The following is a 115,343-nucleotide window of genomic DNA, read 5'->3' on the forward strand; positions in this document are numbered from 1 at the left end:
TGTTTTACATATGGTTTCGTTTCCAGTGTTGCAACCCCGATTAATTTTCCATCTTTAAATGCACCTAGCGTATAGTTTTCATCTTGTGCTAATTTTTGTGCTTTATATTCAATCGCACACTCTTTATTAATAATATCTTCATAAGAAGAGCTGAATGCTTCAGGGTTTTGCTTTAATCCTTCTACGCGAAGTTCTAAGTAAATTTCTGCTTCGTCTTTTGTTAATACATGGATATCCAATTATATCACCCTCCAAATCTTTGCAAATGTACCTTTATTTTATATTGAAATAAGAATAATTTCAAAAGCTTAGCTTATATGAGCTGTTTTTATGAACAAAATAACACCAGTAGTGTTTACTACTACTGGTGTTTTCACACGCATATTATTCAAAAGGTAGCTTGATTATAAAGTTTGTTCCCGCTCCTAATTGGCTTGTTACTAGAATAGAACCGTTATGCAATTCTACAATTTCCTTTGCAACAGCTAGCCCGATGCCTTTTCCGCCTGTAGCTCGTGTTCTAGATTTATCAACACGATAAAAACGGTCAAAAATATGCGGGATATCTTCTTCAGGAATACCTTCACCTTCATCTTGTACACTTATTGTAAAAGAATCTGTTTCCATGAGTACACGTATCGTAATGGATGTGTTTTCTGGCGAATGTTGATAAGCGTTGTGTAATAAATTTAACATAACTTGTTCCATACGTCTTTCGTCTATACAAACTTCTAAATCATCTTTGCAATATACATGAAGTTGCATTTGCTTATTCGTTAATGTTGTTTTTGTTTTTTCAACCATTCGTTCTAAAAATGGCTGAAGAAGCACTTTTTGTTTTTTTATAACAAATTGGTGTTGTTCTAATTGTACAAGCATAAATAAATCTTGGACGAGATCGGTTACACTATCCGTTTCATCCTCAATGATTTGTAAGTATTCTTCTCGCTCCTCTTTTGTTAAAGAGTCTCTCTTTGCTACCTTTGCATAACCTTTCATATAGGTCAATGGAGTTAATAGTTCATGAGCGACACTAGCGAGAAATTCATTGCGCTCTTTTTTCATATACGTAAGTTCACTCGATAAATCTTCAATTGTTTTTGCTAAACTTCCGAGTTCATCATTCCGTTTAATACCTAATTGAATTGGCTTATTTAATTTTGACATTTTTTCTGTCGCTCTCTTCATTTTTACAAGTGGTTCTGTAATAACGCGTGAAAAAACAAAGACAGAAATTGTTGTTAAAATAATTGTTAAAACGCTAATGATAAGAAATTGGTTCATGAGTTTAAGTAACATATTTTCTAGGAAAGATGTTTTTAATAGCATATATAGCTTTCCTTGAAACTTTGTTGTGTTAAGTGGGCTTACTGTTGTGATGAACTTTGATTTTTTCCAGTTCCTTTCAACGACCAATCCGCCGTCTGGGACAGTTTCTGTTTTACAAGTAAGTTGTTTTTGCATATCTTTTGTTACGGGTTCTGAGGTGGAAATAATTTTGCCGTTATGGTCAGTAATAATGATAGCTATATCGGAGTTAGAAATTGATTCCGATTCAACTAAGTGTGCAGCCTCATTCGTAATATCGAATTCAGGATACACAGGGCGTTTAGGACTTTTATTATGTTCAGCGTGTTTCATTTCTTTATAATATTCATCCCGTCTCTCGCGGCTTTTAATTTTTTTACTATAGCGATTACCTTTCTCTAAAAGAGCATCTGTTTCCTCTACAATACGCATTTTTGAAAGGCTTTTATAAAAAGATACGAAAGCAATTGTTTCAATACATAAAGCTAATATTAAAAAGTATGTCCCAATTTTAAGGGAAAGTTTACTCATTTTTTCACCATACCTTATTCATAATAAAGAGTCAGTGGTATACGATTTCCCACTGACCGTAGTAATTATTCATTTTTCCATTTATATCCGACTTTATAGACCGTTTCTAGGTAATCTTCAATTGGAAATCCTTTTTTGCGTAGTTTATCACGGATATTACGAATGTGTGAATCAATTGTTCTATATTCGATATCTGTTTCATAGCCCCAAATTTTTTCGATTAAATCATCTCGGCTATAAGCACGGTTTGTATTTTGCAAAAATAGTCCGAGTAACGAAAATTCGATAGGAGTTAATGAGATTTTTTCATCATAAACTGTGACAGTATGTTTCGTTTTATCCCACTCAATACCATTGAAACTAACAAAGCCATCTTTTTTTGTACGGCGTAATATAGCCTCGATTCGTGCGACTAATACATGCTCATCAAATGGTTTTGTAATATAATCATCTGCACCCATCGTGAGGCCTTTCACCATATCGTAGTTTTGATTGCGAGCTGTTAACATAATGATAGGAACATTGGAAATTTGACGAATTTGATAGCAAGTATCCCATCCATCCATATTTGGCATCATAACATCTAATAAAATAATATCGAATTCTTTTTGTTCGATTAAATTTAGTGCTTCAAGGCCAGAGGTAGCTTTCATGCAAAAATAGCCGCGAGGGCTTAAGAACAGATCTAATAATCGTAACATACGTTCTTCATCGTCTACTAATAAAATTTTTACCATAATCTTGTGCACCCCAAACTGTTCATTCTACTTGTATAGTTTACATGAAAATAATAAAAAACTCTTTTTATGTGATTGAGTGGAAGAGTTATTTTTCGCTCAGAGTAATTGACATAAAAAATGCACTAGTTTTGCACAACTATTTTTTATAATAGAAAACGTAGCGACACAAAATACCCTATGTTGCGACATAACGTCATGTCATTTTATTTATAAAATGACAATTCCATTCTATTGTGTATGTGAGATAGAGAGGGTTTTCGTATTCACCTCGCATCGGATAAGAAAAATTTCCTATCTCACACTTTTTTTTAAAGGAGATCATACACATGAATTCAAAAGAAGAAATTTCAAAAAAAGAAAAGCAAGATCGTAATACGGTTGTCATGTGCGTTGCCGTATCTATGGTTATTATTATAAGTTGCGTAAATAAAATTTTGGGGATTTTATAATATAAAAAAAGCTGATTGCTTCTTAAGAAGCAATCAGCTTTTTTCATTGTTAGGGGAGTATTCCTATATGATAAACCAAGGTAAAATTGCTAACCCAGAAGTTACAATTGCTGTAGTAAATATTAAAAGCATAGCTCGTTTGTTTTGTTTCATGTCACATTCTCCTCTACATATCAAGTACATGCGATCGGCGTGGGATGTAGTTCCCCACTGAGTAAAGTTTCACTTTATATTTTTAGTATAATGAATGGTAAGGATTGGTACGATCGATAAAGGTGACATGAAGATTACATTGTTGTAATGCAAAAAAACATCTTTCTTATTAAGAAAGATGTTTTTGGAAAACTACCCTGCAAAAGCCCGATTGATTCAGCTAATAATCAGTGGAGGATGGAAAAATCACCCACTGAGTAAAGTTTCACTTTATATTGAAGTATTAATCATTTAAGAACAGAACCATATGTTCCTCGTCCCAATATTGACCGTTATGTTTTAATGAACGCTCTTGTACGCCGTAAGTTTGGAAACCTAATGACTCATATAATTTTTTTGCTGCATCGTTACCAACTACAACATCGAGCATAAGTTGTTCTACATGTAATTTATCGGCATTTTCAATAATTGCTTTAATTAGAGCTCGTCCTGCTCCAAGGCCACGCGCTTTTGGAGAAACAAAAACGGAACCGATTTTTGCTTTATGTTCTTGTTTAATAAATGGTTTTGTTTCTAAAGTAGCAATACCAATTAAATCATTATCTTTGAAGACACCTAGAGTATACTTATCCGGATTGCTTAATCGTTTAGCCATAGCAGCCACAGGATTTTCATGTTTAAGAACATCTTCATAAGAAGAGCTAAAAGCTTCCGGATTCTTCGTTAAACCTTCCATACAAACTTTTAAATATATTTCTGCGTCCTCTGTTGTTAATAAGCGAATTTCCATAGTTGTAACCTCCCTGGTGGATTTCAAATAAATCCATTACTTTTATAAGATTGAGTATATGTTTTGTTAGTATTCTCTTTTAATTTGTAAAAGAATGAAAAGATATATGCTACAATGTTTTGTTTTAATTATGTAATGAAATTATATATTAACTTTGTTAACTATTCAAGTGTTTAATATGTTACATTTTTATAACTAAAATAACTCCTCGATTGAGGAGTTATTTTTTAAACATTGGATTGATAGCCATCAATTCGTTTTGGATGTGTGTAAATATTACAAGATTCATTTCTAATAAACCCTACGACTGTAATGCCTAAATCATGGGCAAGTTGCAATGCCAGTTTTGTTGGAGCGGATTTAGATAGAACAATTTCACATCCGATTTTTGAAACTTTGAGTAAAATTTCGGATGAAATACGTCCGCTAAATGCGATGATTTTTCCTTTAATGGATATATCGTTACGCAAACAATGACCATATATTTTATCTAATGCATTATGTCTTCCAATATCCATTCTTGATAGGAGGATATTGTTTCGATCACATAGCGCGGTATTGTGAACACCGCCAGTTTGGCGAAATGTAGTAGAAGATTGTTGCAAGGTATTCATTAAGTGAAAGCATTCTTCAGGAGTAATTTTTACATGTATATCATGTAAGTCTTTTGCTTTTGCTGCGTCGTTTACGAAAATAAAACCTTGTCTACCTTTTCCACAGCAAGAAGTGATGTATCGTTTATTATATAAAGTTTGATAGAGCGGATTCACTTTTGATGATTTTACATGGACAATTCCGTTATCTTTTTGAACCCATAGTTCTTCAACATCTTTATAGGAAGAAATAATCCCCTCAGAAATTAAAAAACCAATTACCATATCTTCAATATAATTTGGTGTGCATACGACTGTTACATATTCTTCACCATTCAACTTAATAGTAATAGGAGATTCTGTAACAATCTCATCAAGCTGTTTTGAAAATGTACCAGATTGATAGCGTACAATTGTATAAGTCTCTTGCGTAGGCCCCATATTAAATTCCCCTTTTATATGTATTTCTCTCCCACATTTATCATAAAACAATGGGAAAAATAAAAACACCTATTAACAAGAAGATCACAGATTATTTTGGTTATTATTGTATATGTACGATATAATAGAACTGTAGAATAGTGATAATTTCAAGCTTTCGTAGTTATACCTTATAACATCTAGAATCGACTTCATAAGAAAGTATTTGGGTAGAGCGTTTCAAAAATATGTACAGTAATGCGATTTTGAAAACGGATTCATAATTGTGTTGTACAGTTGGTTGTAAGGAGAGGGGAAACTATGGCAGAACAGACAGTCCGTGTAACCGTCGATGGTAAAGAATTTTCTGCATCAGGTGAAAAGACGATACTACAATTATTTAACGAGAGTAATTTGGAACATCCTCAAATTTGTCATGTACCAGAAGTAGATCCAATTCAAACTTGTGATACGTGTATTGTAGAAGTAAATGGGAAGTTAATGCGTGCTTGTTCAACGAAATTAGAGAACGGTATGCATATCGAAAGACAGTCCCAGCGTGCAAAAGAGGCACAGACTGAGGCAATGGATCGAATATTAGAGAATCATCTACTGTATTGTACCGTTTGTGATAACAATAATGGTAACTGTAAAGTCCACAATACAGTACATATGATGGGAATTGAGGAACAGAAATATCCGTATGAGCCAAAAGTAAGTGCGTGTGAAGTGGATATGTCACATCCGTTTTATCGGTATGATCCAAATCAATGTATTGCTTGTGGGCAGTGTGTAGAAGTATGTCAAAACTTACAAGTGAATGAAACTATATCGATTGATTGGAGCTTAGACCGTCCACGTGTTATATGGGACAATGGTGTAAGTATAAATGACTCATCTTGTGTAAGTTGTGGGCAGTGTGTAACAGTATGTCCATGTAATGCGTTAATGGAAAAAACAATGCTGGGTGAAGCTGGATTCATGACAGGATTGAAACCGGATGTGTTAGATCCGATGATTGATTTTGTAAAGGATGTAGAACCTGGATATAGTAGTATTTTAGCAGTTTCAGAAGTAGAGGCTGCGATGCGTAAGACGAAAGTGAATAAAACAAAAACAGTTTGTACATTTTGTGGTGTAGGTTGTTCATTTGAAGTATGGACGAAAGACCGCCACATTTTGAAAGTACAGCCTGTTTCAGATGCGCCGGTTAACGGTATTTCCACATGTGTAAAAGGCAAATTTGGATGGGATTTTGTAAACAGTGAAGATCGTATTACAAAGCCATTAATTCGCCAAGGAGATATGTTTGTTGAAGCTTCATGGGAAGAGGCTCTTGAAGTTGTTGCATCCAATATGCAGCATATTAAATCAGAATATGGAAGTGATGCATTTGGATTTATTTCTTCTTCGAAAGTAACGAATGAAGAAAATTATCTTATGCAAAAACTAGCCCGTCAAATATATGGAACGAATAATGTAGACAACTGTTCCCGTTATTGTCAATCTCCAGCAACAGACGGTTTATTTAAAACTGTCGGTATGGGCGGGGACGCTGGAACAGTGAAAGATATTGCGGAAGCAGGCCTTGTCATTATCGTTGGAGCAAATCCAACAGAAGGACATCCTGTACTTGCAACGCGTGTAAAACGTGCACATAAATTACATGACCAAAAATTAATTGTGGCAGACCTTCGTAAACATGAAATGGCAGAGCGTGCGGATTTATTCATTCATCCGCGCCAAGGAACTGATTACGTATGGCTCGCTGGTATTACGAAATATATTATTGATCAAGATTGGCACGATAAAAAGTTCATAGCTGAAAATGTGAAGAATTTTGATGAATATAGCAAAATGGTAGAAAAGTATACGCTTGATTATACAGAAGAAATCACGGGGATTTCGAAAGAAAATCTGAAAGAAATGGCTCGTATGGTATATGAAGCAGATGGTACTTGTGTACTTTGGGGAATGGGTGTAACTCAAAATACTGGAGGAAGTACAACTTCAGCAGCAATTTCAAATCTATTGCTTGTTACGGGTAACTATCGTCGTCCTGGTGCAGGAGCATACCCATTACGCGGACATAATAACGTACAAGGCGCTTGTGATATGGCAACATTACCAAACTGGCTTCCAGGTTACCAAGCGGTTTCAGATGATGCGCTCCGTGCGAAATTTGAAAAAGCATACGGTACTACAATTCCGAAAGCACCAGGCTTAAATAATATTGCAATGTTACTTGCGGCAGATGAAGGAAAACTGCGTGGTATGTATGTTATGGGTGAAGAAATGGCTTTAGTAGATTCGAATGCCAACCATGTACAACATATTTTAGCGAATTTAGATTTCCTTGTTGTTCAAGATATGTTCTTATCGAAAACAGCTCGTTTTGCTGATGTTATTTTACCAGCGGCACCAAGCTTAGAAAAAGAAGGAACGTTTACAAATACAGAGCGCCGCATTCAAAGATTATATGAAGTATTGAAGCCGCTTGGTGATTCAAAACCAGACTGGTGGATTTTACAAAAAGTTGCTCGTGCACTAGGTGGGGATTGGAATTATGAAAGTCCAAGTGAAATTATGGACGAAATCGCGTCACTTGCACCGTTATACTCTCAAGCAACGTACGACCGTCTAGAAGGATGGAATAGTTTATGTTGGGGTAGTCATGATGGTAGCGATACACCGCTATTATATGTAGACGGATTTAACTTCCCAGATAAACTCGCTCGTTTATCATTAGATGAATGGGTACCACCAGTTGTAGCACCAGATGAGTATGATTTACTTTTAAATAATGGTCGTATGTTAGAACATTTCCATGAAGGAAATATGACGAATAAATCGGCTGGTATTTTATCTAAAGTATCTGAAGTGTTCGTTGAAATCTCGCCTGAACTTGCCCTAGAGCGCAATGTGAAAGATGGTGGTCTTGTAGAATTAGCATCACCATTTGGGAAAATTAAAGTACAGGCACTTGTTACAGATCGTGTAACGGGGAAAGAGCTATATTTACCGATGCATGCAACGGTAAATGAAGAGGCAATCAATATTTTAACTGGAACGGCGACAGATCTTTATACGTGTACACCAGCGTATAAACAAACGATGGTAAAGATGCGTGTACTACGTGAAAAAGGGAATCGTCCGTTACCATCTTCAAACCCGAGAGATAAAAAGCGTAATCCGCAAAATGGTGTTGAAATCCAGCAAAAATGGCAAAGAAAACAATACGTATCACTTGTGGACTAGGGGGCGGAGATAGTGGCGAAAGAAATTACTGTAATTAAAAAGAAAGTTGTAACAGAGGAAGAACAGAAACAGCAAGTAGCAGATGAACTTCTAAATGAGTTATCTAATAATCGTGAAGCAGTAGAAGAAACGATGCAGCTTTTAGCACAGTTGCAGAAGGCTGGTATATTAGATGCAGCAATTAGTTTACTTGCTGCGAAGGAAGATGTTTCAAAAATCGCTGTGGAGCAATTAAATCGTGAACCAGTTAAAAATGCACTCAACAATATGATGGGGGCAGGAGAAGCGTTATCTTCAGTTGATCCAGAAATAACGAAGCAAATTACGTCAAGTTTAGTTACAGGATTGCAATTTGCAACAGATGAATTAAATAGTGGTAAAAAAACAAAAGTAATGGATTTCTTTAAAGTATTAAAAGATCCAGATATCAATAGAGCTATTACATTCGGTTTTAGCTTTTTGAAAGCATTTGGACAAGGCCTAGAGAAAAAATAGAATAAATGAAAAAGTGATGGGAAGTAGCCATCACTTTTTTCATTATATGTATAAGAGTGTTCATGTTAAGCGGAATATATTATTATTAAAAAGATGGATTAGAACTTGAAATATGGAATCCATCTCAAATACCGTTTTAGAATTTGGAGGAATATATGCAACACCGTAAAAAACTATCTATACCAGGAGTAATGAGACATTCCTTTCAAACAGTTAAATTTGCTTTTTGGAATGTATTAACTTTTCAACTTGCTTATAAATTATTAGCAGCGATTGTGTTTGTTCCACTATTTGGAATCATTTTTAATAAGTTATTGTATTTTGCTGGTTATGCAAATGCGACAAATGATGAATTATTAGCGTTTTTAAAGACGCCTTATGGGATCTTAGCAATCGTAATTTTATCATTGTTAGCACTGTTTCTTATCTTTACAGAATTTGCGGTGCTTATTATTATTTCGTATTTCGCTCATAAAAGACAGAAGGTGAAATTACGTCCGATTTTATATAAAACGGTAACGTATTTACCTACTCTTTTTACATATTGCTTACCAGGATTTATTTTATATGCTGTCGTATTGTTGCCTCTTTTAAATATGGGATATGAAACGGCATTAATCCCGCAAATTCAAATTCCTAACTTTATTACAGGAGAACTGTTTAAGACAACGATGGGACAAGTTGGTTATTACACGTTCTTTGCTGTAGTCGCGTATTTGAATCTTCGATGGATTTTCGTTCTACCTATTGTTGTTTTAGAGCAAAAACCATTTCGCGTGGCAGCACGTAAAAGTGCAACTTTAGTAAATGAAAGCTTTTTTAAAGTACTATTCTTTTTAGTAGGGTTTTTTATTTCAATTGGAATTGTATATGTCGTGTTTTTGGGAATATATTTATTGTGCCTATGGGGTGTTTATGAATTTACAAACCCGAAAGGAACATTTGCATTATTAGCTGAATCAACGATTTCTGTATTTTTAACGAGTACATTGTATTTATTCAGCTTTATCGTGACGCCATTTTATATTATGGCGATTACGCGATTATACTTACAAAAGGTACCGGTTGAGGATGTTTTATTAGAAGAAGGATTAGATTATTCGAAAACGAAAGCAGATAAATGTTTTTTCCAAAAACATCGTTGGAAATTCATTGGCGTATACATTGTAGGAATTATTACTGCCGGAATGGTCGTTGCCTTCATTGTAACGTTTATTTCAAATTCGTATAAAGAACCGATTATTATGGCGCACCGCGGGTATATATCAAAAGGCGTAGAAAATACGAAAGAAGCTGTGCAAGGTGCTATTGATGCAAAAGCAGACTACGCTGAAATAGATGTATTACAAACGAAAGACGGTGAACTAGCGGTTATACATGATTTGAAGCTGAAACGTCTCGCAAATGCCAATGTGCATGTGTCAGATTTAACGATGGCGGAGTTAAGGCAACTTACCCTTAGTCAAGATGGACTTTCAGGACAAATAAGTACACTTGATGAAATCATTAAGCTAGCAAATGGCAAAATCAAACTTAATATAGAAGTGAAGCTTCATGGGGGCGAAAAAGATTTTGTAAACAAAGTCTTAAAAACGATTAAAGATAATGAATTTGAGAAGCAATGTGTAATTCAAACGTTACACTATCCACTTATTAAAGAGTTTAAGCGTGCAAATCCAGATATAAAAGTAGGGTATATATTGTATGCAAGTAGAGCTAACTTAAAGAATGTGAAGGCTGACTTTTACGTAGCAGAAGAATATATGTTAAATAAGAAATTAGTAAAAGAAGCAAGGAAGTTAAACAAACCAATTTACGTATGGACAGTAAATGATATGGAAAATTTAAAGGCATATTATAAGTTGAACGTAGATGGTATCATAACCGATTACCCTGAAGATGCACGTGAAACAATTAAGATGTTAAAAGAGCAAGAAGCGGAAGAAAGTGATCTGTTTGATAAAATTACTGAAACGACAGATGATTTATTTTCTAAGTTATTTATAAGTTACCCAGCTGCTGGCTAAATGCTAGCAGCTGTTTTTTTTGTGAAAAGAATATATATCTAAAGTATTGAGTAAGGTAATAACTGTATATGTATACGTTATCGCTTAGGTTTCTTACATTGTTACATTATTGTCAAATAATAAATGATTGCTGTTTATTTTGAAGAGGTATAATAAAAATAGAGTGAAAGATAATGAAATGACACGAAACCCCTAATAGAATCAATGTTTTTTATATTTACACTATTCTAAATATAAAAACTTTAGGAAAATGGTATGTTAGCGTTTTCATAACTTTTAAGTTATGCTAGAATAAGGACATAAGTTATTAATTATTACAAAAAGAAAAAAGAATCTCTTTTTTCTGTTAATTATAAGGGGGCATTTCATTATGCGTATTGGGGTACCAGCAGAAATTAAAAACAACGAAAACCGTGTGGCAATGACACCAGCAGGTGTTGTACATTTAATTCGTAACAATCACGAAGTATTCATTCAAAAGGGTGCAGGTTTAGGGTCTGGTTTCACAGACGCTCAGTATGTTGAAGCGGGAGCAAAAATTGTTGATACAGCTGAAGAAGCTTGGAACATGGAAATGGTTATGAAAGTTAAGGAACCAATTGAAAGCGAATACAAACACTTCAGTGAAGGCTTAATCTTATTCACATACTTACACTTAGCTCCAGAGCCAGAATTAACAAAAGCTTTAATCGAGAAAAAAGTTGTTTCTATCGCATATGAAACAGTACAATTAGAAAACCGTTCATTACCATTACTTGCACCTATGAGTGAAGTAGCTGGTCGTATGGCTGCACAAATTGGTGCACAATTCCTTGAGAAAAACAAAGGCGGTAAAGGTATCTTACTTGCAGGTGTTCCAGGGGTTAAACGTGGTAAAGTAACAATCATCGGTGGTGGACAAGCTGGTACAAATGCTGCTAAAATTGCAGTTGGACTAGGTGCGGATGTAACAATCATCGACTTAAGTGCAGAACGTCTTCGTCAATTAGATGACATTTTCGGAAACCAAGTAAAAACTTTAATGTCTAATCCTTACAATATTGCAGAAGCTGTTAAAGAGTCTGATCTTGTAATCGGTGCAGTATTAATCCCAGGTGCAAAAGCTCCAAAACTTGTAACAGAAGAAATGATTAAATCAATGGAACCAGGTTCTGTTGTTGTAGATATCGCGATTGACCAAGGTGGTATTTTCGAAACAACTGATCGTATTACAACTCATGATAACCCAACTTATGAAAAACACGGCGTTGTTCATTATGCAGTTGCAAACATGCCAGGTGCGGTTCCACGTACATCAACTCTTGCATTAACAAACGTAACAGTACCATATGCAGTACAAATTGCTAACAAAGGCTACAAAGAAGCTTGCCTAGGCAACACTGCATTACTAAAAGGTATTAACACATTAGATGGCTATGTAACATTTGAAGCAGTTGCAGAAGCTCACGGTGTAGAGTACAAAGGTGCTAAAGAATTATTAGAAGCAGAAACAGTATCTTGCTAATAGAAGCATTATACAAAACAAAATCGAACAATATATAAAACAACATGATAAGAGCTAAGAGTGAAGATCTCTTAGCTCTTCTTGGCAAAAGGGGGCATACATCGTGGCCAACCTATTTAAAAAGAAATCCGTTACGCAATTGTTAGGGGAAAGTAAAAGTAAAACTTTGACGAAAACGCTAGGGGCATTTGACCTAACAATGCTAGGGATTGGTGCGATAATTGGTACAGGAGTTCTAGTATTAACTGGATTAGTAGCAGCAAGAGATGCTGGTCCAGCAGTTATTTTTTCATTCATGATTGCAGCCATCGTTTGTGGATTTGCAGCATTATGTTACGCAGAGGTTGCTTCTACACTTCCTGTTTCAGGTAGTGTGTACACATACTCATATGCAACAATTGGCGAGTTTGTAGCTCATTTAATGGGATGGACATTACTATCCGTATATGTTGTAACGACTGCCGCAGTAGCTGGCGGATGGACTGGTTACTTCCATAACTTAGTGAGTGGATTAGGGCTTGAAATTCCAAAAGCACTGCTAACGATTCCGTCTCAAGGTGGTATAGTGAATTTACCAGCAGTTATCGTTACATTAGTTATAACTTGGTTATTATCAAGAGGTACGAAAGAAAGTAAACGAGTGAATAACATAATGGTATTAATTAAAATTGGTATCGTTGTTTTATTCATTGCAGTTGGTGTATTCTACGTGAAACCAGAAAACTGGATACCATTTGCACCGTATGGTTTAAGTGGAGTTTTCGCGGGGGGAGCAGCAGTATTCTTTGCTTTCTTAGGATTTGATGCATTAGCAACTTCTGCTGAAGAAGTAAAAAATCCGCAACGTGATCTACCGATTGGTATTATCGCTTCGTTAGTCATTTGTACAATCATTTATGTTGTAGTTTGTCTCGTTATGACGGGTATGGTTTCATATAAAGAGCTAGATGTACCGGAAGCGATGGCGTATGTGTTAGAAGTTGTAGGACAAGATAAAGTAGCTGGTATAATCGCAATTGGAGCTGTAATTGGTATTATGGCAGTAATTTTTGCTTACATTTATGCAACGACACGTGTATTCTTCGCTATGAGCCGTGACGGTTTATTGCCAGAATCTTTCGCGAAAATTAATAAAAAGACAGAAGCACCAACATTTACAGTTTGGTTAACAGGAATTGGTAGTGCTTTAATTGCTGGATTTATCGATTTGAAAGAATTGTCGAATTTAGCGAATATTGGAGCGTTGTTAACATTTGCGATGGTTGGTGTGTCAGTTATTATTCTTCGTAAAACACATCCAAAATTACAACGTGGATTTATGGTACCACTTGTACCGATCTTGCCGATTATTTCAATTGCATGTTGTCTATTCTTAATGGTAAACCTACCATTAAAAACATGGATGTACTTCGGTGCTTGGTTAGCAATCGGAGTAGTTGTATACTTTGTTTATTCGAAAAAACATAGTCATTTAAAAGACGATGGAAGTTCGCAGGATAATTTAGAACAAGCTAATTAAAGGGATATAAACACAGTAAGCCTTGTGCGTCTAGGGAGCGCGCAAGGCTTTTTCTTTTGTTGAAATAAAGGGAATGTATATTATTTTGTCGAATTTTTCTGTCGGAATATGAAAAAAGGGTGGGAGCGAAATGGAAGAAACAAAAGTTGTTGTTGGAGCAGAGGGTTATAATAATAACCCTGGTTGGTTACATACGAATGAAGAAGAATTAAATTTATTAAGGAGAGAAACTTGGCTTTATAAATTTCAACCTAATTCTTTATCAGCAATTTTGGCAGAACATGTATGGGAGCATTTATCATATGAAGAAGGAATTGAAGCTGCAAAAATTTGTTATGAGTTTTTAATGGAGAATGGATATATTCGTTGTGCAGTACCAGATGCATTTTTTCCAGATGAAGAATATCAGCAAGGGGTACAAGTAGGTGGACCTGGTCCATTAGATCATCCTGCAGCAAGTCATAAAATTGTTCATAGCTATAAAACAATCACGTCCATGTTTGAATCAGCAGGTTTTCAAGTAAGGCTCTTAGAATACTGTGATGAGAATGGTAAGTTTCACTATAATGATTGGAATGAGAAAGATGGATTTATTTATCGTTCGAAACGTTTTGACCATAGAAATCGGGATAATCATTTAGGGTTTGTTTCTTTAATTGTGGATGCGGTGAAAAATGAAAAGTAAGTAAAAAGGGGTGTGCGAATTGTGCATCCTTTTTTGTATGAGAATATAGAGAGTGCGGAAAATATGTATACGACTTATTAAAATGTGAACGGAATGTTCATAAAAAAAATTCAGATTTCATTGACACATATGAGTGGGCGCTCATATAATAAGAGTATAAGATATATGAATGATTGTTCATATGTTCAATTAAAGAGGTGAGCTATAATGGCTGGAAATAAAGTAGAAACACCACAAGAGACATGTTCTCAAACGATAATTCATGAAGAAGTTGTAGAGCAAGTAAAACAAACAATTCCAACTGATGAAAGTTTAAGTAAAGTAGCAGAACTATTTAAAGTATTAGGTGACCGTACACGTACGAGAATATTACATGCGCTATTTGAAGCTGAAATGTGCGTTTGTGATTTAGCTTATTTATTAGGAATGACACAATCATCTATTTCGCATCAGCTTCGTGTGTTAAAGCAAGCGAAACTTGTGAAGAATCGTAAAGAAGGAAAGGTTGTTTATTATTCGTTAGCTGACCAGCACGTAATTCATATCTTCGAGCAAGCGTTTGAACACGTAAACGAAGAAGAATAAAAGAACGCGAGGAGGGAGAACGATGGCTGAAGCATTGGTGAAAAAGAAACTGATGTTAGAAGGTTTAGATTGTGCGAACTGTGCAATGAAAATTGAAAAAGGTGTTGGGAATATAGAAGGAGTAAATTCTTGTTCTGTAAACTTCGCAACAAAGACAATGATCTTAGAAACAGCACAAAATAAAGAAAACGAAGTTGTTACGGAAGCAAAACAACTCGTTACAAAATTAGAACCGCATATTAAAGTTCAAGAAGAACAAAAAAATAAAATTGCTAAAGAAGTATTTATATTAGAAGGTTTAGATTGCGCGAACTGTGCAATGAAAATTGAAAATAAAGTGAAGGAAATGCCAGCTGTCTCAGAAGCAACTGTTGATTTCGTATCGAAGAAATTACGAGTAGAAGTTGCGAATAAAAGAGAACTAGAAGCGACTGTAGCAAATATAACAAATGTCGTTCAAAAGTTAGAACCAGATGTGAAAGTTGTTCGTGAAGAGAAGAACGGTCATGACCACGGACATAGTCACGATCATGGTGAAGCAAATGTGAAAAAGATGGTAGGGAGATTAGTGGTCGGCGGAATTTTGACAGCAATTGCTGCATTAGCGGGCTTACCACAAATGGTAACAATTCCGTTATTCGTCCTTGCTTATTTATTAATAGGTGGAGATATCGTTTGGAGAGCGATAAGAAACATAACTCGTGGCCAAGTATTTGATGAAAACTTCTTAATGGCAATTGCAACTGTAGGAGCTTTTGCAATTCAACAATATTCTGAAGCTGTAGCAGTAATGCTATTTTATCAAGTAGGAGAACTATTCCAAAGTATTGCGGTAAACCGCTCCCGAAAATCAATTACTTCATTAATGGATATTCGTCCTGATTATGCGAATGTAAAGATTGGAAATGAAACGAAGCAAGTATCACCAGAAGATGTAAAAATTGGCGATTATATTATCGTTAAGCCAGGTGAGAAAGTGCCGTTAGACGGAAAAGTAATTGAAGGAACATCAATGGTAGATACTTCAGCATTAACAGGTGAATCTGTACCACGTGAAGTAGAAGTTGGAAATGATGTATTAAGTGGCTTTGTGAACCAAAATGGTGTGTTAACAATTGAAGTTACAAAAGAATTCGGTGAATCCACTGTATCAAAAATTTTAGATTTAGTTCAAAATGCAAGCAGTAAAAAAGCACCAACGGAAAACTTTATTACGAAGTTTGCACGTTACTACACTCCAGTTGTAGTTATTACAGCGGCGATCATGGCGTTTATTCCACCACTTATTTTAGAAGGAGCTACATTCTCTGAGTGGATTTATAGAGCTTTAGTGTTCTTAGTAATCTCTTGTCCATGTGCGTTAGTTGTATCCATTCCTCTTGGATTCTTTGGAGGTATCGGTGGTGCATCTAAAAGTGGTGTGTTAGTAAAAGGTAGTAACTATTTAGAAGCTTTAAATGATGTAAAATATATTGTTTTTGACAAAACAGGAACATTAACAAAAGGTGTTTTCAAAGTTACAAAAATGGAACCGAGCGAAGGTACTACAAGTGAAGAGTTATTAGAGTATGCGGCATTTGCTGAAGTATATTCTAACCATCCAATTGCCCAATCTATTCGAAAGGCATATGGAAAATCAATTGATGAAAAAATAATCGATGATTATAACGAAATTTCTGGTCACGGTACAGTCGTAAAAGTACAAGGAAAAGAAATTTTTGCAGGTAATGCAAAATTAATGAGAAAAGAAAATATTGAATTTAAGCAACCAGAAACAGTAGGTACATTAGTTCACGTTGCTGTAGATGGAAGATATGCAGGTTATATTGTTATCTCTGATGAGGTAAAAGAGGATTCGAAACAAGCGATTCAAAAGTTAAAAGAACTAGGTATTAAAAAGACAGTAATGTTAACTGGTGATGCAAAACCAGTTGGTGAAGCTGTCGGTAAAGAATTAGGCTTAGATGAAGTTCATGCGGAATTACTACCACAACAAAAAGTAGAAGAGATTGAAAAAATTGATGCAGCGAAGCACGGAAAAGAAAAAATTGCCTTCGTTGGTGACGGTATTAACGATACACCAGTATTAGCCCGTGCAGACGTTGGTATTGCGATGGGTGGTTTAGGATCAGATGCAGCAATTGAAGCGGCAGACATCGTTATTATGACTGATGAGCCTTCAAAAATTGCGACAGCTGTAAAAATTGCAAAACGTACAAGAAGTATAGTGTGGCAAAATATCATCTTTGCTCTAGGTATAAAAGGGATCGTTTTATTACTTGGTGCTTTTGGTATTGCAACAATGTGGGAAGCTGTTTTCTCAGATGTTGGTGTGACACTACTTGCAGTGTTAAATGCAATGCGTGTATTAAGAGTGAAAGATTTATAAAAAAGAGGACGCGACCCGCGTCCTCTTTTTTATTGGTGATTTTGTTGAAATTGACTCAATAAAATAATACCAAATATTATTTTGCTTTTAAATAGCGTTATATTAAAATTTACAAATAAAATACATTCGTCTTATTCTTTTAATATATTTTTTACAAATATCCATATAGTATTGAAAAAACAGAGAAGGGGAAACTTCTCTGTTTACTTTTGTATGTTTTTTTCGACTTGTTCTCGAACTGTTTGAATGTAATTCATTTTATGATCCCAGCACTCTTGGCTTAAATCGACAGGGTATTCTTCAGGATTTAAAGTTCGCATATATTCTTCCCAAAATAGAGAGAGACTCTGTTCATTATATTTTTGAATATCTAATATACTTGGTAGTTCATATGTTCTTTCACCGTTAACGAAAATATCTTTATGCAGTTCACGGGCTTCAAAGTTTGTTACGAATTTACTTATATATGTGTGAACTGGATGGAACATTTTTAAGCGCTCTTCTTTTCCAGGTTCTTCAGAATCTAATGCAATATAATCGCCTTCTGCATGATCGTTTACCCGATTGATAATACGATAAATTCGTTTCAGTCCTGGAGTGGTAATTTTTTCAGGGTTAGATGAAATTTTAATCGTATCATTTAATTTTCCGTCAGTATCTTCAATCGCAACTAGTTTGTAAACAGCCCCCAATGCAGGTTGCTCAAAGGACGTAATTAATTTTGTCCCAACGCCCCATACGTCAATTTTTGCTCCTTGAGATTTAAGGTGCATAATTGTGTATTCATCTAAATCGCTAGAAGCGATAATTTTTGTATTTGTAAACCCTGCTTCATCTAATAGTTTTCGTGCCTTTTTCGATAAATAAGCCATATCACCACTATCAAGACGTATGCCATAGAAATCAATACGATCCCCAAATTCTTTTGCAACACGAATCGCATTTGGAACACCAGATTTCAATGTGTCATATGTATCAACGAGAAAGACGCACTTTTTATGAGTTTCAGCGTATTTTTTAAACGCGACGTATTCATCGCGATATGCTTGAACGAAAGAGTGAGCGTGTGTGCCAGCTACAGGAATCCCAAAGCGTTTCCCAGCACGAACGTTGCTTGTAGAGGAGAAACCACCAATAAAGGCAGCACGCGTCCCCCAAAGGGCAGCATCGAACTCATGGGCACGTCTTGTGCCGAACTCTAAAAGCTCATCATTACTTGCAGCATGTTTCATACGTGCTGCTTTTGTGGCAATTAATGTTTGGTAATTCACAATATTTAAGAGGGCAGTCTCAATAATTTGTGCTTCACCAAGTGGTGCATCAACACGTAATAAAGGTTCGTTATTAAATACAACTTCGCCCTCTTGCATACTGCGAATCGTCCCAGTGAATTTCATATTTTGTAAATAATGAAGGAATTCTTCTTCAAATTGTAATTCTGCTAAATAAGCGATATCGCTTTCAGTAAAACTGAAATTTTCTATGTACTCTACAATTTTCTCAAGGCCAGCAAAAACAGCGTAGCCGTTCTCAAATGGAAGCTTTCGAAAATATAAATCAAAAACAGAACGGCGATTATGAATACCATCTTTCCAATATGTATAAGCCATGTTGATTTGATATAGGTCTGTATGTAAGGCATAACTATCGTCTTTATAATGAGTCATCGCGAGAACACCTCCATAATTTGGTTATAGTATACCAATTTTTCACCATTCGTAGCAAAGAAGAGATATTGATGTGAAGTCAAGAGAGAAAAAAATGAAATTATGCATATTTTTTAGAAAATTTATATTTATCAATTTATATTTCTCCAGATTTTATGTATTATTAGAGTAATGGGGGTAATGAGAATGGAGGAGGACAATGCAACAAACATTAGAAAAAATAGGCAAACAAGTCTTTTATAAACGGCTACAGCAAAAAATGACACAAGAAGAATTATGTCAGGGCATTTGTTCTGTCTCATACTTAAGTAAGATTGAAAATGGAAAGATTGAAGCATCAGAAGAAATTCTACAATTGCTCTGCGCAAGATTAGAAATTGCCGTGACGGATTTGAGGGATGTAGAAGAAGATGTGAAGGGGAAGCTGGATGAATGGTTGAATGCACTAGTTCATTTAGACAAGCAACAAGTAGAACGTATATATGAAGAGTTGCAAGGTGAAATGAAGCATGTGTTGGATTTTGAAATTATAAATTATTATAAACTGCTGTATACACGTTATTTAATTATGAAAAGGGATATTTCTGCACTCGAAGAAGAATTAGATAAGTTGAAGAAGGTATATAAAAAATATTCTCCATTTCAGAAGTTGTTATACATGTATAGTAGAGGATTATTGTGCTGTTTACAGTATAGATGGAAGGATGGGCTAGATTACTTATTAAAAACAGAAGTAATGGCCAAAGAACAAGGGTATCATGAAACAGGCTTGTATTATAATATAGCGCTTGCATATACTCATTTAGATATTCATCATCTTGCAATTCATTTTGTAAATATGGCATTAGAAGGATTTCGTAGTGAATATAAGTTTAGAAACATAATTAATTGCCAAATCCTTATTGCGGTAAGTTATACAGAAAAAGGTCAGTATGAAGAAGCTTTAAAAATGTATGAGAGTATATTGAGAGAGGCCACATCTTTTGCTGATAAGGATGTACTATTAGCTATTACTTTAAGTAATATGGGAAGTATCTATTATAAAAAAGGCAAATATCAGCAAGCGAAAAAATATTATTTAGATAGTCTACAACTTCAAAAACAAATAGATTTAAACTATTTAGATACAATATACGAAATGGCATTAGTATGCATTAAATTAGAAGAGTTGGAAGAGGCAAGGACATTAATTGATAAGGGAATTGATGCAGCAAAACAGGAAGAGAGATTTAATGCAAAATTATATTTGCTTTTAATGCTTAGATATAAATATTTTGAAGAAGCAAAAGATTATAAAGCATTTTTGGAAAATGAGGCTATCCCGTTGTATAAATCTGCAGGAAATAAAATAGAATTAAAGAAAGTATACGTTGAACTAGCAGAACATTTTTCGAGTTTATCTAGATTTGAAGAAAGTAATCGATACTATAGGTTAGTTATTGATTTAATGAATGATAATAAGGAGGAATAAAAATGAAAAAGATGGTATTTGGAGTATTGGCGTTTATAGTGACTCTTACAGTTGCTGGAGGAATACAACAATATAGCAGTAAACCTGATATTGTTGGTCAACAAGCTAAAACTGTTGAACAAGTTAATTTATAATCTCCCCCCCTTTCCAATCGGAAAGGGTTTTTCAATATTTGTTCCTCAAAATTCTACAAAACTTGAGAAAAAAATTATTTGAATTTTTAGTATATTAATAGTGGAAACATAATGCTAATATGAAACTACTCTTTTTCAAAAAATTTTTTATTAGGGGGAAGGTTATATGAAAAAGAAGAGTTTAGCATTAGTGTTAGCGACAGGAATGGCAGTTACAACGTTTGGAGGGACAGGCTCTGCATTTGCGGATTCTAAAAATGTGCTCTCTACGAAGAAGTACAATGAGACGGTGCAGTCACCTGAGTTTATTTCTGGTGATCTAACTGAAGCAACTGGCAAGAAAGCAGAATCTGTTGTGTTTGATTACTTAAACGCAGCAAAAGGTGATTACAAGCTAGGGGAAAAGAGTGCACAAGATTCTTTCAAAGTGAAACAAGTGAAGAAAGATGCTGTAACTGATTCAACAGTAGTACGTATGCAACAAGTTTACGAAGGAGTGCCTGTATGGGGTTCTACTCAAGTAGCTCACGTAAGTAAAGACGGTTCTTTAAAAGTATTGTCTGGAACAGTTGCACCTGATTTAGACAAAAAGGAAAAGTTGAAAAATAAAAATAAGATTGAAGGCGCAAAAGCAATTGAAATCGCGCAGCAAGATTTAGGGGTAACACCGAAATATGAGGTAGAACCAAAAGCGGACTTATATGTATATCAAAACGGTGAGGAAACAACATATGCATATGTTGTAAATCTAAACTTCTTAGATCCAAGCCCAGGAAACTACTACTATTTCATTGAGGCAGACAGCGGTAAAGTATTAAATAAGTTTAATACAATTGATCATGTAACGAATGATGATAAGTCACCAGTTAAGCAAGAGGCTCCTAAACAGGATGCGAAAGCTGTTGTAAAGCCTGTTACAGGAACGAATAAAGTAGGAACTGGTAAAGGTGTATTAGGAGATACGAAGTCGCTTAATACAACGTTATCTGGATCATCTTACTACTTACAAGATAATACACGCGGAGCAACGATTTTCACATATGATGCGAAAAATCGTTCAACATTACCAGGAACATTATGGGCAGATGCAGATAATGTTTTCAATGCAGCGTATGATGCAGCAGCAGTAGATGCTCATTACTATGCAGGTAAAACATATGATTACTATAAAGCTACGTTTAATAGAAATTCTATTAATGATGCAGGAGCGCCGTTAAAATCGACAGTTCATTACGGAAGTAATTATAACAATGCATTCTGGAACGGATCACAGATGGTATACGGAGATGGTGATGGTGTAACGTTTACTTCATTATCTGGTGGAATTGATGTAATTGGTCACGAGTTAACGCATGCTGTTACGGAAAATAGTTCAAATCTAATTTATCAAAATGAATCAGGGGCTTTAAATGAAGCGATTTCTGATATCTTTGGTACTTTAGTAGAATTCTATGATAACCGTAACCCGGATTGGGAGATTGGTGAAGATATTTACACACCTGGTAAAGCAGGAGACGCACTTCGCTCTATGAGTGATCCTACGAAGTATGGTGATCCAGACCATTATTCTAAGCGTTACACTGGTTCAAGTGATAACGGTGGTGTTCATACAAACAGCGGCATTATTAATAAACAAGCTTATTTATTAGCAAATGGTGGTACGCATTATGGTGTAACTGTAACTGGTATCGGTAAAGATAAATTAGGTGCGATTTACTACCGTGCAAATACACAGTATTTCACGCAATCTACTACATTTAGTCAAGCTCGTGCTGGTGCAGTACAAGCTGCAGCAGACTTATATGGTGCAAATTCTGCTGAAGTAGCAGCAGTTAAGCAATCATTTAGTGCTGTTGGTGTAAACTAAGGCTTTAAGGAAGAGCTAGTAATAAAATACCTCAAAAATAAAGAAGGAGCATAGGCTCCTTCTTTATTTTTTTCTCCATTTTTTCCACAAATAAAACAATCCAATAACGCCTGCGATTGTTACAACCCACTTCGCTTCATTTGTTCCGTTCATGACTTGGTATGCCGAATATACTTCAATCAATAAGGCCGGTATTTTACCTATTGTACTGGCAATACTGAAGGAGAGTAATGACATTTTCCCTAGAGCTGCAAATAAAGTCACGATACTTGATGGGATGAAAGGTATCAATCGAAATGATAGAACGAGTAGAAAGGCCTCTCTACCTTCTACATAAAGAAGACGCTCTACCTTTGGGTACTTATTTACTTTATCGTGAGTGAACTTTTGAAGGCCCAGGCGGTAAATATAAAACGAGATAATAGCCCCTAAGGCCTCACCTGCGATCGAAATGATTGTGCCATTTGTTACACCGAAGAGCTGTATATTAATGGCGGTTAAAAAGATGCTAGGAATAACACCTAAAAGACTAATGATGATGTTAATTAAGATACTAAGTGGAATTGCGATTGAATAGTATTCTGTTAAGAAATTTTGAATCGTTTCAGCCATTGTTTAAAATCCTTTATCTTTTTTTGCATTACACCATATTTCGATTGTATAGGCAAGGGAAAATTTACATAATGTAGAAAAACGTTGATAAGAAGGGGTATTGATACCTTATATGGGTATTAGGTATATAAAAATAGGGGTATTTTAAATCATTTTGAAAAACAGTATAAAAACCTTTGTGTAAAAGAGTTTTATAATTATATTATTGGTGATTTTATTCGGGAAATAATTATAAAATATAGGGGGTATATATTATAAAAGGCGAAAAATAGAGGGTTGATGAAATTGCGCGGGTAAATATGGAAAAATAGATGGAAAAAATGAAAACTGATAGATTTTTTCGTTGTGAAATTGACTTTTAGTGAAGTTGCGATAATAATCATGGAAGAGGTGATATGATGAAACGAATAAGCAGTCTTTTCTTCAGTAGTTTATTGGCATTAGTGCTAATCTTAAGTGGATGTGCAGGAAAAGAACAAAAAACAGAGAAACAGACAGGTAATCAAGCTACATCGGTAGAAAAAATTAGTGATAATATTTTAGATGAAATGGAAGGACCACCTAAAAATGGTCATACGATTGAAAGACATGTAGGCAAGTCAGAAGAGGATTTGAAGAATCGCTTGAAGACAGATAAAGTGTCAGCCGCAAGTACATACTATGATAAAGAAACAGCGACGAAAGCTGTAAAAGATAGCTTGAAGCAACATGACAAGGAAATTCAAGATTGGTTAAAAAATTCTAAAGAGGCTCGTCTCGTAGTAAATACAACTCATTCATTCCCTGTTGGAAAAACGGTAATAAAGAAAAATATGAGTGTAAAAGACAAGTTGGTAAAAACTGTTACTGTTTTAGCAAGAGATAAGTCAGGGGAATTAGGGTTTAAGATTATTACTTCTTATCCATCTGATAAATAAGAAGGGGGAGTACATTATGTATATGACATTACAATACTTTCTTAAATCGTACTGTACGTTAAGTATTCATGAGGATGAAATAGTAAGCGTGATGGAAGAGTTTATTGAACAAGAAGACGAAGAAATTGTTTTGAAATTACGTGATGAATTAATAAATATGAAGAAAAAGAACGCGTGGGAAGAGGCGTGTGTATTAGCTGCGAAGCAAGGAAATCGTATGTGGTCTTTAGAAGAAACGAAAGATCATCTTGAAACTTTTTTACTATTACTGCAAAAGAAAAAGGCGTGATTTAATCACGCCTTTTTCTTTATGTTATTCGGTTGATATTATCTATTCTTTTGGGGCGCTTTTATATACACTTTTTGAAATTTGTCCATTTGATATTACTTCCCCGTTTTGTGTTACTTTTTTATACGTAACCGCTGTGATTTTATCACTAGTCCTACTAATTACTTGAGAAGAAACTTCAACATTTTTACCAGTATTTGTACCGAAAATGCGTGTAGTAATACTACCTCCATTTGAAAATGCTTGAATATAAATATGATTGCCTGTATTATTTTTAAATTTTAAATCTGGACCATAATCTGCTACTGCTGCATCTTGCCCAAGTGGTAAATAATTTACTGGCATAGAATGATTGCTTCGAGAAACAATTCCTAAATCAGCCCTTAAAGCTGCGCTGTATAAAGTACTACTGACTTGGCAAACTCCTCCGCCTGCACTTTGTATTACTTTACCTTGTGAATATACTGCTGCAGATTTGTAACCATGTGCAGCATCAGTTACGCCAACGCGGCCGTTAAAACTAAATGTTTCATCAGGTGCGACAATAACCCCACTTAAAGTATTAGCTGACTTATTTACGTTAAATGATTGATTTCCGTTACGGCCAGCCATTGGAGTAGAATATTCAGCAATGACTTCTTTAATACCCATTTTCTGTATATCTTCTGTAGAGCGTTCTGGTTTTATGAATGTAACTGGTAATGTAACATCTGATTTACCAGTAGTAATAGCTTCGTTTGTTAAACTGTTTAGTTTTCCTTTATCAATTTTTTCTCCGTTTTGGCTTTGACTAACATTTACTGTTGAGCCTTCAATGCTTAATTCTGCATTAACAGGATTTTTTAATGTTTCATTATATTTATCTTTTATAAAGGTTTCGTAAGCTGTTGCATTTAATTGTGGTGTTAATTTATAGTCACGTTTTAATTCACCGTTTTCAGCTTGCTTACGCATTTTGTAACGATTCATTACGTTTCCTTCTTGTTCTTTAAAGATTTTGTCAATAATATCTTTCTCTTTATAATTTACTCCTAAATCTTTCCATGTGTAAGTTTGTTTATCGTTTTGGAATATGTAGGTAAGGGATTTTTGATCTAATTCAGTTACCCTTTGATTAATAATTGCTTGAATATCTTTCTTATTTTTTCCATCGAGAGAAATACCTTCAAATGTAGTATTTGGTAATGCAGTAGTATCTAATTGATTATTTAATTTGGATACATATTGATATCCCCCAACACCGCCTACACAAAGTAATATGCCCCCAGCAATTGCAGAACCAATCAGTATTTTACTTAGCTTCATTTATTTCCCCCCAGAAATTTATGTATAAATATATGTATTACATTTTTTGTATAAAAATGATGAAAATAACATTATGTACGTACTAGTATACTATTATTTTCACTGCGTGTGTAATGTTTTCATAAAAAATGTTACATTTCTGTAATAATTGTCACTTATTGTCACAATGTGTATGAAAAATATGTTGAAAAATATGTTGAAAAATATAATAAAAAGGCTGTCTAGAAAGATCTAGCAGCCTTTTTATTATAATTTTTTATGCTCATTTTTATTCGTAACACCGAGATGTTTTTGAAGGGTAGTTGAAATAGTATCGACGCTTTTTTCATTTGGCACGTAATAATAAATACCACCTATATATTTATCTGTACCTTCTACTTGCATTTTTTCCATCTTTAAATTTGAATCCATTGAATTTTTTGTAATTGTCATCATATCATCAAAAGTTAAATTGGTTTTTAAGTCTTTATCGACAGCGTCTAGTAGGCCACCGATTTTATTAATGGAATTAAGAGATAGTGCCTTTTCAGCAATGGCCTCTAATACAAGCTGTTGTCGTTGGCCACGCATATAATCACTATCGATGTGACGAGTTCTAGCTAGTGCCAGTGCCTCTTCTCCATTTAAATGTTGACGTCCTTTTTTTAGATGAATTGCATCTGCTTCATCTTTACTATTTTGCTCTGTGAATTCAACTGGAACGTCCACAGTAATGCCACCAAGAGAATCAACAATTTTAATAAAGGATTTAAAATTGAATTTTACATAATAATCAACTGGAACATCTAAAAAGTTCTCTACCGTATCAATTGTGCTGTCTACACCACCGAATACGTGCGCATGTGTGATTTTATCGTATTTATCACGTGATTTAATGTAGACGCGTGAGTCACGTGGAATGCTTACAAGTTTAACGGATTTATCGTTTTTATTAATTGTTGCAAGTAATAACGCATCTGTTCGAGTTGCTTTTCCATAACCTTTTTCCCTAATATCACTTTCATCAACACCCATAATTAGTACGGAAATATTGTCGGTCATAGGTTTAACAGCTTTTTCACGTTTACTGGACTTATCTCCTCGACCTAGTTCAGCATAAGCATTATTTAAGACGGACTTTGCTTTACTGTATATATGGAAGGAATAGCCTCCTGCTCCAAGTGCTACAATTAGTAATGGAATAAGAAGGAACCAAAGTAGGCGTTTTTTCTTTGAGCGTCCTTTTTTGGCTCGCGTATCTTTGTTCGTGTCGGATTTCATCATTTTTTCTCCTTTAAAACTATCAAAGTGTATACATTTAGAAGTGTATTCAAACACATAAAAAATATTTTACGCTAAATAAAAGCGATTGTACATGTATAAAAAATAGATGTCTTGATTATTTATCCCGTATTAACGGGTAGTAAAACTCCCACCTCCAAGTCCAGTGAATGCAATGAAGTTAGGTGGGAGATAACTGCCCGTAAATACCCGATTGGTGAAGGCTAATAATCAGAGTGGGGATAGCCCCACTCTGATTAAAGTTTCACTTTATAAGACATCTATTCGTTATTGTATACAAAAGATAGGGATAAGAAAATGATAAAATTTTACCTAATTACAACATAATGCTTACGATAATTGCAGATAAAATACTAACGAGAGTAGCTCCATATAGTAATTTAAGGCCAAACCTCGCAACAACGTTTCCTTGTTCTTCGTTTAGTCCTTTTACCGCACCTGAAATAATACCAATGGAAGAAAAATTGGCAAAAGATACAAGGAAAACAGAAATAATACCAACTGTACGGGGAGAAAGGCTATTAGAAATTTTACTAAGGTCCATCATTGCGACAAATTCATTCGTTACAAGCTTCGTTGCCATAATGCTGCCAGCTGCTACAATTTCAGAGCTTGGTACACCGATAAGGAATGCGATAGGTGCAAATACGTAGCCAATTAATTGTTGGAACGTAATACCGAATATAATGAGGAACAAGTCATTAATACAACTAATTAATGCGACAAATCCGATGAGCATAGCGCCGACAACAATGGCTACACGAAAACCATCAAGAATGTATTCTCCAAGCATTTCAAAAAAGCTTTGTTTTTCACCTTTGATTTCTAAAATATCTTCGTCATCTTTAACGTCGTAAGGGTTAATGATGAGTACGATAATAAAACCGCTAAATAAATTGAGAACGAGTGCAGTTACTACATACTTAGGTTCAATCATTGTCATATAGGCACCTACGATAGACATAGATACGGTTGACATAGCGGAGGCACAAAGTGTATAAAGACGGTGTTTTGGAATTTGAGCTAATTGCTTTTTCACTGTAATAAAAACCTCTGATTGGCCGACAATGGCAGAGGCGATAGCGTTGTAAGATTCTAATTTTCCAAGACCATTTATTTTACTAAGAAAGTACCCGATCCAACGAATGAAAAATGGTAGTATTTTGAAATGTTGTAATATACCAATTAAAACAGAAATAAAGACGATTGGTAATAATACAGTAAGGAAAAATGGCATTTCACCTTTATTTGCAAGACCACCAAATACGAAATTTATTCCATTAGCAGCATACTCGAGTAGCTTTGTAAACAAACTGGAAATGATTCTAATAAGTATGAGGCCGATTTCTGTATTTAATAGTAAATAGGTTAAAATTAACTGTATAATAAGCATGATAAAAATTGGTTTAAATTTAATATGCTTCTTATTATTGCTAGCAATATAAGCGAGCAAGAAAACAACAATTAATCCGACGAAAAAAGTAATGAATTTCATGGTAAGCCCCCTAAAAGAGATATTCTGCTATATATGTTTTTCATTTCAAGGGAGAATATGCATCTTTGGTAAAGAAAGGAATAGAGAGAGTATGAATATATGTAGAGTGCATCACGTTGCAATTATTTGTTCGAATTATGAGACGTCAAAGGATTTTTATACTAGAATATTAGGGTTTAAAGAAATGAATGAAGTATATAGAAAGGAACGAGATTCTTATAAATTAGATTTATGTGTAGGAGAAGAGTATCAAATCGAATTATTTTCATTTCCAAATCCGCCTGAGCGCAAAAGTTTTCCAGAAGCAGCCGGTCTTAGACATTTAGCATTTGCTGTTACAAATATAGAAGAAGCTGTGAAGCATTTAAATCAATGTGGTGTTGAGACCGAACCGATCCGTATTGATGAAATAACGTGGAAGAAATTCGTCTTTTTCCAAGACCCTGATGGTTTACCTTTAGAATTGTATGAGGTTTGAAAATTGGTGGATTTTATATAGAGTTGCTTTCCAATAATTGAAGAAACTAAAGTGAAACTTCTTTTTAAAAGGAGGTGTAACTTTAGCTAAGAAAGCTAAAGAGCATATGTGGATATTTTAAAATTATTGATGGTAGTCATTCTTATTGGGTTAACAGCATTTTTTGTGGCTGTTGAATTTGCAATTATTAAGGTACGTAGCAGTCGTATTGATCAACTCGTTAGCGAAAAAAGACGAGGTGCACTGGCCGCTAAAAAGGTAACTACAAATTTAGATGAATATTTATCGGCCTGTCAGCTAGGCATTACAATTACTGCTTTAGGGCTCGGGTGGTTAGGGGAACCAACCATTAAACATTTACTCGAGCCGTTGTTTTTAAAATTGCAATTCTCACCTACAATTTCCAGTACAGTTTCATTTATTATTGCCTTTGCAGTAATTACATTTTTACATGTTGTCATTGGGGAACTTGCTCCAAAGACATTTGCTATACAAAAAGCAGAACAAGTTAGCTTATTGTTATCTAAACCACTTATTTATTTTTACCGAGTTATGTATCCGTTTATTTGGGCTTTGAATGGTTCAGCGAGGGTTGTAACTGGTTTATTCGGATTACATCCAGCTTCTGAACATGAAGTAGCTCATTCAGAAGAAGAATTAAGGTTAATCTTATCTGAGAGCTATGAGAGCGGAGAGATTAACCAAAGGGAATTTAAATATGTAAATAATATTTTTGAATTTGATAATAGAGTAGCAAAAGAAATTATGGTACCTCGTACGGAAGTTGTAGGCTTATATGAGGACGAACCATTTGAAACACATATTAAAGTAATCGCGCAAGAAAAGTACACGAGATATCCTGTATTTGGTGAAGATAAAGATGAAATTATTGGGATGGTTAATGTAAAAGATTTATTTATTCGTTATATGGATGGTAGTCGGGACGAGGAGTGCTCGATTATGCCATATACAAGGCCAGTTATTGAAGTGCTAGAAAATATTCCAATTCATGATTTACTATTACAAATGCAAAGAAAACACATTCCATTAGCTGTATTGTATGATGAATATGGTGGTACAGCAGGGATTGTTACACTAGAAGATATTTTAGAAGAAATTGTTGGAGAAATTCGAGATGAATACGATGAAGATGAGAATCCACCTATAGAGCATGTAAGTGAAGGTTATAAAATCGTAGAGGGAAAAGTGCTTATTAGTGAAGTAAATGATTTGCTTGGCATACATTTAATTGCTGATGATGTAGATACAATTGGTGGCTGGATTATGGTACAAAAACAAATCGTTGCTGAAGGAGATGTTATTGAGAAATACGGTTTTTATTTTAAAGTCCTTGAAAAGGATATGCATCAAATTAAACGAGTGGAAATAAGGAAAGTAGAAGAATGATTTTCTATAAACTTTAATAAAAAGGATATGCAGAAAAATAAATGTTTGCGCTTTCAAAAAAGGTACTATATAGTGAAGGTGGATACTGAAAAATTCTTCTGAATGATACTCGTGTTTTTCGAGGGCGGATTTTTTGGATAAGGATTTAGAATGAAAAAGTATAGGTGATAAAAATGATAGCAACGAAGGATATACGTATAGAAAAAGATTTTTTAGGTGAAAAAGAAGTACCAAGTGCAGCTTATTATGGTGTACAAACATTACGTGCCGTAGAAAACTTCCCAATTACAGGATATCGCATTCATCCATCACTCATTACAGCAATGGCAATTGTGAAAAAAGCGGCGGCGCTTGCGAATATAGATACTGGTTACTTAGCTAAAGACATTGGACATGAAATTGCAGAAGCAGCGCAAGAAATTGTTGATGGAAAGTTTCATGATCAATTTATCGTAGACCCTATTCAAGGCGGAGCCGGAACTTCTATTAATATGAATACAAATGAAGTAATTGCGAATAGAGCGTTAGAACGTATGGGATATGAAAAAGGGGCGTATGCGAAAATTAGCCCAAACACTCATGTGAACATGGCCCAATCAACGAACGATGCGTTTCCGACAGGAATTCATATTGCAACTCTTATGATGTTAGAAAAGCTTCTTATTACAATGGAAGAACTTCATTCTGCTTTTCGTAAAAAAGCAAAAGAGTTTGATCACGTTATTAAAATGGGACGCACACATTTACAAGATGCAGTTCCAATTCGCCTTGGACAAGAATTTGAAGCGTATAGCCGAGTGCTTGCGCGTGATATAAAAAGAATTAAACAGTCTCGTCAACATTTATATGAAGTGAATATGGGGGCGACAGCTGTTGGTACAGGATTAAATGCAAATCCTACGTATATTGAACAGGTGGTAAAACATTTAAGAACGTTTAGTGGGTTCCCACTTGTTGGTGCAGAGCATTTAGTTGATGCAACGCAAAATACAGATGCATACACAGAAGTATCTGCAGCACTTAAAGTATGTATGATGAACATGTCTAAAATTGCAAACGATCTTCGTATTATGGCGTCTGGGCCACGTGTTGGGTTGGCTGAAATTCAATTGCCAGCACGTCAGCCGGGTTCATCGATTATGCCAGGTAAAGTAAATCCAGTTATGGCAGAAGTGATTAACCAAGTCGCATTCCAAGTAATCGGAAACGATCATACAATTTGCTTAGCATCAGAAGCAGGACAATTAGAGTTAAACGTAATGGAGCCTGTGCTTGTATTTAATTTAATTCAATCTATAAGTATTATGAATAATGGATTCCGTGTATTCCGTGAATATTGTATTGAAGGAATTACAGCAAATGAAGAATTGCTGAAGCAATATGTTGAGAAAAGTGTTGGAATTATTACAGCAGTTAATCCTCATATTGGTTATGAAGCAGCATCTCGTATTGCACGTGAAGCGATTGAAACAGGAAAATCTGTTAGGGAGTTATGTTTAGAGCATGGTGTACTGACAGAAGAGGAATTGGATATTATTTTAGATCCATTCGAAATGACTCACCCTGAAATTGCTGGAGCTTCTTTATTAAAAAATAAAAAAATGTAATGTGAAAAACACCGATCCATTTGGATCGGTGTTTTATTTTTAAAAGATATTAAATACAGCGTTTAATTGAAGTAAGCTAATAACAGCTAAGAAGATTAAACTGTATTTCATTGCTGTTTTAAATAGAGCAGATTCTTTACCAACTAGTCCAACTGCGGCACAAGCAACTGCTACAGATTGTGGTGAAACCATTTTTGCCATTGTACCACCTACTACGTTTAAGGCAACGAGTGTAGAAGGGACGATGTTTAACTGGTCTGCTGTTACTGCTTGAAGTGGTGCGAATAAAGAACCACTTGAAACTACTGAACCTGTAATGAATACGCCAATCCATCCTAAGATTGGAGAAAGAATTGGGAATGCATTACCAGTAGAAGAGAATGCAAGTCCAAGTGTAGATGACATACCAGAGTAGTTCTCTACGTAAGCTAATGCGATAACGCTACAAATTGTATATACTGGGGCTTTTAATTCTTTCATTGTTTCAATCATTAATTCTTTAACCATTTTACCTTTTACGCGGTAAACGATAAGTGAAACGATAATTGCTAGTACAATCGCAGTAGTTGTAGAAGAGAATACATCAAATTTGAAAACAGCTGCGAAAGGTGTATCAGCTTTTGTAATTGGTGTAGTTTTCATAACAGCATTATGAAGACCAGGGAACTGAATGTTAAATACTAAGTTTGCTAACGCACCATCTGGAGCAAATAAAGCTTTAATCGGTTTTAAGTTAAAGATTGTTACAAATGCAGTTAAGAATACGAATGGAGACCAAGCATATAAAATTTGATTGAATGTATGTGATACTTTAGTTTCTTGTTTTTCTTCTTTAGTAGAAGATTTTGGTTGCCAAACACGTAAGAATAATGCAAGAGCAATCATACTTACAACGGCTGCAAAAATATTAGTAAGTTCTGCGCCTAAGAAGTAAGTTACAGCGAATTGAGTAATAGCGAAAGAAACACCACTTACAAGAATACCTTGCCAAGTTTCTTTAATACCTTTAATTCCATCGACCATTGAAACAAGTAAGAAAGGTAAGATAACACTAATGAAAGGTAAAATAAGAACAGTTTGACGACCAATAGTTAATGCGTCAAGTTGAGTTAATTGTGCTGGTACTGTAACTGGAATACCCATAGCACCCATAGCACCACCAGCAATATTAGCTACTAAACAAATACCTGCTGCTTTTAATGGATTAAAGCCCATACCTACAAGTAGTGCAGCTGTAATAGCAACTGGAACCCCTAGACCAGCTGCGCCTTCTAAGAAAGCACCGAAAGAATAAGCGATTAATAATACTTGTAAACGTTGATCATTTGTAATGCTTGAAATACTATCGCGAATAATATTGAATTGCTCTGTTTTAACAGTTAATTTGTAAAGGAAAATTGCGGCGATAACGATAGTACAAATTGGATAAAATCCAGATAAAACACCGAATCCGGCAGATGCTACAGCTACTGTTGCTGGCATTTTATAAACAAATATTGCAAGGATAATAGCGACAATCACACTATAAAGACCAGCCATGTAACTTTTCATTTTGAATCCCATTAAACAAATGATGAAACAAAAGATTGGAAGTGCTGCGATTAGTGCAGATAACCAAATATTGTTTAACGGGTCATAAATTTGTGTCCAAGTACTCATAATAATGACAACTCCTATCTATTATATGTGAAGAAATTCACATTATTTGTGAAACAATTCACAATCAACTTACATGCTTAGTATATTCTCCTTCAACACTATTGTCAACGTAAAAAAGTATAATTATTCCATAATAGTGTTAAAAGAAAAGCTTTGTTCATAAAGTAGACAAAAAACACACTCAAATGAATTTAAGTGCGCTGTATAAACTATGTGCATATTATTTTGCTTATTCAGATGGCATGTTCTTTATAGGTGTATATTAGATGAAGTCTTTTATATTAAGTATAAAGTTTGATATATGCAATTATCTGTCCTGTTTGATCTAGTGGGGGGAACGGTGAGTGGATTTAATAGGAAGTTTTGCACAACAATCCAACCGCTTGCAATACGAATAAAAAATAAGAAACAAATTTTTAATATCACATCATCTCTTTTTACTGAAAATTCCTTTTAGCGTAACAAAGAGGTTAATTATAGTTCAACTACATTACGATAGGTTATCAATTATAGACGGTATTTTACAATACCGTTACTGTGCATTTCAATGAGGTGAAAATATAACAAAAAGCCTGATAAAACAACGTTTGCAAGCAAAGTATTCGTAGGCCATTATTTTGCTTTTTCGTTATATCATATAGTATAATATTCAAAATCAGCAAGGATTTTTTCCTGAATTTTTGCTGATAAAGATGGAAAAAATTTTCGGCTTTATAGGTTGATAAAGTTATGTCGTAACAGGAAATATAAGAACAGATATATAAATAAATAAAAAGAACATAAAAACGCAAATAAAAACGAAAATGAGGGGAACTTTATGAGCCAAAATCAATTCGAATGTCGTATTTCAGAAGAAGATGTACAAATGTTAAGAGCGTTAGCTCACCCACTTCGTCTACGTCTAGTAATGGAACTTATGCAAAGAGGAACATGTAATGTAACACAGCTACAGGAAGTATTAGAAATTCCACAATCAACTGTTTCACAACATTTAACGAAGTTAAAGCAAAATAAAGTAGTACGCTTTGAAAGACGAGGATTAGAAGTGTATTATCAAATCCATAATGATAAAGTAAGTGCGGTAGTAAAAACATTATTTTCTTAAAATTTGAATATTATGGAAAAAGACGTGTAGAATATACGTCTTTTTTTATTTGTCAGAAAGGTAGCGAGAGAGTAAATATTAGCATGTTAGGAAGAAATGACTATCAATCAACATGCTGCCTGACGGAATATATTCTAAAAGGAAAAGAAAAAATAAAAAGGAGTGTAGTAAGCAAAAGGAGGGATAGTAGTATGGATGTGAAACGTGTGAAACAAATCTTATCTTCTTCAAGTAGAATTGACGTTACATATGAGGGCGTACCAGTATGGATTGAGAGCTGTGATGAGCAGAAGGGGAGTGCTCAAGTGTATGATGTATCTAATCCTGGTGAGAGCGTTCATGTGGACGTGACAGCTTTAGAGGAGAAGTAATAAAAAAGACGCTTCTAATTTTAGAAGCGTCTTTTTGTTATTCCATCATATGTGCAATTTTCTTAGAGAACATAAGAAGTACTAATCCCAGTACAATTACGATAATACCGATGCTTGCGAATACTTCTAAATATCCTAAAGATTGAGTGAAAGCGGCTAATTGTCCTGCTAATAAGTTTGCGAAGCCAGTACCAGCTAACCATACACCCATTAATAATGATGCTAATTTAACAGGAGCAATTGCACTTACCATAGATAATCCGATTGGTGATAAGAATAACTCACCGATTGTGTGGAACATGTAAGTGAATACAATGAATAGTAAGTTTGCTTTCATTGTAATGTTACCTTCATCGCTACCAGTTTTTAAAACAGCTAAAGTTAGAACTAAATATCCAATCCCTAGTAAAATCATGCCTAATGCCATTTTTGTTGGGATTTTCAAATCGCCATTTTTTGTTTTTGAAAGCTTAATCCATAACGCAGAAACAGGTAATGCTAGTAAGATAATGAATAGTGGGTTTACAGATTGGAACCAAGGTGTTGGAATTGTAAATCCACCAATTGTACGATCTACGAACTTATCTGTGTAAAGTGTTAAAGAACTACCAGCTTGCTCAAATCCTGCCCAGAAGAATACTACGAAACAAGTTAAAATTAAAATTGCAGCAGTACGTTTTTTCTCTTGTGTTGTTAAAGGTTTTTTCTCAATTGCTTTTGCATTTTTTTCTTTAGATTGTTTACCTACAACAGTTGTTCCGATAGACCCTAAGTAACGAGGTGCTAAGAAATTAAAGGCAAGCTGCCCAATAATCATACCGATACAAGCTGTTAAGAAACCGTATCTATAATCTGCGAAGTAACCGCAAATGAATGGAGCGATAAGAGCTCCTAAGTTAATCCCCATGTAGAAGATAGTGAAGGCACTATCACGACGAGAATCGTTGTCGCTATATAATTGACCTAATAAAGTCGAAATATTTGGTTTGAAGAATCCGTTACCAATAACTAATAATCCTAATCCTAAGAAAAGTCCAGTTTTTGTGTTCATTGAGAATAATACAAAGTTACCAATTGCCATGATGATACCACCAATAGTAATGGCATGTCGCTTCGTAATGAAATGGTCAGTTAACCAACCACCAATAATCGGTGTGAAGTATACTAACATTGTGAAAATACCGTAAATTTGAACTGCAACTGCTTTATCAAATCCTAAACCGCCGCTTACTAAGCTCGTTGTTAAATAAAGAACTAATAAGCCACGCATTCCGTAATAACTAAATCTTTCCCATGCTTCTGTAAAGAACAACAAGTATAACCCTGGTGGATGTTTTTTTGGTGATTGTTGCTCTCCAGCTTTGTCTAATTTTAAAGCTGCATCCATTTTTGTTTCCCCCTAATCCTGTATAACGGATATTTATGTAATCATTTTAATTTACAAAATATTTAGAAGTCAATAGAATTATATGGAAATAGAAAGAAAATTTCTAAAAAAGTTCTATTTTTCTTCGACCGTTACTGTATTTTGCCCTGAAAACGAGATGATAAGCGTTTTCAAATGTAATAATTGAATTCTAAAAGAAAATAAAATAGTGATTAATCAGAAAATTTAGATTAAAACATTTATTCTGATATAAAGAAAATATATTCTATTTACTTTCTCAATATAACATATTGGGAATAAAAATACAAAACGAAATAATGTGACATTTAAGTGAATTGAAAAATAACCAGCTCCACAGAAGGGAGCTGGTTAAGGAAATATTATTTAACAAAGCGTTTTTCGATGTCATCTAATAGTAGGTTAGCGGCCATTACGCCACCAGCTGTATTCCAAATAACGTCATCAACTTTGTATGCTTTACCATTTTTTACTGCATTTAAATTTTTAAATAGAGGATCGTTTATATACTCTTTTTCTAGTTCAGATCCTTTTTTCTCATTTCCTTTATCGAATGTGAAGTAGAATAATACGTCACCATCCATAGCAGAAATACGCTCTTTAGATACGTTACGCTCTGCAAAATCATCTTTATTTTGATCTCCAGGACGTTTAAATCCAAGTTCTTTTAAAATAACACCAGAGAATGTATCGCCATGATAAATACGAACATCACCAGGCATGAAACGAACCATAGAGATTTCTTGGTTTACTTTATCGCCAAGTTTGCCTTTTAAATCTTTTATACGTGATTCGTAATCAGCTACAACTTTTTGACCTTCTTTTTCTTTATTTAATGCTTTTGCATAAAATTTGAAGTTATCTTTCCATTCACCACGTAATGTTTCTGAGAACACAGTAGGTGCAATTGCTTTTAGTTGTTCGTACACTTTTTCGTGGCGCATTTTATTACCGATAATTAAGTCTGGTTTTAAAGAAGCAATTGTTTCAACGTTAACTTGTCCTTCATCACCAACAACTTTTACATCTTTCATTTTATCCTTAATATGTGGATACCATGGGTCACCAGTCCAAGACTTTACAGCACCAACTGGTTTCACACCTAATTCAAGTAAAGCTTCAGTTCCTTCATTTGTTAAGATAACTACACGTTTTGGATTAGCAGGAACTTCTGTTTTACCCATTGCATGTTCTACAGTAACCACTTCTTTTTTATTATCTTCTTTTGTAGATTCTTCTTTGTTATTTGATTTTCCACAAGCGCTTAAAAGCATTGAAAATGCTAGTAAAAATACAAATACTGTAAACGATTTCTTCCGCATGAAATTCATTATGTACCCCCTACATGTTGAGAATATTTTTCAATAGCAAGCATGATATTAAGCCTTTATCTTTTGATTGTCAATACATATGGGTGAAAATAATTCTCATTTCCGTTGACAATGAGAATTAAGTTGAAATACACTAACAACGTATCATTATACATTGAAGGGGAAACGCTGCATGTTATTAAAAACAAATCGAGCAAAATGGATTGGATTATTTGTTGGAATCATTGCAGTCGTTATTTGTATTTGGGGAAGTATTATTTTCGGGTATACAAATACGAGTTGGAAACTAGCATTGGATGCTTTTTTCCATTTTAACGGTTCCAATGAACATATTATTATTCAAAATGTACGTCTGCCTAGGGCGTTAATTGCAGCTAGTGTTGGTGCTAGTTTAGCCATTGCTGGTTGTCTTATGCAAACTTTAACTAAGAATCCACTTGCTTCTCCAGATTTTATTGGATTAAATTCAGGTGCTGCGTTCTTCATAGTTGTAGCAATTGTAATCTTTTCAGTAACATCATTATCAGCTTTCACATGGATTGCCTTTTTAGGAGCGGCGGTTGCAGCTGTACTTGTATTTGCTTCTAGTTCTTTAGGAAAAGAAGGAACTACTCCTCTTAAGTTAACGTTAGCAGGGGTCGCAATTAGTGCGTTATTTTCATCATTAACACAAGGATTACTTGTGTTAAATGAAAAAGCACTTGAAGAGGTATTATTTTGGCTTGCTGGATCTGTGCAAGGGAGAAAGTTAGAAATTTTACAATCTGTATTCCCATATTTATTAATAGGATGGATTGCATCTCTTATGATGGCAGGGAAAGTAAATACATTGATGATGGGAGAAGACGTCGCGAAAGGACTTGGACAACGAACAATTTTAATGAAATCATTCGTGTTACTTATTATTGTACTGTTGTCTGGTGGTTCGGTTGCGGTTGCTGGCCCAATTGGATTTATTGGAATTATTACTCCGCATTTTGCGAGATTTCTTGTTGGAGTTGACCACAGATGGAGAGTGCCTTATAGCGGATTGTTAGGTGCAATACTACTAATATTGGCTGATATAGCAGCAAGATATGTCATTATGCCACAAGAAGTACCAGTAGGAGTTATGACAGCATTTATTGGAGCTCCATTCTTTATTTATATTGCACGTAAGAGAGGGCTTAGCAAATGAAGAAATATATTCCGTTTCGTATAGGAAAAGGTGAGCTCTCGTTTTTAATGTATAAACGAGCTTGTCTCGTCTTGTTAAGTTTACTAGTTGTTTTAATAGGATTATTCTTTGCGAGCGCAGGTATGGGAGACATGAAAATTGCTCCTTATGACGTATGGCAAGCAATTACTGGAAATGGCGATGCGATGTCAAATATGGTTGTGAATAAGTTTCGTATGCCACGTATTTTAATTGCTATCCTCGTAGGAATTGCGCTTGCTGTAGCAGGATGTATTTTACAAGGTCTCGTTCGAAATCCACTTGCTTCTCCGGATATCATCGGGATTACGGGCGGGGCAAGTGTTGCAGTTGTATTGTTTTTAGCTATATTTAGTGATAAAAATAATGCGCTAACTGTAAGTATTCATTATATGCCGTTAGCAGCCTTTGTTGGGGCAACGATTGTGGCGCTTTTTGTATATTTATTTGCATGGAGAAATGACGGGTTATCGCCGATTAGTCTTGTTTTAATTGGTGTGGGGTTTTGGGCATTAACGAAAGCGGCAACGACTTTGTTTATGTTGTTAGCACCAATTTATCAAGCGAGTCAAGCGAATGTATGGATTACAGGTACTGTTTATGGTTCTTCATGGCAAAACGTTATGGTGCTTGCACCGTGGGTTCTCATTTTAACGGTAATATCATTTATAGCTGCTAGACATTTAAATGCGCAAGAGCTAGGGGATGATATTGCGGTAGGACTTGGTGTTCCTTTAACGAAGTCACGCGTATTCATGTTATTACTTAGTACGGCTTTAATTGGGGGAGCAGTTGCCTTCGCCGGAGGAATTGGATTTGTCGGTTTAATGGCACCTCATATTTCACGAAGGCTAGTTGGTTCTTTATACGGTGCATTACTCCCAGTTGCAGCTATTGTTGGTGCAATTCTAGTACTTGCTGCAGATTTAATTGGGCGTACAGTTTTCACACCACTTGAAATTCCAGCAGGGGTATTTACATCAGCAATTGGTGCACCTTATTTTATTTATTTACTTTATAAAAGTCGGAATTCATAAAGGGAGATGAATATGCAAAAAGCATTGGAGACGAAACGTTTGACGTTGTCTTATGGTGAAACAATTATTATCGATGAGTTGAATTTAGAAATTCCAAAAGGTGAAATTACAATCTTTATCGGTTCCAACGGTTGCGGGAAATCAACTTTATTACGTTCACTAGCTAGATTATTAAAGCCAACAACTGGTGACATTTTGTTAGATAATCAAGCTATTCAAAGTATGCAAACGAAGCAAATTGCTCGTCAAATGGCAATTTTACCGCAAGGACCGCAAGCACCTGAAGGGCTTACAGTATTGCAACTTGTAAAACAAGGACGCTATCCATATCAAACATGGCTGAAACAGTGGTCAGAAAAAGATGAGGAAATGGTACAGAAGGCACTTGCAGCAACAGGTATGACAGAATTTGCTGAGCGTGATGTGCATGCTCTTTCAGGTGGACAACGACAACGTGCTTGGATTGCAATGACGCTTGCACAAGATACAGATATTATTTTACTGGATGAGCCTACTACATATTTAGATATGACTCACCAAATTGAAGTGCTAGATTTATTATTCGAATTAAATGAAACAGAACAAAGAACAATTGTTATGGTATTACACGATTTAAATTTAGCATGTCGCTATGCAGATAACATTGTAGCCATTCAAGATAAACAAATATATGCACAAGGTAAACCTGAAGAAGTGGTAGATGAGAAACTAGTACGTGATGTATTCCGAATGGAGTGTCAAATTAGTACGGATCCGTTATTTGGAACACCGCTTTGTATACCTCACGGAAGAGGAAGACGTGTAGTTAAAGAAGTTGCTCAGGCAATGAGATAAAAAAACGATGAGTGATTCATCGTTTTTTTATTTGGTACAAGAAAATAAGAGGAAGAGAGGAATACGTAAGCGACGTTTATACTCTTCTTCATCTTGAAAATAGGTTGGATTTGGTGTAGCTTCTTTTAATGATGTAATGGTAAATCCGGCTTGCTGTAATAATGTAAAATAATCTTCCGTTGTACGATGATATTTAATAACTTCTTGGTCAATCCATGGTTCAACCCGTTTGCCTAGTTTAAAGTAATCATCGACGAGCCAACTCGTTCTTTTACCACTTGTTTGTAAGCTTTCAAACGAAGAAGTAATAACGGGATGTTGAACGCTAAAGGTAAAGGTGCCATTTGTTTTTAAAGTTTGAAACACATTTTGACAAATGGTATCAAGATGTTCAATATAATGTAAGGCGAGTCTAGATGTTACTAAATCAAAAGTGGAAGAGGGGTAGGTATAATCTTTGAGGTTTAAAAAATGAACAGTTCCATTTTTATTTTCTAGTTGTTTTTTAGCTTTTTCATACATAAGTTCGGAGCCTTCAATGCCGGTGTAAGAGTAGCATCCCTTTTCTAATAATTCCGCGCCAAACTTAGCATCACCACAGCCTAAATCGAGAATTTGTTTTCCTCGTACATGACCAATGAGCTGAAAGAATATTGGTTTTTCAATGGATTCATTTGGGCTATTTTCTCGGTATCTTCGTTTCATATATTGTTCGAAAAATGCTGTGTTATTGTATACATCAGATTCTGTAAATGCCATGTTTGAAACCTCCCGAAATATTTTTTTAATTCTATCAAATATGAAAAGTAAATAATAGATTTATTGTAATGAATCATATATAATCTAAAATTGTAAGCGGTTACTTTAAACTATTTTTCTATAATAAATTCTGAAAACGTGTTAAGCTAGTAGAGGGATTATTAGAACTATTAAGACAATAATCCGCTTACATGAACGATGGGAGGCTTCACGATGTCTAGTAAAACACTTGCGAAATTTTTAGAAGAAAATTTAGAGGATTTAAAATCAAAGGGGCTTTATAACGTAATTGATCCGCTTGAGAGTTCAAATGGACCGATCATTACAATTGGCGGAAAAGAATATATTAACTTATCTTCAAACAACTATCTTGGATTAGCAACAGATAGTCGTTTGCAAGAAGCAGCAATTGGTGCTATTCATAAGTACGGTGTTGGAGCAGGGGCTGTTCGTACAATTAACGGTACTTTAGATTTGCATATTAAGTTAGAAGAAACAATTGCAAAGTTTAAACATACAGAAGCAGCAATTGCTTATCAATCAGGATTTAACTGTAATATGGCAGCGATTTCAGCCGTTATGGATAAAAATGATGCAATTCTTTCAGACGAATTAAACCATGCTTCTATTATTGATGGTAGTCGTCTATCAAAAGCAAAAATTATTGTTTATAAACATTCGGATATGGAAGATTTACGCCAAAAAGCAATTGCGGCGAAAGAATCAGGTCTTTACAATAAATTAATGGTAATTACAGACGGTGTCTTTTCAATGGATGGAGATGTTGCAAAACTACCAGAAATTGTTGAGATTGCAGAAGAGTTAGATTTAATGACATACGTAGATGATGCACACGGTTCAGGTGTACTTGGAAAAGGTGCAGGAACTGTAAAGCACTTCGGTCTTTCTGATAAAGTTGATTTCCAAATTGGTACATTATCAAAAGCAATTGGGGTAATTGGTGGATATGTAGCAGGGAAACAAAATTTAATTGACTGGTTAAAAGTTCGTTCACGTCCATTCTTATTCTCTACAGCATTAACACCAGCTGATGCAGCAGCTTGCATGAGATCAATTGAAATCTTAATGGAAAGCACAGAGTTACACGATCGCTTATGGGAAAATGGTCGCTACTTAAAACAAGGATTAAAAGAACTTGGCTTTAACATTGGGGAAAGTGAAACGCCAATTACACCTTGTATCATTGGGGACGAAGTATTAACACAAGAATTTAGTAAACGTCTAAATGAAGAAGGTGTATACGCAAAATCTATCGTGTTCCCAACTGTAGCAAAAGGAACAGGGCGCGTTCGTAATATGCCTACAGCAGCTCATACGAAAGAAATGTTAGATGAAGCAATTCTTAAGTATGAAAAAGTAGGAAAAGAAATGGGCATCATTTAAGTAACGACATCTTTTGAATAGCTTGCAAATGAGGAGTGGGGAAAATGAAAAAAATTCTAGTAACCGGTTCTTTAGGGCAAATTGGTTCTGAACTAGTAATGAAACTTCGTGATGTATACGGCGCATCAAATGTTATTGCAACAGATATTCGTGAAACAGATAGTGAAGTAGTAACGTCTGGTCCATTTGAAACGTTAGATGTAACAGATGGACAAAAACTACATGATATCGCAAAGCGTAATGAAGTAGATACAATTATTCATTTAGCAGCTTTACTTTCAGCAACAGCAGAAAAAAATCCGTTATTCGCATGGAACTTAAATATGGGCGGACTTGTAAATGCATTAGAAGCAGCTCGTGAATTAAACTGTAAGTTCTTCACGCCAAGTTCTATCGGTGCATTCGGTCCATCGACGCCAAAAGATAATACACCGCAAGATACAATTCAGCGTCCTACTACGATGTATGGGGTAAACAAAGTGGCAGGAGAATTACTATGTGATTATTATCATCAAAAATTTGGCGTAGATACGCGCGGTGTCCGTTTCCCAGGTTTAATTTCTTACGTAGCTCCTCCAGGAGGCGGAACGACTGATTATGCAGTTGAAATTTATTATGAGGCGATTAAAAAAGGTGCATACACCTCATACATTGCTGAAGGAACGTACATGGACATGATGTATATGCCTGATGCTTTACAAGCGATCATTTCATTAATGGAAGCTGATCCAAGTAAGCTAGTGCATAGAAATGCATTTAACATTACAGCAATGAGCTTCGAGCCAGAGCAAATTGCAGCGTCAATTCGTAAACACATTCCGACGTTTACAATGGATTATGCAGTAGATTCAGCTCGTCAAACAATCGCTGATAGCTGGCCAAACTCTATTGACGCAACTGCAGCAATGAAAGAGTGGGGCTTTAAAGCAGAATACGATTTAGACAAAATGACAACTGACATGCTGGCTAAGTTAAAAAAAAAGCTCACAGCTGAGTTAGTGATGAATTAATAGGAAGAGTCGATTCTTAGGAATCGGCTCTTCATTATTTTTGGGAGGAGAGAAGTCTTATGCAAAGAGTTGATGTCGTATACGCACTAATACATGACGAAGAAACAGATAAAATATTAATGGTACATAATGTAGAACAAAACGTTTGGTCATTGCCAGGTGGGGCTGTGGAAAAAGGTGAAATATTAGAGGAAGCACTAATAAGAGAAGTGAAAGAAGAGACAGGTTTAACCGCCTTGGCTGGGGGGCTTGTTGCGATCAATGAAAAATTCTTTGAAGAATCAGGGAATCATGCACTATTTTTTACATTCCGAGCGAATGTAGTAAAAGGGGAACTTATTGCGGAAGATGAAGGTGAAATTTCTGCAATAGAGTGGGTAGATCGAACAATTGCGAATGAGCGTTTCCCATACTATGACGGAGGATTTGAATCTTTATTAGAAGTAGCCATTCCATACAAGTTTCAACCAGAAACAAAGTAATTGAACGAAAAAACAGGAGCCACAAGGCTCCTATTTTCTATTCAATCGTCTTCAGTAATAGTTTTTTCAGCAATGGTTTAATCTTCAATCGTAAATCTTCAGCATGATTTGCAACTAAGAAGTGATGGTTATAAATGTTTTTCATCAATTGATAAGTTGCTTCTTTCGCTTCGCCTTCTTCGATGAAGATACCGATTACTTCCATACCACTTTTACGCGCGAGTTTAACAGCTTCATGCGTATCTAAAATTCCGTCTTGTTGATAGTCTAGCGCAGAAGGCTCACCGTCTGTGAAGACTAGTAAGAATTTATGTTTCTCAGGTCTTTTGGCAAGTTTTTCAGAAACGATACGAATAATATATCCGTCGCGGTTATCTTCTTCTTCACGAAGTTGCATAATTTCTGGACCAACGTTTGGCAACGTTGAGTTTTTATAATTTACAACTTCATGGATAACGTTCGGCTTATCTTCAGGTTTAGCGCTAGAGGCATCTTCCCAAAATCCGCTAATAGCGTGCGGGATTTTTAAAGACTTTAAAGCTTCATGGAATAGTACAACACTCTTCTTCGTTTCTTCCATTTTGTTATACATAGAACCAGAACAGTCAACTAATAGTTGGAATGCAACATCGAGTTCTTGTGACTCTTGTCCTTTTTTATAAAACATACGCGGTTGTTTTTCGGTATAAATACGAAGGAATTTCTTACGAAGTCTTCCGTAATATTTATCACTATTCGCATTCGTTTTATTTTCAATTGTTTTTTCGATAATTTTCTTTAATTCTTTTACATCTTTATTGACGACTGATTTGATAGCTTGGTAATCTTTTTTCTCATCTGAGTTTGGTTTGCGAGCTTCTTTAAATGTATGAGAAGCACCTACATTATACTTACCGTATGCACCGTCGTGCTGGCTAGAAGCGTGTGAAGCCCTTGCTTCTTCTGTATCAGCGCCATCAAAGTTGGATTGTGTATTTTTTTGTGAGGTACCTTGTACAGAACCAAGTGCTTGGTCGCCATCTTCTGATTCACGGGCAGTATCACCCATCATATTAGTTTTTGTTCCGCTTTCTAATTCAAAGCGTAAAAAGTTCTCGTTTTCGTTATTTTTATTTTCACGATGCCATGTGGAGAAACTTTCATCCATTTTGTTTTTATTTTCATCGTCATCTATAAGCTGCGTATCATCATTTGCTAAATCTTCGACGCGACAGTTCTTTTCGTCTGCAAGGACAGATAAGTAAAGTGGAGCATGTCCGAAATAGTTGTTAAGCATATCGCTTTCAAGAAGCGCCTCTAAGCGATAGCGAATTTTCTCAACGATATACATAATATCTTCTGTATTACGTGCTTGGAATGTTTCATGTAAAATCGCTTCAATTTGCTCAAAATATTCATTATTAAACATTTCGTATTTATCGCTAGTTAATGAAAGATAGCATAGGCAAAATAGACGATCACCGTGATAATTACGAACACGGTTTATTTCATTTTGAGAGCCGAAATAATTGCGGTACATTTCTTTTCGACGTTTAAAAACATGCTTCGTGCCAGGACGTAAGTTCTTTACGATTTCCTCAACGCGTAAATCTTCTAATAGAACAAATAATTGTGTTAAAAACTTTTTTAGGGGCGATTCTTGCAATTCAATCGCATAAGAACGAATTAAAGTCATGTCCGAGTAATGTTTATTACCAAGTGCTTTTAAGAACACTTCGCTTTTTAATCCGATTACTGTATCTTCTTCTTTTCGATCATCCCAAAAGTGACTAATGACAACTTTCTTTTCAATTTCGTCGTAGTATGCTTTATAGCCATATTCAAGATAGGCATCGTCTTCTTTTAGAAGGGCATACATTAAGTTTTCCATTTGTAGAAACAGCGACGCATCAATTTTTTTGTCACTAAAAATTTGTCTCATAAATTATCCCTCAAAGAAATAACTTTCTGCTAATTCACGGACAGTCATTTGTTCTGTTTCATCATTAAGTTTTGCAATTATGCTTCGTTCAATCGCTCGCATAACAGGAATATATACACCTAAATCACATGCGTCGATAATACCACGAATACTTGCTGCTTCTTCACTTACACGTCCATCGCGAGCTAAAGGCATAAGGTCGCTTGCAAATGCAACAAACTTTTCAATTGTTGCAACATCATTTAATTTTGATTCTGCTAATAATAGTTCTTTTAATGTATCACCTTGAATGTAAGGAACTTCAATAATAACGAAACGGTTTTTTAACGCTTCATTTAGTTCACTTGTTCCAACGTAACCTTCGTTAATCGCAGCAATTACACGGTATTCGTCATCACCGTATACAACCTCTTGTGTAAATGGGTTTGTAATCATTTTACGGTAATCTAATGCGCCGTGAAGAAGTGGTAACGTTTCAGGTTTTGCCATATTGATTTCGTCAATATATAGGAAGTGACCGTTCTTCATTGCTTTCATAAGAGGACCGTTAACGAATGAAACTTCAGATGCACCATCTTTCGTTTGTAGTGTGTTGTATCCTAAAATACCCTCTACATCTAAGTCGACAGAGCAGTTAATGCTATGCATTGGTTTTTGGAATAAAGAAGAAAGAGTTTCCGCTAGTACTGTTTTACCACTACCAGTCGGTCCTTTTAATAGAATATTCTTGCCAAGAAGAAGTGCTGTAATCGCATCTTCAATAATGCTATTATCAGACGCTTTATATATTTTCGTTCCGATTAAATGTGCATTTTCACCAGCTTCTTGTTTATTCTTTTCATGAATCGTAGAAAGCTGTTGTTTTAAATCAGCATGTATATGAAATTGTTCTAACATGTATTTCCCACCTAACATTATTTTCATAAAGTAATACATCTTATGATAACTTGTTTTAATATGGTATGCAAAGAAAAGGAAGGAGGATAAAGGGAAAAGAAAAAGCAATCAAGATGAAGTTGATTGCCTACAGTAAAGGAGAAATGAGCCTCATGAAAGACTCCAATATGCGTTTTTTTATACTTCTTTTTTGGAAAGAGTTCCATTTAATTTCAGTTGAATGTTTAAAATCTTCTTCAAAATCACGTTTAATGTCGTGAACTGTTTTTGATTCATAAAGCACGCTAATAATTTCGTAATTCAATTCAAAGCTACGTACATCCATGTTCGCTGTTCCAATAGTTGCAATTGTATCATCAACGAGTACAATTTTTGCATGCATAAAACCATCTTTATAACTGTAAATAGAAGCACCAGCTTTTAAAAGCGGAGTGAAATAGGATTGAGATGCTTGATCACTAATGATGCTATCACTTTTACCTGGATATAAAATCCGTACATCTATTCCGGCAATTGCACTTAAGCGTAATAATGTTAAAGTTTCTTGATCTGGAATAAAGTAGGGTGTAGCGATCCAAATGGATTTTTTTGCAGAGCCCATAACAGCTAATAATGTATTACGAATACTTTTATCATCGGAGCTTGGTCCGCTTGCTACGATTTGAACAGCACCTTCTGCATTTGAAATCTCTTTACCTGGGAAGTATTGTCTATTCATAAATTGATCCCAGGAATAAGTATTTAAACCACTAGAGGCATAGAGCCAGTCTTCTAGAAAGATTGCTTGTAATTTATATAATGCTTTTCCTTCTATTTTTAAATGACTATCACGCCAAACAGGAAATTTCTTGGAACGGCCAAGATATTCATCACCGACATTGAGTCCTCCGGTAAAACCAATTTTTCCATCTACAATAACAATTTTTCGATGGTTACGATAATTGACAGTTTCAAGTAACCAAGCTGAAAAAATAGGGTCAAATTCTACAATTTCAATCCCAGCTTCTTTCATAGGTTGCAAAAATCGTCGTCGTAACGTATTACTTCCAAGGCCATCATAAAGGAAGCGTACAATAACACCATCTTTTGCTTTTTGTATTAAAGCATCTCGAACTTTTGTACCAATTTCATCAGATTTATAAATGTAGTATTGAATATGTATATGATGCTTTGCCTGCTCTATAGCTCGCAAAATTTCTGAAAATGTTTGATCTCCGTTTGTTAAAAGTTTTGTAGTTGTTTTATCTGCGGCAGGACCACCTCCAAATTTTTGTATGACTTCTGTTAAATGTATGGAACGTTCATTTAGTGGGACTGTGAGTAATAACTCTAGTCTTCTTCCTTCTAATATTTCACGGAATAATTTTCTTTGTTCTTCTGAACGATGGAGATGTTTTTTTCTTCTCCAGCGGCTGCGTCCGAAAATAGCGTATAAAAGCACACCTATAATAGGAAGAAGTGCTAATACTAAAAACCATGCTAACGTACTTTGTGGAGATCTATTTTCTATAAAAATAACGAATGAAATTCCGACGATTGTGATGGACCATAGAGCACCGACAAATGTATATAACGAAATATACGATGTATTTAATAGGAACAGAACGATAGATACGATTGTAAATATTAATAGTAATTGAACGATAGGCTTTTTCATTTCTATATAATTCCCCTAATCTTTTTTCAATATAGACTTCTTAAATAGAAGATGTAATATGACATCTTTATTATAAGGTGTTTTGCTTTTTTTACAAAATATAGACATATCACCTATACTTTCCGCATTTGTCCTACATACAGTGTACTATCCCATTTTTTATCTCACTCTTAACGCATATGAAAATGAAAAAATCGAAAAGGAGCGGAGAAACATGAATTATATAGAAAACAATGGATTGTACTATCGGAATCATCATCATGGAGGACACAATCATGGTGGGCACAATCATAACGGTGGACATCATCACCATGGAGGACACAATCACTATGATCACCATCATCATCACGGAGGCGGATGGGGCTGGGGTGGTGGTAGTTCATGGGGAGGCGGATTTTTCCCTGGAAGCTTTGCAGGAGGAGTGTTAGGCGGACTGACAGCTGGTGCATTAACAGGTGCAACAAGTGGAGGATATTATCCGGCTCCATATCCAGTAGCTTATCCATCACCATACCCTGTAACGTATCCAATGCCATACCCAGGTTATCAGCAAATACCATATTCGTATTAAACTAAAAAAGAGGCTATCCTCTTTTTTAGTTTAATACAGTATTTATTTATAAAATAATTCCAAAGTTAAGGTGGAAATATGTTAATATTTTGTTATTGTAATTCAAAAACATACACATTAATGTAGATTTTCATATTATTATTTGTGAATAGTTATGTAGTATGATCTAATTTCTATTTCGTTATTAAAAACAAAGAGATCAGATATGAGTGGTATTAGTTGGAAACAAGGCTTGCATAGAGCTACTTAAAAGGATTGCGGTATAATAAGGCGCGAAGTAATTAGAGATATGGGAAGCTACCAGTTATAATTGAAACGGTATAATATTGCTTTTTATTACAAATAATATTATGTTATTTTAATCGGTTTATTTAAAAAGATAATTTATGTAAAGGGCTAGTATTAGAAAATGAAATATCTCTATTTCTATGAAGAGAAACAGGTTGTGTTTTAGTCAGATAGAAGCAAGGAGAGATGCGCATGCTAGAACAGAGAGGTCATGCATTATATGACTCTTCGTTGCGAGATTTAAAGTTAGCATTAGATGAGTCTTCAATTGTTGCAATTACAGACCGAGAAGGTCTTATTACATATGTAAATGATAAATTTTGTGAAATCTCTAAATACAAAAGGGAAGAATTAATTGGAAAAGATCACCGTATTTTAAATTCAGGTCATCATCCGAAAACCTTTTTTCAAAACTTATGGAAACGTATTTTGAATGGGAAAGTATGGACAGGTGAGATTCGGAATCGAGCGAAAGATGGTACATATTATTGGGTCAAAACAACAATTGTTCCATTTTTAAATGAAAAAGGAGAGCCATACCAGTTTATCGCAATACGAAATGATATTAGTAGTAGAAAAGAAGCGGAACAGAGGTTGCGGCTAAGTGAAAGTCGTTATAGGGAACTTGCCTATCATGATGCTTTAACGAGTTTGCCGAACCGTTTGCAATTAATAACGACCGTTAATAAATTGATTGCAGATAAAAAAGAATTTGGTATGATTTACTTTGATTTGGACCGTTTTAAATTAGTAAATGATACGTTAGGTCATATGATAGGGGACTTACTTTTAAGCGAAGTCGCTTCAAGGTTGCATTATGTACTAGGAGAGAAAGATGTTCTGGCTAGGCTAGGTGGCGACGAATTTGTGCTGTTAACAAAAAATCATAGACAAGATGATATGAGGCAGTTAGCGACATCTGTGTTGTCATGTTTCCAGGCACCATTTATTCTTGAAGGCCATGAAGTATATATTTCAGCTAGTCTAGGACTTTGTTCTTATCCACAAGACGGACAAGACGTGGAAACATTATTGAAAAACTCCGACTTAGCTATGTATAGTGCAAAAGAACAGGGGAGAAATGCTGCATGTTTCTTTACAGATGAGCTACGCGCGAAAATAAATCGTAGAATGAAAGTTGAGTTTGCTTTGCAAAAGGCAATTCGTGATGAAGAGTTAGATGTAGTATTGCAGCCTATTATTGATTTGAAAACGAAGAGATATTCTGGTATAGAAGCTCTAGTACGCTGTATGACAGAAGACGGACCTATTTCACCAAACGAATTTATCCCGGTAGCTGAAGAGTCTGGACTTATTATAAAGCTAGGAGACTGGGTATTAGAAAAATCGTGCCGATTGTTTAAAACATTGCCCAATTATCAAGAAGGACTAAAGTTATCAGTGAATTTATCTATACAACAATTAATGCAGAAACGTTTTATTTTCTCTGTACGTAGCATTTTAAAGAGAACTGGTTTTCCTCCGAACCGTTTAATATTAGAAATAACGGAAAGCATAGCAGTCCGCCATTTTGATTATATTATTGCTACATTACAAGAATTAAGAAATATGGGTGTTTTAATTGCTTTGGATGATTTCGGAACTGGCTATTCTTCCTTATATTATTTAAAACAACTACCACTGGATATTGTAAAAATTGATCGTAATTTTATTCGTGAATTTCATTATGATCACGCACAACCAGAACGAACGATTGTAAAATCCGTTATTGAAATTGCTCATAGTTTAAATTTAGCAGTAGTTGCTGAAGGAGTAGAAACAGTAGAGCAAGAGAGTTTGTTACAATCAATGAGCTGTGATTATGTACAGGGATTTTATTATGCGAAACCTTTATCTGTAGGAGAGCTAAAAGAAAAGTTAATTACAGATTTTTAATAAAAAAGAGAAGCCAGCAGCTTCTCTTTTTTTAATCCGTTTTTTGTGAGTCTTTCATTAGTACTGGATAAAGAATAAGACCTAATACGAACAATCCAATTCCTAAGAAGAATGTTTTTAAATCAGCAGTTCCCGTTTTGATAACCCAAATAGAGTATACCAACGCTAATGTCGTAATGATTCCATCTTTTACTCGAGATCCGGGCAGTATATCATACGTTTCTCCTGTAATAACTAATTTTAATTGGTACAAGGTAGAAACAAGGTATGGAATTAAATAGGCTAATGTTGCTACGACGATAGCGAAACTATACGCTTCTGAAACAGTACCAGAAATCGTTGAAAATAAGAAAATTTGCGTCATTATATTTGTAATCAATAGTGATTTTGAAGGACTACCTTTTTTATTTGTTTTCCCGAAAAACTTAGGGAAAAGTCCATTTTTTGCTGCCTGGTAAGGTACTTCTGAACTAACAACAATCCAGCCAACTGTAGATCCAAATAAAGATATAAGAGCGAGTAAGGCCATTATATATGCACCTTTATTTCCAATTGCTAAATTTAATGCATCTACTAACGGTTTTTGAGACTCCTTTAAAGCATCTTGCGGAAGAGCTCCCATTGTAAGTAAAGTAATTGACATGTAAATAAGAAGAGCGATAATTAATCCGAAAATCGTAGCTTTTTTTACATCGCGCTGTGATTTTGCACGGTTAGAAAGCATAACCGCTGATTCAATACCGATAAATGCCCAGAGTGTTGCAATAGCAGCTGAATTGATTTGGCCACCTAACGAGATAGATTGTCCTGCTTCATTCATAAAGGTTTGACCGTCTCCGAAATTAGAAGCATTGAAAATGAATAATGTAATTACAATAAACATTGTAAATCCGATAATTTTTGCAATAGTAGCAAGTAGATTCATATTTCCAGCTCGATCAATATTTTGAGAAAGAATATATTGAATTCCCCATAGCATAAGGCTACATACAAGGAAAGTTAACCCTTTTCCGAGTTCTAGTGAAAATCCGTTTATTGAAAAAAGAATTTGCTTACTTTGTAAAACTGGAAAGAATGTTGATAAATATCCAGCAAAGGAAATAATAACAGATGCTGTTGCAGCCCAGTTAGCAGCCCAATATCCCCATGCCATACTATATCCTGCAACTTTACCAGCTTTTTTTGAAGGAAACATCGCTTGAGCATAGCTTTGTGGTCCAGCTTTTAATTCTGGTTTACGAATCGCTAAATTTCCAAATACAAGTGCAATCATAAATACGCCAAGGCCTGTAATACTCCATGCGAGTGTAGAACCCATTGGACCTGATACTTGTGCTAAATTTGCTGGAAGCATAAATACGCCACCGCCAACCATATTCCCGATAACAAATGCTGTTAAAACCCATAATCCCCATTTTTTCGTTTCCATTTTTGTTAACTCCTTTGTAGTAAGTTTTGCTTAAACATCATTTTTTACTAGCTTTTTGACAATAAAAAAAGAGCCATGTAGATAAAAAAATACCTACATGGCTCTTTTGCCAAAGCGTAGGTACAACGGGAATAACCCTTGTACCTACGCGTAATTTTTCCGCTAGGTTTCAAGGGTTACGTATGATGATGATGATGTTTTTGTGCAAATGTAACTACAGTTGTTGTATAAGTAAGCATAGTTCTTTGCTCCCTTTCTCCTCTGATTTTGAAGTTAGTATACTACATGTTTTTTTGAATGAAAAGAAAAATATAAAAATTTTTATAAAAATACGTTTTAAAGATTAAATATTTACCTATATTTTTCTTGTACTGGAAAATAAGTGAGAGATTGGCAGAAGAGTGAAGCATGTTATAATACATATAGAATTAGAAGGTGACAAGGGGCTATTGTAGATGATGAGTAAGTATGAACAAATTTATACAGAAATCAGTAAATCTATTGATAATAAACAATTAAAAGAGGGATGCAAAATCCCATCAGAAACAGAATTAATGAAGCAGTATGAGGCAAGCCGAGGCACGGTGAGAAAAGCTGTAGATTTACTGCAAGAGCGTGGATATGTGCAAAAAATTCATGGAAAAGGTGTTTTTGTTTTAAAGCGAAAAAATATTGAATTTAATTTTGGCGGTATTGTAAGTTTTCAAGAAGAAAATGAACGTTTAGGACGTCATTGTATTACAGAAGTTGTGGAAATGGACAAAGAAAAAGCCACAAAAGAAATTGCAAAATTATTAAATGTAAAAGAAAAAACAGAGATTGACCATATTAAACGTGTACGAAATATTGATGGAGAAAAAGTAATTTTAGATATAAATCATTTTGTATCTGAGTTTGTTCCAGGATTAACGAAAGAAATTGCAACTGCATCGATTTATAAATACATCGAGAAAGAGCTTGGGCTACATATTAGTTATTCGCAGAGGGTAATTGAAGTACAGCCATGTACAGGGGATGACAGAAAGTATTTAGATTTAAATGGAACAGACTATGTTGTCGTTGTGAAAAACTTTACACATTTGTATGATGGAAGTCAGTTTGAATATACAGAATCACGCCACCGTTTAGATATTTTTCACTTTTCGGATGTGGCACGCAGGAAGTAAAGAGGTGGAACAAAATATTGTTTCATCTCTTTTTTTTATAAAAAAAACACAAACTCGTATATACGAGTGTTGACTAACTTATATATACGAGTTAACATGTAATTGTAAACGGTATCAAAAAAAGAAAAGAGGGACGGGAATATGGGGAAAGACTATCGTAAAACAGCAGAGGAAGTGTTGCAGTATATTGGTGGGAAAGACAATATTGAACAAGCTGCACATTGTGTGACGAGGCTCCGTATCGCTTTAAAAGATGAAAGTAAAATAGATAATGATAAATTACAGTCTGTTTCATTAGTGAAAGGAGCGTTTCATAACGCTGGTATATTTCAAGTTGTAATTGGTCCAGGAGATGTAGATCGTGTTTACGCTGAATTGATAACGCTTGCGGGTATGAAAGAATCGACTGTAGCTGACGTAAAAGACTCTGGAAATCAGAAGTTAAATCCAGCTCAAAAGTTTGTAAAAATATTTTCAGATGTATTTATGCCGATATTACCAGCGATCGTAACGGCTGGTTTACTAATGGGTATTAACAATCTATTAGGCGCAAAGGACTTATTTTTTGATGGGAAAAATTTATTAGATGTTTATCCGAACTTAGGCGGGCTTTGGGATTTAATTAATATGATGGCCAATACAGCATTCGTATTCTTACCAGCACTTGTCGGGTGGTCAGCAACGAAGCGTTTTGGTGGTAGTCCAATACTAGGGATTGTTATGGGATTAATGCTTGTGCACCCGGCCTTATTAAACGCTTGGGACTATGGAAAAGCAGCGACTGGTTTAGACGGACAAAAGATTGAGTACTTCGATATTTTAGGACTGTTCCAAATTGAAAAGGTAGGGTATCAAGGTCAAATCTTGCCGGTTTTAGTAGCTGCATTTGTGTTAAGTAAAGTAGAAATTTTCTTAAAGAAACATGTACCAAATGCAATTCAATTATTAGTTGTACCAATTACAACAATCGTTGTGACAGGTGTGTTAGCATTAGGAATTATTGGTCCGGTTACACGTCATATTGGAGATTTATTAACAGTAGGATTAGTAGGTGTATATGAAACAGTACCAGTAGTTGGAGCAGTATTATTTGGAGCGTTATATGCACCACTTGTAATTACAGGTATGCATCATATGTTTATTGCAATTGATTTACAATTGATTGCACAACATGGCGGTACATTTATTTGGCCGATGATTGCTCTTTCTAACATTGCGCAAGGTAGTGCGGCACTTGCGATGTTCTGGATTTCTAAAAATCAAAATGATAGAAGTATGGCATCAACATCAGCCATTTCAGCATACTTCGGTATTACAGAACCAGCGATGTTTGGTGTGAATTTACGAAATAAGTTCCCGTTTTATGCAGCGATTATAGGGTCTGCTGTGGCAGCGATATTCATTACATTAAATGGTGTATTAGCACCTGCTATCGGAATTGGGGGATTGCCAGCATTTATTTCTATCATTCCGAAATCGATTCCGATGTTTATTGTCGGAATGATTATTGCAGTTGTAATCCCATTTACTTTAACATGGTTATTTGCAAAAAGAGTGAAACAGAAGTAGGAGGAAGTTAAACATGAAGGATTGGCATAAAAGTGTAGTATATCAAATTTATCCGAAGAGCTTTAATAGTTATTACAATAGAGAAACCGGTGATATAAAAGGGGTTACAGAGAAACTAGATTATTTAAAAGAACTCGGAGTGGATTATATTTGGTTAACACCGATATACCAATCACCACAAAATGATAATGGATATGATGTAAGTGATTATTACAACATTGATCCATCTTACGGAACGATGGAAGAGTTTGAAGAACTTTTAGCAGAAGCGAAAGTACGTAACATTGAAATTATGCTTGATATTGTTGTAAATCATAGTTCGACTGAACATAAGTGGTTTAAAGAAGCGAAGGAAGATAAAAATAGTCCATATCGTAATTACTATATTTGGCGTGATGAAAAAAATAATTGGCAGTCTAAGTTTGGTGGATCTGCTTGGAAATATGATGAGAAGACGGAGCAATATTATTTACATCTATTTGATGAAACACAAGCTGATTTAAATTGGGAAAATGAAAAACTGCGTGAAGAAGTATATGATATGATGCGCTTTTGGCTGGATAAAGGGGTAACGGGATTCCGATTAGATGTCATTAACTTAATTTCAAAAGACCAATGCTTTTTAAACGATGAAGGTAGTACTGCGACAAGTGATGGACGCAAGTATTATACAGATGGCCCGCGTGTTCATGAATATTTACAAGAGATGAACCGAAATGTTTTTGCAGGAAAAGATGTCATTACAGTTGGAGAAATGTCATCTACGACAATTGATAATTGTATTAAATATTCTAATCCTGAGCGTAATGAATTAAGCATGACGTTTAGTTTCCATCATTTAAAAGTAGATTATCCGAATGGTGATAAGTGGACGAAAGCAGAGTTTGATTTTATTAAATTAAAAGAGATTATGTCTAACTGGCAAATTGAAATGCAAAAGGGCGGAGGATGGAATGCGTTATTTTGGTGTAATCATGACCAGCCTCGCATCGTGTCACGCTTTGGTGATGATGGAAAGTACCGAAACAAATCTGCAAAAATGTTAGCGACAGCCATGCACATGCTGCAAGGAACGCCTTATATTTATCAAGGGGAAGAAATCGGTATGACGAATCCTAAATTTGAGTCCATCGAGCAATATCGTGATGTAGAATCGTTAAATATATACGATATAAAGCTAAAAGAAGGGCTATCAAAAGAAGAGATTATAGGGATTTTAAAGCAAAAATCTCGTGACAACTCTCGCACTCCGATGCAGTGGAATGAAGAGATGAACAGTGGTTTTACAACAAGTACACCTTGGATTTCAGCGGCTGAAAATTTTAAAGAAATAAACGTAGAGAAGGCATTAGAAGATAAAGAGTCCGTATTTTATCATTATAAAAAGTTAATAGAGCTTAGAAAAACGTATGATGTAATTACAGAAGGAGAATATGCTATTTTGGATAAAAATGATCCTAAAATTTGGGCATATACTCGTACTACAGAAAGTGAAGTACTACTTGTTATAAATAACTTCTATGGAGAAGAAATAACGTATTCAGTACCAGCGCACGTTCAGTTAGATGGAATGAAACAAGAAGTACTACTGTCGAATTATAAAGATGCCAGCAAGGATATTGCAAAACTTAACTTAAGACCATATGAATCAATTGTGTATCGATATACGAAATAAAAAGGTTGTATGCCCGAGCGGCATACAACCTTTTTATTTTAAGACACCACTATACAAAATGCTTACTTCTACTTCAGGTTTGAATTTTACTTTTGCATAATCTTTATTCCAATTTTTTTTCTTCCATAAGTTAGGATGATAAGCGATAAGATGTCTTCCAATACCGAAAGCATCACAATTTGCTTTTTGTAGTTTTCGTGTTATTTTTTTCGCTTCTTTCGTGAGTTGTTTAGAAAGTTCTTTATTTAGTTTTTCTCTATCGTCCATTGTATACATATTATCTCTCGGAGATTCAAGTGCTATAACTTTTAATTGGAGCTTAATGTGAGCATAAACATTTCCTTTTTTATCTGTTGTTATTTTTAAGTCGCGTTTTAATTTTCGATTACTAATTTCCATTGTTAAATAATCAGATGTCTTCTCAGATTCATCACTAGTCAGTTTTTGGGTTATACGGGCACTTGTTCCCATTTTTCCGGTTAATAATACGAATAAAACAGATTGTTGCAAAGGTAAATGCCCAGTTAATTTATCATTGTTAAATAAAGCTAACCCGTTTGTAACTACTTCTTTTCCTTTTATTTTTATAGAAGGAAGGGTAAAGTCTTTACCGGGATCTAACATTTTTGTAGCAGCTGTTTCTAAAGTTTCTTTTGGAAATACACTCATATCTTCTAAGCTTTTCACTTTTTTCTTTAGAAAATCTCCAATTAGTAAATTTCCTATTTTCTTTTTTTCGAGTATCTCCGATGATTCACCATCTACTGCAATAAGTTTTACTAAAGCAGTTGGGTTTGTTGGATCTCGAAAGCTGACATCTAAATAGGGGAGTATACCCTTTTTTAGAATTTTGGTTCCGAGTAATTGAACACCATATTTAAAATAGCGAATATTCCCAGTCACATTTTTTTTTAGGGCATCGCCTGTATCCATTATGTTATGCCCGGTTGCTGAATATATTTCATTCTCAAATGAAGATTGCTCTCCGCTTGAACTTTTTACGAGCTCGATTGTTTGCTGGAGTTTATTCTCTTCCGTAATATCAGCTCCAACGCTATAAGCTAAACTTGCCTCCCTTAATGGTTCTTGATCCCAACAGCCAGAAAGGAGGGAACTAGCACATAATATTAAAAGTAATTTAACTCTTTTTGGGAACATACTGTTCTCCTTTCTTCTTTCTTATTATTGAATAAAGTAGAAATAAAAGAGGGAGAACAACGATGAAAATATAGGTGAACTTATCAGTGAAAGTTGAAATTACTTTTAATTCTTCAGGTGTATCTATAAATAAGGCTACACTAAAAGCAATAATACCAACGATTGGAACAGCCTTTTTATGATTAGCAAGGTTGAATATATGTCCAATTCCGATTGAAGCAGCGCAGTAATAACTAGCAATAGAAGCGACAACTGTTATCATCCAAATTGGGATGAAGATTAGGTCCGTTCGATCTATAATTCCAATATGCAAGGAGCGTAATAAGTAAGCAACTGGCTCTGGAATAAGCTCAATTTGCTTTGGACTAAATACGATAAAGCAAATCCAAACGGTAAAAGTATAAAAAAGAGTTACAAATCCATTGGCGATAGAAATGGCCTTCAGTTTTGCAATAGAACTCCCATTTACTTTTGGAAAAGCGATAAGAATAATTTCAAAACCATACATGGCTGTAATTGTTTCCTTGGATGCTTGAATTATATTCCACCATCCGGCTTCTGTAATAGGAAAAATATAAGAGAAATCAGCTCGTGAAAGCCCTAGGGCAATTAAAAGGGCCATTGGAATAATGAGAATAGAGGCCATGACATAAAATCGTACGATGACTTTAAATGTGTTATAAGCTACATAACAACAAGCTACTGTACATAATATGAGAATTGCAGACCACGGAGTTGCGTGTAAAACCCATACTTTAATGACGTTACAAGCATTCAACATAACCGTCATACCGATAAGGGTAAAATAAAAAACATAAGAAAAGCCCAATAGTTTTCCTAACTTATTACCAAATAGCATACAAACACTTTTATACATATCTGCATCAGGAAATCGTTTTAAGAAAAGCCACATAAGTAAAATAATAAGTTGAATGGCAAGCCCCGCAATGAGCGCAGAAATCCAACCACCACCTTTTGCTATCGGATGAAGCCGGTTAGGTAGAGATAGTATACCGACCCCAATTTGGCATTGAATAACGAAAAAGGTAAATTGAACAAGTGAAATTTTACTTTGCGTGTTTGTCACCGTCCTCATCCTCTCTCGTTACATGTTGGCGCTGCATTTTTTTCGGTTTTGGATCATGTGGTCTTTCCCAAAATGACCAAATTGGTAGTCTTATGAAAGAATCTTTCATATCTTTAATCCGCATCGGGGCAACAGGAGAAAGATATGGTGTATGAAATGAATGAAGCTGACATAAGTGAACGAAAGTTATAATGAGACCGAATGATATTCCTACATATCCGAATATGGCAGCAAGGAGCATTAATGGAAAACGAAGAATCCGAACTGCTGAACTCATATCGTTTGATGGAACGAGAAAAGATGAGATTGCAGTTAAAGCTACAACGATGATCATTGTGTAAGAAACGAGTCCAGCTTTTACAATTGCATCCCCAATTACTAAACCACCTACAATACCGATTGTTTGTCCAACGCGGCTCGGCAAGCGAATACCAGCTTCTCGTAATAACTCGAAAATTAACTCCATTAAGAGAGCTTCAAAAATAGGAGGAAGCGGTACTTTCTCTAATGAAGCTTTAATCGTATACACAAGTTCGAGCGGTAACACATCAGGATGAAAAGCAACAGTTGCAATATATAAAGCTGGTAAGAGAAAGGCAATTAAAAAACTTACTAAGCGAATCATTCGGACGAAAGAACCGACAATCCAACGGTTATTATAATCATCTGGTGATTGATAGAAAGCAAATAACGTAACAGGAACGATGAGTGCTGTTGGATCTCCATCAGATAAAATAGCAACACGCCCTTCCATTAAATTAGCAACAGTTCTATCTGGACGCTCTGTATTTAATTGCTGCGGAAATGGGGAGAAAGACGTATCCTCTATAAATTCTTGTATGTATCCTGGTGGCATAAGTGCATCCGTTTTAATGGTTTCCAATCTTCTTTTCACTTCTATAACTAAATCGTCATTCGCTATATTTTGCATATAAGTAATTGCCACTTTCGTGTGCATTTCTTCACCGAGTGTAAAATACTTAACAACTAAATTTGGACTCTTAATGAGTTTACGAATAGAGGTTAAATTAGTTGCTAGATCCTCTACAAAACCAGTATGTGGACCGCGCACAACTCCTTCATTATCAGGCTCTGCTATATCTCTCTTTAAAGATAAGGTTGTTTCGAAAATACAAAAACTGTCGACGTGTTCATGAAAATATAAGGATTTACCTTGTAATAAAAGTTGTATCCCATAATTTAAATTCGTTTCTTTTTTCATATTTAACGTAGAAAAAGCTTTATCTAAAGATAAATCTGATCGCGTTAATAATGGCTCAAGGACTAACTGATGAATTAGATTTGGATCTGCTAAAGATTCGATATATAAGATTGCTCCTTTTCCGTTTTGAAAAGGGAGATCTAATTTTTTTATATCATCAGAATGAGAAAGTTTATTTTCAATGTAATTAATGTTCTCCGGAAGTGATGGAAACATATGCTTTTGTTTTTTACTCTCTTGTTGTTCTTTTTGCTCTGTCATAATTTCCACCTCTCTTAAAGTGCAATTGTTTCTGTTAATTTTTGTCGTTTGTGAGAAATTTATGCTTGAATTATTTTAAAAAAAGAGGATTGAAGGTTACGTTACATTGTCTTTTGTGCATTATTCAATTTCATAGCAGTACTTCTAACATTTGTGTCGAATTAAGAAGATATATAGGAGGGATATATATGGAAATAGCTGTAGAACGTGTTTTTACGAAAGAGATTTTAAAAAGAGCAGCGAATTTGTTTCATGTAACAGTGGAAGAAAAGCCACTTGGAGATTTTGAGAATTATATTTTTAAGGCGAAGGGTGATAATGATGAAGATTACGTATTACGTTTAACACATTCTTCTCATCGTTCTAAACAAGAGGTAGAGGCTGAACTAGATTTTTTACGATATGTTGCGGAGAATGGGGCAAAGGTAGCAGGACCTCTTTATTCAACGTCTCGAAATCTCGTAGAAGAAATCGTAGCAGAGGATGGAACGTTCTTTTCCGCTTCTTTATTTACATATGCAAAAGGTGAGCAAGTAAAAGGAGAGGAATCGCCTTATTGGGGCGAGCCTCTCTTTGAAGCATGGGGAAAAGCGATTGGGCAACTGCATCGCCTTACAATGGAATATCCTAAAACAGATTACCGTGATACGTGGGAAGAAGACGAAAGTGGAATTGTTAATGAATTAGAAGATGGTCAAGTGAAAAAGATTGCAGCGGTACTAATGGATGAAATTAAGGCCCTTCCAGTTGAAAGAGAAACGTTCGGTCTTATGCACGGTGATATCCATCAAGGTAATTTTCATTATGATGGTAAAGAGCTAACAATCTTTGATTTTGATGATGCGGCTTATAATTACTTTATACATGATTTAGCGATGGTTCTATACTACTCTGTTCTATTTACAACGTGGACAGCAGAAGAGAAGACAGATTTTGCTCGTAAACAGTTACAAGTGTTACGAAAAGGATATGAGTATGAGCACAGGCTGGCGGATAGTTGGTATGAATCGTTGCCACTATTTTTACGTTTACGTGATATAGGTTTATATGGAACGCTTCAGAAGAAGTTTAAAGGGAAAGATATGCCTGATAACTTCTTGAAATTATCAGAAGAGCTATACGAAAGAATTATTAAAAGAGAAGCAATTGTGAATATATAATACATTTAGTTCAAAACAAAGTATATAAAACAAATATATACTTTGTTTTTTTATACAAAAATATGTTTACTTTATTAAAATAATATTGTCCTAGATTCGGTATGCACTTATAATTTTATATATATTCTGAATATTCTTTATAAAGAAGGAGGGGGAATGTTGGAAACTTTCGTAAATTGGTTAAATAATATTGTTTGGAGTCCAGCACTTGTTTATTTATGTTTAGGAGTAGGTTTATATTTTTCTATTCGAACGAAGTTTTTACAAGTAAGGCACGTAGGAGAAATGGTGAAGCTGACATTTCAAGGAGAAAAATCAGAGGCTGGTGTTTCTTCATTCCAAGCGTTAGCACTTTCGTTATCAGGACGTGTTGGGACAGGGAATATCGCTGGGGTAGCAACAGCGGTTGCATTCGGTGGACCAGGAGCTGTATTTTGGATGTGGGCAGTAGCCTTTTTAGGGGCAGGATCAGCTTATGTTGAATCAACACTCGCGCAAATATATAAGACGAAACATCAAGGGCAGTTTCGTGGTGGACCTGCTTATTACATCGAAAAAGGTCTAGGAGTTAAATGGTATGCTTTAGTATTCGTTGCAGCGACAATTCTTGCAACAGGGCTTTTATTACCAGGTGTGCAAGCAAATAGTATTGCTGTAAGTTTAGAAACGGCTTTTGGTATTAATACTACCGTATCAGGGGCTATATTGGTTGTTGTATTAGCTCTTATCATTTTTGGTGGAGTAAAGCGAATTGTTAACGTAGCGCAAGTTGTCGTACCCTTTATGGCAATAGGCTATATTTTAGTAGCCTGCGTCATTGTTGCTATGAATATTGAAAAATTGCCAGAAGCATTTATGTTAATTATAAGAAGTGCTTTTGCATTAGAGGCGGCTTTCGGTGGTATTATCGGTTTGGCAATTTCTTGGGGAGTAAAACGTGGTATTTATTCCAATGAAGCAGGGCAAGGAACCGGACCACATGCAGCAGCAGCTGCTGAAGTATCACATCCAGCTAAACAAGGTTTAGTGCAAGCATTTTCCGTTTACATTGATACATTATTTGTTTGTTCAGCAACAGCATTTATGATGATTATTACAGGCATGTATAACGTATTTGATGCAAGCGGAAAAAACTTTATCGTAAATAAATTAAATGGTGCACAGCCAGGGCCGGGATATACACAGGCAGCAGTAGAATCTGTTTTCCCTGGATTTGGAAACGGTTTCGTTGCAATCTCGTTATTATTCTTCGCGTTTACAACAATTATGGCGTATTACTACATTGCAGAAACGAATATCGCGTACTTAAATCGTGATAAAGATCGCCCTTGGATGTCTATGGTACTAAAGTTTGTATTTTTAGGAGCTGTATTCTACGGCTGTATAAAAACAGCAGCAACGGCTTGGGCTTTAGGCGATATTGGGGTAGGAATTATGGCATGGGTAAATATCATTGCGATTTTACTATTACAAAAACCTGCATTAGTCGCATTAAAGGATTATGAAAAACAGAAAAAAGAAGGAAAAGATCCAGTATTCGATCCAGGGCCATTAGGAATTAAAAATGCTGATTTTTGGGAGCATGAATACGGGAAAGATAAGAAAGAAGAAGTATCTTAACAGAATAGAAATGAAGAAGCAAAGGGGAAACTCTTTGCTTTTTTTTATGGACAAATTGAAGCTAAAAGTTATTTTTGGGACTATTTTTGAATATAAAAAGAATGTACATGCATTGTTAGGGGAAGGGGGAGTATGTTGATAGAATTTCGTAATGTAAATAAATATTATGGTAACTTTCAAGTTTTGAAAAATATTAATGTGCAAGTGAAAAAAGGCGAAGTGGTAGTAGTTGTCGGGCCTTCAGGATCAGGAAAAAGTACATTGCTTCGATGTATAAATCAATTAGAGGCAATTACAGATGGAGAATTAATTGTACAAAATACAGAGGTACACAATAAAAAAACGGACATGAATGAATTGCGGCGAAATATTGGGATGGTCTTTCAACATTTTTATTTATATCCACATAAAACGGTTCTTCAAAATATTACATTAGCACCGATTAAAGTAAATAAAGTTTCCAAAGAAGAAGCAGAGAAAACAGCAATGCTTTATTTAGAGAAAGTAGGAATCCCAGAGAAGGCTAACGTATATCCACATCAATTATCCGGAGGACAACAGCAACGGGTGGCAATTGCTAGAGGACTTGCAATGCAGCCGGAAATTATGCTATTCGATGAGCCTACGTCTGCTCTTGATCCAGAGATGATTGGAGAGGTACTTGATGTTATGAAAGCACTGGCTAAAGAAGGGATGACAATGGTCGTTGTCACGCATGAAATGGGATTTGCTAGAGAGGTAGCAGATAGGATCTTATTTATGGATGATGGTCAAATTATTGAAGATACAACACCGGCGCACTTTTTTGCAAACCCTGAACAAGAAAGAGCTCGTTTATTTTTAAGTCGGGTGCTAAATCATTAGAGGAGGAATTCCATGCTTAAAATGAAAAAATTATTTACTTTAATCGTATTTTCATGTTTATTCGTGCTTGTTGTTGCTGGTTGCGGAAGTAAGAAAGATGAGGCAAAGGAAACAAATACGAAGCAAGGCGGGGCTGTTGAACAAATTAAGAAACGAGGGAAATTAGTAGTCGGGGTAAAGAATGATACGAATTTATTTGGATTAAAAAATCCTTCAACAGGGCAGGTAGAAGGATTCGATGTTGATGTCGCGAAGGCACTTGCGAAAAAGATTCTTGGAGATGAAAAGAAGCTAGAGCTGAAAGAAGTAACGTCTAAAACACGTATTCCAATGCTGAAAAATGGTGATATTGATGCAATTATTGCAACAATGACAATTACGGAAGAACGCAAAAAAGAAGTGGATTTTTCAGATGTATATTTTAAAGCAGGACAATCGTTACTTGTGAAAAAAGGAAGCAATATTAAGAGTGTCGATGATATAAAACAAGGCGTTAAAGTATTAGCTGTAAAAGGGTCAACATCTACAAATAACATTCGTCAAAAGTCACCAGAAGCGACTGTATTAGAGTTTGAAAATTATAGTGAGGCATTTACAGCGTTAAAGGCAGGTAAAGGTGATGTGTTAACGACAGATAATGCGATCCTTTACGGAATGGCAAAACAAGATTCTAATTATGAAGTAGTAGGAAAAATTTTCACAGATGAACCGTATGGAATTGCAGTGCAAAAAGGGGCAGATGATTTAACGAAAGAGATTAATACTTTAATTAAAGACATGAAAGCAAGCGGAGAGTATGACAAATTATATGAGAAATGGATTGGACAAAAACCAGAAAAGTAGATAGTAAAAGTGAGAGGATGAGAGTACTCATCCTCTTCTTGTAAAGAAAGAGGGGAGAATATGTGCCTGATTTTTCTATATTAACGAATAACATTGATATGTATTTAGAAGGATTTAAATATACAGTTATGTCTAGTGTAATTGCATTGATAGGTAGTTTTATTTTAGGAGTAATTTTGGCAGTAATGCGTATTGCACCTATTCGTATTTTAAATTGGATAGGATCAGCTTTTGTGGAGTTTGTAAGAAATATTCCACTCGTATTAATTGCATTTATATTCTATTTTGCTTTACCTGTAATAGGAATTACTTTAAATGGTTTTGTAGCAGGAACAGTTACGCTTACGGTATATACGGCAGCTTTTATTGCAGAAGTAATTCGCGCTGGTATTTTATCAGTTGCGAAAGGGCAAATGGAAGCTGCTCGCTCTTCAGGGCTAACGTATGTGCAGGCGATGTATTATGTTGTCTTACCACAAGCTGTGAAAATTGTAATTCCCCCTTTAGGAAACCAGTTTCTCAATTTAGTTAAAAACTCCTCAATACTTGGAATCATTGCTGGTGCTGATTTAATGTATCAAGGAGATTTAATTTCAACGAAGACGTTTGTTACGTTTGATGTTTATATATTTGTCGGGATGTTTTATTTAATATTAACAATTCCGCTCAGTATGCTAGTGCGTTATTTAGAAAAACGCTTAGCAAAGGAGGCGGTGTAAATGGATTTCAAGGGAGCAATTACAGGAGATCATATTCTATTTTTATTAAAAGGATTACTTATAACATTAGAGGTAGCGCTCATAGCAATTGTACTTAGTTTTATTATTGGAAGTGTAATCGGTATATTGCGCTACACGAAAATACCTGTCGTCTCACAAATATTAGGAGTTATAGTTGAAGTGATTCGAAACTTACCACTACTGTTAATTATATTTTTCACGTATTTTGCACTTCCAGAAGCAGGCTTGAAATTAGAAATTATAACAGCTGCAATTGTTGCTTTAACAATATTTGAGGCAGCAATGATATCTGAAATTGTTAGAAGTGGTTTATTGTCTATTGAAAAAGGGCAGGTTGAAGCCGCAAGATCTTCGGGATTAACTTATGTGCAAGCGCTTTGGCATATTATTTTGCCACAAGCATTAAGGAGAATGGTTCCGCCGCTTGTCAGTCAATTTATTTCATTGCTGAAGGATACGTCGCTAGCGGTTGTTATATCACTCCCTGAGCTTATGCATAATGCTCAAATTATTAGCGGGCAAAATGTGAATTACATGATTCCAACATTTATATTAGTAGCTTGTATGTACTTTATCGTAAATTATAGTTTATCAATTTTATCGAGAAGATTAGAACTTCGTTGACTCTTACAATATATGTAAGGGTTTTTTCCTTGTTTCTCCTTATTTTCCTCTAAATAGAATCTAAACCTTGCAATAATTCGATTTTTATATTATTTTATCAGAAAAGTTTTAATTTTATATAGAAAATGTAATCGCTTTCGTGTATATTTTTATTATCAGAAAATTTTAACAAGATATAGGGGTATTGGTAGGGGGAGGATTTAGATGCAGCAACCAACGAATGAGAAATTACATCGCACGATGAAGAGTAGACATTTATTTATGATCGCACTTGGTGGTGTAATCGGAACTGGTTTTTTCTTAGGTTCAGGTTACACTATTAATCAGGCTGGACCAGGGGGAGCCATCCTTTCATATTTAGTAGGCGGATTTATTATGTATTTAACAATGCTTTGTCTTGGAGAGTTAACGGTAGCTATGCCGGTTTCAGGATCTTTCCAAAAGTATGCAACGAAGTTTATTGGACCAGGAACGGGCTTTATGATTGGCTGGTTATATTGGCTTGGCTGGGCAGTAACAGTGGGGCTAGAATTAACGTCAATCGGTTTAATGATGAAAAGATGGTTTCCAAATGTTGATGTTTGGGTATGGTGCCTTGTATTCGGTGTTATTTTATATGCTTCAAACGCAATTTCGGCAAAAAGTTATGCTGAATTAGAATTTTGGTTTTCTAGTATTAAAGTAATTACAATCCTTGCATTTGTCGTTCTTGGTGGTAGTGCATTATTAGGATTTATATCATATGACGGAAAAGAAGCAGCACCTCTTTTCTCTAACTTTGTAAGCGATGGTGGGCTTTTCCCGAATGGACTAGCTGCCGTACTACTTACAATGATTACAGTTAACTTCTCATTCCAAGGAACAGAGTTAATCGGAATTGCAGCGGGAGAAAGTGAAAATCCAGAAAAAACAATTCCACGTGCGATCCGTAATACAGTATGGCGCATTATGTTATTCTTCATTTTAACAATGACGATTTTAGTAGGGTTAATTTCTTGGAAAGAAGCTGGCGTAATTGAAAGTCCATTCGTAGTCGTATTTGATAAAATCGGTATTCCGTATGCAGCTGATATTATGAATTTCGTTATTATTACAGCGTTACTATCTGTAGCGAATTCAGGATTATATGCGGCAACTCGTATACTATGGTCACTTGCAAATGAAGGAATGGCACCAAAGTCTTTCCAAAAAGTAAATAAACGTGGTATTCCAATTACAGCGTTAGTTGTAACAATTGCTGTAGCTGCTTTATCTTTATTAACAAGCTTCCTTGCAGAAGATACAGTATACATGTATTTATTATCGATAGCTGGTTTATCGGCTGTTTCAAGTTGGATCATTATTGCTCTATCGCAACTTCGCTTTAGAAGTCAGTATATAAAAGGCGGGGGAAAGTTAGAGGACTTAAAGTATAGAACACCACTATACCCGATTGTTCCAATTTTAGCTTTAATTACAAATAGCATCGTTGTTATTAGTTTAGCGTTTATTCCTGAACAAAGAATGGCGTTATACTGTGGTATTCCATTTATCATTTTCTGCTATATATATTATTATATTAGTAAGAAACGGCAGAAACCGATGAAAGTGGAGATGGAAAAAACAAATGAAACTAACAATCAAACACGATGATATAGAAGCAGATTTATCGTATGGTCAATTAGCGATTGGAAAAGAAAACGGTTATTCACCGTTACAATTACTCGTTTCTTCTATCGCAGGGTGTAGTGCAATTGTCTTTCGAACGATTTTAGAAAAGAAACGTATTCCATACGATACGTTTACAATCGAAACTGAAATTGGTAGAAGTGAAGCGTTATCGAAGCCAGTTGAAAGTGTTCATTTGCACTATAAAATTAAAGCAGAAAACATTACAGAAGAGCAGCTGGACAAGGCGCTGCAACTTGCAGTGAAAAATTGTACGATTGTTCAATCTGTAAAAGATAGTATAAAAGTTACGGAAACAATTGAACTAATAAAATGAAACATAAAAACGTGAGAATACGGCTCTCACGTTTTTATGTTTTTAATAAAGGAAGAAAGTATGATGGAATGTTTAGGTTGTAAATTAGCAAACGAAGAGGAAAAAATATATAAAATATATAAAGATGACTATGTAACTTGCTTTTTAGATCATGCGCCTTTCTACCCAGGACATACTTTAATTGTGCCAAAGCAACATGTTGTAGAAGTAGATGAATTAAATGATGTTGTAGCAAAATCCGTTATGGATGCTTCTAAGCTTATTGCAAAAGCGATTAAGATAGTATATAAACCTGACGGAGTTACAGTTTGTCAAAATGGTGGAGTATTTAACGAGTTAACACATTATCATATGCATGTCGTACCAAGATATAAAGAGCGTTCGTTTGCTGAGTTTTATATGGTACAACCGGGAGAAAAGAAGAATCATAACTTGGAAGAGACAAAGAATTTGTTAAAAGAAGCGATAGAGCAAATACTGCATATTGAAAAGGTGTAAAAGAATTTTTCTTAGAGATACAGTCAGGAAAATTCTAATATTAAAAAGCCCAATTTCTCAGTTACAATAGAGAAATTGGGCTTTTGTTTATTCTATTATTAAATTTTATCTATAAAAAGATTTTGCAGTGTCACAAAGTACAGTGCTCATTCGTTATATAGAGTGAAAGGAGGAATTATATGAAAGTTACAAACAACGATTATGAAAAGATGGAAGAGCTATATGAGTTGTATGAACAAAAGATTTATTATGTAGCGTATTCTATTTTAAATAATATTCAACAGGCTGAAGATGCGGTTCAAGAGACGTTTATTACTCTTTATAAGAACTTGGAAAAGCTCCATAGCTTGGCTACTCAAGAGCTTAAACGCTACATTTTGAGGGTCGCGAAAAACAAGGCGATTGATAGTTACCGGAAAAACAAACGACATGAAACATTTTTAGAAGAATATGAAAGAGAATCAACAGAAGCAGTAGATGAAAATATTGAAGAGTGGGAAAAACGTAAAATGTCTGAGGTTCAAATTGATGCATTGTTAAAAGAGTTAAATGAGTCTAATAGACAGGTGTTTAAGTACAGAGTCTTCTATAACTTAACGTATCAAGAAATTTCAAGTGTCATGGGGATAACGGAGGCAAATGTCCGCAAGAAGTTTGAACGCGCTCGAAAACGAGTCCAAAATATGATAGGAGGTATACAACATGACGAATTCAAAGAACTCCAAAGAAATATATGAACTTGCTGAAAAAATTGCTTTAGATGATTTTGATAAACTTGAAGAACAACATGAATTTTCACATACATATACGCGCAAAAAGAAATTGTTTATGGAGGAAATGAAGCTGCAAGATGGACAACCGCTGAAAAAGCGTAAAAGACATCGTATGTTAATCGCTGCTGCTTGCTTATTAATCGGCATGCCGACAACCGTTTTTGGAGCAGTAAAAGTCTATAATATGATCGTTCAAAAACAAAATTATGAAGTAAATATTTCAGTAACAAATAAGGACTCGAAAAAGGCTGATAAGTGGTATAAGCTGAAAATCGATAAATTACCAGAAAATATGGAAGCAATTGATGACTCTGCTATGAAATATTCCTTTAAAGATAACTACGCAATGGGTGGATTTTCATTCGTTCTTTGGAGAGTAGGAGGGAATTCAGATTTTCCAACTCTGTACTCGAAAAATTATGAAGAAAAAGAGATAAATGGTAAGAAGGCAGTAATTGTCCATAGAGAAAATGGTAATAAAGATTTAATGTTTAATAGAGTAATTTTTCTCTATTTTGAGGAAGAAGGAATTATGTTACAAAGTTATATTGGAAATGATATAAACGAAGAACAAATGATAGATGTGCTAGGGAGCATTTCACTTGATCCCACGTCAAAAGAAAAGTCATCATATATAAGCGATTATGATAAAAAGTATTTTAGCCAAGAAAGTAAAACAACTAAGGTAATTCCTTTGAAGAAGGATAGCAAACGACTATTTCATATAGGGCAAAAGGCTCCAGTAACGATATCTATGGATAACAGTCAAATTGAATATGTGATAGAAAAAGTTGAAGCCTTTGATTCAATCAAAGATTTTAAACAAGAGAACTTTAATGAAATGGGCTTAGGAATACTAAGCAGGAATCAAGCTTTGGATCAAGCTGGACAATTGATACCATATAGAAGAGATAAATATAAAATTGGAAATGGTAAAGATTCAATTGATCAATTAGTAGAATCAAAATTAATTCATCCTAAATTTGTCTACCTGACAACAAAAGTGAAAAATATAGGTAAACAGGCGACAGAAGAAATCTATATGACTCCATCTATAAAAGTTCTTGAAGATAAAGGAAATGCATGGCAGTATGCTGGGAAAGATGGAATCGCAGAAAAAAATATTATGACAGGCGAAGTTGATTATTTAGAACCTCACGGAGATGGAAAAAGTTTTTACAATATTGGCAGTATCACACCAGGAGAAACGGTAAAAGTTAATTTAGGTTATTTTGTAGATGAAGATAAACTAGACTCGATCTTCCTTGATGCTTTCAATTACAGAGGGATTGGTGACACTGAAAATATGAATTCGAAAAATCGTTGGTGGTTTGATATTCGTCAATAATAAAACAATAGGAACAACAGGACAAAGAAGCTGCTTATATTTAGCAGCTTCTTAGTCTTCATACATATGTAAAACTTCTTTCGCACGCATACGTAAACCATCTATCAATTCTATCGGTTCTAAAACTTTTGCATCTTTTCCGAGTCTATAAAATAAAGGGGTAATAAAATTGATTTCTCCTTTATCAATTGTTGAATGTATATATCCTGTCCCGTTTTCGTTTGTTACAACGAATTCTTCAAGGTAAGGCACGCTTTTACATTGGCGTACGCCTTCTGTTGACAGTAAAACATGTAACTGAGTAGGATTATGTACTACGTGAGAGTTAGAGGCAAACCACTCTTCTAAATTCATGAATGTATCTTCATTTTCTTCCGTTGATAATATAGAAAGAATACGATCGACGCGATACAGTAATGTTTTTTCTACATTAAAATCATAAGCAGGTAAATACCATAAACCATCATGCGCATATACACCGATAGGATGAACGTGTTTTGTTTTGATCCTTGATTTAGATTCGTATTGAAAGTGTAAATTTTTATTTTCAATAGCCGCTGTTAACACTTCGTTTAAAAGTGGTGTCTCAATTGTTCTTTTCGGATTCCAAAAGGCGATATAAGAACGTATTTTGTCAACTTTAGCTTTCGCATCATGTTGTAGGGAGCTATATAGTTTATGTGTAACGGAATTTATTTCTGTGTTAAAAGGCAAGTCTCTGTAGTAGCTTAAAGATTGAAAGGCAAAAAAGATAGAGACTGCTTCTTCTTCGGTAAATAAAATAGGTGGAATTACTCTATTCGTTAATACTTTATATCCTCCGTTGCGACCTTGTTCAGCGTAAATGGGTAATCCCATATCACTTAAATCTAAAATGTATCTATGGACAGTACGAACAGAAATATTAAATTCATCGGCTATTTCTTGAGCTGTAAATGCTTTTTTCGCAGAAGCAAATATAAGAATATCTAATAAGCGTTTAGCTTTTGACAAATGTATCACCTTTTTTCTTTTTAAACATGACATAAATTGTCGTGTTTTATTGTTAGTATATTGTTTACATCATAATGTTATCAAGATGAGGTATAAGGAGGAAAAAATATGTCACGTGAAATAGTTTTATTTATTGCGGCGAGCTTAGATGGATATATTGCGAAAGAAGATGATGATTTACAGTGGTTAATGGAAACCGAAGGAGAGGGAGATAACGGTTATACAGAAATGTACGAAACTATTGATACAATAATTATGGGAAAAAGAACGTATGATTATGTAGTAGAGCATATAGAACCATTCCCGTATTTAGATAAAAAATGTTATGTTTTTTCTAACTCAGAAAAAGGTTCAAACGAACACGTGGAGTTTGTAAATGAAGATGTAGTGGAGTTTACAAAAAGGTTAAAAGCACAAGAAGGATCTAAAATATGGATGGTCGGTGGAGGGAGTCTCTTAAGAGAGTTCTTTAAGAATAATCTAATTGATGAATATGTTGTTACGATTACACCTCACATATTAGGTTCTGGAGTTCCGTTATTTCAAGACAAGAACCCGGAAATTAATTTAACTTTAACGGATACGAAACGTTTTGGGCAATTTGTAAATTTATATTATAAAGTAAAGTGATAAAAAACACGACTATTGATGATAGTCGTGTTTCTTTATGGATGGTAATGAAATTATAAAGCAAGACCCATAATCGACTTCGCTCGTTACAGTAATATTTCCGCCGTGTAGTTCTACAATTTCTTTTACGATAGATAGTCCTAAACCAGTTCCGCCTGTAGCTCGTGTTCTCGCTTTATCAACTCGATAAAAACGATCGAAAATGTGAGGGAGGTCTTCAGGCGGAATACCTTCGCCTTCATCTTCAATTGTAATGAAAATACGTCTATGTTCTTCTGTAACAGAAATGTTTATATGAGAATGTTCTTTTGAATGCCTATAAGCGTTATTTAAAATGTTTATTATAACTTGTTCAAATCGCTGTTCATCTAAGTTTACTACCAGTGTAGGAGGACAAGAGAAAGAAACTTTAATGTACCTTTCTTTATACATAGCGTTAACTTTTTCGGCTATGCGAGTAAGGAAGGTGTGTAAATGTACTTCCTTTACTTGAATAGAAAAGTTATGTTGTTCCATTTGTGCAAGTGAAAATAAATCTTGAACTAAGTTTGTAATGTAATCAGACTCATCTTTTATAATAGATAAATATCGCAAACGTTGCTCAGGAGATGTGGTCTCTTTTAAAGCAATGTCAGCGTAACCTCTTACGTATGTTAATGGTGTTCGTAATTCGTGAGCAACACTTGCTAGAAATTCACTTCGCTCTGTTCTCATATAATGTAAATCATTTGCGAGCGTTTGAATAGATGATGCTAGTTCACCAATTTCATCATTTCGAGTAGTCGTTAATGAAACGGACAAATCGCCTTTACTCATTTTTTCAGTTGCATGTTTCATGTGTAACAATGGTTTTGTTAATAAACGTGATAATAGGAAAATTGTGATGACTGTGAGTAGAAACGTGATGGCGCCAGCAATAATGAATTGTTTCGTTAATCCATTTACCAACTTTTCAATGGATTTTGTTCCAAGAAACATATACACATACCCTTCATGTTTTCCAGCTACTATGATAGGACTAACTGTACATATATAATTAGATGTTTTCCAATGATTTTCTATAATCGCTCCGTTATGGTCTGTTCGAGTCTGCATGCTACTAATGTGATTTTTTATAGTCGTGTTTATTTCGTTAGATTTAGCTAGCACTTCTTTATTTGTATTTGTAATAACGACAGTTGTTTCAGCTTCAGATTCCATTAATGCTACGTGAGAGATGGTTTGCTCATCGTAATATTTTTCAAGTACATCTCGATGACTATTTCCTCGCTTTAATAAAGCTGTCATTTCTTCATTTACTCTAGTGTTTACGAGACTATAATAGAGCAAAATAAAGAGAACACTTTCAATTAAAAGTGTAACAATTAAAAAATAAAATCCGAATTGAATTGAAATTCGTTTCATCGTTTTGCCCCTTACTGTTCAGTATCAACCCATCGATAACCTACTCCATACACGGTTTTTAAATGATGATCAATAGGGAAATTTGCTTTTCGCAATTTATCACGTAAATTACGAATATGCGAATCGACTGTGCGATCTTCTGTATTTGTGTTTAATCCCCAAATTCGTTCGATGAGCTGATCACGGTTTAGTACGTAGTTCACATGGCGTAAAAATAATCCGAGTAAAGAAAATTCAATTGGTGTGAGAAGGAGTTCTTCACTATGGACAGAAACGAAGTGTTTTGTTTCATCCCATACAATACCGTGATATTGGATTTGTTTATGTTCATTTGTACGTCTTAAAACGGCTTCAATTCTTGCGAAAAGTTCTTCTTCATGGAAAGGTTTCGTTACGTAATCATCGGCTCCAAGTTTTAATCCTTGAACGACATCTACTGTTTGATCACGAGCTGTAACCATAATAATAGGAATGTTACTAAAAGATCGGATTTTTTTGCACGTTTCCCATCCGTCCATCTTTGGCATCATAATATCGAGTAAAACAAATTTAAAGTTTCGATTTTCTATATGTAAAATAGCTTCTTCTCCTGAAGTCGCACATACGCAGTTATATCCAATTGGGGTAAGATAAAGCGTTAATAATTCAAGCATTCTCGGTTCATCGTCTACGAGCAGTATATCAATCATAGAGAGCCCTCCATATTTATAATCGTTACTTAAAGTGTAATGCAAAATCATGAAGAAATGGTGCAGATTATGATGCGTCTGCATAATTTCTTCAGAATTGCTTGTTATTGTGGAGTTGAAATTACATTTTAGGTAATCATATTGGCTCAAAAATGATTAATACGGAGGCGGTATAGTGAAAAAAATGACCCGAATTTTTGGGATAACAATAATTACAGCAGTTGGTCTTGCTGCATGCGGACAAACGAATACAGACCATAAAAACCATGAATCTACAAAAGAGAAGAAAACAGAGCAAAAGGAAATGAAAATGAATCAGGAGGTAACGGCGCCAAAAGAAATGAACGAAGGTGCATCTAATGATTTATTAACGACAAGTCTAAAAAATGTGACGAGGTTAAATACAAATGACCCCCTAAAAATGGCAGTATTAACTTCGCAAACGATATGGCCAGCAACTCATAAGGAGAACCAGCCAGGTGCTGTTATTTTAGTACCAGCAAGCGAGTGGCAATTAGGTATTGCGAGTGCAGACCTTATTCATCATCCGAATAACGGGCCGATTTTATTTATAGAAAAAGAAAAGATACCGGAAATGACGTTAAAAGAAATAAAACGATTAAATCCAATCGGAACGAAAGACGGAACACAAATTATGGTGATGGGAGATGTAGGTACTAGCGCGCTTGAACAATTAAAAGGTTATAAAGTAAAACAAATAAAAGAAACGGACCCAGCTATATTTGCGAAGGATGTTGATAAGGAGTATGCCGATATAACAGGAAGCTACCCAAATAGTGTTATTATTGGTTCGTCTGCAGAAGAAGGCCGTTTATATACAACACCCGCTGTAAATTGGATTTCTCATATGCCGGAACCACTACTCTATACAGAAAAGAATAAAGTGCCAGAAGCGACAATAGAGGCATTAAAAATGAGAAAAGACAAAGCAAATATATATGTATTAGGGCCAGAAAAAATTGTTTCAAAAGAAGTGGAAAAAGAGCTGAGCAAATACGGGAAAGTAACGCGTATTAGTGGAGAGACTCCAACAGAAAATTCGGTTGCGTTTGCGAAATTTAAAGATGAAAAAACAAAATTTGGCTGGGGATTCACAAAACCTGGTCACGGTTTATCATTTGTTTCAAGCAAAACACCAGATTTAGCAGTTGCTGGGGCACCTTTTTCACATATGGGTAAACACGCACCTGTTGTCTTGTTAGAAGAAGGGAAAGCTTCACAACCAGTGTATGACTTCCTTGCAAGCATTCAGCCGAAGTTTAAAGATGATCCAACACTTGGACCATATAATCATGGCTTCTTATTAGGAAGTACGAGTGATATTTCATTTGAAACACAAGGAATACTAGATGAGAGGTTAGAAATTGTTCAGGAAAGTGGTCAAGGACACGGTGGACATTAATGAAATGAGCAAAGACGCTACTGATATAGCGTCTTTTTTTATTTTCCTCGACAAAATATGACAAAAAAGTTGTAACTGTTTCTGTTATGATAGTTTCGGAAATCTTACATTTTACATAATCGGAGGAAAAGAAATGTATAAAAAATTGGGTACTATTGCTTTAACAGGTGCACTTGCTTTTAGTTTATCTGCTTGTGGTGAAACTGAAGTTAAAGAAGTGAGTAAAAACGATGCTCCTAAACAGGCTGAAAAGAAAGATAAAAAGGAAAAAGCTGAAAGCAAGATTTATAAAATTGGAGATACGGTAGAAGTTAATGGCTTACAACTTACTTTCAGTTCAGCTAAATTCGTTGAGCCTAACGAATACGTAAAAGCTGAAAAAGGGAAAGTACTAGAAATCGCTTTTAATGCTAAAAATAATGGCAAAAAAGATATATATTTTGGAACTTCTGAATTAAAAATTGCTGATACTAACGGCAACCAATTCAAAGAGTACTTTGGTGGGGAAAATACGTTTATAAACGAAAATATTGCGCCAGGTAACCAAATTACAAACAAAATGTTATTTGATGTACCAGAAGGCGATAAGTTTGTTGGTACATTTAAACCTACATTTACATTTGACGAGAAATCAGTGAAATTTGAATTTGAAGTTGCTAAATAAGGAGAGATTAAAATGAAGAGAACAGCTGAATTTGTATTAGGTCTTATTGGAGGTATTTTTGGTATTATTTGTGCATTTGTTGCTTTATTGATCGGCGGTATGGGAGCTGCTTTTGAAGCTGATGGAGCGAATACTGTTATTGGTTTAGGTTGGGGAGCTGTGGCTCTATCAATCTTAGGAATTGTTGGATCCGTTATGGTAAGAAGTAAAGCGAAGGTTGGCGGTATTATGATGACTGTGGCTGCTATCGGTGGATTTATTTGTATTTCTATAATTTACTTATTACCAGGCGTATTATTATTAATCGGTGGGTTAATGGGCATATTCCGTAAGGATAAAGCAACTGTATCTGCATAAAATGAGCACTCGAAAGAGTGCTTTTACTAATTTCATTAAATTAGCATAAACTCCTCTAATCCTAAACCCTCAAAACTAAACCTCATATATGAAGTGGAAATATCTATAGAACTGTAAATGAATTTCCTTGGTAGCTAATATCTTGATCCTTGGACTATTCAATTAAATGAGCTGAATTACATGTGCATTTTGCATCCATCCAAACAAAGTTCTCTTCATTTGACATACGGTAGAATCCGAAATCATTGTACGATAAGTCAACAATAGGTAATAGTATATTTAAAGTCTTCCTGATATTCTCAGAAAAGAAGCTACGAAGGTAATATCTTTTTTAGGAAACTTTTACATAGTAAAAAATCTTCTACTCGTTATATAATAGCTTTCGTGCAGTCGGCTGATTTTCTTATGGAGAAAATCAAATGATAAAGGAGTAGAGGAGTGGTATTTTGTTTCAAACGATAAAAAATGATTGGTTTTCTAATTTGAGAGGGGACGTGTTATCAGGAATTGTCGTTGCTTTAGCATTAATTCCTGAAGCGATAGCCTTCTCTGTTATCGCTGGTGTGGATCCGACCGTTGGACTATACGCAGCCTTTTGTATTGCAGTTACCATTTCATTTGTTGGCGGAAGAACTGGGATGATTTCAGCTGCAACAGGTGCAATGGCATTATTAATGGTGACGCTCGTTAAAGATCATGGTTTGCAATATTTATTTGCTACAACAATATTAACAGGTATTGTCCAAATTATTTTTGGCGTGTTCAAACTGAGTTCATTTATGAAGTTTGTCCCTAAGTCAGTTATGAGTGGTTTTTTAAATGCCCTTGGAATTTTAGTTTTTACAGCGCAATTACCGCATTTTAAAAATGCAAATTGGAAAATGTATGCACTTGTCGCATTAGGTCTTGTAATTATATATGTATTTCCACGTGTTACGACGGCTGTCCCGTCTACACTGATTTCCATTATTATTGTGACGAGTATTGCACTTATGAGCGGATTACAGTTGAAAACAGTAGGGGATATGGGAAGCTTGCCGAAAGAATTACCATTCTTTAGCATTCCTGACGTGCCTTTTACAGTTGAGACATTAGGGATTATTTTACCGTATGCAGTTATGCTTGCAATTATCGGTTTACTAGAATCATTATTAACAGCTTCAGTTTTAGATGATATGACGCATACGGAAAGTAATAAGCATAAAGAGGCACGCGGTCAAGGGATCGCAAACATTGTTGCTGGTTTCTTCGGAGGAATGGCAGGTTGTGCAATGATCGGTCAATCTGTTATTAATATTAAATCAGGTGGACGAGGTCGCCTATCAACATTTGTAGCGGGCGGATTTTTAATCGTATTACTATTTGTTTTAGGAGATTATGTCGTTCATATTCCGATGGCAGCTTTAGTTGCAGTTATGATTATGGTTTCAATCGGAACGTTTGATTGGAACTCTGTAACAACAATTCATAAAGTACCAAAAGGAAACGCATTTGTTATGATCGTAACAGTTGTGATTGTCCTAATTACACATAATTTAGCATTAGGTGTAATTATCGGAACAGTAATTAGTGCGGTTTTATTTGCATTCAATATGGCAAAGATTCACGTGAAACATTTATATATTGAAAATAAGAAAATATACGAAATTCACGGTCAACTTTTTTTTGCATCTACAGCCGACTTTATAAATAATTTTTCATTTAATGAAGATGTAAAAGAAATCGAAATGAACTTTACTCATGCGCACGTATGGGATGATTCGGCAGTGGCATCAATTGATAAAGTTATCATGAAGTATGAACAAAGTGGTGTGAAAGTAACTATAACAGGATTAAATGAACGTAGTTCAAAACTTGTTGCAAATTTAGCTACTTATAATAAAAGAATTGCTAGTTAAAAGCCTCCTTTTTAGGGGGCTTTATTATATAATACGAATAGGATAACGAAAAGGGGATTCAGCATATGTACAAACAAATTATATTAGCATGTGACGGTTCTGAACATGCACTTCGAGCAGCGGAGCATGCAACCTATATTGCGAAATGTAGCGAAGAAACAAATGTTGAAGTTGTGTACGTAGTAGATAATAGAACGGCAAAATCAGATATTATACAAGGTCAAACAGATTTAGAAACAATATCGGCTAGTCGAAAAGATAAATTAAAAGAGATTGAAGGTTTATTAAAGAAAGAGAACATTTCTTATACAATTACGATATTACATGGTGATCCTGGAGATACAATTGTTCAATATGTAAATACAGGAGATATAGATCTTGTCATTGCTGGAAGTAGAGGGCTCAATACACTGCAAGAAATGGTGCTGGGAAGTGTAAGTCATAAAATAGCAAAGCGTGTGAAATGTCCAGTGATGATTGTAAAATGAAATAGAATGTAACGAAGACCTTAGTATAACTGAGGTCTTTTTTTATGTATAAATGACTCTTATTTGTGGAAATACTAGATATATAAGTTGAAAAGATGTTAACTTACAAATTTGTAAGTTAGTTGTTAGAGAAATCGATGTTATGAAATTTTTCCCATTGGTAAAATAAAAGTATCAAAGGGGAGATAGGGAGGATGGAAGCAATGAAATCATTTCAAAATTTGTCATATAGCCAAGGTGTCAGTCTTATTTGTTTAGGGGGATTTGCTGCATCTGTTACGTTAGCTGTTTTAATAAAGGTGTTTCATCAAATCTTTTAATCTTATAGTAGGGAAGGAATTGGTTGTTATCATTAGTAGGAACAGCAATGAAAATAAAAAATAGCTCTTAGCATGTATGTAAATGCTAAGAGCTATTTTTATGCTTGTTATATATTATTTAAGCTTGCTTTTGTTTTACTGACCCTGTATTTAAAGTAAGAGCAAGGAAGAACATTGCAAGTACACAAGATGCAAGTAATAAGATGAATCCGCCATCCCATCCGAATGCATCCACGATAAAGCCCATAGCTGCACTAGCGAAAGCGGCTCCGCCTAAGTAACCGAAGAATCCAGTTAAGCCTGCTGCAGTTCCAGCAGCTTTCTTTGGTGCTAAATCTAGAGCGTGTAGACCAATTAACATAACCGGTCCGTAAATTAAAAATCCAATTGCGACAAGTGCGATACTATCAACCATTGGATTACCAGGAGGGTTTAACCAGTAAACAAGAACTGCGATAAATACACCGACCATAAATAAAATACCAGCAGGTGCACGACGTCCTTTAAATAGTTTATCACTCATCCATCCGCAAAGAAGTGTACCTGGAATACCAGCCCATTCATATAGAGCGTAAGCAGTACGTGAGCTACTATGAGTAAAGCTTTTTTCTTCTACTAAATAAGTAGGAGCCCAGTCTACAACTCCGTAACGTACGAAATATACGAAAACGTTCGCAATAGCGATGTACCATAAAAACTTATTGTTTAATACGTATTTAAATAAAATTTCCTTTACTGAAAGCTCGCGTTCGCGATCTTTTACTTTTTCATCTGGTGGATATTCCCCAGTATGTTCTTCAATAGAAGGTAACCCACAAGATTGAGGCGTATCTTTCATCGTAATTAATACATAAATACCAACTAAAATTGAAAGAATACCTGGGAAGTAAAAAATACTTTTCCAGTCATCTGCGAAGAAGTATAAGCCTAATGTTACAAGTGAAGGCATAAGCGCTCCGCCAACATTATGAGCGACGTTCCAAATAGACATTTTTGTACCACGTTCGCTAATAGAGAACCAGTGAACCATCGTACGACCACAAGGAGGCCATCCCATACCTTGTACCCATCCATTTAAAAACTGAAGTACAAACATAAGTATAATGCTCGTTGTAATGAAAGAAAATGAGCCGAAAATAATATTAATGATACCTGATAAAAATAGCCCAGCTGCTAAAAAGTAGCGAGGATTACAACGATCGGATACGATACCCATAAGAAATTTACTTAATCCGTAAGCGATAGAAACTGCTGAAAGGATAACCCCAAGTTCCCCTTTACTAAAGCCTTGCTCGATTAAGTATGGCATTGCTAGTGAAAAGTTTTTTCGAACAAAGTAGTAACCTGCATAACCGATGAAGATACCTAAGAATACTTGTAAACGTAATTTACGGTATTCGCTATCAACGCGATCAGCTGGTAAGCGTTCCGCATGGGGCGCAGGTTTAAATAATTGTGTGAAAAACATAAAATGAAAATCCTCCCCTAATTAATTCGAAGCGTTTTAAGACAGAGAACATAAAAAGGCCATGAAATATAAAAAAGTTTCCTCTTTTATGATTCATAGCCGTGTACTCCGTTTCTCCGTGACTGTCAATATTAACTTCGTCGAAAATTATACAACTTTGTGACAAAAATGTAAACGTTTTTATGAATAAAAGTATTGACGGATTTTGTTCGTGGGATTAATATTTAAATACATTAAATATTTTATTGTTTAAATAAGAGGTGGATAACATGCCAAATGATATGACGCATATCGATAAAATTCAAGCTCTTGCCTTTTCGATTGGAAAGAAAATGCAGACGGAGTTATTAGAACAAATGCAAGCGACAGGACTTACACCACCGCAGTTTTATATTTTAAAGATTTTAGATCATTATGGGGCTTCAAGAGCGACAACATTAGCGAAAAAGATGTATGTGAAGCCTAGCGCGATTACAGTGATGATTGATCGTCTAATCGATCAAGAACTTGTAGAACGCTATCACGACAAAGATGACCGTCGCGTTGTCATCATCGAGTTAACAAAAAAGGGGAAAGCTAGAGTAGAAGAGGCAATGACAGCTCGTAACGAGCATATTGCAAAATACTTTTCACATTTAGAGTTGCAAGAAAGAGAAGATTTATTACGTCTCTTTGAGAAGTTAGAAACCATTATTTGCGGGACACAAGAGAAAAAAGAGAATAACTAAGAGGAATTGAGGAGATTACATGGAGCAACAAGAAAATCAAAATAGAAAGTTGTTGTTAATCGGTTTAATTATCGCGATGCTATTTGCTGCATTAGATGGAACAATTGTTGGTACAGCAATGCCACGTATCGTCGGTGACCTAGGTGGATTAAGTTTAATGACATGGTTAACAACAGCTTATATGTTAACATCAACGACAGTTGTACCAATTGCAGGTAAATTAGCGGATTTACTTGGTCGTCGTAACGTATATATAACAGGGCTAGTTATTTTCATGATTGGTTCGGCGTTATGTGGTATGGCAAATGGTATGACAGAATTAATTATTTTCCGTGGTATTCAAGGTCTTGGTGGCGGTATTATGATGCCAATGGCTATGATTATTATTGGAGATATGTTCACGGGGAAAGAACGTGCAAAATGGCAAGGTATTTTTGGTGCGTTATACGGCCTTGCTTCTGTAATTGGACCACAAGTTGGTGGTTGGATTGTAGATGCAGTGAACTGGAGATGGGTATTCTACATTAACTTACCGGTTGGTATTTTAGCAACAATCTTTATTGCAATGGGATTAAAATCGCATAAACAAACAGGACCAATTAAAATTGATATCGCTGGAATCTTTACGATGATTCTCGGTGTTGTAAGTTTATTACTTGCGCTAACGTTTGGCGGAAAAGATTATGCATGGGATTCTTGGCAAATTATCGGTTTATTTGCACTAGCTGTAATTGGTATCGTTAGCTTTGTTATCGTTGAAACGAAAGCTGAAGAGCCAATTTTACCAATGCATTTCTTTAAAAATCGCACATTTACAATACTGAATGCGATTGGATTCTTTATGAGTATTGGAATGTTCGGCGCGATTATGTTCGTACCATTCTTCATGCAAGGTATTGTAGGAGTAAGTGCTGCTGAATCAGGAACAATTATGACTCCAATGATGATTACAATGATTGTGATGAGTATTATCGGTGGGCAACTTGTATTAAAAGTTGGTGTAAAACCACAAATTATCGCAGGTATGCTTATTATGGCCGGTGGTTTCTGGTTATTAACAACGATGGATATGCACACAACGAAGCTTACAGCTACTTCTTATATGATGGTTATCGGTTTAGGAATGGGTCTTGTAATGCCGACATTAACATTAGCGTTACAAGAAAGCTTCCCGAAAAAAGACCTTGGTGTTGTAACATCATCAAGTCAGTTCTTCCGACAAATCGGTGGTACATTTGGTATTACAATTTTAGGATCAATTATGAATAACACTTCAGGTACGACATTAACAAAGAATTTAGTACCTGTATTAGATACATTCCCGAAAGAAGCGGGACAAATGGTAACGAAATTTAAAGATATGATTCACACAGATCCACAAGGTTTATATTCGATGCTATTTAGCCCAGAGGCATTAAAACAAATGCCAGAAGCGTTCGCTAACAGTATTGTACCTATTTTGAAAAACTCTTTAGTAGACTCGCTTCATACTGTATTCTTAACAGGATTAGTATTTATCGTAGTAGGTGCTATCTTTACGATTTTCTTACAAAAAATTAAATTATCAGATCGTAAAAAAGATGCTAAAGAGCCTGTTGTAGAAGAAAAAGAAAAAACTGTATCATACTCGTAATGAAGAAGCATCGCCTTATGGCGGTGCTTTTTTGAGTATAACCTTAAAAGCTTTTTAGTGAGAAATGATTGACGTATTTTTAGAAATACGTTATATTATTTTATGTAAACGGTTACATGAAATGAGGAGAAAAGAGAATGAGTACGATCAAAGACGTTGCGAAATTAGCGGGAGTATCTGTTGCGACCGTTTCCAGAGTTCTAAATAAAAATGGATATGTTCACGAAGATACATTAAAAAAGGTAGAACGTGCAATTGAGATGTTAGATTATAAGCCTAGTACAGTAGCGCGTTCACTGTATAATAAAAAGTCTCGTTTAATTGGCTTAGTTGTTCCAAATATCGTGAATCCATTCTTTCCGGAAGTTGCACGTGCCGTAGAAGATGTAGCACATAAACAAGGTTACACAGTTGTCCTTTGTAACTCTGATGAAAGTTTAGAAAAAGAGAAACAATATATTGATGTGCTTAGACAAAATAATGTAGATGGATTTATTGTAGCAACGAATCCACAAAATAGTGTTAATTACATGAATGTATCTGTTCCAGTTGTTGCGATTGACCGTATGTTTAATGAGCGTATTCCTACTGTATATGCAGATAACTATGCAGGAAGTCAGGCTGCGACAAAGTTGTTACTAGATAAAGGATGTAAACATATTGCACATATTCGCGGTCCACGTGATGTGAGTACTGCAAATGAACGCTTTGAAGGTTTTGTAGACGTTATTACGCAAAATAATCTTTCGTATATGATTGCAGAGAGTACGTTTGATCCAGCAAATAGTGAGCTTGTAGCGATGGAATTATTAGAAGAATACCCGCATATTGATGGTATTGTTGCTGGGAATGATTTAATTGCGATCGGTATTGTAAAGGCTGCACTTCAAAAGGGGATTGTCATTCCAAATGATTTACAAATTATCGGATTTGATGGCATTTCTTTAACGGAAATGATGTATCCATCTATTACAACAGTTGCACAACCGATATATGAAATGGGGAAAATTGCAACAGAGTTGTTGTTAGAGCAAATGGAAGGAAATACATTAGAAGAGAAACATTATCGTTTGCCGATTGAAATTATAGAACGAAATACAACAAAGTAAGGAGATGAAACAGATGCCAAATATTGCAGTAGTAGGGAGCATTTCAATGGACTTAGTGGCTGTTTCAAAAAAACGGCCGAAAGCAGGAGAAACAGTAATTGGTGAAGCGTTTCATACAATTCCAGGAGGGAAAGGAGCAAACCAAGCAGTTGCTGCAGCTAGATTAGGAGCAAATGTAGCAATGGTTGGAGCGGTAGGAAATGATGATTATGGAACAGTAGTTAGAAAAAATCTAGAGAACGAACGCATTTTTATCGATTATGTGGTACCGGTTACAGATAGAACGACAGGAATTGCTCATATCGTTTTAGCAGAAGAAGATAACAGTATTGTTGTCGTACAAGGGGCAAATGCTCTTGTAAATAAGTCAGTTGTAGATCGCTCCAAAGATCTTCTTGTAAAAGCGGATATGGTTGTTCTTCAACTAGAAATTCCACTTGAAACAGTAAAATATGTATTGGCTATTTGTGAGGAACATAATATTCCTGTTATGTTGAATCCAGCGCCAGCACAAGTTTTATCAGAAGGAATTTTAGAAAAGGCGACTTATATTACGCCAAATGAACATGAGTGCCGCATCGTATTAGATGATTTTACATCACCAATTGAAGATTTATTGGAGAAGTATCCCAATAAATTATTGATGACAGAAGGTTCTAACGGTGTTCGTTTCCATAATGGCACGGAGATTGTACATGTTCCTAGCATTGCTGTTGATGTAGTGGATACAACTGGAGCTGGTGATACATTTAATGGTGCGTTAGCAGTTGCACTTTCTGAAGGAGAGACACTTCAAAAAGCAATTCGTTTCGCGAATATTGCCGGTGGTCTTTCTGTAACGAAACTTGGGGCGCAAGGCGGCATGCCAACGAGAGATAAAGTACGTGAAGTGCAGGTGATTGTTGGATGAAGAAACACGGCGTATTAAACAGTGAGATTGCATCAATCCTTGCTTTACTTGGGCATACGGATACGATTGTAATTGCTGATTGCGGTTTACCAATTCCTGACGGAGTAAAAAGAATTGATTTAGCTGTTGAAATTGGAAAACCTAGCTTTTTAGATGTATTGCAAGTGGTAGCTGATGATATGGCAATCGAAAAAGTGACGTTAGCAGAAGAAGTTATTATAAATAATGCGGAAGTAAATAAAGAAATAGAGCAGAAATTAATAGAGCCAGCATTTGAGTATGTATCTCATGAGCAATTTAAAGAGCATACAAAGAAAGCGAAGGCGATTATTCGTACAGGCGAGGCTACGCCTTATGCAAATGTAATTTTACATGCAGGCGTGATTTTTTAATAAAGGGAAGTGATGGGAATGCATATTGAAATGAAAAACATTTCAAAGGCGTTCAATGGAAATCCTGTTTTGAAGAATGCACAGTTTATGATTGAAACAGGAGAAGTCCATGCATTGATGGGGGAAAATGGAGCGGGTAAATCAACGCTCATGAAGATTTTAACAGGTGTATACAAAAAAGATGGTGGGACAATCACGATCGATGGGCAAGAGCGCACCTTTAAAAATGCGAAAGAAGCTGAAGAGTACGGCATCGCATTTATACATCAAGAACTAAACATATTGCCGAATTTAACAGTAGCTGAAAATATGTTTCTCGGCAAAGAGTTAATGTATGGGAAAACAGGTATTTTACGCACTCGACAAATGAACGCGATTGCGCAGCAGCAACTAGCGGAGTTAGGGTTGCATGTAAGAGGCGCTATGTTAGCAGAGGAATTATCGGTTGGACAACAGCAAATTATCGAAATTGCGAAAGCATTAATGACAAACGCGAGCGTTATTATTATGGATGAACCTACTGCGGCACTGACGGATCGTGAAATCGAAACGCTCTTTACAGTAATCAATAAGTTACGTAAAGAAGGTGTTTCATTCGTGTACATTTCGCATCGTATGGAAGAGATTTTCTCAATATGTGATGCTATTACGATTTTGCGTGATGGAGAATTCGTCGGAAAGAGATTAATTCCAGAAACATCATTTGATGAAGTAGTGAGTATGATGGTGGGGCGCAGCATTGGTGAACGTTACCCAGAGCGAAATAGTCAAATTGGTGATGTCATTTTTGAAATGCGTAACGGAACGAAGAAAGGGAAATTTGAAAATGTTTCGTTTCAAGTGAGGAAAGGTGAAATCCTTGGTGTAGCTGGTTTGATGGGGGCTGGTCGCACTGATATTATGAAAGCGATATTTGGTTATGAACCTTTAGACTCTGGACAAATTTTTATAAATGGACAAGAAGTAAAGATTGATAGTCCAATAGATGCAATTAGACAAAGAATTGCTTTCATTACAGAAGATAGAAAGTCTGAAGGATTAGTGTTAGATTTTTCAATTCGAGAAAATTTAGCTTTACCAAATTTAGAAAGTCTTTCAAAGGGAAGTGTTCTAAGCAACGAGCTAGAACAACAGTTTACGGCGGATATGATGAAACTTCTTAATGTGAAAGCATCTAGCGGAGAGCAGGCAGTGAAATCTCTTTCTGGTGGAAATCAGCAAAAGGTTGTAATCGCAAAATGGCTAGGCATTCATCCGCAGTTACTCATTTTAGATGAACCAACAAGGGGTGTTGATGTTGGAGCGAAAAAAGAAATTTACTCTATTATGAATAAGCTTACGGAGCAAGGAGATGCCGTTATTATGGTATCATCTGAGCTTCCAGAAGTTTTAGGGATGAGTGATCGTGTTCTTGTTATTCATGAAGGAAAAGTAGGCGGAATTTTAGGGAAAGATGAGGCATCACAAGAGTCTATTATGGCACTAGCTACAGGGGGAGAGTAAGGATGACTAAGAAGGGGAATGTATTACAACAACTCGGTTCTTTAATCGGTTTAGTATTAATTATCGTCGTAATTACAGCTTTAAATCCAGCGTTTATTGAAATTCCAAATTTATTTAATATACTGCGTCAAGTATCGATTAATGCGCTTATTGCATTCGGAATGACCTTCGTAATTTTAACAGGGGGTATTGACTTATCGGTAGGTTCTATTTTAGCATTATCAAGTGCACTTGTTGCTGGAATGATGGCAAGTGGCATGGATCCGTTCCTTGCAATGGCAGTTGGATTATTAGCAGGTCTTGTAATGGGAATTGTAAACGGTATCATCATTGCGAAAGGAAAAGTAGCTCCATTTATTGCAACTTTGGCAACAATGACTATTTTTCGTGGGTTGACGCTTGTTTATATGGACGGACGTCCGATCACTGGTCTTGGTGATCATTTAATGTTCCAAATGTTTGGCCGCGGTTATTTTCTTGGTATTCCGGTACCAGCTGTTACAATGATGATCGCTTTCGCAGTACTGTACTTCATTTTGAAGAAAACGACATTTGGTCGCCGTACATTTGCAATTGGTGGAAATGAAGAAGCAGCAGCACTATCAGGTATTAATGTTACGAGAATTAAAGTAATGATTTACGGTCTTTCCGGAATTTTGGCAGCGCTTGCAGGTATTGTCTTAACATCACGATTAGATTCTGCACAGCCGACTGCAGGTACTTCTTATGAATTAGATGCAATTGCAGCAGTTGTATTAGGTGGAACAAGTCTTTCTGGGGGAAGAGGATGGATTGTTGGTACATTCATCGGTGTACTTATTATCGGTGTATTAAATAACGGTTTAAATTTATTAGGTGTATCTTCTTTCTTCCAACAAGTTGTAAAAGGACTTGTAATCTTACTAGCTGTATTAATTGATCGCAGAAAAGAAGCGTAATGGAGGGACAGTTCATGAAGAAATGGTTACTTATACTCGTTGCATGTATTATGGTCATTACTGCTGGTTGTTCAATGGAACCGCCAGAATGGGCAAAGGATTCTAGCGATAAAGGTCGAAATAAAACTATTAAAGTTGGATTCTCTGTTTCAACTTTAAATAATCCCTTTTTTGTAACTTTGAAAAAGGGTGCAGAAAAGAAAGCGAAAGATAGTGGCATCGAATTAATTGCTGTTGATGCACAAAATGATGCAGCAAAGCAAACGAACGATGTTGAAGATTTAATTCAAAAGGGTGTCGATGTAGTTGTTATTAATCCGACCGATTCAGATGCTGTTGCTTCAGCAGTAAGTGCGGCAAATGCAGCAAATGTTCCTGTTATTACAGTAGACCGCGTTGCGAATTCAGGTAAGGTTGTTTCTCACATTGCTTCTAACAATATCGAAGGTGGTCAAATGGCTAGTGATTACATTCGTGAATTAGTTGGCGAAGGAGCAAACGTTGCTGAGTTAGAAGGAATCCCTGGGTCTTCCGCTGCTCGTGAACGTGGGAAAGGATTCCATAACGTAGCCGATAAGTCTTTAAAAGTAGTTGCAAAACAAGCAGCTGATTTTGATAGAGCGAAAGGATTATCTGTTATGGAAAACATTTTGCAAGCAAATGGTGATATTAAAGCCGTGTTTGCGCATAACGATGAGATGGCATTAGGTGCACTTGAAGCATTGAAGTCTGCTGGAAAAACAGATGTAGTCGTTGTTGGATTTGATGCAACAGACGATGCAGTGAAAGCGGTTAACGATGGGCGTATGGCTGCAACAGTCGCTCAAAAACCGGAATTAATCGGGGAGAAGGCGATGCAAACAGCAAAAGAGATAACACAAGGTAAAAAAGTGGACAAATCTATTCCGATTGAATTAGAGCTTATTAAGAAAAATAAATAAATATAAAATGAAAATTAGGAAGGAAGAACAACAAATGAAATTCTTTATTGATACAGCAAACGTTAACGAAATTAAAGAGGCAAATGAATTAGGTGTATTAGCTGGAGTAACGACAAATCCATCACTTGTAGCAAAAGAAGGCGTAGACTTCCACGAACGCATTCGTGAAATTTGCAACGTTGTAGAAGGACCTGTAAGTGCAGAAGTAATTAGCTTAGAAGCTGATAAGATGATTGAAGAAGGAAAAGAACTAGCGAAGATTGCTCCAAACGTTGTAGTAAAAGTTCCAATGACAACAGAAGGTTTAAAAGCAGTAAAAGCGTTCTCTGATTTAGGAATTCGTACAAACGTTACATTAGTGTTCTCAGCAGTTCAAGCATTACTTGCAGCTCGTGCTGGTGCAACATACGTTTCACCATTCTTAGGTCGCTTAGACGATATCGGTCATAACGGTATGGACTTAATTCGTCAAATCGCAGAAATCTTTGCAATTCATGGCATCGAAACAGAAATCATTGCAGCATCTGTACGTCACAGTGTTCACGTAACTGACGCAGCATTAAACGGTGCACATATTGCAACAATCCCAGCAAACGTAATTGCTTCATTAGTGAAGCACCCATTAACAGATCAAGGAATTGAGAAATTCTTAGCTGATTGGGAAAAAACACAAGAGAAATAATAGAAAAGCAAGAATCCTAGTTTAATTGACTAGGATTCTTTTTTTATTTAAAAGAATTTTCATGCAATTTTGCATATTGTCTTTTAAATTTGTTATATAAGATATTTAATATATATCACATAACTCTTTATTTTTCATATTTCGACATAAAGTGAAACTTTAATCAGTGGGGGCTTTGTTCATCCCCCCACTGATTATTAATTGAACCAAGGGATAAAAAGATAGAGGGTCTGACCAGAAAACTGGAGGGCATGATTCTATAACAAAAAGCTTAATGTTTATAGAATTATGTCTTTTTATATAGGGAGGGTAGTAAACAGAGATTTCGACAAAAACGCACCAATTTATCTGAATTTTAAGTTTTATAAAAGGGGAGAAATGGAATGAGAAGAAAAGCACCATTTAAAGTGTTGTCATCATTAGCAATTGCGGCAATTATCGGATGTACATCTGTAATGAGTGCTCCGTTAGCATATGCAGAAACGGCAGCAAAAAAGAAAGATAATGTATCTACAACACCAATTGATTACAATTTAATTCAAGAAGATCGTTTAGCGGAAGCACTGAAAGAAAGAGGAACAATTAATCCATCATCTTCTAAAGAAGAGACGAAAAAAGCTGTTGAGCAATATATTGAAAAGAAACAAGGAGATCAGGCGAATAAAGAAATTCTTCCAGATGCTCACTCACAAGAAACGTCTGATTTCACAAAAAAAGTAAAAGAGAAAAAGATGGAAGAAAAGGAAAATGTAAAAAAGGCTGAAAAAAATGTTAGCCTTGAGCAAAAGCCAGAACCAAATAAAAATCAATTGAATGGGCAAGTTCCAACTTCAAAAGCAAAGCAAGCTCCATATAAGGGATCTGTTCGATCAGATAAAGTATTAGTGCTACTCGTTGAATTTAGTGATTATAAACATAATAATATTGATCAAACACCAGGTTATATGTATTCGAAAGACTTTAGTAGAGAACATTATCAAAAGATGTTGTTCGGTAATGAGCCGTATACTTTATTTGATGGTTCAAAAGTAAAAACGTTTAAACAATACTATGAAGAGCAGTCTGGTGGTAGTTATACGACAGATGGATATGTAACGGAGTGGCTAACTGTTCCAGGAAAAGCATCTGATTATGGAGCTGATGGTAGCAGTGGGCACGATAATAAAGGTCCGAAAGGTGCACGTGATTTAGTGAAAGAAGCTTTGCATGCAGCTGCTGAGAAAGGACTAGATTTATCCCAGTTTGATCAATTTGATAGATATGATACAAACGGGGACGGGAATCAAAATGAACCTGACGGTGTAATTGATCATTTAATGGTAATCCATGCTGGTGTTGGTCAAGAAGCTGGTGGCGGTAAATTAGGTGATGATGCGATCTGGTCACATCGTTCAAAATTAGCAGTAGATCCAGTAGCGATTGAAGGTACGAAATCAAAGGTAGATTACTTTGGTGGTAAAGTAGCAGCACATGATTACACAATTGAACCAGAAGATGGAGCTGTAGGTGTGTTTGCACATGAATTTGGACATGATCTTGGATTACCAGATGAATATGACACGAAATATACTGGAAATGGTTCACCAGTCGAAGCTTGGTCATTAATGAGTGGAGGTAGTTGGACAGGGAAAATCGCAGGAACAGAGCCGACTAGTTTTTCACCACAAAATAAAGACTTCTTACAAAAGAATATGGGTGGCAACTGGGCAAAAATATTAGAAGTAGATTACGATAAAATTAAGAGTGGTGTGGGAGTTCCTACCTATATTGATCAAAGTGTTACGAAATCAAATCGTCCAGGCGTTGTACGTGTTAACTTACCAGGTAAAAGTGTTGAAACGATTAAACCGGAGTTTGGAAAGCATGCATATTATAGTACAAGAGGCGATGATATGCATACAACGTTAGAGACACCATTCTTTGATTTAACAAAGGGAACAAATGCAAAATTCGATTATAAAGCAAATTATGAGTTAGAAGCAGAGTGCGATTTCGTCGAAGTACATGCAGTAACAGAAGATGGAACGAAGACGTTAATTGATAGACTTGGAGAAAAAGTAGTCCAAGGAGATAAAGATACAACAGATGGGAAATGGATTGATAAATCATATGATTTAAGTCAATTTAAAGGCAAAAAAGTGAAACTACAATTCGACTATATTACAGATCCGGCTGTAACATATAAAGGTTTTGCGATGGATAATGTAAATGTAACTGTTGATGGACAAGTTGTATTTTCTGATGATGCAGAAGGAAATTCTAAAATGAATTTAAATGGTTTTGTTGTTTCTGATGGGACAGAGAAGAAAGCTCATTATTACTACTTAGAATGGAGAAACTATGCGGGATCAGATAATGGATTAAAAGCAGGAAAAGGTCCAGTGTACAATACAGGTCTTGTCGTTTGGTATGCAGATGATAGCTTTAAAGATAACTGGGTTGGGATGCATCCAGGTGAAGGATTCCTTGGTGTTGTTGACTCTCATCCAGAAGCGCTAGTTGGTAATTTAAACGGGAAACCAGCATACGGTAATACGGGCATGCAAATTGCAGATGCTGCATTTTCATTTGATAAAACACCAGCATGGAGTGTAAATTCATTAACACGTGGTCAGTTTAACTATTCTGGATTACAAGGTGTTACAACTTTTGATGATTCAAAAGTATATAGTAACAAGCAAATTGCAGACGCAGGAAGAAAAGTTCCAAACCTTGGACTTAAATTCCAAGTTGTTGGACAGGCAGAAGATAAATCGGCAGGCGCTGTTTGGATTAAACGCTAATAACATAAAAGCACATTCTTCATATGAAGAGTGTGCTTTTTAATTTGTACAGTAAGTTATTATTTTAGCTTATGTAATACAAGTTTTTATTCATGTGTAGTGTATCAAATTATGTGGGGAAAGGAAATATTTCCGAGGAAATTGTCGAAGTATCGTCGGTATTTATACACCTTTTTTGTAAAAGAAGAAATGTAGTATTGCCTTTACAGTTTAATTTATTTACATTGTTATTTGGTTATACACAAAAGTAATATATTGGGCAAAAAGAGTTCTATTCGATAGGGCTCTTTGGTTTTGTATTTGATATACAAATATTAACCTCAATTGTTTGGAAATGTATCTTCTTGTTTAGCGTCATTTGGACTTTAACTGCAGTTTTTGTTTTTCGTTTATATGAAGAGCGAGATGAGCCGTTACCTTTTATATTTAAATTAATTGGCATTATTCCAACGCTTCCATTATATTACGGATTATATCAATATGCATTTTAAAAAAGACAACGATGGATTATCCCATCATTGTCTTTTTTACTTTGCTTCTTACATAAATCATCCCAGCAAATGTTAATAAAAATGCTGTCCCGATAATGAAGCTGACGCTAGGTGATGCTCCGATTGCACCGACTGTAAAGGAGCCAGCAACAACTCCTAATGAGAAGAAGGCATAAAATAATCCGAATGCCTTTCCACGATTATCGTCTGTAGTATTTTCAACGAGTAAAGCGTTAATAGACGGGAAGAGGATTGCGAATCCAATTCCATAAATCATCATTACGATAAAGAGCATACCTTTTGTAGCAAATAATCCGAGTAAAGATAATGCGAATGCCATAACTGCAATTCCGATTAGCATTAGTTTCGAACGATTAAATTGATCGTAAATACGATTTGTTGGAAGCAAGAAGAAGAGGATAGCAGTTATACCAAATACACTTAACATCATGCCTGTTGTGGATGCTTTAAGCGCTAATGCCTCAACTTTTACTGGTAACATATAAGTGACAATTCCTTGTGAAAACATTAATGTGAAAGCACCAATATATGCTTGTAATAACGGTTCTGATTTTAAAAGTTCAACCATATCTTCTTTGTTCATCATTTGCGTTCTTGATGTATCTTTTCTTGATACGTTATTTGGTAAGAAGAATAGAGATACGATCGTACCAAGAGCCATTAAAATAGAAATAGTAATGAAGACCCATTCTACGCCAGCTGTTGCTTTCATAATACCGCTGAAAGCAGGTCCTACGATTGCCGCTGTTCCAACAGCAGCACCAGATAGAGCCATTGCTTTTCCTTGTTTTTTTGCAGTTGTTTGTTTTGATAAAAATGTAAAGGCAGCAGGAATTAAAAAGCCATCACTAAATCCATGCATAAAGCGAACAACTAATAGTTGTTCACCACTTTGAACAACGGTGTATAACAAGACTATGAAACTCGTAATTCCCATGCTTATATAAAGGATTTTTTTTGCACCAAATTTATCGACAGCTGCTCCAGCAATAATATTACCGATCATATTAGCGAATGAGTACATACCGACAACTAGCCCGATAATAAGAGGGGTTCCTCCAAGGCTTTGAGCGAAAGTACTCATAATAGGTAATTGTGAAAATGTATCTAAAAATGCCACGATAACGATAAAGTAAATAAAATATTTCAAGCGATATTCACCTCTCCTATGCTATTATGGCATAATGCTAATTTCACCTGCAATGAAATTGAATTAACAGATGTGGAAAAAAGTACAAAGTGACAAAATATTGAACGTTATTTGTAAAAAATTAGTAGAGATGCGATTGTTTTTTTGAAATATATGGATAGAAGTATTATAATAGAATTGTAAACTTCACCAGGTTAAGTATATACATAGAGAGGGATGTATAAAATGAAAGCACTACTTTGGCATAATCAACGTAATGTACGAGTAGAAGAAGTACCAGAACCAACAGTAAAACCAGGAACAGTGAAAATCAAAGTTAAATGGTGTGGTATTTGTGGGACAGACTTGCATGAATATTTAGCAGGGCCTATTTTTATTCCAACAGAAGAACATCCATTAACACATGTGAAAGCACCTGTTATTTTAGGTCATGAGTTTAGTGGTGAGGTAATAGAGATTGGTGAAGGAGTTACATCTCATAAAGTGGGAGACCGCGTTGTTGTAGAACCAATTTATTCTTGTGGTAAATGTGAAGCTTGTAAACATGGACATTACAATGTTTGTGAACAACTTGTTTTCCACGGTCTTGGCGGAGAAGGCGGCGGTTTCTCTGAATATACAGTAGTACCAGAAGATATGGTTCATCACATTCCAGATGAAATGACGTATGAACAAGGTGCGCTTGTAGAACCAGCAGCAGTAGCAGTTCATGCAGTACGTCAAAGTAAATTAAAAGAAGGGGAAGCTGTAGCAGTATTTGGTTGCGGTCCAATTGGACTTCTTGTTATCCAAGCAGCTAAAGCAGCAGGAGCGACTCCTGTTATTGCAGTTGAACTTTCTAAAGAACGTCAAGAGTTAGCGAAATTAGCAGGTGCGGATTATGTATTAAATCCAGCAACTCAAGATGTGTTAGCTGAAATCCGTAACTTAACAAATGGTTTAGGTGTAAATGTTAGCTTTGAAGTAACAGGTGTTGAAGTTGTACTACGACAAGCGATTGAAAGTACAAGCTTCGAAGGACAAACTGTAATTGTTAGTGTATGGGAAAAAGACGCAACAATTACTCCAAATAACTTAGTATTAAAAGAAAAAGAAGTTATTGGTATTTTAGGATACCGTCACATCTTCCCAGCTGTTATTAAATTAATTAGCTCTGGTCAAATTCAAGCAGAGAAATTAATTACGAAAAAAATTACAGTCGATCAAGTTGTTGAAGAAGGATTTGAAGCACTTGTAAAAGATAAAACACAAGTGAAAATTCTTGTTTCACCTAAATAAGATAGAATCGAATAGAGTAGCCCTTTTCTAGAAATAGAAGAGGGCTACTTTTTTTCTATACTGAAAGGTGATAGACTTTCCTTTGACTAAATGTATTTTTGTTTGGAAGGGAGAATCTAATGCTTTCATTTTTGTTAACTTTAAAGCGAATGTTAAGAGCCTGTTTACGAGCGTGGAAAGATAAAGAATTTCAAGTATTATTCGTATTAACAATTTTGACTTTAATATCGGGTACGATTTTTTATAGTACAGTTGAAGAATTACGTCCTATTGACGCTTTATATTTTAGTGTGGTCACGTTGACGACTGTCGGTGATGGGAATTTTAGTCCGCAAACTGATTTCGGAAAGATATTTACAATCTTATACATATTTATTGGGATTGGATTAGTGTTTGGATTTATTCATAAGTTAGCAGTTAATGTACAATTGCCAAGTATATTATCGAATAGAAAAAAAGAGTAAAGCATTCAGATGCTTTACTCTTTTTTTACATTAGTTTAGACAAGCCTTAATAATAGTTTATTAAAATGAAAGTGTATTCATTCATTATATTCACTGTGTATAAAGTTATAATGATATGAACATTTGCATATTTTAATTTATTGATAGAAATTTCGTGAAAGGTGGGATATTCTAGTCATAGGTTAACCGGACGACATCATAGGATCCTAACAAAATGTTTACAATAATTCAATTATAAAATGGAGGATTTTATATGAAAAAGAAAGTACTTGCTTTAGCGGCAGCTATTACATTAGTTGCTCCATTACAAAGTGTTGCATTTGCTCATGAAAATGATGGGGGACAGAGATTTGGAGTTATTCCGCGCTGGTCTGCTGAAGATAAACATAAAGAAGGCGTGAATTCTCATTTATGGATTGTAAACCGTGCAATTGATATTATGTCTCGTAATACAACACTTGTAAAACAAGATCGAGTTGCACTATTAAATGAATGGCGTACGGAGTTAGAGAACGGTATTTATGCTGCTGACTATGAAAATCCTTATTATGATAATAGCACATTTGCTTCACATTTCTATGACCCTGACAATGGGAAAACTTATATTCCGTATGCAAAGCAGGCAAAGGAAACTGGAGCTAAGTATTTTAAATTAGCTGGTGAGTCTTACAAAAATAAAGATATGAAACAAGCATTCTTCTATTTAGGATTATCTCTTCATTATCTAGGGGATGTAAACCAACCGATGCATGCAGCAAACTTTACGAACCTTTCGTATCCACAAGGGTTCCATTCTAAATATGAAAACTTTGTAGATACGATAAAAGATAACTATAAAGTAACGGATGGAAATGGATATTGGAACTGGAAAGGTACGAATCCAGAAGATTGGATTCATGGAGCGGCAGTAGTTGCGAAACAAGATTACGCTGGCATTGTAAATGATAATACGAAAGATTGGTTCGTGAGAGCTGCTGTATCACAAGAATATGCAGATAAATGGCGCGCTGAAGTTACACCAATGACAGGTAAGCGTTTAATGGATGCACAACGTGTTACTGCTGGATATATTCAGCTTTGGTTTGATACGTACGGAAATCGTTAAGTATTTAAAAAAGGTCAAATCTCAGAATAGAGTATTTGGCCTTTTTATCACTATACAATACATGGAGGTATGAAACGTGAAAGGTAAATTGCTAAAAGGTGTACTTAGCTTAGGTGTTGGTCTAGGAGCTTTATATAGTGGAACGTCAGCTCAAGCAGAAGCGTCTACAAATCAAAACGATACATTAAAAGTGATGACGCATAATGTATATATGCTATCAACAAACTTATATCCGAACTGGGGACAAACTGAGCGTGCTGATTTAATCGGGGCGGCAGATTATATAAAGAATCAAGACGTAGTTATATTAAATGAAGTGTTTGATAATAGCGCATCAGATCGTTTATTAGGGAATTTGAAGAAAGAATATCCAAATCAAACAGCAGTATTAGGTCGTAGTAGTGGAAGTGAATGGGATAAAACGTTAGGAAACTATTCATCTTCAACTCCTGAAGATGGTGGCGTTGCGATTGTGAGCAAATGGCCAATCGCTGAAAAGATTCAATATGTATTTGCAAAAGGATGCGGGCCAGATAATTTATCGAATAAAGGATTTGTATACACGAAAATTAAGAAAAATGATCGCTTTGTTCATGTAATTGGTACGCATTTGCAAGCGGAAGATAGTATGTGCGGAAAAACTTCACCTGCATCTGTACGTACAGACCAATTAAAAGAAATTCAAGACTTTATTAAAAATAAAAATATACCAAATAATGAGTATGTGTTAATTGGTGGTGATATGAACGTAAATAAAATAAATGCAGAGAACAAGAATGACTCAGAGTATGCATCTATGTTTAAAACATTGAACGCTTCTGTACCATCTTATACTGGACATACAGCGACTTGGGACGCAACGACAAACAGTATTGCAAAATATAATTTCCCTGATAGTCCTGCTGAGTATTTAGATTATATTATTGCAAGTAAAGACCATGCGAACCCATCGTATATAGAGAATAAGGTGTTACAGCCGCAATCTCCACAATGGACTGTTACATCATGGTTCCAAAAATATACGTATAATGATTACTCTGATCATTATCCAGTAGAGGCGACTATTTCTATGAAGTAGTTTCAAAAAGTTTCTTCGTAAAGAAGAAACTTTTTTTATTTGCAAACAGGAAAATCACACTTTCTTTCCAATATGTATAAGACATATTGAGAAGAGGAGAGAAAAATGTGGATCGAGGAATTTTTAAAGAAGTTCCATTACCGTGTGCATTTTTGGATGAAGTGGCTTTAGATAGAAATATTCAATCGATTATAGAGTTAAGTGGAAATAAAAAGATTCGTATAGCGAGTAAATCGTTACGCTCTGTTCCGATTATGCAAAAGATACTAGCTGCAAATGATCGATTTCAAGGTATTATGTGCTTTTCACCTAGAGAGATTTTATTTTTAATAGAACAAGGATTTAATGATTTATTGCTTGGATATCCTGCTTACGATGAAAGAGCTCTGTATGAAATTAGTTTGTTAACAAAGAAAGGTTTCATTATAACTTGTATGGTGGATTGTGAAGAGCATATTGTGTATTTAGAAAACATTGCTGAGCAATCTAAAGGATGTTTTCGTGTTTGTTTGGATATTGATATGAGTAGTCGCTTCTTTCAATTTCATTTTGGTGTACAAAGGTCCCCAGTAAAAAATGTGCAGGATGCGTTGAAAGTAGTAGAAAAGGTGAGAAGGTCATCATATTTAATGTTAGATGGTGTAATGGGATATGAAGCTCAAATTGCCGGGGTGGGCGATTATATACCGAATCAATGGTTGAAAAGTAAAGTGATTTCGTATTTAAAGCAGAAATCAGTGCTAGAAGTTAAAGAAAGAAGAGAACATATTGTAAAAGCAATACAAAACATTGGTATTGAGCTAAGGTTTGTAAATGGAGGCGGAACAGGAAGCATAAAAACAACCGAGAAAGATAATTCAGTTTCAGAGATTACAATAGGTTCTGCTTTTTATTCTCCGAAGCTGTTTGATTATTATAAAGAGGTGAAATTTCATCCAGCGGTCGGATTTGCCTTACCAGTTGTGCGTAAACCAGTCCCGTTTATTTACACTTGCCTAGGTGGTGGATATATTGCTTCAGGAGCAGTTGGAAAAGATAAAGAGCCTGAAGTTTGGAGACCGAAGGGTGCAAAATTATTAGCTTTAGAAGGTGCTGGCGAGGTACAAACGCCAATTTTTTATAACGGCGAGGAACGAGTGGATATAGGAGAGACCATTTTGTTTCGTCATAGTAAGGCTGGTGAATTATGTGAACGCTTTCCTTTTTTATATCGTGTTAAAAAAGGAGAGATTGTCGGGGAGTATTCAACATATCGGGGGGATGGCCAATGCTTTCTATAAAGGGACAAAAGTGGAGAAATTGGACAGGGAATGTAGAAGGAACGCCGCATTATACGATGTATCCAGAAAGTATACAAGATGTAGTAGAAGTTGTGGGGCTTGCGCGAAAAAAGGGAAAGAAAATTCGTGTTGTCGGTTCAGGACACTCGTTTACCCCCCTTGTGCAAACGGAAGAAGTTTTAGTTTCTTTAGATGAATTGAAGGGTATTGTGAATATTGATGCAGAGAAGATGGTTGCTGAAGTATGGGCAGGAACAAAGTTATATGATTTAGGGAAGTTACTTGAGGAAAAAGGTTATGCGCAAGAAAATTTAGGGGATATTGATTCGCAATCTATTGCAGGAGCGATTAGTACGGGGACTCATGGAACGGGTATTACCTTTGGGAGTTTATCAACACAAGTTATAGAGATTACGGCAGTTCTATCTAATGGTGAGAGTATAGTTTGTTCGGAAGCTGAGAACGTAGAATATTGGAGAGCGTTTCAGTTGTCACTTGGAATGTTAGGTATCATTGTAAAGATAAAATTGAAGGTTATTCCAGCGTATTCACTCGTTTATGAAAGTGAAAAACAGTCATTATCCACTGTAATGAACAAACTAGAAGAATATAAGAAGCATCGTCATTTTGAATTTTTCGTTTTTCCTTATTCTGATGAAGTACAAGTGAAACTTACGAACGAAACAACGAATAAAGGCAGTGATTTGAAATGGCATAAACTAAAGGTGGAGTTACTTGAAAATAGGATGTTCTCTTTACTATCTAAAGGATGTAAATGGTTTCCTTCTATAAGTAAAGGCGTGAGTCGGTTATCAGCTAAAGCTGTACCAAACACAAAAATAATTGGCCCGAGCTATGAAGTATTTGCTACATCACGTACGGTGCCATTTTATGAAATGGAGTATAGCATTCCTTCAAAGTATATGAGGACGGTTGTAGAAGAAATCTCAAATCTTATTGAAAAGAAAAAGTATAAGGTGCACTTCCCAATCGAATGCCGCTATGTGAAAGGGGATGATATATGGCTTAGTCCGGCCTATGGAAGAGATTCAGCATATATCGCTGTTCATATGTATAAAGGTATGAAATATGCTGCTTACTTTGGCGAAGTGGAAAAGATTTTTCTGAAGTATGAAGGGCGTCCACATTGGGGGAAAATGCATACATTATCGTATGAACAATTACAATATATATATCCAGAGTTTCATTCGTTTTTACAGGTGAGGAAATCTCTAGATGAACTTGGAATGTTTTTTAATCCTTATGCGGAGAAGTTATTTATCCCGCTATTTGTCAGGCAGTAAGACCCCTACCTCAAAATTCAGTGGAAGCAAAGAAGTTAGGTGAGGGCTAATTAAAGTTTCACATTATGTATATGAAAAAGCTGACAAATAATTATTTGTCAGCTTTTTTTAGTGTAATTGCATTTCTTGTATGACTAATATGTTCATAAAATAGTAGTTTATCCCGGCTAAATACATGTAGTAAAACATGAATAATAAATAGGCCGTTAATGATGAATAGGAATAACAATGTAACGAGTAATATTAGAGGCTCTGTGTGATTTAAAATAGAGCTACTAGAAAGAATATAATTGATTCCACCTAACGCAAAATAAAATATACCGTAGCGAATAAATAGTTCTTTTAATGTAATACGATTTGATTTTCCTTTCACGTGAATGCGAAGCAATGCTTTCCCAATTGTTTTTCCGTTAGTAAAGTATGGAATAATAATAAAGTAAATAAGGATTGAACACGTAATGAAAATGAGTTCATACATATTGGTGTAAGATTGCATATTAGAAACGAAGAAAGAATTTCCTTTGTTTTTAACGACAGGTACGACGATAGATAAGAAAATCCAATCAATTTGCATCGCGATAAGGCGACGAATGAATCCGACTGGTTTCGTTTCCAAATCAATATGACTATCTAACTCGTTTGTCTTCGGAAGGAAGTACGTAAATATTGGTGCAATGATAAAACCAATTACGCCACCTAATGTATTTAAAAATAAATCATCGATATCAAATAATCGGTATGCACAATTGTATATACCGTATAATCCAGTCACTTGTGTTAGCTCGAAAAATAGTGAAAGGAAAAAGGAAATGCAAATTGTTTGTAAGAAACTACGTCGGAAATAATAACGTAAGTAAATACCGAATGGAACAGTTAATAGAACGTTAAAGGCAACTTGTAAAAACGCAGACTCTTTTAATAAGTAGAAATAAGTAGCTGGTTTCGTTAAAACTGCCGATGTATGACTACTAATCTCTTGTATGAAATAAAATGGTGCGAGTTGCATGTGTTGTGTATTAGCCGGTTGTAGGCTACAAGTATCAAACGTTTGTGGCAACGGCAAAATAACAAGAAAATAGGCATTTAATAAGTAAAGTAATAATGAGTATAAAATAAATGAGCGCCATTTATTTAAATAACCGTATTTTCGATAATTAAATATTAAAAAAGGGATTAAAAGAAACATTGCTAAAAAAGGAAATAAAATAAATGCTGTTTTCACTGGAAATAAATATGCAGTCAAAGTAAAACTCCTTTCAATAAAAATTCGTTTATCATTATAGCGCTAAAAATATTTAAATACAAAGTTAAAACCTTTCTAAATAGAAAAAATTACTAATTTGATAGGGATTAAGTTATAATAAATTTAATATAAGGATATTGTGATTATATAAGTTGAGAGAGGGTACAAGAGATGCGATATGAACTTTTTTCTGTAAGTGGGGATCATATTACGACTTTTGAAAGTGCATGGCGTTTTCAGGAGGGAGAACAGATTTTTGTTCATGATGATCAAACAAAACGAAACTTTATTATTATTCGGCTGACGCATGATGTATTTCAACAAAATAAACATGTTATTCGTTTGTATTGTCAAGAGAAGAAAGTGTATGCATAAGAGAAGCCCTCTTACAGTATGAAAAGTAAGAGGGTCCTTATCTCGTTATTTGTGAACAGCCCAATTGATGAGGGCTGATTAATTTAACTTTATCATTTTGGCCCTCGTAAGGAATAAAAAGAGAAGGATTAATGCACATAGGTAGCATTTGATTTGGAAGAAAGGATATAGCCTTGTATTTTGTGCTTCAAAGTTTCATTGCCTTCTTTTTGAGAAAGCCATGTATGGTAATCTTGTTGTGTTTTCCATAACATACGAATCATATACTCTGCCTTATCATTTGTACGATGAACAGGTGAAAACTCTATGTTAATACAACCGTTCGTTCCGGGGGAAGGATAATATTGTTTAAGCCCATAAAGTAGCTCATTTTCATATTCGTACTTAATGTGAATGAGTTTAGTAACTATAAACATATAAACACCTCTTTTACGATAATAGTAGGAAAGATAGAATTACTGTAATAGTGAATTCGATAAATATTATACTATTCTGAAAATTATAAGTAAATAATAGGTTTTAACTTAATAAAGGTATAAAAAAGCGAGTCATTCTATTACACTAGATGACTCGCTTTTAATTTGTAAGTTTTACTTTATAAGAAAATAAGAGTAAGTACACCTACGATAATACAATAGAAAGAGAAATATTTTAAATTTCCTTTTGCCATAATGTTCATAAACCATTTTAGTGAAATATACGTCATGATAAATGTTGCGATGAATGCAACGACATATGGTACGAATAATGTGTCTAGATTTGGGTCATTTGCAATGTCTGTAATGCTTAACAATAAGCCACCTAAGCTAACAGGAATGTATAGTAAGAATGAGAAGCGAAGAGCTGTTTCTTGCTTCATACCAAGTAACATTGCTGCTACGATTGTGGCACCAGATCGGCTTATTCCGGGAATCAGTGCGCAAGCTTGTGCTAATCCGACGATGATTGCATCTTTCATAGAAAGGTCGCCATCATTTTTACGACCGCGTAAATTTCTAATAATCCAAAGGCCGACAGCAGTAATAAGAAGGGAAACCCCAACCATCTTCACACCTTTTAAGTACTGATCGATGTAATCTTTAAATAAAACACCAATAACACCTGCTGGAATGGTTGCAATAACAAGATAAATAATAAAGAAGAAATCTGATTTTGCGTCTTCTGCTCTTGTAAATATATAAGAGAGACCATTCTTTGTTAGACGAATTAAATCATTTCTATAAATAAGTAATACAGCTAATAATGAAGCTGAATTAACAAGTAGTTCGAAGCTAAACCCTTCTATTTTTAGTCCTAGCAAATGTTGTGCTAAAACGAGATGACCACTTGAAGAAATCGGAATTGGTTCTGTTAATCCTTGGAACAGACCGAGAATTAAATATTTTAAAACGTAGTAAAATTGTTCCATAATAACCTCCTTGTTTATTAGTTGAAAGAAACAACTTTTCCATTATAACAAAGATATGGATGAATATTGAAAAGAAATAAATATTCGAAATAAAATAAAAATCCCTTATAGCAGTATAAGGGATTTTTATTTTTAATTAAGAAGTCACTGTTCCTTGAAGACTTTTAGACAATTGAACATCGACTTTTTCAGCATCATGAATATGATTCATAATAGTAGTATTTAATTTTTGGAACATTTGTTGTGTGTTAGCAAATTCTCGTAATATGTCATCATTACAAGACTTTTGGTTTTCGATAGCCTTAATAACATTTGTAGCACCATTTTGTAACGTTTGAATCATAACTAAAATATTTTCAATTCTAGCATTTGTATCGGCGCTCATTTCTACACCTTCATCGACTAAATGTAAATTATCTTTTGTGTTATCATATGCTTTTTCAATTTCTTCTTGAATTTTTTTCGTTAAGTTGCCGATGTTTTTTGTACTTTCTGCTGTACTTTCCGCTAGTTTTCTTACTTCATTGGCAACGACAGCGAATCCTTTACCGTGCTCTCCAGCACGCGCGGCTTCAATACTCGCATTTAATGCAAGTAAATTTGTTTGTGCTGCAATGTTTTGAATGACTTCTACAATTTGCTCGATTTCCTTTGAGCGTTCGCTTAGATGATTCATACTATTAGACGTGCGTTGAGATTGTTCACCTAATTTATTAATTACAATAAGTAAGCGGTGAACGGATTCTTTTCCTTCATTAGAGCAGTCAATAATTTCTGCAATAGACTGAATTAAGCTTTGTTCCTTTTGTAACATTTCATTATTTAACTCATTGGAATGTGTCGTACGTGTTGAAACATTTTCGAAACATGAACTTAACTGTTGAACTAAATTTTGAAGTGTATTGTGTTGGTTATTTACAAGTTGATGCTCTTGTACAACGCTTTGTACACGATCGTGGATAGTAGAAATAGTCTCTTGCTTTTCAATATCTTTTTGTTTTAATTCTGCTTCTAATTCTTGTATACGCTCTTCTAATTGAGCAATTGTATGTTGGAGTGATTTTTTTTGAGTAAACATGTATTTATTTCAACCGCCTTCGAAAGTTATATTTTCTCTATATTTGGATTTTAGCATCTTTTGTATTTTTTAAATATAGGAATTGTTAAATATTTAAGAATCTATTACATTTTATTCATAATTCTCTTTTTTTCGTCACGAAAAATAAACTGTATTTAATCGTTTTGTAAACAAACTGTAAAATAAATCATGTATAACTGTATAAGAAGGGAGTCGGATTATGAACTATTTTAAGCGAATCAGCTGTCTAGTATTAGCAGGAATTATCGGTCTTTCTAGTACAGTCGCTGTTAAAGCAGAGTCAAACGACGAGAAACTTAACAACATGCAACAGCAATTGCAACAAAACGATGCAGAAATGCAAAAGAAAGAGCAAGAGAAGCAAGCTGTTAGTAAAGAAATTAAAGGTATTGAAAACGAACTACATAATTTAAATAATACAATTGCAAAAAATAAAGAGGATCAAGCTGCTATTCAACGTAAAATCGATGAAACACATAAGCAGATTGAGCAAAAAAAGCAAGAAATTGTCGTTTTGGAGGATAAAGTCCTTGCTCGTAAAGATATTATGAGAAAACGTATGGTTTCTGTTCAAAACAGTTCAAATACAAGTTTAGTAGTAGAAGTTGTAGTAGAGTCAAAAAACTTTGCAGACTTCTTACAACGTATGAACGCAGTTTCTACTATTCTAGAAGCTGATAAAGAAATTTTACGTCTACAAGAACAAGATCTTCGTCAAATTGAAGAGGACAAGAAAACAATTGACGAAAAAGAAGCATCTTTAGTAGTAGACAAACAAAAATTAGCAAAAGCGCAAGCTGAACTGCAAGATAACTTGAAAAAACGTCAAGATAACTTACAAACAGTTCAAGCTAAATATAATGAAGTTGCAAGTCAACTTAATTTAGCAGCGGAAGAAAAAGCTAAAATTGAATCAAATATGAAGACAGTACAAGAAACGATTGCTCGTGAGCAAGAAGCAGCAAGAATCGCAGCGGAAGAGCGTGCAAAAGCAGAAGCGGCTGCAAAAGCAGAGCAAGAAGCTTTAGCGAAAGCACAAGCAGAAATTGCTGAAAAGCAAAAGCAGGAAAAAGCTAGTAAACCAGCTGAACCTGTAGCAAAAAATACAGAAACACAGTCTAAGCCTGATACGAAACCAACTCAAGGTGGAAAAGAATTTTACGTAACAGCAACCGCTTATACAGCTGATCCATCTGAAAATGGCTATAAACCGGGTGAAACTGTAAAATCTAAGTTAGGACATAATTTAACTGCAAATCCAAACATGAAATTAATTGCTGTAGATCCATCTGTTATCCCATTAGGTTCTACTGTATATGTAGAAGGATATGGAACAGCAATTGCTGGAGATACTGGTAGTGCAATAAAAGGGCATATCATTGATTTATTAATGCCAAATTCAGCTCAAGCTAATGACTGGGGTAGAAGAACAGTTAAAGTTAAAATTTTAAATTAATATGTAATCCAACTTTACAATACGTAGAGTTGGATTTTTTTATAATAATAATGTTAAGTTGAGTTTACATTTTGTTAAGGATAGCATACAATAATGGTGAGAGGTGGTAAATTTGACCATTTTAAACAGAGTAAAAGAATTAAGAGCTCGTTTTAACTTTACGCAAAGCGTATTAGCAGAAAAGGTTGGAGTAACGAGACAAACAATTGCAGCAATTGAAAAAGGGGATTACGTTCCTTCGTTGTTATTGGCACTTACGATTTGTGATGTGTTTCAGTTAAAGATGGAAGATGTGTTTGTTTTAAATAAGGAGGGGGAAAAGGATGAATAGAATTGTTTTTTCTTATATTATAAATGTACTCTATACTGCACTAGCATGTTGGACATTTGTTGAATTTTATAGTGTTATTACAGAGTTAGCAGATATAATTAAAAACGAGAAATTCCCGTTTGAAGTATGGTTTAATGGAGTACCATTCATTTTATTATTTATTGGAGCAATTATAGTTACAATTTTTTATAGAATTCAAAAGAAAAAATATAAGAATTTATCTTTTTGGATGTATCCATTATTATTTCCACTAGAAGATGAACGTGAAAAAGCGATTACGGATAAAGCTTGTAGAACAACATTTGTATCGTTATGGTTTGTCTTACCTTGTGCAGTTGGATTTTTAACTTTTTCACCTATTATTAATGAATATCTTCCTGGATACCCATTATATATTCTATTTTCTATTTTCTTTATTCAAATGACAGTATTTCACGTATCACTATACAGAAATAAATTAGCTTAAAAAGAAACCTTCTTGCACCGGCAAGAAGGTTTCTTTTCAGCTAATACTTGTACATATAGCGATATTATTTTATCATTTTATATAGAGTAAGATTTTGTAAGGGAAAGGAACAGTGTATGAATAAGCAAAGAATTTATAGTATAGTAGCAATTCTGCTATTTGTTGTAGGTGGCGTGTTAATTGGAAAGCCATTTTATGATGGATATCAGGCTGAAAAGAAACAGACTGAAAATGTGCAGGCTGTTCAAAAGATGGATTATGAAAAGCATGAGACGGAATTTGTAGATGCTTCCAAAATTAATCAACCAGACTTGGCGGAAGTAGCGAATGCATCATTAGATAAGAAACAAGTAATTGGTCGTATTTCGATTCCAAGTGTTTCAGTAGAACTGCCTGTTTTAAAAGCTTCTACTGAAAAAAACTTATTATCAGGTGCAGCGACAGTAAAAGAGAATCAAGTTATGGGAAAAGGAAATTACGCATTAGCAGGACATAATATGTCTAAAAAAGGTGTTTTATTTAGTGATATAGCTTCTTTGAAAAAAGGCGATAAAATTTATTTGTATGACAATGAAAATGAATATGAGTATGCGGTTACTGGTGTATCTGAAGTGACTCCTGATAAGTGGGAAGTTGTAGAGGATCATGGGAAAGATGAGATAACGCTTATTACATGTGTATCTGTAAAGGACAATTCTAAGCGTTATGTTGTTGCTGGTGATTTAGTAGGAACGAAGGCGAAGAAGTAAAAAAGAAGGGGAACTCTTTAAAGAGTTCCCCTTCTTTTTTACTAATGTTGAGAAATAATAGAATATTTCGGTTTGTATTTAATTATTCTTCTATTTATGTATAATAAAGTTAGAATTCTATATTTTGGGAGGAACAAGAGTGAGACAACAGGTGAAGAAACTTCTTTTAACAACGAGTATAGCGTTATTGGTAGCTCCAATTTCAGCTTATGCGCATCCAGGGCGTACAGATGCTAATGGCGGACATACGTGTCGTACAAATTGTGAGAAGTGGGGATTACAGTACGGGGAATATCATTATCACAATAAACCAGCTTCTAGTAGTGGCGCAACGAGCCCAGCTCCTAGTCAGAATAATAATAGTGCTGTAGAAGCTGAGAGACAAGCAGAAGCACAGCGCAATACTGAGGCTGAAAAACAACGTGCTGCAGAAGCACAGCGTAAAGCTGAAGAAGAGAAACAACGTGTAGCCGAGGAACAAAGAAAAGCTGAAGAGGCACGTAAGCAAGAGGAAGCGCAGCGCCAAGCTGATATGGAAAAAGGTCAACTTGAAGGTCAAAAGAATGGAGAAACTGATTTTAAAGCAGGAAAAAATGATGCAGAAGTGCATGTAGCTGGAAAATCTGATGCATATAAACAAGCGTTTAAAGCGACTTATGCAGCCGCATGGTCTTTAGAAGAGCAGAAGAAAACGCATTTTGAAAAAGGAAAAGAACAAGGTTTAGCACAAGAGACGATGGACGATAGTCAAGTTGCTCCAGAGTTTAAGGTAAACTTTGCAGACGGGTTCAAAGTAGGGAATAAAGAAAGAACCGAAAAAATTGAAAAAGAGCAAGCTGAATTAGGGGAAAAGACAGGGAAAGAACTAGCTGAAAAGAATCCTGAAAATAGAGAGAAAGAAGTATACGTGAAGGCATATGAAACAGCGTATGAAAAAGGCTATAAGTCTACAAAAAAGGCAGTAGAAAAGGCTGGCTATAAGTATGCATTTGAAAACTATGATTTAAAAGTTCCTGCTAAGTATGAACGAAATGAATTGTTAAAGAAGTGGTTTACTGAAGGATTTAAATCGAATAAAAAAGCAGCGGAAATTCGAGAAGAAGGGTATAAAAAAGGAGACAGCTGGTTCTCATTCTTCTATAAGAGTTTCGTACCAAGTGAATATAAAGAACATAAAGAGCTGTACGAACAAGCAATAGAAAAAGGTAAAACAGCATAAAAAAGATGAGGAGAAATTCCTCATCTTTTTTAATCCATCCATTTCACTAATTTCTTAGAAATTAATAATAAAACACAGCCTAATACAATTGCCACAGCGCCAATAACTGTGAATACTTCAGCGTATCCAAGTGAAGTTGTGAAGCTTGCAAGTTGTCCGCCTAAAATGTTGGCGATACCTGAACTTGCTAGCCATACACCCATTAATAAAGATGCTAATTTTACCGGAGCAAGCGAACTAACCATTGATAGTCCGACAGGTGATAAGAATAGCTCACCTAACGTATGGAAAAGATACGTAAAGACGATAAACAGTAAGTTTGCTTTTTCTGTAATGTTATGTTCATCACTACCTGTTTTTAATGTAGCGATAACGAGAATGATATAACCGATACCGAGTAAGATCATACCAAGTCCCATTTTAGTTGGGATTTTTAAATCACCCTGCTTGCGAGTTGCAAGTTTTGCCCATAATGCAGAAATGACTGGAGCAAGTAAAATAATAAATAATGGATTGACCGATTGGAACCAAGATGTTGGAACTTCCCATCCGAACACAGAGCGGTCTACAAATTTGTTTGTATATAATGTTAATGAGCTACCAGCTTGTTCAAAGCCAGCCCAGAAGAAGACAACGAAGCATGTTAAAATGACAATAACTGCGGTACGTTGTTTTTCTTTTTTGGTTAACGGTGTATCTCCTACTGATGGTTGTCCAGCAGCTGTTTGTAAATCGCGAGTTGGTTTTTTACCGATATTACCAAGGAAGCGATTTGATAGTGTTGTAAATAAAATTTGTCCAATGATCATTCCGATTGAAGCGGCTAAGAAACCGTAACGGAATCCGTAATGTACAACGCCATCAACTGTTGTTTTGAATAAATTTTCTGATAAAAATCCGCAAACGAGTGGAGCTAAAAATGACCCGACGTTAATACCCATATAGAAAATGGTAAATGCACTATCACGTTTTGGATCGTTCTCTTCGTATAATTCTCCAACCAGTGTAGAGATGTTCGGTTTGAAGAATCCGTTACCTATAATAATAAGCGCTAATCCGAGGTATAGACCTAATTGGTTTTGCAAGGCAAATAGTGTAAGGTTACCGATTGCCATTGTTATACCACCAATTGTGATTGCTTTTCGTCTACCTAGAAAACGGTCTGTTAAGTATCCACCAATCATTGGTGTGAAATAACAGGCTCCAGTATAAAATCCGTAAATAGAGAGTGCCCATGCGGGACTAAACCCAAGACCACCGCTTACTAAAGCTGTCGTTAAATATAATGTTAATAATCCTCGTAATCCATAGTAACTAAATCTTTCCCACATTTCTGTAAAGAAGAGTAAGTATAAACCTGGAGGATGTTTCTTTTTTCTTTGTTGTTCTCTTTCTAGTTGTATCGCTGATTCCATGTTATTTTCCTCCTGACACAAACAAAAACAAAGTTAATAATTTTGTACATTTAATATTTTACCTTATTAACTATTATAAGTCAATAAAGGTTGATTTTTCAGAAGAAATTGGAAAAGAGGAATAGCTATAGAATGGGTGTTTCTTTTGTGATAGACTATGGACTATGTTTTCTTTGTAAGGAAGCGGGTTATTGTACTTTTTTATATGTGAAATTGATTTCATAAAAGATGAAATTAAAGAAGGAGAAAGAAATGAAATTGTTACAGAAAAAAGAAATTTTACTTATTAGCCTTATGTTATTCTCTATGTTCTTTGGAGCAGGGAATCTTATATTTCCACCTTTCCTTGGGTATGAAGCAGGAGAACATGTTTGGATTTCATTAGTAGGGTTTATTATATCAGCAACAGGTCTTCCTATATTAGGTGTTATCTCTATTGCAAAAGCAGGAAGTTTTCAAACGTTAGCGGGTAGGGTTCATTCTTCATTTGCAATTATTTTTCCATGTATCGTGTATGTATTTATTGGACCTGGGCTTGGTATACCACGTGCGGGAAGTTTAGCTTTTGAAATGGGGCCAGGTCAGTTATTCCCTGAAGCAGGAAGCGGACTATTGTTGTTTTACACAGTTATTTTCTTTAGTATTGTTTACTGGTTAAGTTTATCTCCATCTAAATTAATGGGATTGTTTGGAAAAGTATTGACGCCGTTATTATTATGTATGATTGCACTTATTTTTATAAAGAGTATGTTTACACCGGTAGGAAATATGAAAGAACCAATAGGGAACTATGGACAAGCTCCTATGTTTCAAGGGTTTTTAGATGGATATTTAACAATGGATGCGTTAGCTGCTTTAATCTTTGGAATTGTTATTGCAAATGCATTACGTGCAAAAGATATTGAAGATGATAAAAGTTTAGCGAAATATATGAGTATTGCTGGCATTGTGGCAGGATTATTATTATCGATTATTTATGTCATCCTTGGATATGTGGGGGCAATTAGTGGCTCATTAGGAACATTCGATAACGGTGCGAAAGTGTTAGCGCAAGTTATGACTACATTATTTGGGCAGGGCGGAGTCGTTTTATTAGGTCTTATTTTTACTATCGCATGTTTATGTGTTTCAATTGGACTTGTTACGTCTTGTAGTCAATTTTTTGCGAGTGCATTTCCGAAAGTATCTTATAAAGTGTGGGCATTTATAGTAAGCGTTGTTAGTATGATCTTAGCTAATTTAGGATTAACGCAAATTTTAAAAGTATCAGTTCCAATTCTTGGATTTATTTATCCAATTGCATTAACTCTTATTATTCTAGGGTTATTCCATAAGTATATTGGAAAGTATGCATACGTATATGCAGTAACTGTTTTGGTTGTAGCGATATTTAGTGCAATTGATATTTTAAATAAAAATGTAATGATGAATCAGTGGACGTCAGCATTAAAATACATTCCGTTTTATACAGAAGGTGTTGGGTGGATTGTTCCAGCTATTGTAGGCATGTGTCTTGGTTTCATCGTTAGCATTGTTTTAAATAAGAATAACTGAGTAAAAAGGTGTTTTCCGATTTTGGAAGACGCCTTTCTTTTTTGGAAAAAATACTATTGAAAATGAATAGACTAAGAGTATGATAAAGATAATTGGTAATATATAGGTTTAATGAGAGTTACAAATGAGGGGGGAGCGTATGAAGAAGGATTTGGATAAGAAAATAGAAGCACTCGAAACGGCAATTGAAACAATTCAAGAAGCACTTGCTGAATTAAAAGTGAAGCAAAGGGAAATAGAAGTAGAAAACGCTCAGCAACATGTTAGTAAGAACAAGAAAGAATATATTGAAACGGTAATGGAGGAAAAGCCAAAAGAAGAAATAGTTAAGATAAAAGAGCCTTTGCAAGAACGTGAGGTAAAACAAGTAGATATATCTGCTTTTAAACCAGAGCCATTTAATATTATTAAGTTTTGTCAAACATGGTTACCGCGTGTATTTGTCGGTATTATGTTGCTTGGAGTGATCTGGTTATTTAAAGCAGGGGTAGATGCTGGCTTATTAACACCAGCGATACGAATTGTGTTTGGTATCGTATTATCTATCGGATTGTATTATATAGGAGATATTCAAATTAAAAGAGAGCGGCAGGCGTTAGGGTTAGTATTAGCTGGAGGAAGTATTACCGGGATTGTTCTAACAACGTTTGCAGCACATTATTTATATGGATTTATTCCGGCAAGTGTCGCGTTTCTCTGTAATATTGCATGGGTTATTTTAGGTATTTATTTAGCGAAAAGATATCAATCGGAATATCTCACTATTTTCGTAGCGGTCGGAGCGTTCTTCGTACCATTCTTGTTAAATAGTACGACTCCTAATCCTTATATTTTCTTTGGATATGAGACAGTATTAACACTTAGTTTATTATGGTATGCGTTGAAAAATCGTTATAAATACTTATATATGATTTCTTACGCTGTTGCTGCCATTGTCCTTTTCGTTTTCTTTGCTGTTATGTCAATGTTAGTAGAGAACTTGCAAATACAGTTAACGATTGTATATGGTTTGATTCATTTACTATTATTTTGGCATATGTTTACGGAGAGAAGTTTTATACTAGAACCACGTTTGGCGATATTTAGTGCAAATGCAGTGTTCTTTATACTAGCTATTTCAAAAATACCTGATTTTACAACATGGGGATTAATTATTAGTGCAATCGTGCATGCCGCTATGTTCGTATTTGAATATAGGAAAAATAGACATTCTACATTTACAAATCTCTTATTTGGTTTCGCAATGGGAGCATTTAGTTTAGCAATTTTATATGAGTATAGTTTAGTGAATGCAGCGATTGTACTATTATTACAAGGTTTCCTCGGCATGGTCACTTCTATTAAAGTAAAACAACAGATAAAATTGTATGTTAGTGCGACGGTTTACGCAATTGGAATGATACAGACTATTTTTAGCCCGTTTGATCAATTTATTTCGGCAGGCTTTGTTGCTCATCTTATTTTAATAGGAACGTTCTATTATTGCATGAGAGAAGCGAAAGAAGTATTAGCGAGCTTCGGCAAATATATGTATTCTATAGTGCTCTATTGGTTTATGATAATTGTATTTATTACAATTACGAGAATCGGTGAAGTTTTATCTACAGATGGAAGCGTAATTAGTGTATCAGTATCGTTATTATGGATGGTATATGCATTATTTGCGGTTTGGTTTGGAAGAAATAGAAATATGAATGAAATATTATATGCTGGTTTAGTCGTTTTAGTCGTAACGGTAGGGAAGTTATTCTTACTTGACTTACCAGAGGTATCGATGATGATTAGGGCAGTGTTATTCCTAATCGTCGGTAGTATAGGTATCGTTATTTCAAGAATGTTTTTCTCGAAGGAAGAGAAGTGAGAAGAAGGCAATCCATGTATGGATTGCCTTTTTTATTATTTCTTATTAATTGTTACAGTTTCATTATATTTCGTTGTTGTATTTTGGCGTAGACGAAGCGTTGCTTGTCCAATTGTATTTGAATCAATCTGTACATTTACAACTTTCTCAGCAGAGCCTAAGCTGTTTGTTGTGAAAGAAAATGCACTGCTATATCCAAAAGTAGATGGCCAAGTGCCGTTTGC

104 protein-coding genes and 1 pseudogene (2 of these 105 cut by a window edge) are annotated in these 115,343 nt (G+C 35.1%); 73 read left to right on the forward strand and 32 right to left on the reverse strand.

The annotated features are described in order from the left end of the window. The 3 genes from AU379_RS26320 to AU379_RS26330 all read right to left on the reverse strand — a co-directional run. Positions 1-239, reverse strand: the 5' end (the start) of a protein-coding gene (locus AU379_RS26320) for a GNAT family N-acetyltransferase (RefSeq protein ID WP_000351212.1). 274 nt of this gene lie to the left of the window's left edge; only the first 239 of its 513 coding nucleotides appear in the window; its start codon is at positions 237-239; the stop codon falls past the left edge of the window. A gap of 145 nt (positions 240-384) precedes the next feature. Beyond that, on the reverse strand, positions 385-1,839 hold the full coding sequence (locus AU379_RS26325; RefSeq protein WP_000041027.1) for a HAMP domain-containing sensor histidine kinase: 1,455 nt from the start codon (positions 1,837-1,839) through the stop codon (positions 385-387). A 65-nt stretch (positions 1,840-1,904) separates the two neighbouring features. After that, a complete protein-coding gene (locus tag AU379_RS26330) occupies positions 1,905-2,576 on the reverse strand; it encodes a response regulator transcription factor (RefSeq protein ID WP_061140048.1) in 672 nt (223 codons plus the stop codon). Positions 2,577-2,905: 329 nt separating this feature from the next. On the opposite strand from AU379_RS26330, the gene AU379_RS31180 reads away from it, so the two are divergent. Beyond that, entirely contained in the window at positions 2,906-3,028 is a 123-nt protein-coding gene (locus tag AU379_RS31180) for a hypothetical protein (protein ID WP_001085006.1), read from the forward strand. 436 nt (positions 3,029-3,464) lie between these two features. Here the strand turns inward: AU379_RS31180 and AU379_RS26340 are convergent, their stop codons facing one another. Together AU379_RS26340 and fdhD are read right to left on the reverse strand one after the other, a co-directional pair. Then, on the reverse strand, positions 3,465-3,971 hold the full coding sequence (locus tag AU379_RS26340; RefSeq protein WP_000405883.1) for a GNAT family N-acetyltransferase: 507 nt from the start codon (positions 3,969-3,971) through the stop codon (positions 3,465-3,467). 227 nt (positions 3,972-4,198) lie between these two features. After that, complete coding sequence (gene fdhD, locus AU379_RS26345) at positions 4,199-5,005, reverse strand: formate dehydrogenase accessory sulfurtransferase FdhD (RefSeq protein ID WP_000529230.1); 807 nt, start codon at positions 5,003-5,005, stop codon at positions 4,199-4,201. 300 nt (positions 5,006-5,305) lie between these two features. Here fdhD and fdhF point away from each other — a divergent pair, with 300 nt between their 5' ends. The 8 genes from fdhF to AU379_RS26385 all read left to right on the forward strand — a co-directional run bounded on the left by fdhF (position 5,306) and on the right by AU379_RS26385 (position 17,446). Continuing rightward, on the forward strand, positions 5,306-8,242 hold the full coding sequence (gene fdhF / locus AU379_RS26350; RefSeq protein WP_000840682.1) for a formate dehydrogenase subunit alpha: 2,937 nt from the start codon (positions 5,306-5,308) through the stop codon (positions 8,240-8,242). Positions 8,243-8,254: 12 nt separating this feature from the next. Further along, a complete protein-coding gene (locus AU379_RS26355) occupies positions 8,255-8,737 on the forward strand; it encodes a DUF1641 domain-containing protein (protein ID WP_001040540.1) in 483 nt (160 codons plus the stop codon). A 155-nt stretch (positions 8,738-8,892) separates the two neighbouring features. Beyond that, positions 8,893-10,764, forward strand: coding sequence for a glycerophosphodiester phosphodiesterase (locus tag AU379_RS26360; protein WP_001164706.1), 1,872 nt, complete (start codon positions 8,893-8,895; stop codon positions 10,762-10,764). 370 nt (positions 10,765-11,134) lie between these two features. Then, positions 11,135-12,268: an alanine dehydrogenase gene (gene ald, locus AU379_RS26365; protein WP_001219744.1), complete on the forward strand. Its 1,134-nt coding sequence runs from the start codon at positions 11,135-11,137 to the stop codon at positions 12,266-12,268. A gap of 103 nt (positions 12,269-12,371) precedes the next feature. Next, entirely contained in the window at positions 12,372-13,787 is a 1,416-nt protein-coding gene (locus AU379_RS26370) for an amino acid permease (protein ID WP_001284887.1), read from the forward strand. A gap of 130 nt (positions 13,788-13,917) precedes the next feature. Then, positions 13,918-14,472, forward strand: a complete 555-nt coding sequence (locus AU379_RS26375) for a protein distantly related to SAM-dependent methyltransferase (protein WP_061140049.1) — start codon at positions 13,918-13,920, stop codon at positions 14,470-14,472. Positions 14,473-14,679: 207 nt separating this feature from the next. Next, positions 14,680-15,057, forward strand: a complete 378-nt coding sequence (locus AU379_RS26380; protein ID WP_000918378.1) for a metalloregulator ArsR/SmtB family transcription factor — start codon at positions 14,680-14,682, stop codon at positions 15,055-15,057. Between the two features lie 22 nt (positions 15,058-15,079). Next, positions 15,080-17,446: a heavy metal translocating P-type ATPase gene (locus AU379_RS26385; protein WP_061140050.1), complete on the forward strand. Its 2,367-nt coding sequence runs from the start codon at positions 15,080-15,082 to the stop codon at positions 17,444-17,446. A 203-nt stretch (positions 17,447-17,649) separates the two neighbouring features. Here AU379_RS26385 and AU379_RS26390 read toward each other — a convergent pair whose 3' ends face one another. Further along, positions 17,650-19,113 carry a nicotinate phosphoribosyltransferase gene (locus AU379_RS26390; protein ID WP_000150184.1) on the reverse strand — a complete coding sequence of 488 codons (1,464 nt, stop codon included), beginning with the start codon at positions 19,111-19,113 and terminating at the stop codon, positions 17,650-17,652. 199 nt (positions 19,114-19,312) lie between these two features. Here AU379_RS26390 and AU379_RS26395 point away from each other — a divergent pair, with 199 nt between their 5' ends. The 3 genes from AU379_RS26395 to AU379_RS26400 all read left to right on the forward strand — a co-directional run bounded on the left by AU379_RS26395 (position 19,313) and on the right by AU379_RS26400 (position 22,585). Continuing rightward, positions 19,313-20,584: a helix-turn-helix transcriptional regulator gene (locus AU379_RS26395; RefSeq protein WP_001187938.1), complete on the forward strand. Its 1,272-nt coding sequence runs from the start codon at positions 19,313-19,315 to the stop codon at positions 20,582-20,584. A 2-nt stretch (positions 20,585-20,586) separates the two neighbouring features. Further along, a complete protein-coding gene (gene nprX, locus AU379_RS30100; protein ID WP_080481882.1) occupies positions 20,587-20,718 on the forward strand; it encodes a quorum-signaling peptide NprX in 132 nt (43 codons plus the stop codon). 166 nt (positions 20,719-20,884) lie between these two features. Further along, on the forward strand, positions 20,885-22,585 hold the full coding sequence (locus tag AU379_RS26400; protein WP_000730369.1) for a M4 family metallopeptidase: 1,701 nt from the start codon (positions 20,885-20,887) through the stop codon (positions 22,583-22,585). A gap of 63 nt (positions 22,586-22,648) precedes the next feature. On the opposite strand, the gene AU379_RS26405 is transcribed toward AU379_RS26400, so the two are convergent. Continuing rightward, positions 22,649-23,197, reverse strand: coding sequence for a VTT domain-containing protein (locus tag AU379_RS26405; RefSeq protein WP_000852232.1), 549 nt, complete (start codon positions 23,195-23,197; stop codon positions 22,649-22,651). A 398-nt stretch (positions 23,198-23,595) separates the two neighbouring features. Between AU379_RS26405 and AU379_RS26410 the strand changes: the two genes are divergently transcribed. After that, a complete protein-coding gene (locus AU379_RS26410) occupies positions 23,596-24,114 on the forward strand; it encodes an RNase A-like domain-containing lipoprotein (RefSeq protein ID WP_050821597.1) in 519 nt (172 codons plus the stop codon). A 16-nt stretch (positions 24,115-24,130) separates the two neighbouring features. After that, the gene (locus AU379_RS26415; protein ID WP_000282019.1) at positions 24,131-24,403 is read left to right on the forward strand and encodes a hypothetical protein; all 273 of its coding nucleotides are present in this window, start codon (positions 24,131-24,133) and stop codon (positions 24,401-24,403) included. Between the two features lie 42 nt (positions 24,404-24,445). Here AU379_RS26415 and AU379_RS26420 read toward each other — a convergent pair whose 3' ends face one another. The 3 genes from AU379_RS26420 to AU379_RS26430 all read right to left on the reverse strand — a co-directional run bounded on the left by AU379_RS26420 (position 24,446) and on the right by AU379_RS26430 (position 28,484). After that, positions 24,446-25,708: a VanW family protein gene (locus tag AU379_RS26420; protein WP_000777362.1), complete on the reverse strand. Its 1,263-nt coding sequence runs from the start codon at positions 25,706-25,708 to the stop codon at positions 24,446-24,448. Positions 25,709-25,954: 246 nt separating this feature from the next. Next, positions 25,955-26,971, reverse strand: coding sequence for an LCP family protein (locus AU379_RS26425; protein WP_044584123.1), 1,017 nt, complete (start codon positions 26,969-26,971; stop codon positions 25,955-25,957). A gap of 334 nt (positions 26,972-27,305) precedes the next feature. Next, complete coding sequence (locus tag AU379_RS26430) at positions 27,306-28,484, reverse strand: nucleoside transporter C-terminal domain-containing protein (protein ID WP_000668870.1); 1,179 nt, start codon at positions 28,482-28,484, stop codon at positions 27,306-27,308. 91 nt (positions 28,485-28,575) lie between these two features. Between AU379_RS26430 and AU379_RS26435 the strand changes: the two genes are divergently transcribed. The 3 genes from AU379_RS26435 (at position 28,576) to aspA (ending at position 31,976) form a co-directional block, all read left to right on the forward strand. Beyond that, positions 28,576-28,962: a VOC family protein gene (locus AU379_RS26435; RefSeq protein WP_061140052.1), complete on the forward strand. Its 387-nt coding sequence runs from the start codon at positions 28,576-28,578 to the stop codon at positions 28,960-28,962. A 108-nt stretch (positions 28,963-29,070) separates the two neighbouring features. Next, positions 29,071-30,369 carry a hemolysin family protein gene (locus AU379_RS26440; protein WP_061140053.1) on the forward strand — a complete coding sequence of 433 codons (1,299 nt, stop codon included), beginning with the start codon at positions 29,071-29,073 and terminating at the stop codon, positions 30,367-30,369. A 173-nt stretch (positions 30,370-30,542) separates the two neighbouring features. After that, positions 30,543-31,976 (forward strand): aspartate ammonia-lyase, encoded by a 1,434-nt coding sequence (gene aspA, locus AU379_RS26445; RefSeq protein WP_000562130.1) that lies wholly within the window; start codon positions 30,543-30,545, stop codon positions 31,974-31,976. Positions 31,977-32,015: 39 nt separating this feature from the next. Here the strand turns inward: aspA and AU379_RS26450 are convergent, their stop codons facing one another. Continuing rightward, on the reverse strand, positions 32,016-33,635 hold the full coding sequence (locus tag AU379_RS26450; RefSeq protein WP_030023043.1) for a lactate permease LctP family transporter: 1,620 nt from the start codon (positions 33,633-33,635) through the stop codon (positions 32,016-32,018). Between the two features lie 817 nt (positions 33,636-34,452). On the opposite strand from AU379_RS26450, the gene AU379_RS26455 reads away from it, so the two are divergent. Further along, a complete protein-coding gene (locus AU379_RS26455) occupies positions 34,453-34,740 on the forward strand; it encodes a metalloregulator ArsR/SmtB family transcription factor (RefSeq protein WP_000081428.1) in 288 nt (95 codons plus the stop codon). 191 nt (positions 34,741-34,931) lie between these two features. Next, positions 34,932-35,111 carry an acid-soluble spore protein H gene (locus AU379_RS26460; RefSeq protein WP_000382679.1) on the forward strand — a complete coding sequence of 60 codons (180 nt, stop codon included), beginning with the start codon at positions 34,932-34,934 and terminating at the stop codon, positions 35,109-35,111. A 37-nt stretch (positions 35,112-35,148) separates the two neighbouring features. On the opposite strand, the gene AU379_RS26465 is transcribed toward AU379_RS26460, so the two are convergent. Together AU379_RS26465 and AU379_RS26470 are read right to left on the reverse strand one after the other, a co-directional pair. Further along, a complete protein-coding gene (locus AU379_RS26465; RefSeq protein WP_044584126.1) occupies positions 35,149-36,498 on the reverse strand; it encodes a peptide MFS transporter in 1,350 nt (449 codons plus the stop codon). Positions 36,499-36,878: 380 nt separating this feature from the next. Then, positions 36,879-37,847 carry an iron-siderophore ABC transporter substrate-binding protein gene (locus tag AU379_RS26470; protein ID WP_001010274.1) on the reverse strand — a complete coding sequence of 323 codons (969 nt, stop codon included), beginning with the start codon at positions 37,845-37,847 and terminating at the stop codon, positions 36,879-36,881. Between the two features lie 172 nt (positions 37,848-38,019). Here AU379_RS26470 and AU379_RS26475 point away from each other — a divergent pair, with 172 nt between their 5' ends. Genes AU379_RS26475 through AU379_RS26485 form a run of 3 tightly spaced genes read left to right on the forward strand, consistent with a single transcriptional unit; the run spans position 38,020 to position 40,913 of the window. Continuing rightward, on the forward strand, positions 38,020-39,024 hold the full coding sequence (locus AU379_RS26475; RefSeq protein WP_000925232.1) for an iron ABC transporter permease: 1,005 nt from the start codon (positions 38,020-38,022) through the stop codon (positions 39,022-39,024). Further along, positions 39,021-40,079, forward strand: a complete 1,059-nt coding sequence (locus tag AU379_RS26480; protein WP_000760054.1) for an iron ABC transporter permease — start codon at positions 39,021-39,023, stop codon at positions 40,077-40,079. The genes AU379_RS26475 and AU379_RS26480 overlap by 4 nt, the downstream gene beginning before the upstream one ends. A gap of 12 nt (positions 40,080-40,091) precedes the next feature. Further along, entirely contained in the window at positions 40,092-40,913 is an 822-nt protein-coding gene (locus AU379_RS26485) for an ABC transporter ATP-binding protein (protein ID WP_001167962.1), read from the forward strand. A 27-nt stretch (positions 40,914-40,940) separates the two neighbouring features. On the opposite strand, the gene AU379_RS26490 is transcribed toward AU379_RS26485, so the two are convergent. Further along, positions 40,941-41,672: a class I SAM-dependent methyltransferase gene (locus tag AU379_RS26490; protein WP_061140054.1), complete on the reverse strand. Its 732-nt coding sequence runs from the start codon at positions 41,670-41,672 to the stop codon at positions 40,941-40,943. Positions 41,673-41,885: 213 nt separating this feature from the next. Between AU379_RS26490 and AU379_RS26495 the strand changes: the two genes are divergently transcribed. Genes AU379_RS26495 through AU379_RS26505 form a run of 3 tightly spaced genes read left to right on the forward strand, consistent with a single transcriptional unit; the run spans position 41,886 to position 44,568 of the window. After that, complete coding sequence (locus AU379_RS26495) at positions 41,886-43,076, forward strand: glycine C-acetyltransferase (RefSeq protein WP_000095905.1); 1,191 nt, start codon at positions 41,886-41,888, stop codon at positions 43,074-43,076. Between the two features lie 44 nt (positions 43,077-43,120). Further along, the gene (locus AU379_RS26500) at positions 43,121-44,086 is read left to right on the forward strand and encodes an L-threonine 3-dehydrogenase (RefSeq protein ID WP_000723129.1); all 966 of its coding nucleotides are present in this window, start codon (positions 43,121-43,123) and stop codon (positions 44,084-44,086) included. A gap of 59 nt (positions 44,087-44,145) precedes the next feature. Further along, positions 44,146-44,568, forward strand: coding sequence for an NUDIX hydrolase (locus AU379_RS26505; protein ID WP_001189940.1), 423 nt, complete (start codon positions 44,146-44,148; stop codon positions 44,566-44,568). A 37-nt stretch (positions 44,569-44,605) separates the two neighbouring features. Here the strand turns inward: AU379_RS26505 and AU379_RS26510 are convergent, their stop codons facing one another. The 3 genes from AU379_RS26510 to AU379_RS26520 form a co-directional block, all read right to left on the reverse strand. After that, positions 44,606-46,489 carry a VWA domain-containing protein gene (locus AU379_RS26510; RefSeq protein ID WP_061140055.1) on the reverse strand — a complete coding sequence of 628 codons (1,884 nt, stop codon included), beginning with the start codon at positions 46,487-46,489 and terminating at the stop codon, positions 44,606-44,608. A 3-nt stretch (positions 46,490-46,492) separates the two neighbouring features. Further along, on the reverse strand, positions 46,493-47,386 hold the full coding sequence (locus AU379_RS26515) for a MoxR family ATPase (protein WP_000892973.1): 894 nt from the start codon (positions 47,384-47,386) through the stop codon (positions 46,493-46,495). Positions 47,387-47,513: 127 nt separating this feature from the next. Continuing rightward, positions 47,514-49,043 carry a cardiolipin synthase gene (locus AU379_RS26520; protein ID WP_000743031.1) on the reverse strand — a complete coding sequence of 510 codons (1,530 nt, stop codon included), beginning with the start codon at positions 49,041-49,043 and terminating at the stop codon, positions 47,514-47,516. A gap of 214 nt (positions 49,044-49,257) precedes the next feature. Between AU379_RS26520 and AU379_RS26525 the strand changes: the two genes are divergently transcribed. Beyond that, positions 49,258-49,614: a hypothetical protein gene (locus AU379_RS26525; RefSeq protein ID WP_001106406.1), complete on the forward strand. Its 357-nt coding sequence runs from the start codon at positions 49,258-49,260 to the stop codon at positions 49,612-49,614. 480 nt (positions 49,615-50,094) lie between these two features. After that, positions 50,095-51,798 (forward strand): EAL domain-containing protein, encoded by a 1,704-nt coding sequence (locus tag AU379_RS26530; protein WP_000893342.1) that lies wholly within the window; start codon positions 50,095-50,097, stop codon positions 51,796-51,798. A gap of 31 nt (positions 51,799-51,829) precedes the next feature. Here AU379_RS26530 and AU379_RS26535 read toward each other — a convergent pair whose 3' ends face one another. After that, positions 51,830-53,227: an amino acid permease gene (locus AU379_RS26535; protein WP_000448444.1), complete on the reverse strand. Its 1,398-nt coding sequence runs from the start codon at positions 53,225-53,227 to the stop codon at positions 51,830-51,832. A gap of 455 nt (positions 53,228-53,682) precedes the next feature. Here AU379_RS26535 and treR point away from each other — a divergent pair, with 455 nt between their 5' ends. The 3 genes from treR to treC all read left to right on the forward strand — a co-directional run bounded on the left by treR (position 53,683) and on the right by treC (position 57,637). Then, the gene (gene treR, locus AU379_RS26540) at positions 53,683-54,393 is read left to right on the forward strand and encodes a trehalose operon repressor (protein ID WP_061140056.1); all 711 of its coding nucleotides are present in this window, start codon (positions 53,683-53,685) and stop codon (positions 54,391-54,393) included. A gap of 141 nt (positions 54,394-54,534) precedes the next feature. Then, positions 54,535-55,962 (forward strand): PTS system trehalose-specific EIIBC component, encoded by a 1,428-nt coding sequence (gene treP / locus AU379_RS26545; protein WP_044584129.1) that lies wholly within the window; start codon positions 54,535-54,537, stop codon positions 55,960-55,962. A gap of 13 nt (positions 55,963-55,975) precedes the next feature. Then, positions 55,976-57,637, forward strand: a complete 1,662-nt coding sequence (treC, locus tag AU379_RS26550) for an alpha,alpha-phosphotrehalase (protein WP_044584130.1) — start codon at positions 55,976-55,978, stop codon at positions 57,635-57,637. A gap of 33 nt (positions 57,638-57,670) precedes the next feature. On the opposite strand, the gene AU379_RS26555 is transcribed toward treC, so the two are convergent. From AU379_RS26555 to gerKA, 3 genes are read right to left on the reverse strand one after another with little or no spacing between them, the layout of a single operon-like run. Further along, the gene (locus AU379_RS26555; protein WP_000484124.1) at positions 57,671-58,795 is read right to left on the reverse strand and encodes a Ger(x)C family spore germination protein; all 1,125 of its coding nucleotides are present in this window, start codon (positions 58,793-58,795) and stop codon (positions 57,671-57,673) included. Further along, positions 58,776-59,882 carry a GerAB/ArcD/ProY family transporter gene (locus AU379_RS26560; RefSeq protein WP_000185796.1) on the reverse strand — a complete coding sequence of 369 codons (1,107 nt, stop codon included), beginning with the start codon at positions 59,880-59,882 and terminating at the stop codon, positions 58,776-58,778. Before AU379_RS26560 ends, AU379_RS26555 begins: the two co-directional genes overlap by 20 nt. Then, the gene (gene gerKA, locus AU379_RS26565; RefSeq protein WP_000139243.1) at positions 59,863-61,365 is read right to left on the reverse strand and encodes a spore germination protein GerKA; all 1,503 of its coding nucleotides are present in this window, start codon (positions 61,363-61,365) and stop codon (positions 59,863-59,865) included. Before gerKA ends, AU379_RS26560 begins: the two co-directional genes overlap by 20 nt. A gap of 188 nt (positions 61,366-61,553) precedes the next feature. Here gerKA and AU379_RS26570 point away from each other — a divergent pair, with 188 nt between their 5' ends. The 11 genes from AU379_RS26570 to AU379_RS26625 all read left to right on the forward strand — a co-directional run bounded on the left by AU379_RS26570 (position 61,554) and on the right by AU379_RS26625 (position 71,819). Continuing rightward, positions 61,554-62,525: a phosphotransferase gene (locus AU379_RS26570; protein ID WP_000401648.1), complete on the forward strand. Its 972-nt coding sequence runs from the start codon at positions 61,554-61,556 to the stop codon at positions 62,523-62,525. A gap of 159 nt (positions 62,526-62,684) precedes the next feature. Continuing rightward, the gene (locus tag AU379_RS26575) at positions 62,685-64,145 is read left to right on the forward strand and encodes an alanine/glycine:cation symporter family protein (RefSeq protein WP_033689169.1); all 1,461 of its coding nucleotides are present in this window, start codon (positions 62,685-62,687) and stop codon (positions 64,143-64,145) included. Positions 64,146-64,277: 132 nt separating this feature from the next. Next, positions 64,278-65,009, forward strand: coding sequence for an amino acid ABC transporter ATP-binding protein (locus AU379_RS26585; protein WP_044584131.1), 732 nt, complete (start codon positions 64,278-64,280; stop codon positions 65,007-65,009). A 12-nt stretch (positions 65,010-65,021) separates the two neighbouring features. Further along, positions 65,022-65,852, forward strand: coding sequence for a glutamine ABC transporter substrate-binding protein GlnH (gene glnH, locus AU379_RS26590; RefSeq protein WP_000916491.1), 831 nt, complete (start codon positions 65,022-65,024; stop codon positions 65,850-65,852). A 62-nt stretch (positions 65,853-65,914) separates the two neighbouring features. Further along, positions 65,915-66,571, forward strand: a complete 657-nt coding sequence (locus AU379_RS26595; RefSeq protein ID WP_001112667.1) for an amino acid ABC transporter permease — start codon at positions 65,915-65,917, stop codon at positions 66,569-66,571. Next, positions 66,572-67,216 carry an amino acid ABC transporter permease gene (locus tag AU379_RS26600; protein WP_000345955.1) on the forward strand — a complete coding sequence of 215 codons (645 nt, stop codon included), beginning with the start codon at positions 66,572-66,574 and terminating at the stop codon, positions 67,214-67,216. A 204-nt stretch (positions 67,217-67,420) separates the two neighbouring features. After that, positions 67,421-68,848, forward strand: a complete 1,428-nt coding sequence (locus AU379_RS26605) for an amino acid permease (RefSeq protein ID WP_001187092.1) — start codon at positions 67,421-67,423, stop codon at positions 68,846-68,848. After that, entirely contained in the window at positions 68,823-69,200 is a 378-nt protein-coding gene (locus AU379_RS26610) for an OsmC family protein (protein WP_016117157.1), read from the forward strand. The genes AU379_RS26605 and AU379_RS26610 overlap by 26 nt, the downstream gene beginning before the upstream one ends. Positions 69,201-69,263: 63 nt before the next feature. After that, positions 69,264-69,698 (forward strand): HIT family protein, encoded by a 435-nt coding sequence (locus AU379_RS26615; RefSeq protein WP_000388973.1) that lies wholly within the window; start codon positions 69,264-69,266, stop codon positions 69,696-69,698. 179 nt (positions 69,699-69,877) lie between these two features. Beyond that, the gene (locus tag AU379_RS26620; protein WP_000869270.1) at positions 69,878-70,435 is read left to right on the forward strand and encodes an RNA polymerase sigma factor; all 558 of its coding nucleotides are present in this window, start codon (positions 69,878-69,880) and stop codon (positions 70,433-70,435) included. After that, the gene (locus tag AU379_RS26625; protein WP_000185110.1) at positions 70,401-71,819 is read left to right on the forward strand and encodes a DUF4367 domain-containing protein; all 1,419 of its coding nucleotides are present in this window, start codon (positions 70,401-70,403) and stop codon (positions 71,817-71,819) included. Before AU379_RS26620 ends, AU379_RS26625 begins: the two co-directional genes overlap by 35 nt. A gap of 51 nt (positions 71,820-71,870) precedes the next feature. On the opposite strand, the gene AU379_RS26630 is transcribed toward AU379_RS26625, so the two are convergent. Continuing rightward, positions 71,871-72,845 carry a YafY family protein gene (locus AU379_RS26630; protein ID WP_113710808.1) on the reverse strand — a complete coding sequence of 325 codons (975 nt, stop codon included), beginning with the start codon at positions 72,843-72,845 and terminating at the stop codon, positions 71,871-71,873. Positions 72,846-72,920: 75 nt separating this feature from the next. Between AU379_RS26630 and AU379_RS26635 the strand changes: the two genes are divergently transcribed. Then, entirely contained in the window at positions 72,921-73,442 is a 522-nt protein-coding gene (locus AU379_RS26635) for a dihydrofolate reductase family protein (protein WP_000085764.1), read from the forward strand. A 12-nt stretch (positions 73,443-73,454) separates the two neighbouring features. On the opposite strand, the gene AU379_RS26640 is transcribed toward AU379_RS26635, so the two are convergent. Further along, the gene (locus AU379_RS26640) at positions 73,455-74,846 is read right to left on the reverse strand and encodes a HAMP domain-containing sensor histidine kinase (RefSeq protein ID WP_044584134.1); all 1,392 of its coding nucleotides are present in this window, start codon (positions 74,844-74,846) and stop codon (positions 73,455-73,457) included. 11 nt (positions 74,847-74,857) lie between these two features. Then, positions 74,858-75,535 carry a response regulator transcription factor gene (locus AU379_RS26645; protein ID WP_000565484.1) on the reverse strand — a complete coding sequence of 226 codons (678 nt, stop codon included), beginning with the start codon at positions 75,533-75,535 and terminating at the stop codon, positions 74,858-74,860. 175 nt (positions 75,536-75,710) lie between these two features. On the opposite strand from AU379_RS26645, the gene AU379_RS26650 reads away from it, so the two are divergent. From AU379_RS26650 to AU379_RS26675, 6 genes are all read left to right on the forward strand, one after another. Beyond that, positions 75,711-76,958 carry a hypothetical protein gene (locus tag AU379_RS26650; protein ID WP_000738867.1) on the forward strand — a complete coding sequence of 416 codons (1,248 nt, stop codon included), beginning with the start codon at positions 75,711-75,713 and terminating at the stop codon, positions 76,956-76,958. A 133-nt stretch (positions 76,959-77,091) separates the two neighbouring features. Next, positions 77,092-77,622 carry a DUF4352 domain-containing protein gene (locus tag AU379_RS26655; RefSeq protein ID WP_000277062.1) on the forward strand — a complete coding sequence of 177 codons (531 nt, stop codon included), beginning with the start codon at positions 77,092-77,094 and terminating at the stop codon, positions 77,620-77,622. A 12-nt stretch (positions 77,623-77,634) separates the two neighbouring features. Next, positions 77,635-77,979, forward strand: a complete 345-nt coding sequence (locus AU379_RS26660) for a DUF4064 domain-containing protein (protein WP_000831286.1) — start codon at positions 77,635-77,637, stop codon at positions 77,977-77,979. 446 nt (positions 77,980-78,425) lie between these two features. After that, positions 78,426-79,877 carry a SulP family inorganic anion transporter gene (locus AU379_RS26665; protein WP_000487871.1) on the forward strand — a complete coding sequence of 484 codons (1,452 nt, stop codon included), beginning with the start codon at positions 78,426-78,428 and terminating at the stop codon, positions 79,875-79,877. Between the two features lie 65 nt (positions 79,878-79,942). Continuing rightward, entirely contained in the window at positions 79,943-80,365 is a 423-nt protein-coding gene (locus AU379_RS26670; RefSeq protein ID WP_000277999.1) for a universal stress protein, read from the forward strand. A gap of 203 nt (positions 80,366-80,568) precedes the next feature. Then, positions 80,569-80,685, forward strand: coding sequence for a DUF4027 family protein (locus AU379_RS26675; protein ID WP_000834733.1), 117 nt, complete (start codon positions 80,569-80,571; stop codon positions 80,683-80,685). A 118-nt stretch (positions 80,686-80,803) separates the two neighbouring features. Here the strand turns inward: AU379_RS26675 and glpT are convergent, their stop codons facing one another. Further along, the gene (gene glpT, locus AU379_RS26680; protein ID WP_000466384.1) at positions 80,804-82,153 is read right to left on the reverse strand and encodes a glycerol-3-phosphate transporter; all 1,350 of its coding nucleotides are present in this window, start codon (positions 82,151-82,153) and stop codon (positions 80,804-80,806) included. Positions 82,154-82,422: 269 nt separating this feature from the next. Between glpT and AU379_RS26685 the strand changes: the two genes are divergently transcribed. The 11 genes and pseudogenes from AU379_RS26685 to AU379_RS30775 all read left to right on the forward strand — a co-directional run. Continuing rightward, positions 82,423-82,881, forward strand: a complete 459-nt coding sequence (locus tag AU379_RS26685; protein WP_001132365.1) for a MarR family transcriptional regulator — start codon at positions 82,423-82,425, stop codon at positions 82,879-82,881. A gap of 19 nt (positions 82,882-82,900) precedes the next feature. Next, on the forward strand, positions 82,901-84,514 hold the full coding sequence (locus AU379_RS26690) for an MDR family MFS transporter (protein ID WP_000437641.1): 1,614 nt from the start codon (positions 82,901-82,903) through the stop codon (positions 84,512-84,514). A 137-nt stretch (positions 84,515-84,651) separates the two neighbouring features. Then, on the forward strand, positions 84,652-85,623 hold the full coding sequence (gene rbsR / locus AU379_RS26695) for a ribose operon transcriptional repressor RbsR (protein ID WP_000104056.1): 972 nt from the start codon (positions 84,652-84,654) through the stop codon (positions 85,621-85,623). Positions 85,624-85,636: 13 nt separating this feature from the next. Further along, a complete protein-coding gene (gene rbsK / locus AU379_RS26700) occupies positions 85,637-86,533 on the forward strand; it encodes a ribokinase (protein WP_061140057.1) in 897 nt (298 codons plus the stop codon). Next, positions 86,530-86,925, forward strand: a complete 396-nt coding sequence (rbsD, locus tag AU379_RS26705; protein WP_000716154.1) for a D-ribose pyranase — start codon at positions 86,530-86,532, stop codon at positions 86,923-86,925. The genes rbsK and rbsD overlap by 4 nt, the downstream gene beginning before the upstream one ends. Before the next feature lie 18 nt (positions 86,926-86,943). Then, positions 86,944-88,428, forward strand: a complete 1,485-nt coding sequence (gene rbsA, locus AU379_RS26710) for a ribose ABC transporter ATP-binding protein RbsA (protein ID WP_002100767.1) — start codon at positions 86,944-86,946, stop codon at positions 88,426-88,428. Between the two features lie 2 nt (positions 88,429-88,430). Further along, complete coding sequence (rbsC, locus tag AU379_RS26715; RefSeq protein ID WP_000162129.1) at positions 88,431-89,366, forward strand: ribose ABC transporter permease; 936 nt, start codon at positions 88,431-88,433, stop codon at positions 89,364-89,366. 14 nt (positions 89,367-89,380) lie between these two features. Continuing rightward, the gene (gene rbsB / locus AU379_RS26720) at positions 89,381-90,307 is read left to right on the forward strand and encodes a ribose ABC transporter substrate-binding protein RbsB (RefSeq protein ID WP_000758974.1); all 927 of its coding nucleotides are present in this window, start codon (positions 89,381-89,383) and stop codon (positions 90,305-90,307) included. Between the two features lie 34 nt (positions 90,308-90,341). Further along, entirely contained in the window at positions 90,342-90,989 is a 648-nt protein-coding gene (gene fsa / locus AU379_RS26725; RefSeq protein WP_000667698.1) for a fructose-6-phosphate aldolase, read from the forward strand. Positions 90,990-91,372: 383 nt separating this feature from the next. Beyond that, entirely contained in the window at positions 91,373-93,772 is a 2,400-nt protein-coding gene (gene inhA2, locus AU379_RS26730) for a M6 family metalloprotease immune inhibitor InhA2 (protein WP_001252961.1), read from the forward strand. Positions 93,773-94,050: 278 nt separating this feature from the next. Beyond that, a pseudogene (locus AU379_RS30775) lies at positions 94,051-94,263 on the forward strand (hypothetical protein); the annotation flags it as partial. A 16-nt stretch (positions 94,264-94,279) separates the two neighbouring features. Here the strand turns inward: AU379_RS30775 and AU379_RS26740 are convergent. Next, positions 94,280-95,434: an MFS transporter gene (locus tag AU379_RS26740; RefSeq protein WP_061140058.1), complete on the reverse strand. Its 1,155-nt coding sequence runs from the start codon at positions 95,432-95,434 to the stop codon at positions 94,280-94,282. Positions 95,435-95,659: 225 nt separating this feature from the next. Here AU379_RS26740 and bdhA point away from each other — a divergent pair, with 225 nt between their 5' ends. From bdhA to AU379_RS26770, 6 genes are all read left to right on the forward strand, one after another. Further along, complete coding sequence (gene bdhA, locus AU379_RS26745) at positions 95,660-96,712, forward strand: (R,R)-butanediol dehydrogenase (protein ID WP_061140059.1); 1,053 nt, start codon at positions 95,660-95,662, stop codon at positions 96,710-96,712. Positions 96,713-96,831: 119 nt separating this feature from the next. After that, a complete protein-coding gene (locus AU379_RS26750; RefSeq protein WP_000948209.1) occupies positions 96,832-97,176 on the forward strand; it encodes a potassium channel family protein in 345 nt (114 codons plus the stop codon). Positions 97,177-97,429: 253 nt separating this feature from the next. Beyond that, positions 97,430-98,281 carry a phospholipase CerA gene (gene cerA / locus AU379_RS26755; RefSeq protein ID WP_000730997.1) on the forward strand — a complete coding sequence of 284 codons (852 nt, stop codon included), beginning with the start codon at positions 97,430-97,432 and terminating at the stop codon, positions 98,279-98,281. A 76-nt stretch (positions 98,282-98,357) separates the two neighbouring features. Continuing rightward, on the forward strand, positions 98,358-99,359 hold the full coding sequence (gene sph, locus AU379_RS26760) for a sphingomyelinase C (RefSeq protein WP_000676797.1): 1,002 nt from the start codon (positions 98,358-98,360) through the stop codon (positions 99,357-99,359). 107 nt (positions 99,360-99,466) lie between these two features. Next, a complete protein-coding gene (locus tag AU379_RS26765) occupies positions 99,467-100,639 on the forward strand; it encodes an amino acid deaminase/aldolase (RefSeq protein WP_000373747.1) in 1,173 nt (390 codons plus the stop codon). Then, positions 100,627-101,943: a D-arabinono-1,4-lactone oxidase gene (locus tag AU379_RS26770; RefSeq protein WP_000948950.1), complete on the forward strand. Its 1,317-nt coding sequence runs from the start codon at positions 100,627-100,629 to the stop codon at positions 101,941-101,943. The genes AU379_RS26765 and AU379_RS26770 overlap by 13 nt, the downstream gene beginning before the upstream one ends. Positions 101,944-102,034: 91 nt before the next feature. Here AU379_RS26770 and AU379_RS26775 read toward each other — a convergent pair whose 3' ends face one another. Then, positions 102,035-103,186: a VanZ family protein gene (locus AU379_RS26775; RefSeq protein WP_000128012.1), complete on the reverse strand. Its 1,152-nt coding sequence runs from the start codon at positions 103,184-103,186 to the stop codon at positions 102,035-102,037. A gap of 171 nt (positions 103,187-103,357) precedes the next feature. Here AU379_RS26775 and AU379_RS26780 point away from each other — a divergent pair, with 171 nt between their 5' ends. Further along, on the forward strand, positions 103,358-103,561 hold the full coding sequence (locus AU379_RS26780; RefSeq protein ID WP_001268332.1) for a hypothetical protein: 204 nt from the start codon (positions 103,358-103,360) through the stop codon (positions 103,559-103,561). Positions 103,562-103,689: 128 nt separating this feature from the next. Here AU379_RS26780 and AU379_RS26785 read toward each other — a convergent pair whose 3' ends face one another. From AU379_RS26785 to AU379_RS26795, 3 genes are all read right to left on the reverse strand, one after another. Continuing rightward, positions 103,690-103,977: a hypothetical protein gene (locus AU379_RS26785; protein ID WP_000471239.1), complete on the reverse strand. Its 288-nt coding sequence runs from the start codon at positions 103,975-103,977 to the stop codon at positions 103,690-103,692. 179 nt (positions 103,978-104,156) lie between these two features. Further along, positions 104,157-104,969, reverse strand: coding sequence for an undecaprenyl-diphosphate phosphatase (locus tag AU379_RS26790; RefSeq protein ID WP_000434796.1), 813 nt, complete (start codon positions 104,967-104,969; stop codon positions 104,157-104,159). A gap of 136 nt (positions 104,970-105,105) precedes the next feature. Next, on the reverse strand, positions 105,106-106,047 hold the full coding sequence (locus AU379_RS26795) for a methyl-accepting chemotaxis protein (protein ID WP_000495033.1): 942 nt from the start codon (positions 106,045-106,047) through the stop codon (positions 105,106-105,108). 220 nt (positions 106,048-106,267) lie between these two features. On the opposite strand from AU379_RS26795, the gene AU379_RS26800 reads away from it, so the two are divergent. From AU379_RS26800 to AU379_RS26820, 5 genes are all read left to right on the forward strand, one after another. Further along, on the forward strand, positions 106,268-107,524 hold the full coding sequence (locus AU379_RS26800) for a 3D domain-containing protein (protein WP_001105785.1): 1,257 nt from the start codon (positions 106,268-106,270) through the stop codon (positions 107,522-107,524). 112 nt (positions 107,525-107,636) lie between these two features. Then, positions 107,637-107,855, forward strand: coding sequence for a helix-turn-helix transcriptional regulator (locus tag AU379_RS26805; protein WP_000154020.1), 219 nt, complete (start codon positions 107,637-107,639; stop codon positions 107,853-107,855). Next, a complete protein-coding gene (locus tag AU379_RS26810; protein WP_001080043.1) occupies positions 107,848-108,321 on the forward strand; it encodes a hypothetical protein in 474 nt (157 codons plus the stop codon). The genes AU379_RS26805 and AU379_RS26810 overlap by 8 nt, the downstream gene beginning before the upstream one ends. A gap of 116 nt (positions 108,322-108,437) precedes the next feature. Continuing rightward, positions 108,438-109,070 carry a class A sortase gene (locus tag AU379_RS26815; RefSeq protein ID WP_001041724.1) on the forward strand — a complete coding sequence of 211 codons (633 nt, stop codon included), beginning with the start codon at positions 108,438-108,440 and terminating at the stop codon, positions 109,068-109,070. Positions 109,071-109,209: 139 nt separating this feature from the next. Continuing rightward, positions 109,210-110,289, forward strand: coding sequence for a YHYH domain-containing protein (locus AU379_RS26820; RefSeq protein ID WP_001249809.1), 1,080 nt, complete (start codon positions 109,210-109,212; stop codon positions 110,287-110,289). A gap of 29 nt (positions 110,290-110,318) precedes the next feature. Here the strand turns inward: AU379_RS26820 and AU379_RS26825 are convergent, their stop codons facing one another. Beyond that, complete coding sequence (locus AU379_RS26825) at positions 110,319-111,704, reverse strand: peptide MFS transporter (protein ID WP_044584139.1); 1,386 nt, start codon at positions 111,702-111,704, stop codon at positions 110,319-110,321. 252 nt (positions 111,705-111,956) lie between these two features. On the opposite strand from AU379_RS26825, the gene brnQ reads away from it, so the two are divergent. Then, positions 111,957-113,258: a branched-chain amino acid transport system II carrier protein gene (gene brnQ, locus AU379_RS26830; protein WP_061140060.1), complete on the forward strand. Its 1,302-nt coding sequence runs from the start codon at positions 111,957-111,959 to the stop codon at positions 113,256-113,258. Between the two features lie 139 nt (positions 113,259-113,397). Then, positions 113,398-115,119 (forward strand): DUF2339 domain-containing protein, encoded by a 1,722-nt coding sequence (locus AU379_RS26835; RefSeq protein WP_000710924.1) that lies wholly within the window; start codon positions 113,398-113,400, stop codon positions 115,117-115,119. Positions 115,120-115,154: 35 nt separating this feature from the next. Here the strand turns inward: AU379_RS26835 and AU379_RS26840 are convergent, their stop codons facing one another. Next, positions 115,155-115,343 carry the 3' end of a DNA-binding protein gene (locus tag AU379_RS26840; RefSeq protein ID WP_000791508.1) on the reverse strand. The gene runs 1,359 nt beyond the window's last position, so the window shows 189 of its 1,548 coding nt (coding positions 1,360-1,548); the start codon falls outside the window, past its right edge — the gene reads right to left on this strand; it ends in the stop codon at positions 115,155-115,157.

Origin of the sequence: Bacillus sp. JH7 (assembly GCF_001563515.1) — a bacterium.
Classification (GTDB): Bacteria; Bacillota; Bacilli; order Bacillales; family Bacillaceae_G; genus Bacillus_A; species Bacillus_A cereus.

What these genes read in the sequence shown, in the direction of transcription:
- AU379_RS26325 (WP_000041027.1), bottom strand. Translation starts at nt 1,839, where the DNA reads ATGAGTAAACTTTCCCTTAAAATTGGGACATACTTTTTAATATTAGCT.
- AU379_RS26330 (WP_061140048.1), bottom strand. Translation starts at nt 2,576, where the DNA reads ATGGTAAAAATTTTATTAGTAGACGATGAAGAACGTATGTTACGATTA.
- AU379_RS31180 (WP_001085006.1), top strand. Translation starts at nt 2,906, where the DNA reads ATGAATTCAAAAGAAGAAATTTCAAAAAAAGAAAAGCAAGATCGTAAT.
- AU379_RS26340 (WP_000405883.1), bottom strand. Translation starts at nt 3,971, where the DNA reads ATGGAAATTCGCTTATTAACAACAGAGGACGCAGAAATATATTTAAAA.
- fdhD (WP_000529230.1), bottom strand. Translation starts at nt 5,005, where the DNA reads ATGGGGCCTACGCAAGAGACTTATACAATTGTACGCTATCAATCTGGT.
- fdhF (WP_000840682.1), top strand. Translation starts at nt 5,306, where the DNA reads ATGGCAGAACAGACAGTCCGTGTAACCGTCGATGGTAAAGAATTTTCT.
- AU379_RS26360 (WP_001164706.1), top strand. Translation starts at nt 8,893, where the DNA reads ATGCAACACCGTAAAAAACTATCTATACCAGGAGTAATGAGACATTCC.
- ald (WP_001219744.1), top strand. Translation starts at nt 11,135, where the DNA reads ATGCGTATTGGGGTACCAGCAGAAATTAAAAACAACGAAAACCGTGTG.
- AU379_RS26375 (WP_061140049.1), top strand. Translation starts at nt 13,918, where the DNA reads ATGGAAGAAACAAAAGTTGTTGTTGGAGCAGAGGGTTATAATAATAAC.
- AU379_RS26380 (WP_000918378.1), top strand. Translation starts at nt 14,680, where the DNA reads ATGGCTGGAAATAAAGTAGAAACACCACAAGAGACATGTTCTCAAACG.
- AU379_RS26385 (WP_061140050.1), top strand. Translation starts at nt 15,080, where the DNA reads ATGGCTGAAGCATTGGTGAAAAAGAAACTGATGTTAGAAGGTTTAGAT.
- AU379_RS26390 (WP_000150184.1), bottom strand. Translation starts at nt 19,113, where the DNA reads ATGACTCATTATAAAGACGATAGTTATGCCTTACATACAGACCTATAT.
- AU379_RS26395 (WP_001187938.1), top strand. Translation starts at nt 19,313, where the DNA reads ATGCAACAAACATTAGAAAAAATAGGCAAACAAGTCTTTTATAAACGG.
- nprX (WP_080481882.1), top strand. Translation starts at nt 20,587, where the DNA reads ATGAAAAAGATGGTATTTGGAGTATTGGCGTTTATAGTGACTCTTACA.
- AU379_RS26400 (WP_000730369.1), top strand. Translation starts at nt 20,885, where the DNA reads ATGAAAAAGAAGAGTTTAGCATTAGTGTTAGCGACAGGAATGGCAGTT.
- AU379_RS26405 (WP_000852232.1), bottom strand. Translation starts at nt 23,197, where the DNA reads ATGGCTGAAACGATTCAAAATTTCTTAACAGAATACTATTCAATCGCA.
- AU379_RS26410 (WP_050821597.1), top strand. Translation starts at nt 23,596, where the DNA reads ATGAAACGAATAAGCAGTCTTTTCTTCAGTAGTTTATTGGCATTAGTG.
- AU379_RS26415 (WP_000282019.1), top strand. Translation starts at nt 24,131, where the DNA reads ATGTATATGACATTACAATACTTTCTTAAATCGTACTGTACGTTAAGT.
- AU379_RS26420 (WP_000777362.1), bottom strand. Translation starts at nt 25,708, where the DNA reads ATGAAGCTAAGTAAAATACTGATTGGTTCTGCAATTGCTGGGGGCATA.
- AU379_RS26425 (WP_044584123.1), bottom strand. Translation starts at nt 26,971, where the DNA reads ATGATGAAATCCGACACGAACAAAGATACGCGAGCCAAAAAAGGACGC.
- AU379_RS26430 (WP_000668870.1), bottom strand. Translation starts at nt 28,484, where the DNA reads ATGAAATTCATTACTTTTTTCGTCGGATTAATTGTTGTTTTCTTGCTC.
- AU379_RS26435 (WP_061140052.1), top strand. Translation starts at nt 28,576, where the DNA reads ATGAATATATGTAGAGTGCATCACGTTGCAATTATTTGTTCGAATTAT.
- aspA (WP_000562130.1), top strand. Translation starts at nt 30,543, where the DNA reads ATGATAGCAACGAAGGATATACGTATAGAAAAAGATTTTTTAGGTGAA.
- AU379_RS26450 (WP_030023043.1), bottom strand. Translation starts at nt 33,635, where the DNA reads ATGAGTACTTGGACACAAATTTATGACCCGTTAAACAATATTTGGTTA.
- AU379_RS26455 (WP_000081428.1), top strand. Translation starts at nt 34,453, where the DNA reads ATGAGCCAAAATCAATTCGAATGTCGTATTTCAGAAGAAGATGTACAA.
- AU379_RS26460 (WP_000382679.1), top strand. Translation starts at nt 34,932, where the DNA reads ATGGATGTGAAACGTGTGAAACAAATCTTATCTTCTTCAAGTAGAATT.
- AU379_RS26465 (WP_044584126.1), bottom strand. Translation starts at nt 36,498, where the DNA reads ATGGATGCAGCTTTAAAATTAGACAAAGCTGGAGAGCAACAATCACCA.
- AU379_RS26470 (WP_001010274.1), bottom strand. Translation starts at nt 37,847, where the DNA reads ATGAATTTCATGCGGAAGAAATCGTTTACAGTATTTGTATTTTTACTA.
- AU379_RS26475 (WP_000925232.1), top strand. Translation starts at nt 38,020, where the DNA reads ATGTTATTAAAAACAAATCGAGCAAAATGGATTGGATTATTTGTTGGA.
- AU379_RS26480 (WP_000760054.1), top strand. Translation starts at nt 39,021, where the DNA reads ATGAAGAAATATATTCCGTTTCGTATAGGAAAAGGTGAGCTCTCGTTT.
- AU379_RS26485 (WP_001167962.1), top strand. Translation starts at nt 40,092, where the DNA reads ATGCAAAAAGCATTGGAGACGAAACGTTTGACGTTGTCTTATGGTGAA.
- AU379_RS26490 (WP_061140054.1), bottom strand. Translation starts at nt 41,672, where the DNA reads ATGGCATTTACAGAATCTGATGTATACAATAACACAGCATTTTTCGAA.
- AU379_RS26495 (WP_000095905.1), top strand. Translation starts at nt 41,886, where the DNA reads ATGTCTAGTAAAACACTTGCGAAATTTTTAGAAGAAAATTTAGAGGAT.
- AU379_RS26500 (WP_000723129.1), top strand. Translation starts at nt 43,121, where the DNA reads ATGAAAAAAATTCTAGTAACCGGTTCTTTAGGGCAAATTGGTTCTGAA.
- AU379_RS26505 (WP_001189940.1), top strand. Translation starts at nt 44,146, where the DNA reads ATGCAAAGAGTTGATGTCGTATACGCACTAATACATGACGAAGAAACA.
- AU379_RS26510 (WP_061140055.1), bottom strand. Translation starts at nt 46,489, where the DNA reads ATGAGACAAATTTTTAGTGACAAAAAAATTGATGCGTCGCTGTTTCTA.
- AU379_RS26515 (WP_000892973.1), bottom strand. Translation starts at nt 47,386, where the DNA reads ATGTTAGAACAATTTCATATACATGCTGATTTAAAACAACAGCTTTCT.
- AU379_RS26520 (WP_000743031.1), bottom strand. Translation starts at nt 49,043, where the DNA reads ATGAAAAAGCCTATCGTTCAATTACTATTAATATTTACAATCGTATCT.
- AU379_RS26525 (WP_001106406.1), top strand. Translation starts at nt 49,258, where the DNA reads ATGAATTATATAGAAAACAATGGATTGTACTATCGGAATCATCATCAT.
- AU379_RS26530 (WP_000893342.1), top strand. Translation starts at nt 50,095, where the DNA reads ATGCTAGAACAGAGAGGTCATGCATTATATGACTCTTCGTTGCGAGAT.
- AU379_RS26535 (WP_000448444.1), bottom strand. Translation starts at nt 53,227, where the DNA reads ATGGAAACGAAAAAATGGGGATTATGGGTTTTAACAGCATTTGTTATC.
- treR (WP_061140056.1), top strand. Translation starts at nt 53,683, where the DNA reads ATGATGAGTAAGTATGAACAAATTTATACAGAAATCAGTAAATCTATT.
- treP (WP_044584129.1), top strand. Translation starts at nt 54,535, where the DNA reads ATGGGGAAAGACTATCGTAAAACAGCAGAGGAAGTGTTGCAGTATATT.
- treC (WP_044584130.1), top strand. Translation starts at nt 55,976, where the DNA reads ATGAAGGATTGGCATAAAAGTGTAGTATATCAAATTTATCCGAAGAGC.
- AU379_RS26555 (WP_000484124.1), bottom strand. Translation starts at nt 58,795, where the DNA reads ATGTTCCCAAAAAGAGTTAAATTACTTTTAATATTATGTGCTAGTTCC.
- gerKA (WP_000139243.1), bottom strand. Translation starts at nt 61,365, where the DNA reads ATGACAGAGCAAAAAGAACAACAAGAGAGTAAAAAACAAAAGCATATG.
- AU379_RS26570 (WP_000401648.1), top strand. Translation starts at nt 61,554, where the DNA reads ATGGAAATAGCTGTAGAACGTGTTTTTACGAAAGAGATTTTAAAAAGA.
- AU379_RS26585 (WP_044584131.1), top strand. Translation starts at nt 64,278, where the DNA reads ATGTTGATAGAATTTCGTAATGTAAATAAATATTATGGTAACTTTCAA.
- glnH (WP_000916491.1), top strand. Translation starts at nt 65,022, where the DNA reads ATGCTTAAAATGAAAAAATTATTTACTTTAATCGTATTTTCATGTTTA.
- AU379_RS26600 (WP_000345955.1), top strand. Translation starts at nt 66,572, where the DNA reads ATGGATTTCAAGGGAGCAATTACAGGAGATCATATTCTATTTTTATTA.
- AU379_RS26605 (WP_001187092.1), top strand. Translation starts at nt 67,421, where the DNA reads ATGCAGCAACCAACGAATGAGAAATTACATCGCACGATGAAGAGTAGA.
- AU379_RS26610 (WP_016117157.1), top strand. Translation starts at nt 68,823, where the DNA reads ATGAAACTAACAATCAAACACGATGATATAGAAGCAGATTTATCGTAT.
- AU379_RS26615 (WP_000388973.1), top strand. Translation starts at nt 69,264, where the DNA reads ATGGAATGTTTAGGTTGTAAATTAGCAAACGAAGAGGAAAAAATATAT.
- AU379_RS26620 (WP_000869270.1), top strand. Translation starts at nt 69,878, where the DNA reads ATGAAAGTTACAAACAACGATTATGAAAAGATGGAAGAGCTATATGAG.
- AU379_RS26625 (WP_000185110.1), top strand. Translation starts at nt 70,401, where the DNA reads ATGACGAATTCAAAGAACTCCAAAGAAATATATGAACTTGCTGAAAAA.
- AU379_RS26630 (WP_113710808.1), bottom strand. Translation starts at nt 72,845, where the DNA reads ATGTCATGTTTAAAAAGAAAAAAGGTGATACATTTGTCAAAAGCTAAA.
- AU379_RS26635 (WP_000085764.1), top strand. Translation starts at nt 72,921, where the DNA reads ATGTCACGTGAAATAGTTTTATTTATTGCGGCGAGCTTAGATGGATAT.
- AU379_RS26640 (WP_044584134.1), bottom strand. Translation starts at nt 74,846, where the DNA reads ATGAAACGAATTTCAATTCAATTCGGATTTTATTTTTTAATTGTTACA.
- AU379_RS26645 (WP_000565484.1), bottom strand. Translation starts at nt 75,535, where the DNA reads ATGATTGATATACTGCTCGTAGACGATGAACCGAGAATGCTTGAATTA.
- AU379_RS26655 (WP_000277062.1), top strand. Translation starts at nt 77,092, where the DNA reads ATGTATAAAAAATTGGGTACTATTGCTTTAACAGGTGCACTTGCTTTT.
- AU379_RS26660 (WP_000831286.1), top strand. Translation starts at nt 77,635, where the DNA reads ATGAAGAGAACAGCTGAATTTGTATTAGGTCTTATTGGAGGTATTTTT.
- AU379_RS26670 (WP_000277999.1), top strand. Translation starts at nt 79,943, where the DNA reads ATGTACAAACAAATTATATTAGCATGTGACGGTTCTGAACATGCACTT.
- AU379_RS26675 (WP_000834733.1), top strand. Translation starts at nt 80,569, where the DNA reads ATGAAATCATTTCAAAATTTGTCATATAGCCAAGGTGTCAGTCTTATT.
- glpT (WP_000466384.1), bottom strand. Translation starts at nt 82,153, where the DNA reads ATGTTTTTCACACAATTATTTAAACCTGCGCCCCATGCGGAACGCTTA.
- AU379_RS26685 (WP_001132365.1), top strand. Translation starts at nt 82,423, where the DNA reads ATGCCAAATGATATGACGCATATCGATAAAATTCAAGCTCTTGCCTTT.
- AU379_RS26690 (WP_000437641.1), top strand. Translation starts at nt 82,901, where the DNA reads ATGGAGCAACAAGAAAATCAAAATAGAAAGTTGTTGTTAATCGGTTTA.
- rbsR (WP_000104056.1), top strand. Translation starts at nt 84,652, where the DNA reads ATGAGTACGATCAAAGACGTTGCGAAATTAGCGGGAGTATCTGTTGCG.
- rbsK (WP_061140057.1), top strand. Translation starts at nt 85,637, where the DNA reads ATGCCAAATATTGCAGTAGTAGGGAGCATTTCAATGGACTTAGTGGCT.
- rbsD (WP_000716154.1), top strand. Translation starts at nt 86,530, where the DNA reads ATGAAGAAACACGGCGTATTAAACAGTGAGATTGCATCAATCCTTGCT.
- rbsA (WP_002100767.1), top strand. Translation starts at nt 86,944, where the DNA reads ATGCATATTGAAATGAAAAACATTTCAAAGGCGTTCAATGGAAATCCT.
- rbsC (WP_000162129.1), top strand. Translation starts at nt 88,431, where the DNA reads ATGACTAAGAAGGGGAATGTATTACAACAACTCGGTTCTTTAATCGGT.
- rbsB (WP_000758974.1), top strand. Translation starts at nt 89,381, where the DNA reads ATGAAGAAATGGTTACTTATACTCGTTGCATGTATTATGGTCATTACT.
- fsa (WP_000667698.1), top strand. Translation starts at nt 90,342, where the DNA reads ATGAAATTCTTTATTGATACAGCAAACGTTAACGAAATTAAAGAGGCA.
- inhA2 (WP_001252961.1), top strand. Translation starts at nt 91,373, where the DNA reads ATGAGAAGAAAAGCACCATTTAAAGTGTTGTCATCATTAGCAATTGCG.
- bdhA (WP_061140059.1), top strand. Translation starts at nt 95,660, where the DNA reads ATGAAAGCACTACTTTGGCATAATCAACGTAATGTACGAGTAGAAGAA.
- AU379_RS26750 (WP_000948209.1), top strand. Translation starts at nt 96,832, where the DNA reads ATGCTTTCATTTTTGTTAACTTTAAAGCGAATGTTAAGAGCCTGTTTA.
- cerA (WP_000730997.1), top strand. Translation starts at nt 97,430, where the DNA reads ATGAAAAAGAAAGTACTTGCTTTAGCGGCAGCTATTACATTAGTTGCT.
- AU379_RS26770 (WP_000948950.1), top strand. Translation starts at nt 100,627, where the DNA reads ATGCTTTCTATAAAGGGACAAAAGTGGAGAAATTGGACAGGGAATGTA.
- AU379_RS26780 (WP_001268332.1), top strand. Translation starts at nt 103,358, where the DNA reads ATGCGATATGAACTTTTTTCTGTAAGTGGGGATCATATTACGACTTTT.
- AU379_RS26785 (WP_000471239.1), bottom strand. Translation starts at nt 103,977, where the DNA reads ATGTTTATAGTTACTAAACTCATTCACATTAAGTACGAATATGAAAAT.
- AU379_RS26790 (WP_000434796.1), bottom strand. Translation starts at nt 104,969, where the DNA reads ATGGAACAATTTTACTACGTTTTAAAATATTTAATTCTCGGTCTGTTC.
- AU379_RS26795 (WP_000495033.1), bottom strand. Translation starts at nt 106,047, where the DNA reads ATGTTTACTCAAAAAAAATCACTCCAACATACAATTGCTCAATTAGAA.
- AU379_RS26800 (WP_001105785.1), top strand. Translation starts at nt 106,268, where the DNA reads ATGAACTATTTTAAGCGAATCAGCTGTCTAGTATTAGCAGGAATTATC.
- AU379_RS26810 (WP_001080043.1), top strand. Translation starts at nt 107,848, where the DNA reads ATGAATAGAATTGTTTTTTCTTATATTATAAATGTACTCTATACTGCA.
- AU379_RS26815 (WP_001041724.1), top strand. Translation starts at nt 108,438, where the DNA reads ATGAATAAGCAAAGAATTTATAGTATAGTAGCAATTCTGCTATTTGTT.
- AU379_RS26825 (WP_044584139.1), bottom strand. Translation starts at nt 111,704, where the DNA reads ATGGAATCAGCGATACAACTAGAAAGAGAACAACAAAGAAAAAAGAAA.
- brnQ (WP_061140060.1), top strand. Translation starts at nt 111,957, where the DNA reads ATGAAATTGTTACAGAAAAAAGAAATTTTACTTATTAGCCTTATGTTA.
- AU379_RS26835 (WP_000710924.1), top strand. Translation starts at nt 113,398, where the DNA reads ATGAAGAAGGATTTGGATAAGAAAATAGAAGCACTCGAAACGGCAATT.